The organism is Streptosporangium sp. 'caverna' (genome assembly GCF_003203775.1).
In the GTDB taxonomy this organism is placed as follows: Bacteria; Actinomycetota; Actinomycetes; order Streptosporangiales; family Streptosporangiaceae; genus Streptosporangium; species Streptosporangium subroseum.
The window spans coordinates 1,316,569-1,431,911 of record NZ_CP029711.1; the positions used below are offsets into that span (position 1 = coordinate 1,316,569).

At 69.3% G+C, this 115,343-nt stretch carries 82 protein-coding genes, 1 tRNA gene and 1 pseudogene (2 of these 84 only partly in view); 41 read left to right on the top strand and 43 right to left on the bottom strand.

What is annotated here, in order from left to right; translation table 11 throughout:
* A protein-coding gene (locus DKM19_RS06020) for a substrate-binding and VWA domain-containing protein (RefSeq protein WP_110694847.1) crosses the window boundary here: on the bottom strand, nucleotides 1-666 show its start. It extends 1,131 nt beyond the left edge of the window; 666 of the gene's 1,797 nt are visible here — the first part of the coding sequence; its start codon is at nucleotides 664-666; its stop codon lies beyond the left edge, outside the window.
* Nucleotides 667-1,025: 359 nt separating this feature from the next.
* The gene (locus DKM19_RS06025; protein ID WP_110694848.1) at nucleotides 1,026-2,372 is read right to left on the bottom strand and encodes a M20/M25/M40 family metallo-hydrolase; all 1,347 of its coding nucleotides are present in this window, start codon (nucleotides 2,370-2,372) and stop codon (nucleotides 1,026-1,028) included.
* Between the two features lie 296 nt (nucleotides 2,373-2,668).
* On the opposite strand from DKM19_RS06025, the gene DKM19_RS06030 reads away from it, so the two are divergent.
* Nucleotides 2,669-4,060: an aspartate aminotransferase family protein gene (locus DKM19_RS06030; protein ID WP_110694849.1), complete on the top strand. Its 1,392-nt coding sequence runs from the start codon at nucleotides 2,669-2,671 to the stop codon at nucleotides 4,058-4,060.
* Nucleotides 4,061-4,351: 291 nt separating this feature from the next.
* Nucleotides 4,352-5,467 (top strand): alanine dehydrogenase, encoded by a 1,116-nt coding sequence (gene ald, locus DKM19_RS06035; protein WP_110694850.1) that lies wholly within the window; start codon nucleotides 4,352-4,354, stop codon nucleotides 5,465-5,467.
* A 126-nt stretch (nucleotides 5,468-5,593) separates the two neighbouring features.
* Here the strand turns inward: ald and DKM19_RS06040 are convergent, their stop codons facing one another.
* The 6 genes from DKM19_RS06040 to DKM19_RS06065 all read right to left on the bottom strand — a co-directional run bounded on the left by DKM19_RS06040 (nucleotide 5,594) and on the right by DKM19_RS06065 (nucleotide 12,090).
* Complete coding sequence (locus tag DKM19_RS06040) at nucleotides 5,594-7,006, bottom strand: tetratricopeptide repeat protein (RefSeq protein WP_110705506.1); 1,413 nt, start codon at nucleotides 7,004-7,006, stop codon at nucleotides 5,594-5,596.
* A 182-nt stretch (nucleotides 7,007-7,188) separates the two neighbouring features.
* The gene (locus tag DKM19_RS06045; RefSeq protein ID WP_110694851.1) at nucleotides 7,189-8,490 is read right to left on the bottom strand and encodes a sulfite exporter TauE/SafE family protein; all 1,302 of its coding nucleotides are present in this window, start codon (nucleotides 8,488-8,490) and stop codon (nucleotides 7,189-7,191) included.
* 307 nt (nucleotides 8,491-8,797) lie between these two features.
* On the bottom strand, nucleotides 8,798-9,076 hold the full coding sequence (locus DKM19_RS06050; protein WP_162641321.1) for an SHOCT domain-containing protein: 279 nt from the start codon (nucleotides 9,074-9,076) through the stop codon (nucleotides 8,798-8,800).
* A 306-nt stretch (nucleotides 9,077-9,382) separates the two neighbouring features.
* Nucleotides 9,383-10,045 (bottom strand): Uma2 family endonuclease, encoded by a 663-nt coding sequence (locus tag DKM19_RS06055; RefSeq protein ID WP_239514107.1) that lies wholly within the window; start codon nucleotides 10,043-10,045, stop codon nucleotides 9,383-9,385.
* 88 nt (nucleotides 10,046-10,133) lie between these two features.
* Nucleotides 10,134-10,781 (bottom strand): response regulator transcription factor, encoded by a 648-nt coding sequence (locus DKM19_RS06060; RefSeq protein ID WP_089210790.1) that lies wholly within the window; start codon nucleotides 10,779-10,781, stop codon nucleotides 10,134-10,136.
* 196 nt (nucleotides 10,782-10,977) lie between these two features.
* Nucleotides 10,978-12,090: a sensor histidine kinase gene (locus tag DKM19_RS06065; RefSeq protein ID WP_110705507.1), complete on the bottom strand. Its 1,113-nt coding sequence runs from the start codon at nucleotides 12,088-12,090 to the stop codon at nucleotides 10,978-10,980.
* A 168-nt stretch (nucleotides 12,091-12,258) separates the two neighbouring features.
* Between DKM19_RS06065 and DKM19_RS06070 the strand changes: the two genes are divergently transcribed.
* Entirely contained in the window at nucleotides 12,259-14,007 is a 1,749-nt protein-coding gene (locus DKM19_RS06070; protein ID WP_110694854.1) for a gamma-glutamyltransferase family protein, read from the top strand.
* Between the two features lie 356 nt (nucleotides 14,008-14,363).
* Here DKM19_RS06070 and DKM19_RS50515 read toward each other — a convergent pair whose 3' ends face one another.
* Nucleotides 14,364-14,531: a hypothetical protein gene (locus DKM19_RS50515; RefSeq protein WP_204358672.1), complete on the bottom strand. Its 168-nt coding sequence runs from the start codon at nucleotides 14,529-14,531 to the stop codon at nucleotides 14,364-14,366.
* 143 nt (nucleotides 14,532-14,674) lie between these two features.
* Between DKM19_RS50515 and DKM19_RS06075 the strand changes: the two genes are divergently transcribed.
* Together DKM19_RS06075 and DKM19_RS06080 are read left to right on the top strand one after the other, a co-directional pair.
* Nucleotides 14,675-15,430, top strand: a complete 756-nt coding sequence (locus DKM19_RS06075; RefSeq protein ID WP_110694855.1) for an SURF1 family protein — start codon at nucleotides 14,675-14,677, stop codon at nucleotides 15,428-15,430.
* Nucleotides 15,431-15,483: 53 nt separating this feature from the next.
* The gene (locus tag DKM19_RS06080) at nucleotides 15,484-15,801 is read left to right on the top strand and encodes a DUF3817 domain-containing protein (protein ID WP_110705508.1); all 318 of its coding nucleotides are present in this window, start codon (nucleotides 15,484-15,486) and stop codon (nucleotides 15,799-15,801) included.
* A gap of 77 nt (nucleotides 15,802-15,878) precedes the next feature.
* Here DKM19_RS06080 and DKM19_RS06085 read toward each other — a convergent pair whose 3' ends face one another.
* The gene (locus tag DKM19_RS06085) at nucleotides 15,879-16,070 is read right to left on the bottom strand and encodes a hypothetical protein (protein ID WP_110694856.1); all 192 of its coding nucleotides are present in this window, start codon (nucleotides 16,068-16,070) and stop codon (nucleotides 15,879-15,881) included.
* A gap of 477 nt (nucleotides 16,071-16,547) precedes the next feature.
* Between DKM19_RS06085 and DKM19_RS06090 the strand changes: the two genes are divergently transcribed.
* A complete protein-coding gene (locus DKM19_RS06090) occupies nucleotides 16,548-17,468 on the top strand; it encodes a helix-turn-helix domain-containing protein (protein WP_162641323.1) in 921 nt (306 codons plus the stop codon).
* Here DKM19_RS06090 and DKM19_RS06095 read toward each other — a convergent pair.
* The 4 genes from DKM19_RS06095 to DKM19_RS06110 form a co-directional block, all read right to left on the bottom strand.
* Nucleotides 17,452-18,792 (bottom strand): hypothetical protein, encoded by a 1,341-nt coding sequence (locus tag DKM19_RS06095; protein WP_110694858.1) that lies wholly within the window; start codon nucleotides 18,790-18,792, stop codon nucleotides 17,452-17,454. The genes DKM19_RS06090 and DKM19_RS06095 overlap by 17 nt on opposite strands.
* 200 nt (nucleotides 18,793-18,992) lie before the next feature.
* Nucleotides 18,993-20,522 (bottom strand): serine/threonine-protein kinase, encoded by a 1,530-nt coding sequence (locus DKM19_RS06100; RefSeq protein ID WP_110694859.1) that lies wholly within the window; start codon nucleotides 20,520-20,522, stop codon nucleotides 18,993-18,995.
* Nucleotides 20,515-22,497, bottom strand: coding sequence for a hypothetical protein (locus DKM19_RS06105; RefSeq protein ID WP_110694860.1), 1,983 nt, complete (start codon nucleotides 22,495-22,497; stop codon nucleotides 20,515-20,517). The genes DKM19_RS06100 and DKM19_RS06105 overlap by 8 nt, the downstream gene beginning before the upstream one ends.
* Nucleotides 22,494-24,092, bottom strand: coding sequence for a serine/threonine-protein kinase (locus tag DKM19_RS06110; protein WP_162641324.1), 1,599 nt, complete (start codon nucleotides 24,090-24,092; stop codon nucleotides 22,494-22,496). Before DKM19_RS06110 ends, DKM19_RS06105 begins: the two co-directional genes overlap by 4 nt.
* A gap of 471 nt (nucleotides 24,093-24,563) precedes the next feature.
* On the opposite strand from DKM19_RS06110, the gene DKM19_RS06120 reads away from it, so the two are divergent.
* The 3 genes from DKM19_RS06120 (at nucleotide 24,564) to DKM19_RS06130 (ending at nucleotide 30,262) form a co-directional block, all read left to right on the top strand.
* On the top strand, nucleotides 24,564-25,505 hold the full coding sequence (locus DKM19_RS06120) for a GNAT family N-acetyltransferase (RefSeq protein WP_110694863.1): 942 nt from the start codon (nucleotides 24,564-24,566) through the stop codon (nucleotides 25,503-25,505).
* A gap of 288 nt (nucleotides 25,506-25,793) precedes the next feature.
* On the top strand, nucleotides 25,794-26,483 hold the full coding sequence (locus DKM19_RS06125) for a response regulator transcription factor (protein ID WP_110694864.1): 690 nt from the start codon (nucleotides 25,794-25,796) through the stop codon (nucleotides 26,481-26,483).
* A 185-nt stretch (nucleotides 26,484-26,668) separates the two neighbouring features.
* On the top strand, nucleotides 26,669-30,262 hold the full coding sequence (locus DKM19_RS06130) for a DUF4153 domain-containing protein (protein ID WP_239514108.1): 3,594 nt from the start codon (nucleotides 26,669-26,671) through the stop codon (nucleotides 30,260-30,262).
* 13 nt (nucleotides 30,263-30,275) lie between these two features.
* On the opposite strand, the gene DKM19_RS06135 is transcribed toward DKM19_RS06130, so the two are convergent.
* The 3 genes from DKM19_RS06135 to DKM19_RS06140 all read right to left on the bottom strand — a co-directional run bounded on the left by DKM19_RS06135 (nucleotide 30,276) and on the right by DKM19_RS06140 (nucleotide 33,524).
* Nucleotides 30,276-30,521: a hypothetical protein gene (locus DKM19_RS06135; RefSeq protein ID WP_110694866.1), complete on the bottom strand. Its 246-nt coding sequence runs from the start codon at nucleotides 30,519-30,521 to the stop codon at nucleotides 30,276-30,278.
* 82 nt (nucleotides 30,522-30,603) lie between these two features.
* A complete protein-coding gene (locus tag DKM19_RS49305; protein ID WP_162641327.1) occupies nucleotides 30,604-31,617 on the bottom strand; it encodes a hypothetical protein in 1,014 nt (337 codons plus the stop codon).
* 197 nt (nucleotides 31,618-31,814) lie between these two features.
* Nucleotides 31,815-33,524 (bottom strand): glycosyl hydrolase family 8, encoded by a 1,710-nt coding sequence (locus DKM19_RS06140; RefSeq protein ID WP_110694867.1) that lies wholly within the window; start codon nucleotides 33,522-33,524, stop codon nucleotides 31,815-31,817.
* A 134-nt stretch (nucleotides 33,525-33,658) separates the two neighbouring features.
* Between DKM19_RS06140 and DKM19_RS06145 the strand changes: the two genes are divergently transcribed.
* Genes DKM19_RS06145 through DKM19_RS06160 form a run of 4 tightly spaced genes read left to right on the top strand, consistent with a single transcriptional unit; the run spans nucleotide 33,659 to nucleotide 37,973 of the window.
* Nucleotides 33,659-35,182, top strand: coding sequence for an amidohydrolase family protein (locus DKM19_RS06145; protein ID WP_110694868.1), 1,524 nt, complete (start codon nucleotides 33,659-33,661; stop codon nucleotides 35,180-35,182).
* Nucleotides 35,183-35,219: 37 nt separating this feature from the next.
* Complete coding sequence (locus tag DKM19_RS06150; protein ID WP_110694869.1) at nucleotides 35,220-36,329, top strand: alanine racemase; 1,110 nt, start codon at nucleotides 35,220-35,222, stop codon at nucleotides 36,327-36,329.
* Nucleotides 36,330-36,343: 14 nt separating this feature from the next.
* Nucleotides 36,344-36,730, top strand: a complete 387-nt coding sequence (locus tag DKM19_RS06155; RefSeq protein ID WP_110694870.1) for a Rid family detoxifying hydrolase — start codon at nucleotides 36,344-36,346, stop codon at nucleotides 36,728-36,730.
* A gap of 31 nt (nucleotides 36,731-36,761) precedes the next feature.
* Nucleotides 36,762-37,973: a hypothetical protein gene (locus DKM19_RS06160; RefSeq protein ID WP_110694871.1), complete on the top strand. Its 1,212-nt coding sequence runs from the start codon at nucleotides 36,762-36,764 to the stop codon at nucleotides 37,971-37,973.
* On the opposite strand, the gene DKM19_RS06165 is transcribed toward DKM19_RS06160, so the two are convergent.
* Nucleotides 37,924-38,541 (bottom strand): TetR/AcrR family transcriptional regulator, encoded by a 618-nt coding sequence (locus tag DKM19_RS06165; protein ID WP_110694872.1) that lies wholly within the window; start codon nucleotides 38,539-38,541, stop codon nucleotides 37,924-37,926. The two genes, DKM19_RS06160 and DKM19_RS06165, sit on opposite strands and share 50 nt — an antisense overlap.
* 131 nt (nucleotides 38,542-38,672) lie before the next feature.
* Here DKM19_RS06165 and DKM19_RS06170 point away from each other — a divergent pair, with 131 nt between their 5' ends.
* On the top strand, nucleotides 38,673-39,509 hold the full coding sequence (locus DKM19_RS06170) for an alpha/beta fold hydrolase (protein WP_110694873.1): 837 nt from the start codon (nucleotides 38,673-38,675) through the stop codon (nucleotides 39,507-39,509).
* Between the two features lie 153 nt (nucleotides 39,510-39,662).
* On the opposite strand, the gene DKM19_RS06175 is transcribed toward DKM19_RS06170, so the two are convergent.
* The gene (locus DKM19_RS06175; protein WP_110694874.1) at nucleotides 39,663-40,283 is read right to left on the bottom strand and encodes a LysE family translocator; all 621 of its coding nucleotides are present in this window, start codon (nucleotides 40,281-40,283) and stop codon (nucleotides 39,663-39,665) included.
* A gap of 106 nt (nucleotides 40,284-40,389) precedes the next feature.
* Between DKM19_RS06175 and DKM19_RS06180 the strand changes: the two genes are divergently transcribed.
* Nucleotides 40,390-43,167 carry a helix-turn-helix transcriptional regulator gene (locus DKM19_RS06180; RefSeq protein WP_110705509.1) on the top strand — a complete coding sequence of 926 codons (2,778 nt, stop codon included), beginning with the start codon at nucleotides 40,390-40,392 and terminating at the stop codon, nucleotides 43,165-43,167.
* Here the strand turns inward: DKM19_RS06180 and DKM19_RS06185 are convergent.
* The gene (locus DKM19_RS06185) at nucleotides 43,164-43,553 is read right to left on the bottom strand and encodes a response regulator transcription factor (protein ID WP_204358673.1); all 390 of its coding nucleotides are present in this window, start codon (nucleotides 43,551-43,553) and stop codon (nucleotides 43,164-43,166) included. The genes DKM19_RS06180 and DKM19_RS06185 overlap by 4 nt on opposite strands.
* A gap of 171 nt (nucleotides 43,554-43,724) precedes the next feature.
* On the opposite strand from DKM19_RS06185, the gene DKM19_RS06190 reads away from it, so the two are divergent.
* The 5 genes from DKM19_RS06190 (at nucleotide 43,725) to DKM19_RS06210 (ending at nucleotide 46,844) form a co-directional block, all read left to right on the top strand.
* Nucleotides 43,725-44,954, top strand: coding sequence for an NlpC/P60 family protein (locus tag DKM19_RS06190; protein WP_162641328.1), 1,230 nt, complete (start codon nucleotides 43,725-43,727; stop codon nucleotides 44,952-44,954).
* Nucleotides 44,955-45,034: 80 nt separating this feature from the next.
* A tRNA-Arg gene (locus DKM19_RS06195) sits at nucleotides 45,035-45,109 on the top strand.
* A 267-nt stretch (nucleotides 45,110-45,376) separates the two neighbouring features.
* On the top strand, nucleotides 45,377-45,661 hold the full coding sequence (locus tag DKM19_RS06200; RefSeq protein WP_110705510.1) for a hypothetical protein: 285 nt from the start codon (nucleotides 45,377-45,379) through the stop codon (nucleotides 45,659-45,661).
* A 43-nt stretch (nucleotides 45,662-45,704) separates the two neighbouring features.
* Nucleotides 45,705-45,929 carry a hypothetical protein gene (locus tag DKM19_RS06205; protein ID WP_204358674.1) on the top strand — a complete coding sequence of 75 codons (225 nt, stop codon included), beginning with the start codon at nucleotides 45,705-45,707 and terminating at the stop codon, nucleotides 45,927-45,929.
* 309 nt (nucleotides 45,930-46,238) lie between these two features.
* Entirely contained in the window at nucleotides 46,239-46,844 is a 606-nt protein-coding gene (locus DKM19_RS06210) for a DNA-binding response regulator (protein WP_110694877.1), read from the top strand.
* On the opposite strand, the gene DKM19_RS06215 is transcribed toward DKM19_RS06210, so the two are convergent.
* On the bottom strand, nucleotides 46,841-48,706 hold the full coding sequence (locus tag DKM19_RS06215; protein WP_162641330.1) for a sensor histidine kinase: 1,866 nt from the start codon (nucleotides 48,704-48,706) through the stop codon (nucleotides 46,841-46,843). The genes DKM19_RS06210 and DKM19_RS06215 overlap by 4 nt on opposite strands.
* A gap of 103 nt (nucleotides 48,707-48,809) precedes the next feature.
* On the opposite strand from DKM19_RS06215, the gene DKM19_RS06220 reads away from it, so the two are divergent.
* Together DKM19_RS06220 and DKM19_RS06225 are read left to right on the top strand one after the other, a co-directional pair.
* Nucleotides 48,810-49,925, top strand: coding sequence for an epoxide hydrolase family protein (locus DKM19_RS06220; RefSeq protein ID WP_110694879.1), 1,116 nt, complete (start codon nucleotides 48,810-48,812; stop codon nucleotides 49,923-49,925).
* Nucleotides 49,926-50,916: 991 nt separating this feature from the next.
* Nucleotides 50,917-51,312: a hypothetical protein gene (locus DKM19_RS06225; protein WP_110694880.1), complete on the top strand. Its 396-nt coding sequence runs from the start codon at nucleotides 50,917-50,919 to the stop codon at nucleotides 51,310-51,312.
* 218 nt (nucleotides 51,313-51,530) lie between these two features.
* Here DKM19_RS06225 and DKM19_RS06230 read toward each other — a convergent pair whose 3' ends face one another.
* Complete coding sequence (locus DKM19_RS06230) at nucleotides 51,531-52,394, bottom strand: helix-turn-helix domain-containing protein (protein WP_110694881.1); 864 nt, start codon at nucleotides 52,392-52,394, stop codon at nucleotides 51,531-51,533.
* A gap of 103 nt (nucleotides 52,395-52,497) precedes the next feature.
* Here DKM19_RS06230 and DKM19_RS06235 point away from each other — a divergent pair, with 103 nt between their 5' ends.
* The 4 genes from DKM19_RS06235 (at nucleotide 52,498) to ctaD (ending at nucleotide 57,508) form a co-directional block, all read left to right on the top strand.
* Nucleotides 52,498-53,106: an NADPH-dependent FMN reductase gene (locus DKM19_RS06235; protein WP_110694882.1), complete on the top strand. Its 609-nt coding sequence runs from the start codon at nucleotides 52,498-52,500 to the stop codon at nucleotides 53,104-53,106.
* A gap of 150 nt (nucleotides 53,107-53,256) precedes the next feature.
* Nucleotides 53,257-54,234, top strand: a complete 978-nt coding sequence (locus DKM19_RS06240; RefSeq protein ID WP_110694883.1) for an aldo/keto reductase — start codon at nucleotides 53,257-53,259, stop codon at nucleotides 54,232-54,234.
* A 465-nt stretch (nucleotides 54,235-54,699) separates the two neighbouring features.
* Nucleotides 54,700-55,533 (top strand): MBL fold metallo-hydrolase, encoded by an 834-nt coding sequence (locus tag DKM19_RS06245; RefSeq protein ID WP_110694884.1) that lies wholly within the window; start codon nucleotides 54,700-54,702, stop codon nucleotides 55,531-55,533.
* A gap of 271 nt (nucleotides 55,534-55,804) precedes the next feature.
* Nucleotides 55,805-57,508, top strand: a complete 1,704-nt coding sequence (gene ctaD / locus DKM19_RS06250) for a cytochrome c oxidase subunit I (RefSeq protein ID WP_110694885.1) — start codon at nucleotides 55,805-55,807, stop codon at nucleotides 57,506-57,508.
* Between the two features lie 146 nt (nucleotides 57,509-57,654).
* On the opposite strand, the gene mshB is transcribed toward ctaD, so the two are convergent.
* Together mshB and DKM19_RS06260 are read right to left on the bottom strand one after the other, a co-directional pair.
* Entirely contained in the window at nucleotides 57,655-58,506 is an 852-nt protein-coding gene (gene mshB / locus DKM19_RS06255; RefSeq protein WP_110694886.1) for an N-acetyl-1-D-myo-inositol-2-amino-2-deoxy-alpha-D-glucopyranoside deacetylase, read from the bottom strand.
* Nucleotides 58,507-58,660: 154 nt separating this feature from the next.
* Nucleotides 58,661-59,683 carry a response regulator transcription factor gene (locus DKM19_RS06260; RefSeq protein ID WP_110694887.1) on the bottom strand — a complete coding sequence of 341 codons (1,023 nt, stop codon included), beginning with the start codon at nucleotides 59,681-59,683 and terminating at the stop codon, nucleotides 58,661-58,663.
* A gap of 1,010 nt (nucleotides 59,684-60,693) precedes the next feature.
* Here DKM19_RS06260 and mshA point away from each other — a divergent pair.
* Entirely contained in the window at nucleotides 60,694-61,968 is a 1,275-nt protein-coding gene (gene mshA, locus DKM19_RS06265) for a D-inositol-3-phosphate glycosyltransferase (protein ID WP_110694888.1), read from the top strand.
* 199 nt (nucleotides 61,969-62,167) lie between these two features.
* Here the strand turns inward: mshA and DKM19_RS06270 are convergent, their stop codons facing one another.
* Together DKM19_RS06270 and DKM19_RS06275 are read right to left on the bottom strand one after the other, a co-directional pair.
* Nucleotides 62,168-62,902: a tyrosine-protein phosphatase gene (locus tag DKM19_RS06270; RefSeq protein WP_110694889.1), complete on the bottom strand. Its 735-nt coding sequence runs from the start codon at nucleotides 62,900-62,902 to the stop codon at nucleotides 62,168-62,170.
* 166 nt (nucleotides 62,903-63,068) lie between these two features.
* Nucleotides 63,069-64,586: a hypothetical protein gene (locus DKM19_RS06275; protein ID WP_110694890.1), complete on the bottom strand. Its 1,518-nt coding sequence runs from the start codon at nucleotides 64,584-64,586 to the stop codon at nucleotides 63,069-63,071.
* Nucleotides 64,587-65,110: 524 nt separating this feature from the next.
* Between DKM19_RS06275 and DKM19_RS06285 the strand changes: the two genes are divergently transcribed.
* The 3 genes from DKM19_RS06285 to DKM19_RS06295 are packed head-to-tail and all read left to right on the top strand — an operon-like array spanning nucleotide 65,111 to nucleotide 82,298.
* Nucleotides 65,111-75,493, top strand: a complete 10,383-nt coding sequence (locus DKM19_RS06285) for a non-ribosomal peptide synthetase (protein ID WP_110694892.1) — start codon at nucleotides 65,111-65,113, stop codon at nucleotides 75,491-75,493.
* Nucleotides 75,494-75,495: 2 nt separating this feature from the next.
* A complete protein-coding gene (locus tag DKM19_RS06290; RefSeq protein WP_239514415.1) occupies nucleotides 75,496-81,783 on the top strand; it encodes a non-ribosomal peptide synthetase/MFS transporter in 6,288 nt (2,095 codons plus the stop codon).
* Nucleotides 81,780-82,298, top strand: coding sequence for an acyl carrier protein (locus DKM19_RS06295; protein WP_110694894.1), 519 nt, complete (start codon nucleotides 81,780-81,782; stop codon nucleotides 82,296-82,298). Before DKM19_RS06290 ends, DKM19_RS06295 begins: the two co-directional genes overlap by 4 nt.
* Before the next feature lie 139 nt (nucleotides 82,299-82,437).
* Here DKM19_RS06295 and DKM19_RS06300 read toward each other — a convergent pair whose 3' ends face one another.
* The 3 genes from DKM19_RS06300 to DKM19_RS06310 form a co-directional block, all read right to left on the bottom strand.
* Nucleotides 82,438-83,262, bottom strand: coding sequence for an MBL fold metallo-hydrolase (locus DKM19_RS06300; RefSeq protein WP_239514111.1), 825 nt, complete (start codon nucleotides 83,260-83,262; stop codon nucleotides 82,438-82,440).
* Nucleotides 83,263-83,364: 102 nt separating this feature from the next.
* Nucleotides 83,365-84,024 (bottom strand): response regulator transcription factor, encoded by a 660-nt coding sequence (locus tag DKM19_RS06305; protein ID WP_204358676.1) that lies wholly within the window; start codon nucleotides 84,022-84,024, stop codon nucleotides 83,365-83,367.
* The gene (locus DKM19_RS06310; protein WP_239514112.1) at nucleotides 83,997-85,274 is read right to left on the bottom strand and encodes a sensor histidine kinase; all 1,278 of its coding nucleotides are present in this window, start codon (nucleotides 85,272-85,274) and stop codon (nucleotides 83,997-83,999) included. Before DKM19_RS06310 ends, DKM19_RS06305 begins: the two co-directional genes overlap by 28 nt.
* Before the next feature lie 133 nt (nucleotides 85,275-85,407).
* On the opposite strand from DKM19_RS06310, the gene DKM19_RS06315 reads away from it, so the two are divergent.
* Both DKM19_RS06315 and DKM19_RS06320 read left to right on the top strand, forming a co-directional pair.
* The gene (locus tag DKM19_RS06315) at nucleotides 85,408-86,019 is read left to right on the top strand and encodes a class I SAM-dependent methyltransferase (protein WP_110694897.1); all 612 of its coding nucleotides are present in this window, start codon (nucleotides 85,408-85,410) and stop codon (nucleotides 86,017-86,019) included.
* Nucleotides 86,012-86,728, top strand: a complete 717-nt coding sequence (locus DKM19_RS06320) for a DedA family protein (RefSeq protein ID WP_110694898.1) — start codon at nucleotides 86,012-86,014, stop codon at nucleotides 86,726-86,728. The genes DKM19_RS06315 and DKM19_RS06320 overlap by 8 nt, the downstream gene beginning before the upstream one ends.
* Here DKM19_RS06320 and DKM19_RS52910 read toward each other — a convergent pair.
* The 3 genes and pseudogenes from DKM19_RS52910 to DKM19_RS06335 form a co-directional block, all read right to left on the bottom strand.
* Nucleotides 86,691-86,768: pseudogene (locus tag DKM19_RS52910) on the bottom strand (hypothetical protein); the annotation flags it as partial. The gene DKM19_RS06320 and the pseudogene DKM19_RS52910 sit on opposite strands and share 38 nt — an antisense overlap.
* An 86-nt stretch (nucleotides 86,769-86,854) precedes the next feature.
* The gene (locus DKM19_RS06330; protein WP_110694900.1) at nucleotides 86,855-87,748 is read right to left on the bottom strand and encodes a serine/threonine-protein kinase; all 894 of its coding nucleotides are present in this window, start codon (nucleotides 87,746-87,748) and stop codon (nucleotides 86,855-86,857) included.
* 23 nt (nucleotides 87,749-87,771) lie between these two features.
* Nucleotides 87,772-89,670 (bottom strand): N-6 DNA methylase, encoded by a 1,899-nt coding sequence (locus tag DKM19_RS06335; protein WP_110694901.1) that lies wholly within the window; start codon nucleotides 89,668-89,670, stop codon nucleotides 87,772-87,774.
* Nucleotides 89,671-89,754: 84 nt separating this feature from the next.
* On the opposite strand from DKM19_RS06335, the gene DKM19_RS06340 reads away from it, so the two are divergent.
* Nucleotides 89,755-90,555, top strand: a complete 801-nt coding sequence (locus DKM19_RS06340; protein ID WP_110694902.1) for a PP2C family serine/threonine-protein phosphatase — start codon at nucleotides 89,755-89,757, stop codon at nucleotides 90,553-90,555.
* Between the two features lie 199 nt (nucleotides 90,556-90,754).
* Here the strand turns inward: DKM19_RS06340 and DKM19_RS06345 are convergent, their stop codons facing one another.
* Both DKM19_RS06345 and DKM19_RS06350 read right to left on the bottom strand, forming a co-directional pair.
* A complete protein-coding gene (locus DKM19_RS06345; protein WP_110694903.1) occupies nucleotides 90,755-91,585 on the bottom strand; it encodes a phosphoribosylaminoimidazolesuccinocarboxamide synthase in 831 nt (276 codons plus the stop codon).
* 336 nt (nucleotides 91,586-91,921) lie between these two features.
* Nucleotides 91,922-92,566 carry a TetR/AcrR family transcriptional regulator gene (locus tag DKM19_RS06350; protein WP_110694904.1) on the bottom strand — a complete coding sequence of 215 codons (645 nt, stop codon included), beginning with the start codon at nucleotides 92,564-92,566 and terminating at the stop codon, nucleotides 91,922-91,924.
* 236 nt (nucleotides 92,567-92,802) lie between these two features.
* On the opposite strand from DKM19_RS06350, the gene DKM19_RS06355 reads away from it, so the two are divergent.
* The gene (locus DKM19_RS06355) at nucleotides 92,803-94,302 is read left to right on the top strand and encodes an MDR family MFS transporter (protein WP_110694905.1); all 1,500 of its coding nucleotides are present in this window, start codon (nucleotides 92,803-92,805) and stop codon (nucleotides 94,300-94,302) included.
* Nucleotides 94,303-94,519: 217 nt separating this feature from the next.
* Nucleotides 94,520-95,116 (top strand): DedA family protein, encoded by a 597-nt coding sequence (locus DKM19_RS06360; protein ID WP_110694906.1) that lies wholly within the window; start codon nucleotides 94,520-94,522, stop codon nucleotides 95,114-95,116.
* A 9-nt stretch (nucleotides 95,117-95,125) separates the two neighbouring features.
* On the opposite strand, the gene DKM19_RS06365 is transcribed toward DKM19_RS06360, so the two are convergent.
* The 4 genes from DKM19_RS06365 to DKM19_RS06380 all read right to left on the bottom strand — a co-directional run bounded on the left by DKM19_RS06365 (nucleotide 95,126) and on the right by DKM19_RS06380 (nucleotide 104,273).
* Complete coding sequence (locus tag DKM19_RS06365) at nucleotides 95,126-100,132, bottom strand: DNA repair ATPase (protein ID WP_110694907.1); 5,007 nt, start codon at nucleotides 100,130-100,132, stop codon at nucleotides 95,126-95,128.
* A gap of 11 nt (nucleotides 100,133-100,143) precedes the next feature.
* Nucleotides 100,144-102,267 (bottom strand): SPFH domain-containing protein, encoded by a 2,124-nt coding sequence (locus tag DKM19_RS06370; RefSeq protein ID WP_110694908.1) that lies wholly within the window; start codon nucleotides 102,265-102,267, stop codon nucleotides 100,144-100,146.
* 12 nt (nucleotides 102,268-102,279) lie between these two features.
* Nucleotides 102,280-102,882, bottom strand: a complete 603-nt coding sequence (locus DKM19_RS06375; RefSeq protein WP_110694909.1) for an OB-fold-containig protein — start codon at nucleotides 102,880-102,882, stop codon at nucleotides 102,280-102,282.
* Nucleotides 102,883-103,511: 629 nt separating this feature from the next.
* Nucleotides 103,512-104,273, bottom strand: coding sequence for a PP2C family serine/threonine-protein phosphatase (locus DKM19_RS06380; RefSeq protein WP_110705512.1), 762 nt, complete (start codon nucleotides 104,271-104,273; stop codon nucleotides 103,512-103,514).
* A 227-nt stretch (nucleotides 104,274-104,500) separates the two neighbouring features.
* On the opposite strand from DKM19_RS06380, the gene DKM19_RS06385 reads away from it, so the two are divergent.
* Together DKM19_RS06385 and DKM19_RS06390 are read left to right on the top strand one after the other, a co-directional pair.
* Nucleotides 104,501-106,084: a peptide chain release factor 3 gene (locus tag DKM19_RS06385; RefSeq protein WP_110694910.1), complete on the top strand. Its 1,584-nt coding sequence runs from the start codon at nucleotides 104,501-104,503 to the stop codon at nucleotides 106,082-106,084.
* Between the two features lie 63 nt (nucleotides 106,085-106,147).
* Nucleotides 106,148-107,128, top strand: coding sequence for a Gfo/Idh/MocA family protein (locus tag DKM19_RS06390; protein WP_239514114.1), 981 nt, complete (start codon nucleotides 106,148-106,150; stop codon nucleotides 107,126-107,128).
* 144 nt (nucleotides 107,129-107,272) lie between these two features.
* Here DKM19_RS06390 and DKM19_RS06395 read toward each other — a convergent pair whose 3' ends face one another.
* From DKM19_RS06395 to DKM19_RS06415, 5 genes are all read right to left on the bottom strand, one after another.
* A complete protein-coding gene (locus tag DKM19_RS06395; protein ID WP_110694912.1) occupies nucleotides 107,273-107,881 on the bottom strand; it encodes a hypothetical protein in 609 nt (202 codons plus the stop codon).
* A gap of 393 nt (nucleotides 107,882-108,274) precedes the next feature.
* Nucleotides 108,275-108,703, bottom strand: coding sequence for a large conductance mechanosensitive channel protein MscL (gene mscL, locus DKM19_RS06400; RefSeq protein ID WP_110694913.1), 429 nt, complete (start codon nucleotides 108,701-108,703; stop codon nucleotides 108,275-108,277).
* A 51-nt stretch (nucleotides 108,704-108,754) separates the two neighbouring features.
* Complete coding sequence (locus tag DKM19_RS06405; RefSeq protein ID WP_110694914.1) at nucleotides 108,755-108,955, bottom strand: DUF397 domain-containing protein; 201 nt, start codon at nucleotides 108,953-108,955, stop codon at nucleotides 108,755-108,757.
* A 239-nt stretch (nucleotides 108,956-109,194) separates the two neighbouring features.
* A complete protein-coding gene (locus DKM19_RS06410) occupies nucleotides 109,195-109,407 on the bottom strand; it encodes a DUF397 domain-containing protein (protein ID WP_110694915.1) in 213 nt (70 codons plus the stop codon).
* Nucleotides 109,408-109,440: 33 nt separating this feature from the next.
* Nucleotides 109,441-110,313: a helix-turn-helix transcriptional regulator gene (locus DKM19_RS06415; RefSeq protein ID WP_110694916.1), complete on the bottom strand. Its 873-nt coding sequence runs from the start codon at nucleotides 110,311-110,313 to the stop codon at nucleotides 109,441-109,443.
* A 288-nt stretch (nucleotides 110,314-110,601) separates the two neighbouring features.
* Between DKM19_RS06415 and DKM19_RS49310 the strand changes: the two genes are divergently transcribed.
* The 4 genes from DKM19_RS49310 to glgX form a co-directional block, all read left to right on the top strand.
* A complete protein-coding gene (locus tag DKM19_RS49310) occupies nucleotides 110,602-110,982 on the top strand; it encodes a hypothetical protein (protein WP_162641331.1) in 381 nt (126 codons plus the stop codon).
* Nucleotides 110,969-111,562 carry a hypothetical protein gene (locus DKM19_RS06425; protein ID WP_162641332.1) on the top strand — a complete coding sequence of 198 codons (594 nt, stop codon included), beginning with the start codon at nucleotides 110,969-110,971 and terminating at the stop codon, nucleotides 111,560-111,562. The genes DKM19_RS49310 and DKM19_RS06425 overlap by 14 nt, the downstream gene beginning before the upstream one ends.
* Nucleotides 111,563-111,617: 55 nt before the next feature.
* On the top strand, nucleotides 111,618-114,821 hold the full coding sequence (locus tag DKM19_RS06430; protein ID WP_110694919.1) for a BTAD domain-containing putative transcriptional regulator: 3,204 nt from the start codon (nucleotides 111,618-111,620) through the stop codon (nucleotides 114,819-114,821).
* A gap of 141 nt (nucleotides 114,822-114,962) precedes the next feature.
* Nucleotides 114,963-115,343: the beginning of a glycogen debranching protein GlgX gene (gene glgX, locus DKM19_RS06435; RefSeq protein ID WP_204358677.1), read on the top strand. Its footprint extends 1,725 nt past the window's final position; only the first 381 of its 2,106 coding nucleotides appear in the window; its start codon is at nucleotides 114,963-114,965; the stop codon falls past the right edge of the window.

Genomic DNA, 115,343 nt, shown 5'->3' on the forward strand with positions numbered 1-115,343 from the left:
GGCGGCGAAGTAGGCGCCGATGGTGGCGTTCAGGCCGCTGGTGGAGAAGTTGGGGTTGGTCTTGCCCAGCTTGAACTGGCCCCACTCGGGATGGTCGTACTTCGCCCAGCCCTTCGGGTCGGCCGCCAGTTCGGCCAGCTCCGACCAGCCGATGGCCTTGCCCGGCCAGCCCAGGGCCTCCGCCATCGGCTTGGGCATCGCGAAGACCAGGGGCGCGGTCACGATCGGGACCGGTTTGCCGTCGGCGACCGGCACGGTGCCGTCGGCATTGGACGCCTGCTGGCGCAGGAGCGTCACCCACGCCGAGGCGGCCGGGGACCAGACGTCGGGCCGCGCGCCGTCGGACTGCTCGTTCCAGCCCTTGGCCAGTGCCCGCATCGCGGTGCCCGAGTTGGCCTCGTCGATGACCACGTCGGCGCAGCGCCCGGCCACGGCCCGCCCGCTGTACTCCTTGGCGACCTCGCGCAGGATCCCGATCTTGTCCTGGGAGGACGCCACCCTGATCTTCGTCGACTCGCCCGAGCAGGCACTCGGCTTGCTCTCCGCGCCGTTCTCCGCATCGCCGCTGAAGAACCAGCGCAGTCCGGCGATCAGCGCGATGGCGAGCACCACGGCCAGCAGGTACGGCAGGATGCGTCGGCGAGGTCGTGCGGGGGGATAGACCACTGAATGATCGTAGGAAGAAACGTTTTACCTGGAAAGAGGCGTACGCCGCCGGGTTGGCCGACACATCACGACAAAGCGGCTGTTATCGGATGTTGAGTATGCGCATCCCGGAGCCGCGTCGATCAACGCCATTGCCGGGCGCCGGATCGACCGGTACGCCCGCGCTCGACCCCGACCCCGACCCCGGTCTGGCTCCGGCCCGACCCCGGCCACGCCTCCGACTCTGGCTCCGGCCCCGCCTCCGGCCCGTGGTCCAGGCCGGGTGACATCCGTGCCGGTGGAAGAGCGGAAGGGCCTCACCCCGTCTGACGGGTGAGGCCCTTCCGCTGAGTCCGAGACGGCCCTGCCGGGCCTTCTCGCTAGACCGCCGTGGAGCCGTACTCCTGGAGGAAGAGCGCCTCCGTGGTAGCCGTACGGCGGAGCTCCTCGAGGTTCACCCGCTCGTTGGGCGCGTGGATCGCCGCGTCGTCGTCCTCGGCGCCGAAGAGCAGGATCGTGGCGGCGGGGAACTGCTTGACGAGCGTGGAGACCAGCGGGATCGAGCCGCCCGCGCCGACGTCGCGCGGCGGGCGGCCGTAGGCGCGCTCCATCGCCCGGTTGAGCGCCGTACGGGCCGCGCCACCGGTGTCGGCGAGGTAGCCGGTGCCCAGCGTGTAGTCGCTGACGCTGACCTGGGCGCCCCAGGGGGCGACCTGGTGGAGGAAGTCGACCACGGCGTTCACGGTCGTCTTCGGGTCACCCGCCGGAGGAACGCGCACGGTCACCCGGGCGCGTGCGACCGCCTGGACCGCGTTGATGGCGCCGGAGACCGTCGGCACGTCCAGGCCGGTGACCGTGATGGCGTAGGAGGCCCACAGCCGGTCGGCCAGCGAACCGGAGCCGACCAGCGAGACGCCGTCCAGCACGCCCGCCGTGGCCCGGAAGTCCTCCTCCGAGGGGCCGGAGCCCAGGAAGTTGCCGCGCGGCAGGCCGGGGACGCGGATGTCACCGTGATCGTCGTGCAGGGCGGCCAGCATCCGGATCAGCGCCGCGAGCGCGTCCGGGGCGGCGCCGCCGAACGAGCCGCTGTGCAGCGACTCCTTCAGGGTGCGCACCTCGACGGTGAAGGCGCCCATGCCGCGCAGCGAGGTGGTGACCGACGGGTCGCCCACCCGCGGGTTGCCGGTGTCGGCGACCACGATCGCGTCGGCGCGGACCAGCTCGGGGTTCTGGGCGACGAAGGCCTCGAGGCGTTCGCCGGCGTACTCCTCCTGGCCCTCGATGATGACCTTGACGCCCACCGGGAAGCGGCCCCGGAAGGCACGGAGCGCGGCGACGTGGGAGATGACGCCCGACTTGTCGTCGGCCACGCCGCGGCCGTAGATCGAACCGTCGATCTCCGTCGGCTCGAAGGCCGGGGTGCGCCACAGGGCGGGGTCGCCCGGAGGCTGCACGTCATAGTGCGCGTAGAGCAGCACCGTCGGCGCGCCGGGCGGGGCGGGGGCCTCGGCGTAGACGGCGGGGAAGCTGCCCTCCACCGGAATCTGCCGCACGTGGGGCAGACCCGTGCTGCGGAGCAGCTCCTCGGTCATGGCCGCGGCGGCGTACACCGCCTCCTCGGGATGGCCGGGAAAGGCTATCGAGGGGATGGAGGCAAGCCGCTTGAGGTCTTGGATCGCCTGAGGCATACCGGCGGCGACGGCGCCTTCGAGCTCATCGGGAGTCACGTCTTTCCCCGTATCTCAATATCTGGTGTGTCCGATCGGATCACAACCGGTGGGAGGGCTGCGGTGTGTTGTGCGCGGTGCGCTGCGCCTGATTCCAGCACACCGGGATTCCATCGCGCGAAACCGGGGGGCATATGGTCCGGACACTCCTGAAAATTGGTCGCGGATTTCGTTGTTGTTACACGAGGGATTTGCGGATTCCGGAGTTCTTGCACTCTGCTGCCACGTTTTCACTTGGCAAGGGCTGTTTTGGCATGCAGACTGTTGGGAGCCCAGCTCAACGAGGGAAGATTGTGATGACGCACCCTGAAAATGACGTGGCCTCGCTCATGCAGGCCGCGCAGGACAACCTGTGGATGCACTTCACCCGGCACAGCTCCTACGCGGGCGCCGAAGTGCCGATGATCGTGCGGGGCGAAGGCTCCTACATCTATGACGTGCACGGTAAGCGCTACCTTGACGGCCTCGCGGGACTGTTCGTGGTCCAGGCCGGGCACGGTCGCAGCGAACTGGCCGAGGCCGCCGCCAAGCAGGCTCAGGAGCTGGCGTTCTTCCCGCTGTGGTCGTACGCGCACCCCAAGGCCGTCGAGCTCGCCCAGCGCCTGGCCGCCGAGACCCCCGGAGACCTGAACCGCGTCTTCTTCACCACCGGTGGCGGCGAGGCCGTCGAGACCGCGTGGAAGCTCGCCAAGCAGTTCTTCAAAGTCACCGGCAAGCCGCTCAAGCACAAGGTCATCAGCCGCCAGATCGCCTACCACGGCACCCCGCACGGCGCCCTGTCGATCACCGGCATCCCGGCCTTCAAGGAGATGTTCGAGCCGCTGGTCCCGGGTTCGGTCAGGGTGCCCAACACCAACCACTACCGCGCCGACGAGATCACCGGCGTGCCCGGCATGACGCCGGAGCAGTACGGCTACTGGGCCGCCGAGCGCGTCGCCCGTGCCATCGAGATGGAGGGCCCGGACACCGTGGCCGCCGTCTTCGTCGAGCCGGTGCAGAACGCCGGCGGGTGCTTCCCGCCGCCGCCCGGATACTTCAAGCGCCTGCGTGAGATCTGCGACGCGTACGACGTCCTGCTCGTCTCCGACGAGGTCATCTGCGCCTTCGGCCGCCTCGGCACCATGTTCGGCGGGCAGAAGTTCGACTACGTCCCCGACATGATCACCTGCGCCAAGGGCATGACCAGCGGCTACTCGCCGATCGGCGCCATGATCGCCTCCGAGCGCCTCTTCGAGCCGTTCAAGACCGGCACCCAGATGTTCGCCCACGGCTACACCTTCGGCGGCCACCCGGTGTCCTCGGCCGTGGCCCTGGCCAACCTCGACCTGTTCGAGCGAGAGGACCTGCTCGGGCACGTGACCCGTAACGAGCCGGTCTTCCGGTCGACCCTGGAGCGTCTCCTCGACCTGCCGATCGTCGGCGACGTGCGCGGCTCCGGCTACTTCTGGGGCATCGAGCTCGTCAAGGACAAGGCCACCAAGGAGACCTTCAACGCCGAGGAGTCCGAGCGCCTCATCCGCGGCTTCCTCACCCCGGCCCTCTACGAGGCCGGCCTGTACTGCCGCGCCGACGACCGCGGCGACCCGGTCATCCAGCTCGCCCCGCCGCTCATCTGCGGTCCCAAGGAGTTCGACGAGATCGAGTCGATCCTCCGCTCCGTGCTGACGGAGGCAGGGAACCGGCTCTGAGCGCGCCGCCGTACGCGACCCGGCAGTTGGGGTGTCGTGTACGGCGACCGGCGTGCTGCCGCGGGCGGCCACCGAGCCGCGCACACGGCCCAGCGCCACCGAAAACCACGCACGCCGCTCGCGGTCTCATGACCCATGGCGGCCGAGCCACGTACGGGGCTCACGGCTCACCGAAGCGTGACCGTGCCCGCCTGAAAGTACGGGGCCCGCGGCTCACCCAAGCGTGACCGTGCCTCCCTGAATCGGGTGGTGACCTCCGCCCTGAAATTTTAAATCCCGAAAGGAACCGTTATGAAGATCGGCGTGCCTGCCGAGGTCAAGAACCACGAGTACCGCGTCGCCGCGACCCCGGCGGGCGTGCACGAGCTGGTTCGCCACGGTCACGAGGTCTACATCCAACGCGGCGCGGGCCTCGGCTCGCACCTTCCCGACGAGGACTACCTCTTCGCCGGCGCGAAGATCCTCGACACCGCCGACGAGGTGTGGGGCCAGACCGAGATGATCCTCAAGGTCAAGGAGCCGATCGCGGAGGAGTACCACCGCATGCGTGCGGGGCAGGTGCTCTTCACCTACCTGCACCTCGCGGCCGGCCGCGAGTGCACCGACGCCCTGCTCAAGCAGCAGGTCACCGGTATCGCCTACGAGACCGTCCAGGTCGGCAACACCCTGCCGCTGCTCGCCCCGATGTCCGAGGTCGCGGGCCGTCTGGCCCCGCAGGTCGGCGCCTACAACCTGATGCGCTTCAACGGCGGCCGCGGCGTGCTGCCCGGCGGCGTGCCCGGCGTGGCCCCCGCCAAGATCGTCGTCATCGGCGCCGGTGTCTCCGGCCTCAACGCGGCGCAGATCGCGGTCGGCATGGGCGCGGACGTCACCGTCCTCGACCTCAACGTCGACCGCCTGCGCTTCATCGACGCCATCTACCAGGGCCGCCTGAAGACCCTCGTCTCGACCTCCTACGCGATCGAGCAGGAGGTCCTCGAGGCCGACCTGGTCATCGGCGCGGTGCTGATCCCGGGCGCCAAGGCCCCGACCCTCGTCTCCAACGAGCTGGTCTCCCGCATGAAGCCGGGCTCCGTGCTCGTCGACATCGCCATCGACCAGGGCGGCTGCTTCGAGGACTCCCACCCGACCACGCACGCCGAGCCGACCTACCAGGTCCACAACTCGATCTTCTACTGCGTGGCCAACATGCCGGGTTCGGTGGCCAACACCTCCACCTACGCGCTGACCAACGCGACGCTGCCCTACGCGGTCAGGCTGGCGAACCTGGGCTGGAAGTCGGCACTGCAGCAGGACCCCGCCCTGGCGCTGGGTCTCAACACCCACGCGGGCAGGCTCACCAACGACCAGGTCGCGCTCGCGCTCGACCTGCCGTCCGTGCCGGTCTCCGCGGTCATCGCCGCCTGATCCGACACCCGTACGGGGCCCGCGCTCGCCCTTGGCGGACGGATCGAAAAAGCAGGGCCCCATGGTCGCACCCGTGACCATGGGGCCGTGCTTTTTCGATCCTTACGAAGGCAGGCCCGGCCGTCCTTACGGCGCCCGGCCCGAGCGCAGGGCGCGGGCGGTGATCAGGACGTGCTCGACCTCGGTGGGGCTCGGCCAGGGAGCGCTGCCGGGACGGAGCAGCGTGGCCCGGACCAGGGCCAGATGCTCGATCGCGCCCCGGGGCAACCCGCTCTGCTCGGTCAGCCAGGCCACGACGTCGGTGTGGTCGCGCAGCGGCCGGGTGATGAGATCCCAGGTGCCGAGGATCTCGGTCAGCTCGCCGACCTTCAGCGGAGTGCCGCCCCGCCGGGACACGGCGGCCGCGGCCAGCTCGGCGCGGGCGACCAACTCGGGCTCGGTGGTGCGGTCCCAGATCGGGGACGGCGGGTCCGACAGCCAGCGCTCGGCCTCCTGGGAGAAACCGGCCGCCGAGAGCAGCGAGGCCAGCTCGACCGCGGCCCGGTGGTGCCCGGCCCGGGCCGCCTGGCGGAACCAGTGCTGTCCGCCCTGAATGTCACTGTGCTCGGCGATGAGCAACAGCCCGAAGTTGAAGGCCGCCTCGGGGTCGCCGCCCGCCGCGGCACGGCTGAACCAGTGGCCCGCCGCCTGCGAGTCGCTCATCTCCACGCACACGAAACCGGCCGTCCGCTGATCGTCGATCCGCCCGGTGTGGGCGGCCCGCTCGAACCAGGCACGGGCGGCGCGCAGGTCCCCGTGGGTCAGCGCGATCCCGCCGAGCTGGGACGCGGCCCCGGGATGCTCGTTCTTGGCGGCCAGCCGGTAGAACGCCTCGGCACCCTCCGGATCCCGGTTGGCCTGCAGGAACAGGCCCAGGTGATAGGCCGCGTCGGCGTGGCCGCCCCTGGCTGCCAGCTCCCACCAGCGCAGCGTCTCCTCCTCCTCGCCGGAGGCGTAGGCGAGAAATCCCAGGTCGTTGGCGGAGGCGAGGTCGCCGTCCATCGCAGCCCTGCGGTGCCAATCCCAGGCGGACTTCGTCTCGCCGCCGTCCTCGCAGATCAGCGCGAGCCGCCGGGCCGCTGCCCGGGAACCCGCCCTGGCCGCCCTCTCGAACCACCGCCGGGCGGTCGGCATGTCACCGCGCTGCTCCAGCAGGAGCGTCGCCAGGTTCACCGCCGCCTCGACGTCACCGGTGTCCGCGGCGAGTTCGTACCACGCCACGGCCTCCACCAGGCTGCCGTGCTTCTCGTGCCAGATGCCGAGGTTGTACGCGCTGTCGATGTTGCCCCCGACCGCCGCCCGCTCCCACCAGTGCCGCGCCGCCGAACGGTCGCCATGCTGGGCGAAGTGGCGGCCGAGCAGGTGCGCGGCCTGAATGTCACCGCCGTGCGCGGCGAGCAGCAACTCGGTCTCGCGGTCCGTGTCGTTCTCGTGCTCGGTGCTCCGGGGGATGGGTATCAAGACCGCAGCCGTCTCCCGATCGTCAGGCCACCACCCCATGTCGCCCTCCCCGCCGACGATGCACAGCCGATAGCACACAGACTGTCACGTAACCATGCGACAGCGGAGCGTTATCACCGACTTCGGTCTTCCGGTGTGTCCGGAGAAACGCTCATTGGAGGACACGGAGGAACACTCGTCGGAGGAACGCTCAGAGGGCTTGGAGAGATGCTCATCAGAGATCAGAGGAAGTTGATGAAGCCCACGTACATTCCCATCGAACAGACGTAGCGCAACGATCCTGGAGATTGCGGATCAAGCCATACGGTGGCGGGCAGGGCCACGTCGCGGCCGTCGATCGTGAGCATCCGGGTGCAGCCGGGGGTGCCCATGAGGTGGAAGACGATCTCGGCGGGCATGCCCGCGCGGGCGGTCACCACACCCGGCCGGTAGCCGCGATCGGTGGCCCAGACGTCGATCCGCTGGGTGCCGTCGGCGCGCACGATCGCCGCCGCCACGGGCGAGCCGCCGGAGCCGGGAAGCCAGCCGCCCAGGCTCACCCCCGAGACGATCGTCCACAGGCCCGTGGCCAGCGCGACGATCCCCGCCAGCGCCGCCAGCCTGGTCGTGGCGACCCGTCGAAGGGCCAGGCCGAGCAGCGCGAACCCGGGCGCCGTTCCCACCGCGAACCCGGCCATCACCGCCGCCCCGCCCAGCGCGGATCCGCTGGAGACCGCCACCACCTCGGTGCTGAGCGTGACCCCGCAGGGCAGCAGGATCGTCGCCGCTCCCAGCATCACCGCCCTGACCCCGGGAGCGACCGCCCCGCCCCCGAATGCGATCGGGCTGGTCTCGGAGACGGGCGCCCTGACCTTGGAGGCGAGCGTCCCGTCCCCGGAGACGGCCGGTCCGGTCTCGCAGGCGGGTGCCCCGTCCCCAGAGATGGCCGGATCGGACCAGGAGGCGAGCGTCTCGTCTCCGGACGCGGCCGGCCCGATCCCGGAGACGGCCGGCCCGGTCCCTGAGGTCAGCGTTCCGTCCCCGGGGGCCGTGGCCCGTGAGGCGATCGTCCTGCCCCCGAAGACCGTGGCACGGAGGGCGATCACCTTGCCTCCGAAGGCCGTCGCCCGGGAGGCGACGTTCCGGTGCGGGGCGCACCCGACCGGCTCGCGCCTGAACATACGGGCCCCGAAGACCATGACCGCGATCCCCGCCACGACGAGCAACGCGGCCCTCACCTCGGGTCCCAGCTGTACGGCGGAGCCGACCAGGCCGAGAAGGGCCCCGGCCATCACGTGCGAACCGGAACGGCCGACCAGGAACAGCAAGACGACCGCCGGACCCGACGGCTCCCGGAACATATGGCGGTCCCCGACACAGGCGGGGCTTTCACGGGAGGTGAGCCCGGCGAGCAGACCCCCCTGCATCGCCGTACACGAGGCCGTGCCCGCCACCAGCCCGGCGGCGAGCCCCCCCGCGAACAGCGCGGCCAGGCCCGCGCTCAGCGGACGGCCAGAGTTGCGATCCAGATCCCCACGTAGCAAAGCTAACTACGCCAGATTGGAACCGACAGTAACAATATATTCACTTTGCGCTTATAGCATGCTCCCCTGGACAGAGTTGGGCCTGCACCCCGGGACGTAAAGAGCCTGCACCCCCGGAGAGGCGGGCCTGCACCCCCCCGAGGGTGTGAGCCTGCGCCCCCGAGGGTGTGAGCCTGCGCCCCCGAAGGTGCGGGCCTGCGCGCCCCCGAAGGTTGCGGGCCTGGCCTCCCGAGGGTGCGAGTCTGTGCCCCCGATGGTGCGAGCATGAGCCCCGAAGCGCGGGGCTGGGTCCCTGAGGGGGCGGGACCTACGAGACGCCGCCCCTCAGGACCGAGGTGTGCTCGAAGTACTCGTCGCTGCTCATCTCGCCGCGGGCGTACCGCTCGGCGAGGATCTGTTCCGCCGACGCGATCGTGCTGACCGGACCCGGCGGGGATGTGTGGTGGCCGGTCCACGGCCTCCACCCGTTGCGCCGGGCACGGAACGCCAGCGTCGCCAGCACGACCCAGAACAGGATCCAGAAGGCCGGAAACACCGGCCACCACATCCCAGGCCCCCACTGCGGAGCCAATGCGAGGACATCCATGCCCTACCTCCTTCGACGCTCTCCACATTCCTCCGGAAAGCCACGAAGGGAATCGCCCCGTCGTCTCATCTCGCTCTACCGCGCGGGGCGTACGGGTCCCGTCAGGGTCCACCCGGGAGTAGAGGTCTCGTTACGGGTCGCCAAGAGCTTGCGGGACGGTGAGGTTTGTTCCGGGCCGAGGGGAACGTGCGGGGTGGCGCGTGTTCCGGCTCGACGAGATCTTGCGGGCTTACCTGCCTTGTTACGGGTCGCCAGGAGCTTGGGGTGTTGCGGGTCGCCCAGGGGCTCACGGGTGTACGGGCGTCGTTACGAGTTGCCGGGATCTTGCGGGGGGATGGGGCTTGCCTGCGGGTTGCCCAGGATCTTCTCGAAGACCGAGGTCTCCAAGGTGAAGCCGACCGGCTCGGGGATGTGCAGCGCGGAGCCCACCGCGACGCGGGTGAGGGTCTGGTATTCCCCCTCTTTCGGATCGCTGAGGACCGTCACGGTGGCGGGCGTGGCCACGGGGTCGATAAGCAGCATCACGGGAACCAGTCCGGAGGCGTAGAGGTCGGGCTTGCGGTCGCGGTCGTCGACGACGCTTCCCGGTGACACGATCTCGGCGACCATGAGCAGGCCGGAGGAGAGCAGTTCGCGGGCACCCCAGCGGGGGCAGTCGGCGGGAGCCAGGACGAAGTCGGGCTCAACCGGATCGCGAGGCCCGTCGATGCAGACGTCGACGTTGCCCGTATACGCACGCCAATCGCGATCCATGATCAGTTGATGCATCTCGTATGCAAGAAGCATCGCAAGCCAGCCGTGCTCGGGGGTGCCCACCGGGCTCACTATGAGTCTTCCGTCGATGACCTCGGTCCGCAGTCCGGGAAGTTGTGGAAGCGCGTCGAAGAGCTCGCGCGCCGTACCTGGCAGGGGCTTGGACGCGGTCTCGGGTGAAGGCCGCAGTTGGGCGTGGCTCCGCTGCGATGTCATGGCCATGACCTTTCGTGTTCAAATGAACACGATGAGTTTCTCAGTCGGAGGGGTCGAGTGCGAGGTTTTCCCGGTATGGCGGAGGAGTTCAGCCCCAGCCGGGGCGGACCAGGCCGGACTCGTAGGCGATGACGACGAGCTGGGCGCGGTCGCGGGCGTGCAGCTTCATCATGGCCCGGCTGACGTGGGTCTTCGCGGTGGCAGGGCTCATGAAGAGTTTCCGGGCGATCTCGTCGTTGGTCATGCCCGTGCCGACCAGGGTGAGGACCTCGCGCTCGCGGTCGGTGAGCAGGCCGAGGTCGTGGCCGGAGCGGGGTTCCTTGGCGCGGCTGGCGTATTCGGCGATCAGGCGGCGGGTCACGCCGGGGGAGAGAAGGGCGTCGCCGGCGGCCACGACGCGGACGGCCTGGATGAGCTCGGCCGGTTCGGTGTCCTTGACCAGAAAGCCGCTGGCGCCGTTGCGGAGGGCCTCGAAGACATACTCGTCGAGCTCGAAGGTGGTCAGAATGATGATCTTCGGTCCCGGGGGCATCTCCCGGGTGGCGGTCAGCCCGTCCATGCCGGGCATGCGGATGTCCATCAGGACCACGTCGGGTTCGTGCTCGGCGGCCAGGCGCAGGGCCTGCGCGCCGTCGGAGGCCTCGGCCACCACGGTCATTCCGGGCTGGGCGTCCAGCAGCGCCCGGAATCCGGCCCTGACCAGGGCCTGGTCGTCGGCGAGGACAATCTTGATCATGTGGGCTCCTCCGGGGTCGACGGTCATACCTCGGCCTTGATCCTGCGGGTCGGGGTCGAGGGTCGCGTCTCAACCCTGGTCCTGCGGGTCGGGATCGGCGATCGCGCCTCAACCCTGGTCCTGCGGGTCGGGGTCGAGGATCGCGCCTCAACCCTGGTCATACGGGTCGGGGCCGGCGGTCGTGCCTTAATCCCGATCATGTGGACTCCTCCGGGATCGGCAGCCGCGCCTCGACGCGGAAGCCCCGTCCATGGTGCGTGGCGGTCAGCGTGCCCCCGAGGGCCGAGGCCCGTTCGCGCATGCCGGGGATGCCGTTTCCGCTGCCCAGGCTCTCTCCGGGGGTGTCGCCGCCGGAGTCGGTGACCTGGATGGTCAGCGCGCGGGAGCCGTACTCCAGCAGGACCGTGACCGAGGCGCCGGGAGCGTGGCGGGTGACGTTGGTGAGGGTCTCCTGCACGATGCGGTATCCGGCCCGTTCGACCCCGGGCGGCAGGGGCCTGACCTCGCCGGTGACCTGTTTGACGATCGGGAGCCCGCTGCGCTCGATGAGCTCGTCGAGCCGGTCCAGCCCGGCGGTGGGAGAGCGGGGCGCGTCGTCGCGCAGGACGTTGAGCACCGAGCGCATCTCGGTCAGCACGTCCTTGGAGGCCTGTTTGATCGTGGTGAGGGCCGTGCGCGCCTGTTCGGGGTGATCGTCGATCAGGTGCAGCGCGGTGGAGGCCTGCACGTGGATGAGGGAGATGTTGTGCGCCAGCACGTCGTGCAGCTCCTGGGCCATGGTCAGCCGCTCCTCGCTGGCCTGCCGCCGGGCCTCCTCCGTCTCCGTCCGCTCCCGTTCGGCCAGCCGTTCCTTCCTGACTCGTGCGAACTCCGCCACCGCCAGCACGATTCCCATGATCGCGGCCACCGCGAGGTTATGGAACCAGCCGGTGACAGGGTTCGGGGACAGCCAGTTCGTGTAGACGACGAAGAACGCGTAGGCGAAGGCCCAGGTCGCCGCGACCACGCGGCGGTGGCCGAGCCCGACGGCGTTGTACGCGGCGATGATCGGGCTGATGAAGACCGGGCCGTAGGCATGGCCCCGGAGGATGAAGACACAGGTGACGCCCACGGTGACGAGCAGGACGGGCACCGGGTGACGGCGCCGGGCGAAGAGGGCGAGCGGCCCGACCAGGAGCAGCGCGTTGCCGAGCGGATCCACCGGGACGCGTTCACTCTGGTTCCATTCCACCCCTTGGGTGCCCATGACCTGGACGAAGCCGGCGAACAGGGGGAGTATCCGTTCGATCCAGCGGGGTTTGGCGCGCACGCTCAGCACTTTACGGCCGCCCCGCTGACCTGTGCGTCCGTCCGGGGAGGAAGGGGAGACTACATCGCCAGTAGTAGGGAAAAGGTCGATAAATCGGACGGGCTGAATTGACGGGCAAAGGGCTGACAAGGCGGACGGCTTGAGTCAAGCTGTCTGCGGGAGGCCATAATGATCACTCATCGCATCGCCGTTCCCCTTGCCGGAATCCTGGCCGGGACCTCTGTCCTGTTTGTACAGCCCGCGGTGGCGTCACCGCCCGCGGTGGAGAAGAAACCCGTCGCGGAAGGGTATGGCGGAGCGGTTTCGACCGTCGACCTGGACGCGAGCAAGGTCGCGCTGGGGGTGTTGCGCCAGGGTGGCAACGCGATGGACGCGGCGATCGCCGCGGCGGCCACGCTCGGCGTGACCGAGCCCTACTCGGCCGGACTGGCCGGGGGCGGGTTCATCGTCTACTACGACGCGCGGCACAAGAAGGTCCACACGATCGACGGCCGCGAGGCGGCGCCGCGGGCGATGGGTCCGACGTCCCTGGAGGGCATCCCGTTCGAGGAGGCCGTGACCAGCGGGCTGTCCGCGGGGGTGCCCGGCAGCGTGGCGCAGTGGGAGCTGGCGCTGCGCAGGTTCGGCACGCTCTCGTTGAAGCAGGCGCTCAACCCCGCGATCGAGGTCGCCTCGAAGGGGTTCGCGGTCGATCAGACCTTCTACGAGCAGACCGCCGCCAACGCCGCCCGGTTCAAGGACTTCACCTCCACCGCCAAGCTCTACCTTCCCGGTGGCGCCCCGCCGCCGGTCGGATCCACGTTCCGCAACCCCGAGCTGGCCGAGACCTACCGGCAGCTCGGCAGGCGCGGTGGCGACTGGCTGTACGAGGGCGCTCTCGGCGCGGAGGTCGTGGCGACCGTCAAGGCTCCGCCGGTCACGCCCGGTTCCACCCGCAAGATACGCCCCGGCCTGATGGAGACGTCCGACCTGAAGGCCTACCGGGCGCTGGAGCGGCCGCCCACGAAGATGACCTACAAGGGCATGGACGTGTACGGCATGGCGCCCCCGTCCTCGGGAGGCTCGACGGTCGGTGAGGCGCTCAACATCCTCGAAGCCCTGCCCAGGATCGGCCTGCACGAGTATCTGGAGGCGTCCCGTCTCTCCTTCGCCGACCGGGGCAAATATGTCGGGGACATCCCGGGCGTGCCGCTGAAGGAGTTGCTGTCCGACGGGTTCGCCAAGGAGCGCGCCTGCCTGATCGGTGAGCGGGCGATGCCCAACCCGGCCCCGCCGGGCAACCCCGACGGGCGCTACGGGCCCTGCCCGGTCACGCCGTCGGCGCAGGCCACCGAGACGCCCGCCGAAGGCCCGGAGACCACCCACCTGGTCGTGACCGACCGATGGGGCAACGTGGTCGCCTACAACATCACGATCGAGTCGACCGGCGGCAACGGCATCGTCGTTCCCGGACGGGGCTTCCTGCTCAACAACGAGCTGACCGACTTCACCTTCGGCCCGGCCCCCGGCGACCCCAACCTGCCCGCGCCCGGTAAGCGGCCCCGGTCGTCGATGGCCCCGACGATCGTCCTGGCGGACGGCAAGCCGTTGCTCGCGCTGGGTTCTCCCGGCGGCGCCACGATCATCACCACCGTGCTGCAGATCCTGGTCAACCGCTGGGACTTCGGCATGTCCCTGCCCCAGGCGCTGGCCGCCCCCCGAGCCAGCCAGCGCAACACCGCCGATACCCAGGCCGAGCCGGACTTCATCAAACGCTACGGCCCCGAGCTCACGCTCAAGGGGCAGAGTTTCGCGCCGACCCCCGAGATCGGCGCGGCGACCGCCATCGAGTTTCTTCGCAATGGCAGGCTCCAGGCAGTGGCCGAACCCGTCAGGAGGGGCGGCGGCAGCGCCCTGGTGACGAGCGAGCGCCGCTAGGACCGTCACCGCTGATCGGCGAATTCGCCGATCAGCGGTGACGATTGCCGGTGCGGGCCGTGGATTCTCGGCGGGTTCGGGAGATCGCGACGAGACCCGTCACCCGCTGGAGGTCACACTCCCCGCCGGGCTCTCCGCGAACGCGAAACCGCCGGGCCTTCCATGAACATGAAGCTGTCAGGTCGTGCGTGGAACGTGAAAACCGTCGGGCCCTGCCGCGAACATGAAGGCCGCCGGGCCCTGACGTGAACGTGAAGCTGTCGATGCCCTCCAGGGAACGTGAAAGCTGCCGGACACTCCAGGGCACGCGAAAAGCGCCGAGGACCGGGCCGTCGGCGCTGTCGGTTGCTTGGCTGTTAGAGCAGCAGGTATGCGGCAATGACGACGATGACCAGCACCGCGACGCCCACCACTATCGGCAGGGTGTACGACCGCTTCTGAGGGACGGCCTCCGCCTCCTTGCCCTGCGCGAACGCGCGAAACGCCTGGGTGTTACCTGCTGGGTCAATCTGAGGATCAGACATGGGTCGACTTTAGCGACATCAGGTGTCCCCTCGACACCGATTTGTGGCACTTTTGCAGATACTCGTGACGCATGAGACCGGCGCGGAGGGTGAGGTGCGGTACTGCGGAGAGGACCGCCGGTCAGGGCGGATAGCGTGGGGGCATGTTCCGGATCCTGTTCTCTCCTCGCGTGATGGCGCTCCATCTGCTCGCGATAGGAGCGCTTGTCGCGTGTGGGCTGCTGGGCCGCTGGCAGCTCGGCGTCTTCGAGGATTCCGGCAAGCCCCTCGCGGTGAGCGACCCCGCTCCGGTCGCGGTCGGCACGCTCACGCAGGCGGGTCGGCAGATGACGACCGACGCGGTCAACCGTCAGGTGACGGCGGAGGGGACCTTCGACGCGTCGAAGCAGCTCCTGGTGGCCGAGCGGGACGAAGGTCTCTGGCTGCTCGTCCCGCTCGACCTCGGCGACGGCACCTCGATCCCCGTCGTGCGCGGGTGGGTGGCCGCGGCGGGTGATCCGGCCATCGCCGCCGTGCCGGCGGGCAAGGTGACGGTCACCGGGCGGCTGCAGCCCTCCGAGACTCTGGACAGCGTGGCGCGCAGGCCCCGGCAGCTGCCTCCCGGGCAGGTGATGACCGTGTCGTCGGCCGAACTGATCAACGTGTGGAAGGGCGTGAAGCTGCGCAACGGGTTCGTGGTGGCCGCCGGGGAGTCCCCCGCTCCGGCCGTCGCGGCCAAGCCGGTGAACATGCCCCCTCCGACCGAGCTGGGTGGGTTCACCTGGCGCAACCTCGCCTATGCCGCCCAGTGGTGGATCTTCGGGCTGTTCGCGGTCTTCATGTGGTGGCATTTCGTGCGCGACGCCCTGCGAGGACCCACGGCGGAGCAGAAGTCAGATCCCGAACCCGCCGCCGTGTGAGCCCCCCGACATATCGTTCCTGTGCCCGAACTCCCAGACCGAGGTAAATGACCGTGGAATCCGCCCTCAAGCCCTTTCGCATCCTGGCGTACATCGTCGGCACGATGCTGCTCGTCCTGTCCACCTGCATCGTGCTCAGGTACGGCTTCGGCATCGAGCAGCCTTCAAAGATCGTTTCCCCGATCCACGGCTTCCTCTACATGCTCTACCTGGTGGCGACGATGAACCTGGGAATGAAGGCCCGGTGGTCGTGGCAGTACATCGTGGGCGTGATGCTCGCGGGCACCGTGCCGTTTCTGTCGTTCGTGTTCGAGCGCAAGGTCACCCGGCGCGTGGAGGCCGAGCTCGCGGCCGCGCCCGCTGTCGGATAAGGGCCGCTGTATTCCGCGGGCCGCATGAAACAGGCCGGGACCTGCCCTGCGAAGGGCGGGTCCCGGCCTGCGCCGACTCAGCGGCCGAGGCCGCGCCTGCGAGAGCGCTTGAGCCGCTCGCGCTGGGACGGGTCGAGCATCATGTAGCCGATGACCGGGGCGGCGATGGCGCCCAGGATGACCAGCAAGGTCACGAGACCCGGCAGGAAGATCCACGACAGGACCACCGCGGCCCCAGCACCGATCGCGTACTTCTGGATGGGCGACATCCTCAACATCCTCCGAACGCGGGGCGGACGCCCCGTCTGTTGTTCATTGTGCGTCGCCTACTCAACGTGTGGGCTCACCGACAGGGTTCCAGCCGAGATATATCGTGATCCGGCCGAGGCCCCGGGGATGCGACGTCGCCCGGAAGCCGCGTGATCGGCCCGTTCCGAGGGTAGATGCCGCTGGGATCCTCCGGAGTCTCTCCGACGGCCGTGAGGTTCCCGGCCGTGATCTCGTCCGGATCGGCGCGTAGACGCCCGGCGGGCATGGATCCGGCGGGCGTGGATTCGGCGTGTCGGCTCATCCGTGATCACTGCGGCTGCCGCGGTCTACCGGCGATAGCGAAAAAAGAAGTTAACGCATCTATGGGCGTTTCGTGGTGATCGTTCTACGGAAGAGTAAGAAAGGTTGTCCATGCCGATCTGGACGGCCGGTTCGGTGCTTCGTGGGCAATCACGGTGATCATAGGGGGACGTGCTGTGAGCAGCACTGGGCAGGAGCCGGCGCGAGCCGAGCTCAGTGCGGTCGGGCAGGCGCTGGAGATCCTGGGGGATCGATGGGTGCTGCTGATCTTGCAGCGGGCGTTTCTCCTGCGAATCCGGACCTTCGCCGGGTGGCGGGACGCACTGGGCATCTCCGAGTCGGTGCTCGCCTCCAGGCTCAAGGAGCTGGTCGGTCACGGGATCTTCGAACTGTCGGCCTACCGGAATGGGCGGACCCGCTACGAATACCGGCTGACCGAGCGGGGACTGCGGTTGTGGACGCTGCTGGTGGCCATCCACACGTGGGAGCGTGACTGGGCGGAGCGGAGGCAACTGCAGCCGCTCCGCCACGACCTCTGTGGCGAGGACGTGAAGCCGTATCTCGGATGCGGCGCCTGCATGGAGCCGATGAGCGCCCGTGACACTCGGACCGAGCCCGGCCCGTCGGCCATCTTCTCCCGGATCGGCTCGTCCCGGCGGCATCGCCGTACGGTCCGATCGGTCGCGGAATCCGACCTGATCGGCTACTGCCCGGACTCGATGGAGATCCTCGGCGACCGCTGGAGCACGAGTATCCTCGCCGCGGCCTTCCTGGGGATCAGCCGTTTCGTCGACTTCCAGTCCGGTCTCGGCATCGCACCCTCGGTGCTCACCGACCGCCTGCGCCGTTTCGTCGAGCTCGGCGTCTTCGACCCCCCTCCCGACGGCTCCTACCGGCTCACCGACAAGGGCCTGGCCTTCTTCGAGGTCTTCGCCTTCCTGGTCGACTGGGCCCAGGGCGAGCTTCCCGGGCGCGAGGGCTCGGGGTTGTCCATCACCCACAGACCGTGCGGCGCCGCGTTCGACCCGGTCCTGTTGTGTACGGCCTGCGTCCGGCCACTCCGCCGCCGCGAGGTCCGCTTCATTTTGTCCGGCTGAGGCCTTCCAGGACCCGCTGGGTGATCTTGAACGCGTTCTTGAGCGTTCTGTGGTCGTCGTCCTTGGTACCGGGGCGCTGGTACTGGACGGCGACCACGAGGTTGGCCGCCCGGAAGACCACTCCAGTGTTGTAGGTGAGCTCGTTCGTGGTCTCGAACGTGTAAGCCTCCGCAGCGACCCCGGAAAGCGTCGTCACCGGCCTGATCTCGATTAGTGGAAGGCCCACATCTGTCTTGGTCGGGCCGCTGTCCTTCTTGAGGAATCGGCCGTAATCTTCGTCGGCTTCCGTGACGGAGGAGTACCGCAAGGCCTCGATCCGGAGTATCTCGCCGCTGTCTGGCCGACCCGGTTCAATGACCGCGTTCCATTTGCACTCACCGGTCACCTCCAAGGAGGGAATGGTCTCCAGCGACAGCTTGGCAGCCTGATCCCTGGAGATGAGCTTGCAGGGATCAAGCTGCTTGGAGAAGAAGGTGGGGAGCGCGACCGGGGTGATGGACGGCGTCGGTTCTGCCGATTCGGAGGAGCGGGGCCAGAGCCAGAAGGCGGCGCCTCCCAGGACCAGGACGGCGGTGACGGCCGCCGCGACGGCGAAGAGGCCGCGGCGGGGGCTCCGCTGAGCGGGGCGGGGAGCGATCCTCTCCAGCGTCAGCCGGACCGAGGTGGCGTCGGGGTGGTGGGCAGGTTCCGCCGCCAGCAGCTCGTCCAGCAGCGAGGTCAGCGGGCCCGAGCCGGTCGAGCCGGTGACGGGATCGGCCAGGGGCGTTCCGTCCGCCAGGCGGAGGCCGGCCTGGGACCCCGTATCCGGCATCCGGCCCTCGACGGCGGCGAACAGGGTGACGCCCAGGTCGCGCAGCTCATCGGCGGGGACGGGGGAGGCGATGCCGGTCAGCACGACCCGGCCGCCGGGGGCCAGCAGCACGGCGTCGGGGGTGGCGGCGAGGTGAACGCCCCGCTCATGGGCGGCGGCCAGGGCGTCCAGCACGCGCAGGCCGATCTCGGCCGCGCGCTCAGGGGAGAACGGGCCGTCGGCGCGGACCGTCTGGAGCAGTGAACGGCCCTCGACCGACTCCATGACCAGCCACATCCGGTCGGGAGTGGAGATCACGTCGTGGAGGGCGGTGATGCCGGGATGCCGCAGACCGGCCGTGGCACGGATCTGCTCGAGGAGCCGGTCGCGGTGTGGGCCCGGGGGCGGGAGCCGTACCTCGGAGATCGTGACGTCGCGGTGGAGCAGCTCGTCGCGCGAGCGCCAGCTCATGCCCGTGGGGTCGCGGCGCTCCAGCATGCGGTAACGCCCGGCAAGGAGATTGGGATCACTCATCCGGTCGCCTCGCCCGCGCTGACCGCCTCGCCCACGTCGGCTGCCCTGTCCACGCCGGTCGTGCTCTCCAGGACTGCCGGTTCACTCCTGCCGGTCGTCCCATCGCGTTTCCCGTGACGCGGAAGTCCTCAGTTCCGGTGATGCGGGAGCTTTCAGTTCCCGTGCCGGGGAAATCCTCGGTTCCCGTGACGCGGGAGTTCTCAGTCACGGCTGTTCAGCTCCTCGGCGACCTGGCGCGCGGCGTGCAGGGCGTGCTCGCGCAGCTCGGTGCTCGCCTTTTTGCCCTTCTCCGACACGTCGACCTTGATCAGCAGATTGCTCACCCGGAAACGGATGACCGCGTGGATCTCGTCCAGGGCGAGGACGTCGTAGGAGAACGCCTCCGCCCCGACCCGCCCCACGTTCCTGAGCGGGCCGACCGAGCCGACGAGGCCGGTTCCCTTGTCGGCGACGACCCCGGTGCGCTCGGCGATGAAGAACGCGTGGGCCGCGTCGGGGCCGCTCTTCCCCGGCACGGAGCCCTTGAGGCCGAGGGCGACACGGATGCTGCGCTTGTTGGCCGCCTTGTTGTTCCAGAGGCAGTACGGCTCGTCATCCGGTGGGGATGGCTTCATGGGGGTCTGGGACGCGTCCGGCACCACGGCCCGGCTCTGAGACTCCGTCAGCAGGGTGCACGGGTCGGGAGCGGTGGGGAAGCGCCCGGCACGGGGGTCGGGAGCGCCCGGCGAGGCCGTGGGCGCCTTGGACCCGTCGAGGGACGCCAGCAGCATGGCTCCGGCCGCTCCGATCGCGACCGCCCCCAGCACGACCCCGGCGATCAGCCCGGTACGGCGCGGCTTCGGCGGCGGCGCGATGGCCAGTGGTGCCACTGCCGGCGGGGCGGCCGCCACGGGCAGCACCCCCGGGTCAAGCCCCTGGGCGATCCGGTGCAGGGCGGTGCGGAGCCCGGCCTCTCCGGGACGCTGCCTGGGGTCCTTGGCCAGTACGGCGAGCAGCACGGGCGCCAGGGCGGCCGCCCGGGTGGGAAACGGGGTCTCCTGGGTGAGCACCGCGCCGAGGGTGGCCACCGGGGTGTCGCGCTGGAAGGGCCCCCGGCCCTCGACGGCCGCGTACAGGGTCGCGCCCAGGGACCACAGGTCGGCGGCGGGGCCGTCGCCGGTGCCGCGTAATCGTTCGGGGGCGATGTAGCCGGGGGAGCCGACCAGCGCGTCCGGTGAGGTGAGCTGGACCTCGCCCTCAAGCGTGGCGATGCCGAAGTCGGTCAGCAGCACCCCGCCGTCCTGGGCGAGCATGATGTTGGCCGGTTTCACGTCCCGATGCACGATGCCCCGGCTGTGCGCGAGGGCCAGCGCGTCGAGTACGGCCAGCCCGATCGCGGCCACCGACCGCGGCGGGAGCGGTCCGTCCGCGCGCATCGCCTGGCCCAGCGAACGGCCTCTGACCAGGTCCATCACGATCCACGGACGGCCGTCCTGCGCGATGACGTCATGCACGGCCACGATGGACGGATGGCTCAGCCGGGCGGCGGCGCGGGCCTCACGGAGGGTGCGTTCGCGCATCTCGACGCGGTGCGCCTCGGGCAGGTGCGGGTCGATCCGCACCTCCTTGATCGCCACCTCGCGGTGGAGCAACTCGTCGAGGGCACGCCAGACCACGCCCATCCCGCCCTCACCGAGGCGTCCGAGCGCGCGGTAACGGCCCGCGAGCACCGGGAGCGACGGGTCAGCCATTGGTCTTCAGGGACTCGGCGATCCAGCGGGCGACCTTCTCGGCGTTTTTTGTGATCTTGCCGTCGGAGTCCGTCTTGATGCCACCCCGCTCGTACTCGACCTCGGCGATCAGGTTGCTGACCCGGAGGACCACGGTCACCTTGTAGGACCCGCCGTACAGGTTGATCGAGTTGTAGCCGCCGAAGGAGAAGGCCTCCTCGCCTATCCCCTTCAGGTCCTTGGGCGGGGCGGGCTTCGGGGTGGTGAACTGGGCCTTGTCGACGAAGTCCTTCTTCTTACCGGCCAGATACTCCTTGGCCCTCGCCAGCTCGGAGCCGTCCTGCTTCTGGGCGACGAGCCGTACGCGGAGGTCGAACTTCTCCACGTTCGGCTTGCGCCAGTCGTGGGAGTTGAGCCAGTTGCACTCGGCGACCTCGACCTCCGAGCTCTTGAACCCCGGCACGACCTCGCCGGCCTGCTTGTCGTCGAGCAGGCCGCACGCCCTGGGAGCGGTGGCGAAGCGTCCCTTGGCCCCGGCGACCTCGGCGGAGTCGGCGACGGGATCGCTCTCGCCGGAGCCGCTGAGCACCGAGGTGAGCAGGATGCCGATGGTGACCGCCATGGCGATGAGCAGGGTGCCGGTCAGCGCCACCACGGAGCGGGGCACGATCACTCCGGCTCGCAGATCGGAGCGTTCGGTGGGGCCGGTCGGGGCCTGCGACGGAGAGGCGAGGGGAATGTCCCTCCTCGTTCCGGTGCCCGGGGCCGGTTCGCGCAAGGTGGGATCGTCCGGAAGGGACGGAGCGCCGGGCATGGGCGGGGCGGAGAAGAGAGGAGGGGCGTGGAGGGTCGAGGTCCGTTCGTAGGGACCCGGCGGGGCAGGCGCGGTCGCCTCCGGACCGGAGGATCCGGACGTTCCACGGTCCAGGGGTCCGGTCGCTCCGGGCGTCTCCGAGCCGGAGGATCCGGGCGTTCCACGGTCGGGGGATCCGGGCGTCTCCGAGCCGGAGGGGCCGGACGTTCCAGCGCCGGACGCGCCGGAGCCGAGGGGGCCGGACGTTTCAGGCGTTCCGGGGCTGAAAGGCTCGGATGGGCTGGACGTTCTCAGGGCGTAAGGCGTCGCGTCGCCGTTGAAGGGCCCGGGTGCGCCGGGCATCCTGAGGTTGAAGGGCGCCGTGTCAGGGCCGCCGGTTCCGAGCGCTTCGGAGTCGAAAGGCGCCGCGGCATCGGAGCCGAAGAGCCCGGGGCCGGTCGCCCCGGAGCCGAACGACCTGGGGGGCGGCGGAAACGCGCTGGAGCCCGGCGGCAGGGAGTTCTGCGAGGAGAACGGCGGGAACGCAGTGGAGCCCGGCGGCAGGGAGTTCTGCGAGGAGAACGGCGGCGGGGAGTTCTGAGAGGAGCCCGGCGGCGGGAACGACTCCCCGAAACGGGGAGGGAACGCCCCCATGGCGGCCCGGGGGACGGAGGCCTCGCCACGGCTCTGCGCGATGTCGAGCAGAGCCATACGCAGGAACCCGGGGGCGGGCCGTTGCGTGGGGTCTCCGGACAGCAGGCTGAAAAGGATGGGGGCGATCGGCCCCGCGTTCTCCAGGGCGCCGCCGGGCGACGGCGGGTGACCCTCGACGGCGGTGTAAAGGGTGGCGCCGAGCGACCACAGGTCGGCGGCGGGGCTCGTCACCCCCTCGGGAGCGGTGAAGACCGGGGACGGAAGGGTCGGCCCGGTGAGGATGATCTGGTCGTAGGGGCCGAGCAGCACCGAGCCCGGCCGTACGTCACCGTGGAGCATCCCGCGGTTGTGCACGGCCACGAGCTGGTCCAGCACGGCCAGGCCGACCACGGCGGTCCGTTGCGGCGGCATCGGCCCGAGCCGTCCGATCACCTGTTCCAGCGAGGCCTGCTCCAGCACCGACGGGACCTCCGTCCCGGTCTCGGAACTGAGATCGGTGGGCCCGCCGGCATGCCTGCCCTGTGATCTGGGGGTGTCTGGATGGTTCATCCGCCAGCCTTCTGCTTGTTCAGCGCGTTCGCGATCCAGGTGGCGGCGGTGTGGGCGCCCGCCCGGATCGAGGGGCCGTCCTCGCTGCCGTCCACCACGGTGTAGCCGACGTCGACGACCAGGTTGTCGACGCGGAGGACCACGAAGCTCTGTTCGAGCCTGCCGGTCTTCCGATTTTCGTAGACGTCGTAGCCGAAAGCCTCGTTCCCGACCGGTGCGACCGGCAGCGGACCCGTGGAGCGGGCCGAGCGGGCGCCGGCCTGGATATCCGACCAGCTCCAGGCGAGCTGGCCGCTGGGGATGGCGTTGTTGCGCTCGTTCACGAACAGTTCGTGAGCCTGGCGCGGGCTCTTGCCCCACTGCTTGTTCAGGCCCGAGGGGCGCACCTCCAGGCCCAGGCCGCTGACCGTCCACCGGCAGCCACCGTTGCTGGTCGGTTTTCCCTCGCCGGTCAGTGCCGGGAGCAACTGCTGGACACTGGCGACGGGGAGCAGCTTGCACAGGTCCACGGGGGTGGCGAAGGCGCCGGGTTTCTCGCTGAGCATGACCGGCTTCTCGACGACCGTACGGTCCGCCGACAGGTGGACCACGCCCATCGTGGCCCCGATGACCGCCGCGACCACCGCCACCTCGACGGCGGCCCACAGCGCCGCCCCCCTGGGCTGGAGGAGGGTCCGGAGGGCCGGAGCCGACGGGGGGCGGTGCGACGCCGCTGGGGGCACAGGAGCAGGCGCGGGTGTGGGTGTGGGCGCTGGTGGAGGCGTGGCGGCCGTACGGCCGGCGGCGAGCTCCCCCAGGGCGCGGGCCACGGTCTCGAAGGACGGCCGGGCCTCGGGCAGGGGGTCCAGCATGAGCATGAGCAGCGGGCCCAGCGCGCCCGCTCGCTCAGGCTGTCTGGCCGGTTCGGTGAGCACCCGGCTGATCGCCGCGATGGGAGTCGCGGCGGGGTGCGGCGGCAGGCCCTCGACGGCGAAGTAGAGGGTCGCGCCGAGCGACCACAGATCGGAGGCGGGAGTGCCGCGCTCGCCGCGCAGCCGTTCGGGGGCGGCGTAGTTGGGCGCGTCGACCAGGTGGCCGGTGCGCCCGGAGGTGACCTCGCCGTCGACGACGGCGAGACCGAAGTCGGTGAGGACCGCTCTGCCCGTCCTGGTGAGGAAGACGTTGGCCGGCTGGACGTCGCGGTGCACCATCCCGGCCGCATGGGTGGCGGCGAGCGCGCTGATAATGCCCACACCGACCCTGGCCGCCTGGTGGACCGGCAGCGGATGCCGATCGCGGACGGTCTGTTCCAGGGACGCGCCCGACAGTCGCTCCATGACGAGCCAGGGCCGCTCCTGCTCGATGATCACGTCGTGGACGGTGACGATCGAGGGATGCTTGAGCCGGGCGGCCAGGTTGGCCTCCCGGAGCGCGCCGGCGTAGGTCTCCTGCCGTCGGACGGGGTCGAGGTCCGGCGGAAGCCGTATCTCCTTGACCGCCACGTCACGGCCGAGCGTCTCGTCGGCGGCAAGCCAGACCGTGCCCGACCCGCCCTCGGAGAGGGGGTTGAGCAGCCGGTAGCGGCCTGCCAGCACTCGAGTGTCGATCCTGCTCACCCCGTTCGCTATCCGATCGCGGACAGCAACATAGTCACTTAGCGGCATATGGACCAATGAAGAGGGATTCCCTTGCGGGTTGTGTGCCCCCTGTACCCCTTACACCCCTCAACCTCCGGCATCCTCGGCGTTCGACGGTTCCCCGTGGAGCAGCGGACGCCGGATCTCGGACGGTCGCCGGAGGTCGGGCCGGTGCTCGTGGGCGCTCCACATGTGCCCGGTGGGGCGGCTTCCATGTTCGGCGGAATCGTTGCCTCTGACCCTGTGCGGACCGGCGCTGACGTCGATCACTTCGTCACGATACGAGGGGAGAATATCTAGTTGATGCCGGAACGAAGGCATCGATACGCTGACCGTCCCTTCGAGCCAGAGGAGGTGAGGAGCAGATGTTCGCCAACCCGGTCACTCGCTCCCGCCTCGGGCAACAGACCGCCTGAGGTCCTCGGGAGCGCATGCTCTCTGGAGTTCCCCTTGTCTGACCTGCTTTTCCGTCCGCTCGAAGCGGGCGAGTCCGACCTGTTCCACCGCTACGGCGCGCTGCCGGCCTCCGGTGTGGGCGCGCGTGCGCTCTCCTTCGAAGAGCTCGATTACCAACCCGAATGGGTCTGGGTCGCGCTGCGCGGCGACGAGGTCGTCGCCAGGGCGGGATTCTGGGGCCCGCCGGGCTCCAGGCATCCCTTCAGCCTCGACTGGTTCGACCCGGGTTCGGGCCCGGACCGGATCGAGGTGGGCGCCGAGCTGCTGCGGGCCGCCTACGCCGCGCTGGTCACGCCCGGATACACCGCGCCGTCCGGCGCGCGGCCGGACTACCACCTGTTCCTGCCGAGCGACTGGCGTGAACGCCCCGACGCGTTCGCCGACGCCTCCGACCGGATCGCCGCGGCCGAGAAGGCGGGGCTGCGTCAGTCCGTCGAGCGGCTGAACCTGCGCTGGATCCCCGAGTACGGCCTGCCGCCCAGGTCCACCCGGCTGACCTTCACCCCGGTCCTCGACGAGGAGACGATGGTGGACCTGCTGGCCAGGATCGCCGAAGGCAGCCTGGACCACTGGGACCAGCGCAACCTCGCGGAGAAGGGGCCGAGGGCGACCGCCCTGGAGACCGTGGCGGAGGTCGCCGCGATGCCCGGCGGGCGTGACCGGTGGCGGCTCGCCCGCGACGCGTCCGGGGCACTGGTGGGCATCGTGATGCCCACCCGCAACTCCAGGAGCGCGACGATCGGCTACGTCGGGGTCGATCCCGCCCACCGCGGCCACGGCTACGCCGACGACCTGGCGACCGAGGCGCTGCACATCTTCGTCGCCGAAGGCGAGCCCGAGGTGAACGACAACACCGACGTGGGCAACGCGCCCATGGCGGCCTCGTTCGCCAGGATCGGCTATCGGATCACCGGCCGCCGGCTGATCCTCGTCTGACCCGGATGGGGCCTCCGCTTCCGTGGAGGCCCCATATCCGGCAGGGATGCATCCGGGCGTGGGATAACGGGGCCTCCAGTCCCTCTGGTCCCTCGGGCTCTCCTCGGGGCCGACCCTGCTGGAAATCCACGTCTGGCAGGGCATGCGCCTGAGCGGAGAACGCGTCCGAGGGGAAGACCTGCGTTTGAGCGCGGACGTGCACCCCGGGGAGACATGCACCTGGGGATGCGCAAAACCTGCACAATTCACCGCAGTTCATCTGCACAGGTCCGGTCTACGCTGCCCGACATGGCAACTCCCCAGCAACGACGTGTCCTCGTGGTGGAGGACGACGAGACGATCGCGCGGGCCGTACGGCACCGGCTGGTCGCGGAGGGCTTCGAGGTTCAGGTCGCCGGGGACGGGGAGGCCGCGCTCGTGGCCTACGCGAGGACCGGGCCCGACGTGGTGGTGCTCGACAGGCTGTTGCCCGGACTCGACGGGCTTGAGGTGTGCCGCCGGATGCAGGCGGCGCGGCCGGTGCCGGTGCTCATGCTCACCGCGCTCGGCGAGGAGACCGACCTGCTCGTGGGGCTCGGGGTCGGGGCCGACGACTACATGGCCAAGCCGTTCAGCATGCGCGAGCTGGTCGCCCGGGTGCACGCCCTGCTGCGCAGGGTGGAGCGGGCCTCCCAGCTGGCCGTGGACGACACGGTCATCCGCGTCGCCGACATCGAGATCGACACCGCCGAGCGCCGGGTCTACGTGCGGGGCGCGGAGGCGCAGCTGACCAGGACCGAGTTCGACCTGCTCTGCCGCCTCGCCGAACGCCCCGGCCAGGTCTTCGAGCGGGAACGGCTGCTGGCGGACATCTGGGGCTTCTCCGAGGCCGCGGCCACGCGCACCGTCGACAGCCACGTGCGGGCCCTGCGCCGGAAGCTCGGCCCCGGCGTCGTCCGGACGGTGCACGGAGTCGGCTATGCCCTCGTCCGCTCGTGAACATCGGCCGTGCCGTCACTCGTCCGCGGACGTCGGTGGTGTTCTCGCTCGTGCGTCTCGGTTGAGCCTTCGCCTGCCCGTGGACGTCGGTCGTGTCCCTGTCCGTCAGTGGGCGTCGGTTGTGTCTTCTCCGTCCGTGAACCGATTCTCCTTTTTCTCACTCCAAGACTGGGATGCGTCAATCATTGAGACCCCTCGACTTCCTGGGCCGGATCAAGGTCAAGCTCGGGATGGTGATCCTGCTTGCCGTCGCGGCGGCGTTTGTCGTCAACGAGGTCGGCATCAACGCCGGCTACTCGCGAAACGTGCGCGTCGCGGTGGCCGGGGCGCTCGCCCTGATCATGATGCAGCTGCTCGCGCGGGGGATGACCAAGCCGCTCCGTGAGATGGCCGCCGCCGCGCAGACCATCGCCAAGGGCCGGTACGGCCTGCGGGTCACCGCGACCTCCCGCGACGAGGTCGGCGAGCTCGCCCGCGCCTTCAACGCGATGGCGGCCGATCTGGGCGAGGTGGACAGGCAGCGGCGGGAGCTGGTGGCCAACGTCAGCCACGAGCTCCGTACGCCGATCACCGCGCTCCGGGCGGTGCTGGAGAACGTGGTGGACGGGGTCTCCGACCCTGACCCCGTCACGCTCGGCACCGCTCTCGCCCAGACCGAACGGCTGGGCCGGCTGGTCGCGCAACTCCTCGACCTGTCCCGGCTGGAGTCGGGATCCCGGTTGATCGAGCTTGAGGACGTCGAACTCCGGGCGCTGTGCGACCAGGCGCTGCGGGAGGCCGTACTGGCCAGGGAGGGTGTCACGGCCCGCTGCGAGGTCCCCGAGGAGCTGAGCGTCCGCGCCGATTCCGACCTCCTGGCGCAGGTCCTGGCGAACCTGCTGGACAACGCGGTACGGCACAGCCCGGAGGGCGGAGTCGTGGTGCTGGCGGCGGCCGCCGAGGGAGACGGGGTACGGCTGCGCGTGACCGACAGCGGGCCGGGAATCCCGGCCGAGGACCGGGCGCGGGCATTCGAGCGCTTCTCCCGCCTGGACGCGGGCCGGGCGGCCGACGGCGGCGGCGCCGGGCTGGGCCTGGCCATCACCAAGGAGATCGTCGAACTCCACGGCGGCTCCATCCATGTCGAAGACGGTGTCGGTTGCCATGTGGTGGCCGACCTTCCTGGAAGGATCATGATGGACACCCCCCTGTCCTCTCCTATCTCGCCCGGCAGGGGTTCCCCCTCCTCGGCGGGGGACAGAGCCTCCGAGGATCTGACGGTCCCCGAGCCTTCCGACCCGGACACGGGCGACGCGCCACCCGGGGACGGCGAGACATCCGAGCCTCGCGAAGCAGCCGAAGCGGGCCGGGCGTCCGAGTCGCGTGATCTGCTGGGGACCGGTCATCGGTCCGAGTCTCATGACGTGCTTGGGGCCGATCATCGGTCTGAGCCTCGTGACGTGCTTGAGGTTGGTCATCGGTCCGAGTCTCATGACGTGTCCGGTGCCGGTAGTCCATCCGAGTCTCGTGACGGAGCCGAGGCCGGTGAGGCGTTCACGTCTCACGGAGCTCTGGTGACCGCCGGGGCGCCCGAAGCCCGCGCGGGATCCGAGCCCGTGTTCGCCTCCCCGGATCTCGAACCCTCCGTTTACGGAGCCGCGGTGCCCGCCGCGCGGCAGACGCCGCCGCCGCAGTTTCCCTCCAAGCCGATCCTCATGTCCGGCGGGGACGCGTACCGGTCCGGTGGGGTGCGGCAGGGGCGGGCGCGAAGCTGGATCGGAGCGTTCCTCGGGCTCGTCATCGGAGGTTTCTTCGGCCTGGTGTGCGGAGGGGTCGTGGGGGTCAGCCTCGCGATGCTGGATCTCAGGGTGGGCATGCTGATCGGTCTCGGCCTCGCCGTGGTCGGAGCGTTCATCGGCACGGTCATCGGTGCCACCACCCCGGGCGCCGCGCCCTGGGCCGGCCAGGCGCAGGTGCCGCTCCCGCACCGCCCCCCGGCGCAGGGGCCTGGCGCGCCGCTCACCGTACCGAGGCCGGGCCCGAGGGATTCGGAGAGCGAACCGCCCCTGGAGACCTCAGGAGAGACGGCACGGCCGCCGGGCGGCATGGGCGGGCAGACGGGCGAGGGAACGTCGGGGACGCCTGCGGCGTCTGAGCGGTCCGGGGCACCTGGCCCGTCGGTGGTGTCTGGAGCGTCCGGGGTGGCCGGCCCGTCCGGCACATCCGGGGCGTCCAGGATGTCCGGGGTGTCGGGAGCGCCCGGAGAGCTGAGAAGTCCCCGGGATCCCTCGGCCTTCGGAGGGACGGGAGGGTATGAGGCTCCGCCGATTTTCCCTCGGCCGGATCTGCCGAACACCCCCCGGTGGGTGCTGCCGGTGTCCGCGGCCGTCGGGCTGCTGGCCGCGTTCGCGGTGCCGTACAGCAGGGCCGGGCTGGGGCTCGTGCTCGTGGCCGTCGCCATGGGGGCGGCGGCGATCCCCGCGGTGCGCAGGAGGATCACTCCCTGGTCTGCGGGGATGGGGGTGGTCGCGTACGGGCTGGTCGCGGTCGCGATGTTCAGGGACGCGGACTGGCTCGTCGGACTGCTCCTGTTGGCCGGATTCCTGACGGCCGCGCTCGCTCTGTCGGGGGCCGGGCGCGGCTGGCTCGGGGTGGCCAGGGGCGGGGCGTCGGTGATCCTGGGGCTGTTGCCGGTGCCGTGGTTCCTGGGGCCGCAGGTCAAGGGGATGGCGGTCCGCAGGCGGTTGATGCCGCTCCTGGTCGGGGGCGGGCTGACCATCGTGCTCGTGGGAGTGTTCGGCGCGCTGTTCGCCTCGGCGGACGCGATTTTCGCCCAGGCCGTCCAGCGGGTGTTCAGCGCGCAGGACTGGGCGGAGACGGTGCCGCTGCGGATCCTGCTCTTCGCGGTCTTCGGGTTCGTGGTCGCCTCCGCGGTGCTCGTCGGCCTGCGACCCGTCGTCGAGCCCAAGGCCCCGGACCTGCGGGTCACGGTGAGCCGCGGTCTCTGGGTGACCCCGCTGACCGCGCTCAACCTACTGTTCGCCACCTTCGTGGGGATGCAGCTGACCGTGCTGTTCGGCAGTACGGACTGGGTGGCGTCGGCCACCGGACTGACCTATGCCGAGTACGCGCGGTCCGGATTCTTCCAGCTGGTCATCGTCAGCGTGTTCGTGCTGGCCATCGTGGCCGTCGCCTCGGGGGTGGTCGAGCTCAGGGGCGTCGACCGCTGGCTGATGGCGGGGCTGCTCGGCGTGCTCTGCGCGCTGACCATGGTCATCCTGTTCTCCGCGCTGCACCGGCTGGACCTGTATGCCGAGGTCTACGGGCTCTCCCGGTTGCGGGCCTCGGTGGAGGCCACGGTCTGGTGGCTGGGCGGGATCTTCGTCCTGGTTCTGATCGCCGGTGCCGTACGGCTCATCAGGCGGGGGCACGCGGGGTGGCTGCCCAGGGCCGTCGTCGTGATGACCAGTGTCGCGCTGCTGGCGTTCGCGGTGTGGAACCCGGATCTCCGGGTCGCGGAGACGCAGATCGCCATCCGCGGTGTGGACCGGATCGACCTGGACTACCTTGGCGATCTCGGTGCGGAGGCCGTACCCGCGCTGGACCGGCTGCCGGAGCCGTCCCGCAGCTGCGTGCTGGCGGCCGTGGTCAGGGCGAACGAGCTCGACCGGCCCGACCCGTGGAACGGCTGGAACCTCGCCCGGCGGCAGGCCAGGGAGGTGCTTGAGCGGCGGCCGGTGCTCAAGGTCGTCTCATGCCCGCAGACGTTCTACGGACTGGAGGATCCCTACCGGGGCTGAGCGACCTTCGCGGTCAGGAAGCCGGGTCATCGGGGCTGACACGCACCGATACGACACGATCAAGGGCGACAGGGGTGGACTCCTCGGCCACCTGCTCGCGATGGTCGTAGAACCACTGAGCGCGCTCTGCCTCGTCCATTGCGGCGATGTCCTGTGCGGTCGGTTCGTTGTCAGTCACGATGAGCCCTTTTTCGATGGTCAGCTTCGTGGGGATGAAATCGATTTGTCCGACATCTGGCCAAGAACGACCCGCCCTCATGTTCCCATCCCCACGGGCAAGCCTTCGCGCGACCTCACGAATGGTCCCGGAAGACCTCGGCCATTATGAACGGCCTCTATGGTCAGAGATATTCCGCACATGCCTGAAATATCGCCAGACGAGCTCGCTGGTTGGGGTTGCCGCCTTCAACTCGCGAGGCCCAGTGGGACGCAAGCCTGGCGGCTTGCCTGTCGTTCGGGTCGAGCGCGCCTAGCAGGGCGTGCAATGCTGCGGTTTGATTAGAGGAAGTGCCCGGAAGATCGTGCCGCCCGCTTTGAAGGGCGAGCTCTTGCACTTGTTTTCTCAGCTCTGCAGTGATGCGCCTGGAGTCTGTCGCCGCCAACGCTTCGCGGATCACGCCACTTCCGAGGTCCGCGATTTCCACTGCGATTCGCGCAGACAACTCCGCCGTCTTCCTGCGATGCCTATGTGGGTCAGTAACGATCTCCGCGATTTCCGGATCCATCAAGATGGGATGATTGCGGAGGTCCTCCGGCAATACCTCGCGAGGAGATTTCCGGATGATGTAGCCCTCATGAGGTTTCTTGGGCCACTCATCGCTGAGTCGCACTCCTGTGACCCGCTCAGCGAGCACGTAGGCGGCCTCCAGCCAGTTGTCGCCAGAGGAGTCTACCCGGCACGGCAGGTCTCCTATTAGGGCGTCCAGCACGCCGATTTCTGGCTCATCATCACTAATGTGTCTGACTCGAAGAGGATTGCCGCCGTCTCGGGAATACTGCCATTCAGGGCTGCTATTTCCGAAAACACAGAATGCCTCCCCGCCGACAGAGAGTTGACGCATGACCTCCGTAGCGGTGCTCTCCCGGCCACTGGGCTCGATTGCGATCGTCCATCCAGACCGGGCACCAAGGAGAATGATCGGGTCTTGTTCCTCGTCGGATGACGGACCATGCTGATCCCTGTACTCAGAGGCGTCAGAGAGGATCCACTTACCCACCGGCTCCACTGGATTTCCGAAACATGAAGCAACCTCCGTGAAATCCGGAATCCTGGTCCAGGAGATACAGGTATAGCTGCGTAGATTGAAATGGGTATCGAGCAGCTCCCGGTAGTGCTCCAGCTCTTCTCTGGCCATCGATGGTCATTCGTCAATCTGCTCGGCAAATGTTTGATCGTAGATGGGGCCGGGCTTCATTGCGACTGGACAAGTTTCTCGGATGAGGATCTGGGACGGTGGCCGACAACCGGTCCACCGGAAATGTCGACCCGTACAGGGACCGGCAAAATGGTACGGCTCCCACCTTCGCAGGCGGGAGCCGTACCGTGATCGGATCAGGGAACCCAGTGGTTGCCGGTTACGGTGATCATGACCTGGAGCTGGAGGCTGGTCGAGTAGTAGTCGCTGGACGTGAACGGGGTGTTGAGCATCTTGTTCCAGAGGGCGTCCAGCCAGGCCTGGCTGCCGGAGTCGGTCAGCGCCGCCACCGCGAACGGGGCGAAGAAGGCCGGCTCGCTGCCGCTGGAGATCTGCGTGCCGTTGAGCGAGTAGCCGACGGCGATCTTGTTCGGGTCGCCGCCGGTCTTGCTCTTGATCCAGGTGTTCAGCTTGCGCGCGGCGGCGAGCGACTTGGCGTCGCCGCTGGTCACCGCGTCGTTGCCGATCCGCCACGGGTCGCGGCAGGCGTTCCACCAGTACTTGCCGTCGCTGACGTCCTCCAGGACCTCGCCCGGGGCGGGCTTCGGCGTGGTGTTGGTGTTGACCACGAAGTCGGCCAGGAGGCCCGTGCTCGCGGCGTAGTTCGCCTGCTGGGAGGCGATCAGGTTCTGGTGGTTGGTGCGGACGGTGTCCCAGGTCGTGTCGCCGGTGGCCTTACGGAACGCCCGGAAGTGGTCGATCATCCAGTCCGACGAGCGGCTGATCCAGAAGTACTCGTCACCGGAACTGCTCCAGTCGCCGAGCTTCATCAGCTTGGTGGTCGGGTTGACCTCACCGGCCTTGATCGCGTTGATGTGGTTGATCGCGAGCTGCTTGTAGTTGTAGGTGCCCGTGCTGCCCCACTGCCGGTCGGCCAGGAGCAGGCCGTAGGCCACGTCGAGGTCGCCGTCGGTGGCGGAGTCGCCGCCGTTGACGCTCTGGCAGGCGGTGTTCTGCTCGGCGGCGAGCAGGCCGGGGGTGATCGAGGACGGGTGGGCCAGGACGTACTTCACCAGGCCGTCGAAGATCTTCTTGGCGTCCGGGTCGGCTCCGGCCATCGTGGCGGAGATGACCATGCCGTAACCCTGGGCCTCGGCCACGTACGGGTGGTCGGCGTCGGGGGAGATGATCTGGTACCAGCCGTTGCCGCAGTTCTGCTTGACGAAGGCGGCCTTCCAGCGGGTGTAGTAGTCGACCACCTTCTGGTCGAGCGTGGCCTGGGCGCCGCTCGGCCGCAGCATCCCGGCCGCGTAGGGGATCGTGTGAGCGCCGAACGGCACGCCGATGCCGCCGGTGGGCGGGGTGGGAGTCGGGGTCGGGGTGGGCGTCGGAGTCGAGCCGCCGACGGCGCCGTAGACCTCCATCCCGTACAGCGAGTAGCCGTAGGCGGTGCCGCGCGCCGTGCCGTACAGCCGCACGTAGCGGCCGGCGCCGGAGAGGGTCAGGTCGTCGGTGGCGCCGTCGCCGGTGGTGGTCGAGTAGACGTCGGCCCAGGCGGAGCCGTCGGACGAGGTCTGGATCTTGTAGGACTTGCCGTACGCCGCCTCCCAGGTCAGCTTGACCCGGGAGATCGTGGCGGACTGGCCGAGGTCGACGCGGATCCACTCGGGGTCGTGGGCCTCCACGGAGGCCCAGCGGGTGGAGGCGTTGCCGTCGAAGGCATTGGCCGCCACCAGCGTGGAGTCCTCGTTGGAGGAGGAGGTGGCCGGGCGGCCCTGGGACAGCAGGGAGTCGGCCGCGTAACTGGGTGCCGCCGCCACCAGCGCGAACACCGATGCGATCAGTGCCAGGGCCAGTGCCAGGACGAGGATGGTCGTGGGGCGTTGGAGACGGGGTCTCGCATGCACAGCGGATGCCCTCTCTGCGTCATCTAGTTAGGAAAGATTCCTAATTAAGAAAGGATGGCATCATTCCTGACATGTCGCGGTCAAGGGTCTGGGGGGCCCAAGTTTCCGCGACTTCGGAATGATTGAATCCGGTCATGGCATTCGATGTGTTGATCAGTGGCGGCTGGGTGCTGGACGGCACGGGCGCCCCGGCGTACCGGGCCGACGTCGGCGTCACCGGGGACCGCATCGCCGCCGTGGGCCGTCTGGACGGCGCGGAGGCCGCGACCTTCGTCGACGCCGCAGGTCGCCGCGTCATGCCCGGCCTGATCGACTGCCACGCTCACGGCGACGCCCTCGTCTTCGACAGGGGGGTGCAGCTCGCCGCGCTCCGGCAGGGTGTGACCACGTTCGTCCTCGGTCAGGACGGCCTGTCCTACGCGCCCGCGTCCACCCCGGAGACCTTCGCCTACGCCACCCGCTACTTCGCGGCCGTCAACGGGACCCATCCGTCGGCCGACGGGCCGCTCGGCGTCGGGGAGCTGCTCGCGGGCTACGACAGGGCGACCGCCCTGAACACCGCCTACCTGCTGCCGCACGGCACGATCCGCTATGACGTGATGGGCGCCGCCGAGCGGGTCGCCACCTCCGGGGAGCTGGCCGCCATGCTCGCCCACGTCGAGCGCGGCCTGTCGGAGGGGGCGGCAGGGCTGTCCACCGGCCTGGAGTACGCCCCCGGACGCTACGCCGACGCCGCGGAGATCGCCGCGCTCTGCGCACCGCTGGGCGCCCTGCCGTACGTCACGCACATGCGCGGGTACGGCGCGCAGGCCACGGAGGGCATGGCCGAGGTGACGGACATCGCCCGGCGGTCGGGCGCCGCCGTGCACGTCTCGCACTACCACGGCCCGGCCGCCACGCTCCTGCCCCTGGTCGACGAGGCACGCCTCGAAGGGCTCGACGTCACCTTCGACACCTACCCCTACCTCCGGGGCAGCACGATCCTGGCGATGGTCGCGCTGCCGGCGTGGCTACCCGCCGCCGACACCGACCGGACGCTGGAACTGCTGGAGTCCCACCCGATCGAGTGGGACGAGTCGCTCTGGCCGAGGATCACCTTCTCCCACGTGCCGGGGACCGAGTGGGCCGAGGGCCTGTCGCTTCCGGCGGCCGCCGCCGAGGCAGGGGTCGAACCGGGCGAGTTCTGCCGCAGGATCCTGATCGACACCCGCCTCGAAGCCGGATGCGTGCTGGCCCGCCCGGACGAGGGCCCCGAGGCCGAGGAGTCGGTCCGCACGATCCTGCGCCACCCGGGTCACACGGGCGGCTCCGACGGCATCTACGTCGGCGGCCACCCCCACCCACGCGGCTACGGGGCGTTCGCCCGCATGCTCGGCCACCACGTCCGCGAGGCCGGTGACTGGACCCTGGAACAGGCCGCCGTCCACCTCGCCTCCCACCCCGCACGCCGCTTCGGCCTCGGAGCCCGCGGTCTCATCCGCCCGGGACAGGCCGCCGACGTCATCGTCCTGGACCCCGGGACGGTCGCGGACAGGGCCACCTACGCGGATCCGCGCATCCTGGCCACCGGCGTCGACGACGTCCTGGTCTCCGGAGTCCCCGTCCTGTCCGGGGGGCGACTCACCGGGGCCACTCCGGGCAGGGCCCTGCGGGCCTGAGAATAGAGTCCACCAAAGCAATCAAAGGGGGCAGCGCGTGAAGGGGATCGTGGATCCCGAGAGGGCAGTGGGGTCATCGCTGTTCGGAGGGGCGTTCAGCTTCCCCGTGATGGTGGCGCACCGGAGCGCGCTGGAGCACAACATCACCACGCTCGCGGTCTTCGCCGAGCAGTACGGCCTGACCCTGGTCCCGCACGCCAAGACCACCATGTCGCCCGAGCTGATCCGGGCCCAGCTCGACGCGGGCGCGTGGGGGCTGACGGCCGCCACTCCCAGCCAGGCGCTCACCCTGCGCGAGTTCGGCGTCTCCCGCATCATCCTCGCCAACCAGGTCTTCGACCCGGCCGGACTCGACGCCCTCGCCGCCCGGCTCGCCGAGGACCCGTCGTTCGAGTTTCTCTGCTTCGTGGACTCGGTGGCCGGGGTGGAGACGCTGTCCTCCCACGCCGGGGCCAGGCCGTTCCAGGTGCTGGCCGAGCTCGGGCACGACGGCGGGCGGGGCGGCAGCCGTACGCTCGCGGAGTTTCTGGAGGTCACCTCGGCCGCGCAGGCGGCGGACGGCGTCGAGCTGGTGGGCGTCGCCGGATACGAGGGGGCGCTGGGGTCGGCCGCCGAGGTGCGGACCTACCTGCACCGGCTGCTGGAGGCGCTGGAGCACCTGCGGGTGCGCGACCCGATCCTGTCGGTGGGCGGCAGCCAGTGGTTCGACGTGATCGGCAGGGAGCTCGCCGCCTGCCAGGCCAGGGTCATGCTGCGCAGCGGCGCCTACGTCTCCCACGACGACGGCTACTACCGCGAGCGCACGCCGTACACCCGGATCGAGGGGGAGCTGCGGGCCGCGCTGGAGATCTGGGCGCACGTGCTGAGCATTCCCGAGCCCGGCCTGGCCATCGTCGGGTTCGGCAAGCGTGACGCGCCCTTCGACGAGGGGCTGCCCGTGCCGCGTGGGAGCATCGCCGACGCCACGGTGCTCAAGGTCCAGGACCAGCACGCCGTTCTACGGCTCGCGCCGGATTCCCCCGTGAAAGCGGGGGATCTGGTGTCGTTTGGGATCTCCCACCCGTGCACCGCCTTCGACAAGTGGCGGGTCATGCCGGTGGTGGACGACGATTACGTGGTCGTCGACTTGATTACTACGTATTTCTGATGAGGGGTGCTGATATGAGCGACAAGCAGGAGCTGCGGACGGACCAGGGCGCGGCGCCGATCGGGGCGTACTCGCAGGGCCTCGTGGTCGGGGACTTCGTCTACACCTCGGGCGCGGGCCCGCTGGACCCCCGGACCGGCGAGGTCGTCGGGACCGACGTGGCGGAGCAGACCCACCAGACGATGCGGAATCTCGGGGCGATCCTTGAGGCCCACGGTCTGGGTTTCGACGACGTGGTGAAGTCGACGGTGCACCTGCAGCACCTCAAGCGTGACTTCGCCGCCTACAACGAGGTCTACAAGTCCTACTTCACCCGCCCCTACCCCGTCCGCACGACCGTCGGGTCCGACTTGATGGACATCCTGGTCGAGATTGACTTCGTGGCTTACCGGGCGCGTTAGAGTCTGACCGACTTCTTGGGAGGGCGGCGGCTTGGACAGCTCGCTATACGTCTATGTCGAGGACGTACGCGGGGAGGGCCTGGAGGCGGTCCTTGACCGGGTCATCGGGTACGGCGTGGCGGGGGTGACCGTGGCCGCCGCCTATCACCGCGCCCGCGACGTCACCCCGCACGGCCGGCCCCGGGTGACGATCCGCAGGGACGGGGCGCACTTCGCGCCGCCCGAAGACCTGTTCGGCGGTCTCCGCCTGGTCCCGCCCGTCCAGGACGGGGCCGAGGAGGAGCCGCTGGCCGCACTCCGCCTGGCCACGGCCGAGCGAGGTCTCGCGCTGCACGGCTGGACCGTCTTCCTGCAGAACACCACGCTCGGCCTGGCCCACCCCGACGTGACCGTGCGCAACTGCTTCGGCGACCGCGGCTCGCCCACCGACCTGTGCCCCTCCCATCCGGACGTCCGCCTGTACGCGGTCGCGCTGGGCCGGGCGGTGGCCAGGCTGGGGGTGGACAGCGTGGTCGCCGAGGGGCTGCACTTCGGGACCTTCGGCCCCGGCTACCACAACGAGCGCAGCTTCGTCCCGCTCGGGCCCATGGACCTGTTCCTGCTCGGCCTGTGTTTCTGCGACTTCTGCATGCGCCGCGCGGCCGATCTGGGCGTCAAGGCCGAGGTGGCACGCGAGGAGTGTTCCAGGATCGTCGGCGGGGTGCTCGACGGCGACCCGCCCGCGCAGGGCGAGGTGACCCGGGCGGCGCTGACCGCCTACGCGGGGCCCGAGGTGGTCGCCTACGCGCGAGCCCGCTCCGAGGTGGTGACCTCGCTGGTCTCCAAGATCTCCACGGCCGTCACCGACGAGGGCTCCAAGCTCGTCTACCTCGACGCGACGGGCGCGTACAAGGGCTACACCGACGGCCTGCCCTCGCCGGGGCTCGCGGCGCACGACGCCTGGCAACTCGGAGTGGACCTGGTCGCCCTCGGGGATCTGGTGCCCTCGCTCGGCGTGCTCGCCTACGCCCGCGACGCGGCCAGGGTCGCCGACGACGTGAGCGCCTACCGCCGCTCGACGGGCAAGGACAAGGAGCTGCGGGTCGTGCTCCGGCCGGGCCTGCCCGACACGGACTCGGCCGATCGCCTCGCCGCCAAGGTGCGCGCCGTCCGGGCCGCGGGGGCCGATGCGGTCGACTTCTACGCCTACGGGCTCATGCCGTACCCGATCCTGGACCGAATCCCGGGCGCGCTCTCGGGCTGACCGATCCCGGACGCGCCGGTGAAGCCGAGCCGTCCAGGACCGCGCTCACCGCCTTCGCGGCGAAGTCGTCGTCGAGGGGGAGCCCCCGGAAGACCGCGCGTAGCCAGACCGCCCCGGCGAGCAGGTCCATGATCAACAGAGGGTCGGCCGTATCGGAGAGCTCGCCGCGCCGTCTCGCGCGGTCGAAGACGGCCTCCTCCCTCGCGAACCGGTCGGCGAAGAAGTGCTGGGCCGCGGTCGCGAGCTCGGGATGGTGTGCGGCGGCGCCGAGCGCGGCCACCGCGATGTCGGCCGCCGGAGGCCGGGTGAGCAACACGACCACCCTCTGGACGAGCGCCTCCAGATCTCCGCTGAGGCTGCCGGTGTCGGGCGGCTCCATCGCGAGCAGGTCGGCCTTGACCAGCGCGGCGGCGAGCAGCGCCGCCTTCGACGGCCACCACCGGTAGATCGTGGTCTTGTTGACCCCCGAGCGCTCGGCCACCCCTTCGACGGTCAGCCCTTCGTAGCCCTTGGCGGCGAGGAGCTCGAGCGTCGCCTGGAAGATCTGCTGTTCCTTGCGCGGTGCCATGTGCCTGCTTCCCTGCGCGATGCCGTGCGCTCTTCTCGGCCGGTGCTGTGTGTCATGCGCTGCTGTGCGTCCGAATATAGCAACGCAACGGTGCGTTGTGTTTTAATCGGGGTAACCCCTGGAGGCTCGTGATGACACCCATCGTCTTCGTCCACGGAATCCGGATCAGCGGGACCATGTGGGGTCCCGTCGTCTCCCGTCTCTCCCTCCTCGGCCGGCCCGCCATGGCCGTTGACCTGCCCGGACACGGCAGCCGCAGGGGCGAGCCGTTCTCGATGGAGGGGGCGACGTCGGCGGTCGCCGCCGCGATCGACGGGCTCGGCGGACGGGCGCTCGTGGCCGGGCTCTCGCTGGGTGGATACGTCGGCATCGCCACCGCCGAGCGCTTTCCCGAGCGGGTGACCGGGCTCGTGGCGATGGGATGCACGGCCCGTAACTCGTCGGCGCTGGGCGCCTACCGCTTCGCCGCCTCGTTCGCCGCACGGAACCCGTCTCTCGCGAACCGGATCAGCGCGTACGGCCTGCGCCGCCTGCTGCCGGGCCCCGTGGGGGAGGCCTTCGTGGCGGGAGGGCTGTCATGCGAGGTGATGCCGCAGGTCGTCGAGGCCGTCGCCGGGCACGACCAGTTCGCGGCACTGGCCGCCTATCCGGGGCGCGTATGGCTGGTCAACGGGACCCGCGACCCGTTCCGGGCGGACGAGCGCGACTTCCTCCGGGCCTGCCGGAACGGCCGGCTGATCCTGATCCCCCGTCGCGGGCATCTGGGTGTGATGGCGGCTCCGGGACCATTGGCCCGGCTGCTGGGAGACCTGTGTGATCAGGTGGAGTCGCCCGGGCGATGCGATCGGACGGAGGGAGGGCGGGGCGGTGTGATCGGAGGAGGCGGCGGGAGCGGTGCGATCGAGGGGTGTGATCGGATGGAGCGATCGGCTCCATCCGGAGCGGGTGGAGCGGCCGGGACGAAGTGACCGAGCGGTGCGGTGTGATCAGGGGAAGCGGCCGGAGTGACGTGATCGGGCGGCGTGGCGTGCTTGGGTGGAGCGGCCGGGGCTGCGCGATCGGGTGGAGCGGTGTGATCAGGTGGAGCGGCCGGGGCTGCGCGATCGGGTGGAGCGGTGTGATCAGGCGGAGCGGCCGGAGAACGCGGTCGCGATGCCGAGTCCCAGGTAGATGACCCCGCTGAGGCGACTCATCAGGCTCGACCGGTTCCGCATCCGCCTGCCGAGCGCTCCCGCGCCCGCGGCGTAGATCAGGTCGGTGATCAGCCCCAGGACCAGCAGGGTGCCGCCCAGGATGATGATCTGCAGCGGCACCGCGCCCGCCTCGGGGGCGACGAACTGCGGCAGGAACGCCAGGAAGAAGAGGATCACCTTGGGGTTGAGCACGTTGACGATCACGCCTTCGAGGAAGATCTTCCGCAGCGGCTGCGGCTCGGCCTCCCGGGTCTTGAGCTCCTGCCTGCTCGTCAGCGCCCGGATGCCCAGATAGACCAGGTAGGCCACGCCGGCCCATTTGATCACGTTGAAGAGCGTCGCGGACCGGGCGATCACGTATGAGAGCCCGGCGGCGGCCGCGGCGATGTGCACCATCGTGCCCGTCTCGACGCCGAGCGCGCTCGCGACCCCGGCCGCCCGGCCCTGTGCGATGCCCCGGGCGGCGATGTAGATGTGGTTCGGCCCCGGTACCAGGACCAGTGCCAGGGACGCGAGGGCGAATATCAGAAATGTGGACAACGAGACCATGCGCCCGACCCTAGGGGTCGCTTTGGTCCCGTGGTCAGGACCAATGGGGAGGTCCTTTTGTGGACCAATCGGCTCGCTGTCGGTGTGCCATGCCATACTCACCGACGTGGGGTGGCAAGGCGCGCAGAGCGCTCTAATCGGGCGATCGGCGGAGCTTGACCGCCTGACCGCGGTGCTCGACGCCGCATCCGGCGGGCTGGCCGGGGTGGCTCTGCTGGGTGGCGACGCGGGCATCGGCAAGACCCGGCTGGTCACGGAGTTGGCCGAGCAGGCCAGGGCGGACGGCTTCGCCGTACTCATCGGGCAGTGCGCCGAGCTCGGCGACGCCCTGCCGTACCTCCCGCTCGCCGACGCCCTGCGCGGTGCGAAGGGCGAGCTGCGGGAGGCGCTCGACGCGCGGCCGGTCCTCGGCAGGCTGCTGCCCGGCGGCACCGACCTCGGCCAGGAGAGCACGTCGGGCCTGACCCAGCAGCAGCTCTTCGGCTCGATGCTCGGATTCCTGTCCGTCCAGCCCGTGCTGCTGGTTCTCGAAGACCTGCACTGGGCCGACCAGTCCACCCGCGACCTGCTGGTCTTCCTCAGCCGGATGTTGCAGAGCGAGCGCGTCTGCCTGATCGGCACCTACCGGACCGACGACCTCCACCGACGTCACCCGCTGCGCCGGGTTCTCGCCGAGCTCAAGCGCCTCCCGTCGGTGACGGCCGTCGAGCTGAGTCCGCTCGACCGCGAGGAGATGACCGACTATCTGGTCTCGATCGGCGGCACCGACGCCCAGATGATGGGCGAGGTCGTCGACCGGGCGGAGGGCAACCCGTTCTACGCCGAGGAGCTTCTGGAGGCCGCGTCCGACGGGTCCTCGATGACCGACGGCCTGGCCAGCCTGCTGCTCTCCCGGGCGGAGCTGCTCTCCGACGCCGCCCAGCGGGTGCTCAGGTGCGCGGCGGTCGCCGGCCGCCGCGTCGACCACGACCTGCTCCAGCAGGCCTCGGGCCTGGAGAACCTCGCCTTCGACGAAGCCATGCGGGAGATCGTCTCGCGCGGGCTGCTCCGCCTCGACGGGGAGTACGGCTATGCCTTCCGGCACGCGCTCCTCCAGGAGGTCGTCTACACCGATCTGCTGCCCGGTGAGCGGACCCGGACGCACTCCGAGTTCGCCCGCCTGCTGACCCTGCGAGAGGGCGCGGCGGCCGAGCTCGCCTACCACTACCTGGCCAGCCACGACCTGGCCGGAGCCCTGGCCGCGTCCGTCGAAGCCGGGCGGCGGGCCGAACGCCTGGGCGCCCCCGCCGAGGCGCACCGTCACTTCGACCGGGCGCTCGGCCTCTGGGACCGGGTCCCCGACGCGGAGCGGCTCGCGGGCCTCGACCACACCGGGCTGGCCACCCGCAGCGCCGCCGCCGCGGCCGACAGCGGCGACAACCACCGGGCGATCTCCCAGCTGCGGCGGCTTCCGCCCTCGGCCGAGGTCAACGAGCGGCTGGCCTACTTCCTCATCGACGCGGACGAGGAGAAGGGGTCCATCGCCGCCGCGCACGCGGCGGTCGAGATGGCGCCCGAGGGCCCCGTGCTCGCCCGCGCGCTCGCCACCTACGCCCGCTCCCTCTACTGGAGCGAGCGACACGACGAGGTGGAGCCCCTCGCCACCCGGGCACTGGAGGCGGCGCGTGCCAGCGGCGCCGCCGACGCGGAGACCAGCGCGTTGATCACGCTGGCCTCCCTCGCGGCACTCGCCGACGACATCCCCCGCGCCACGGGGCTGCTCGCCTGCGCGACCGCGGAGAGCTCGGGCAACCTCGCCTTCGACCTGCGGGCGATCTTCACGTACGCCCGGGTCCAGTACGAGTACGGTGACCTCGGTGAGGCCGCCGTCACGGCCGACCGAGGTCTGCGGCTGGCACACGAGAGCGGGCTCAACTGGAGCACCTACGGCACCGACCTGCGCTTCCTGCGCTTCCTGATCCACTACGTGGCGGGAGAGTGGGATCTGGCGGAGCAGGTCGCCGCCGGCTTCGGCATCCGCGTCGGCACCCCCGCCGAGGCGGTTCTCTCGTCCTTCGCGCTCTTCGTCGAGGTGGCGCGGGGCCGGCCCGTCGTGGAGGAGCGGTTCTCCTGGCTGGAGCCCTTCTGGTCTTCCGACGTGCTGGTGTCCTACATGTCCCGCGGCCTGGCCGCCGAACACGCCCTGTGGCGGGACGAGCCCGAGACGGCGCTGGAGCACGTCCGCGCGGCGCTCGAAGGGCTCCTTCCCAACGATCCCGCCGTGATCCGGCTCTGGGCCACGGGCCTGTGGGCGCTGGCCGACCTGGGGCGGCCCTCGGAGGCGGACGCCTTTCTGGAGCGAGCCAAACTGCCCGCCGTCAACGGCCCCGGTTCCGGCGCCCGGGGTCCGCTGGGGCCGGAAGGGCTGGCGTGGCTGGCCAGGGCCGAGGCCGAATGGCACCGCGCGCACGGCCGCGTCGACGTCGAGGCGTGGCGCGCGGTGGTCGAGGCGTTCGACTTCGGATTCGTCTACGAGACCGCGCGTTCGCGGTGGCGGTTGGCCGAGGCGCTGCTCGCCTCCGGCGACCGTGCTTCGGCGCTGAAGGAGTGGGAGCGCGCCGTCAAGGACGCCGCGTCACTGGGCGCCCAGCCGCTGAGCGCCGCCCTGGCGGAGCTGGGCCGAAGGGCCCGGTTCACCTCATCGGAGCGGCCGAACCTGCTGACCGGAAGGGAACAGGAGGTGCTCACGCTGGTGGCCGAGGGCCTTCCCAACCGTGAGATCGGCGAGCGGCTGTTCATCGCGCACAAGACGGTGAGCGTGCACGTCTCCAACATCATGGGCAAACTCGGGGCCTCCTCCCGCACCCAGGCCGTCGCCGCGGCCCGCAAGGAGGGTCTGCTCTAGCCGCTGCGAGTGGCCAGGGCCAGATCGCGGACGACCTGGATGAGCTCGGCGGGGTCGAACGGCTTGGTGAGATAGGCGTCGACTCCGATGCCGAGCCCTCGCCGCTTGTCGTCCTCCTGCGCCCGTGCGGTGATCAGAACCACCTTGATGTGGCTGGTGCCCTCGTCGCATCGCAGCCTGGTGGCGGTCATCCAGCCGTCCAGCCTGGGCATCATGACGTCGAGCGTGATCACGTCGGGCATGACGTCCATCACCCGATCCAGGCAGTTCTGGCCGTCGAAGGCGGTCTCCACCTGGAACCCCTCCAGGGTCAGATTGACCGCGATGAGCTGCCGGATGACGTCGTCGTCATCCACTACCAAGACCTTGCCCAGAAGCTCGCCCACGGGCGTGAGGCTAACTCCTTCATCCACGCCACGCGCGGGTTTCACGGGATGTGTACACAGAGCTATCCACAGGCGACAGGTTTTCCACAGAATCTGGTTCGGATCCTTGGGGATCACCCCGTTCCGCCGATCCTGGGGCCTCGACCGTTCATCGAGCCCAGGAGGGCCTGCGTGATCACGACACTCATCACCGCCACCATCCTCGCGAGAGTCCTTGCCGAGGGCCCTCAGGCGCCTGTGGCCCATCCCTGTCCGGAGGTCGGCGAGGGCTGGGAGCAACTGCTCTCCGAGGCCGCGCTCCCGGACAACAGTTGGCGACGGTTCCTGGAGAGCATCCGCACCGCCCTCGTCGCCGCCTGCGAGGTCGGCCGGTCGGAGTCCGAGTCCGCGCCACAGTCCGGGTTCGTGCCGCAGGCCGAGCCCGACCTACAGCCCGGGTCCGCGCCGCAGGTCGGCCAGATGGGGCCTGGAGGCGCGCCGCAGGCCGGCCAGGTAGGATCCGGGGCTCCACCGCAAGCTGATCTGGCGGTACCGGGGGACATGCCGTGGGCCGGCCAGGCGGAGCCTGGAATCGGGCGGCGAACCGACCGGGCGGGATCTGAGGGCGTGCCGGCAGGATCTGGGGATGTGCCGCAGGCCGACCTGAGTTCCGGGGTCGCGCCGCAGATCGACCAGACGGGTTCCGGGTTCGCGGCGGGAGACGTCCGCGTCGATGCCGGACCATCCGCCACGGATGACGAGCGGGCAGGCATGGACGGCTCCTCCGTATCCGAGCCTCCCACCCGTTCTCGTCCGCCGGTTGTCGGTCCTTCCCCGAAGCCCAGTGCCTCATCGCCTCCACGACCAGAGACCTCCAGGACTCCGTCTTCACCCGTGTCCGCCAAGCAGTCGGAGGGGCCGTCCCGCATCGATCCGGCCGAACAGCTAGGGCGCACCTCCCGCCTTGAGCCCGCCAAGCGATCACAGGGGCCCTCTCGACTCACGCCCGCCAAGCGGTCACAGCCCCTGGACCACGGCCAGATCGCGGCGGTTGCGGCCCTCCGCCAGGTCGGCACGCCATACGTCTGGGGTGGCGGTTCGAGCGCGGGCCCGACCGGTGGCGGCTTCGACTGCTCGGGCCTCGCCCTGCACGCCTGGTCCAAGGCGGGGGCCACCCTCACCCACTACACCGGCAGCCAGTTCAAGCAGGGCCGCCGCGTGCCGTTCTCCCAGCTCCGCCCCGGCGACCTGGTCTTCTTCGGAGGGGGCGCGGGCGACCCCGCCCACGTGGGCGTCTACGTGAAGGACGGCGTCATGGTGCACGCTCCCAAGCGCGGCGACGTCGTCAGGACGACGAACTTCGCCGCCTCCGCCTACTACCGTCTCGGCTACCGGGGAGCCGTCCGTCCAGTCCCCAGGTAGCGCACCCTCCCCTGAGATCACTCGCATCACGCCGTGAGTGTCGATTCCCCCCAAGATGCTGGTAGCCTAATCACTCGTTGGCCCCCTTAGCTCAGGGGATAGAGCACCGGCCTCCGGAGCCGGGAGCGCAAGTTCGAATCTTGCAGGGGGCACCAACGCTTCATCAGGGAAAACCTGGCAACGACCTGCGGAAACGCGGGTCGTTTTGCGTTCCGGGGTGTGCCACCGGCTGCAGCCGTGTGCCACCGGAGTATCGATCTTGATGGTGCTGGACACGAGCCCCAAATGATCTCGTGATCTTTCGGTCGAGCTTCCACGCGCGTCACCCTCAGCCCCGTAACGTGGGCTCGAGGGATTTGGGGTGCCAGCTACATTCCGCCGTGGACGCTATCGTACGAAGTCGAAGGGGAGAGGTGTCGCAGATGAGTGCTCAGCCCATACACCCGCACGAGATTAGGGTTCCGCACACCATCGGCGGGATCTCGGACGCCTTGCGGGGCGGGCGTCGGGCGCAGTTCTTCGCCGAACTGCTGGAGGCTCAGCAAGGTGAGGAGCTGGACGGTGTCCTCGCTGCCTGGTGGGGTCGTGCGATGCTCGATACCGACCCTGACCGTGACCGAATTCACGCGGCCGCCGAGGCCGGAACCCTCCCCACGACGACCATGGAAGAGATCTTTCATCGGCGGCAGAATAACAACACACAGTGAGCGATGATGAGGCGGCCTCTGGCCGGTTATCCCATCGGAGGTCGTGAGCGACACCCTTGCCGATCCGAAGGTCTCTCCCGAGGCCTTCTCCGCTGTGGTTGCGCTCACGGTAGAAATCTGCGAGAACCCCTGGCTGGTGGGAAGCGACCATCTGGGCGAAGATCCGGACTGGCGGGAAATCATCATCCCCAAGGGGTACGGCATCGCCGAGTACCGGATCAATCGAGCCGACCACAATGTGATCCTGACGAGGATCGTGCTTTTCTAACAACCCTCATGCTGCGCGTAACCGGCGCTCTTCGAACTCCCCATCCGGCCATAGTGACAGCCCTGGCTACGTATGGGGAGACGTCATAGCAACCCGGCCTCCATCCCCTACTGCCTCGTGAACGACGACGCCGTGGGCGAAGGGCCAAGGCCCCGCAGGCTCCAGCGCACCCGGACCGGCTGACCGCCACACCTGCGAGGACCGGCTCGACGGCCCTCGCAGGTCCATGGCAGCGGAGGCGACCGGTGGTCGATCCGCCCGAAATGCCTGTTCGCTGACGGCGGCACTATCCTCTGGAAGGGGTGTCGGATGATCAGAGTGCTGCTGGCGGAGGATCTGCGGATCCTGCGGGAGGCGCTGGCCGGGCTGCTGCGGCTTGAGGGTGACATCGAGGTCGTCGCGGAAGTCGAGTACGGCGACGAGATCGTGCCCGCCGCCATGGACCACCGGCCCGACGTCGCGGTGATCGACATCGAGATGCCCCGCATGGACGGCCTGGACGCCGCCGCCGAGCTGCATCGATTGCTTCCCGACTGCAGGACCTTGATCCTGACCGCCGTCGGCAGGCCGGGCAACCTGCGACGCGGGATCAGCGCGCGGGTGTCCGGCTTCATACTCAAGGACTCGCGGCCGGAGGACCTGGCGGCGGCGATTCGCACCGTGGCCGCGGGCGGGCGGGTCATCGATCCACAGCTCGCCTACACCACCCTGGACATGCCGGAGAATCCGCTCACCGACCGCGAGCAGGACGTGCTCCGCCTGACGGCGGGCGGCGCGACTCCCCGGGAGGTCGCCGGGCGGCTCCACCTGACGTACGGCACCGTCCGCAACTATCTGGCCTCCTCGGTGACCAAGCTGGACGCGCGCAACCGGGTCGACGCCATCCGCATCGCCACGGAGGCGGGCTGGCTCTAGAGGGGCACCTCGGCGGTGAGCACGAACAGGTCGCCCTCCAGCCCGGCCATCAACCGCCCGCCGGCTTCCACGGCGCGCGCGGCCAGGTTGTCCAGCCCGGTTCCTCGCCGCGAGGACGATTCGGGCCGCTGCTCGACGCCGTCGTTGGACACGCGGAGCGTTACCATGCCGTCCTGCTGCGCGATCTCGACTCGGGCGAGCTCGGCGCGGGAGTGCCGCACGACGTTGGTCGCGGCCTCACGCAGCACGGTGGCCAGCAGCGTGTCGGCGTCGGCGGGCAGAAGCGGCGCCGCCACCTCGGCCGACAGCCTGACACCGGCGGCCTCCAGCAATGAGCGGGCGGCGGCCAGTTCGTCGGTGAAGATCAGCCGGGTGGGCGGGCCGGTGATGGCGCGCACCTCGCCCAGGGTCCGCTGTGCGATGGGCAGGAGTTCGCGTACCTCCCGGTGCGCCCGGTCAGGGGCGGACTCCAGGAGCCGAGCGGCGAGCTCACCTTTCAGAACGATCGCGGAAAGACCGGACCCCAGGAGATCGTGGACGTCCCTGGCGACCCGCAGACGGGCCTGCCGCACAGCCATCCGAGCGAGCCTGTCCCTGGTCTCGTTCAGATGCCTCGTCACCTCGGGCAGGCGGCACAGCGAGTAGACGAGGGCGGCCCCCATGACGACCCCGGACAGCCAGTACAGGCGACTGGTGATGTAGTCCGGGTCTGGGATGAGCACCAGGCCCAGCAGGCTCAACCCGCCGACGGCCAGTGACCGGCGCGGCCGCATCCGCACCATCGCGGCACCGACCACCAGGAAGCCGGGAGGTATCAGCGCCAGGCCGTACAGCGTGACGCCGGTGGCCAGGACGAGCGCATGCGCCGACAGGGTCCACGGCCAGGCGCGCGGGCTGGACGAGTCGCGGCGGGGTGCGCCGTGATAGAGCTGCAACCCGCCGGAGACGATCAGTACGGCGACCGCCACCGCCCATCCCACCGTGTCGGGAGAACGGTACTCCACCAGGTTGACGAGCGTGATGGCCGTGTAATCGACCACGATGAGGAGCAGGGTCCACCAGGCGAACCGGAACATGACCGGGACCGGCGCGCTTTCTGCCGGACCGGAGGCCGGAAGGGTCAGCCTGTGGGTGTCGGCGATTTCACGGGCGGCCGCCAGTGATCGCCGGGCCCGCCGTACGACCTCGGTCAGGCCCGTCCAGATCTCGTCGGGCCGGCGCACCTGGGATGTTCCGGTGGCCTCGGGGCTCGCCGTCATGGCGGCGCCGAGGCTGCGGACCGAGCCCACGATGGCCGAAAGGTCCGTTCCGATGGTCTCGCCCAACCTGTCGACGGTGTCCAGGCGGTCCCTGGCCACCGCGAGTGCGGCGAGCTGTCGACGTTGCGCGCTCGCCAGACTTACCCGATCGGCGAGCACCACCAGCGCGAACAGGCTGAGCCCGACGTTCAGATCGGTCACCGTCCGCGCGACGATGACTGCGGCGTCCTGGAGGTACAGGCATGAGATGCCGGTGTCGGCGACCATGACCAGTGCGAACAGCAGCCAGGACGCGGGGGCGGCCAGGGTCAGCAGCACGGCCGAGCCCAGGACACCCGCGATCGGACCCCAGGTGCCGCCGACGACGAGGAAGGGTCCGAAGGTCAGCACCGCCTCCACGGCCACCAGCAGGCCGGGGCGTGGCCGTTCGCGCAACACCAGCAGGCTGTGCACCGCGATCAGTGCGACGACCAGGGAAATAGCGATCACTCTGTGCGGCAGTGAGCCGGCGTTGGGGTGGACGAGCTGACCGAGCCTGGCGCCGAGCAGAGCGAGCAGCGCGACCGCGACCAGTGCCCGCACGACCTGCGGTTTCAGCTCCATACGCCCCCTGTGCAAAATGCATAAAAAGGATATGCATGCTGCGGATTCATCCGGTGCACCGAACACTGGTGACCGCCATGGCCGGGTCAGCAGTATGAACGCCATGACAGACAACACCGCAATCCGGCCCTATCGCATCGAAGTAGCACAGGCCGACCTTGACGATCTTCAGGAGCGGCTGAGGCGTACCCGCTGGACGCCCGAGATCCCGGGTGCGAACTGGAGCCGCGGCGTGCCCGTCGACTATCTCAAGGGCCTGGCCGACTACTGGGCCCGCGACTTCGACTGGCGCGCGGCCGAGGCCGACCTGAATCGGTGGCCGCAGTTCACCACCGAGATCCAGGGCCAGACCGTCCACTTCAAGCACATCCGCTCCGAACGCCAGGACGCCAGGGCGCTCCTGCTCCTGCACGACAATCCCGGAGCGACGATGGGCCTGCTCGACGTCCTCGAGCCGTTGTCACGCGACTTCCACCTCGTCGTGCCCGCCATGCCGGGCTTCGGGTTCTCCAGCCCGCTCACCACCACCGGCTGGACCGTCAAGCGGACCGCGGCGGCGTTCGCCGAGCTGATGGAACGCCTCGGCTACGACCGGTATGGCTCGCACGGCGGCGGTGGCGGCGCGAACCTCTCCGTCGAGCTCGGCCGTCAGGTCCCCGATCGGCTGATCGGCCTGCACATCAACGCCTACGTGGCGTTCCCCGGCGACGACCTCGAGGGTCTCACCGAGACCGAGCAGGCGCGGATGGCGGCCATCCAGCGGTTCATGCAGGACGGGTTCGGGTTCAACGTCATCATGTCGACCAGGCCCCAGACCATCGCGTACGGTCTGCACGATTCGCCCGTCGGCCAACTCGCCTGGGTGGTGGAGAAGTTCAAGGAATGGACCGACCCGAAGTCGGAACTGCCCGAGGACGCTTTCTCCCGCGACCGCATCCTCACCGACGTCAGCACCCAGTGGTTCACCGGCACCTCGGGATCGATCGCGCAGAGCTACTACGACGCGGCCCACGACCCCGGAGCCTGGGGGCCGAAGGAGCGGGTGACCGTTCCCACGGCGTGCGTGGTCACCCCCGGCGACGTCACCATCCGTCGTTTCGCCGAGCGTGACACGACGGTGGAACGGTGGACGGAGTTCGACAAGGGCGGCGCCTACGTCGCGCTGGAGCAGCCCGACATGCTGGTCGAGGACGTACGGGAGTTCTTCGCCGGCCTCTGACCCGGTCGGCCGGGGCGCCGCGCTCGGCACCCCGGCCCCCGCATGTGAAGCTTCGAATGGCTGTCACACTCCGCCGTTACCCGAATGTCCCCGGACAGCGTTTGGGGACCTATGAGGAGATGCTCGGGATGGGGCGCCGGTGCCCCATCAGGGAAAACCCAACAACGACCCGTGGAGACGCGGGTCGCTTCTGTTTCCGGGGTGTCTCGCCCGATGCCACGGGGGTCGGCCGCGTGTCATTGCTCGCTCGCCATATGCGCGCCGGATCGTGGGAGTGGCTGACGCGAGGGTTGGAGTCCGGCCGCTAGAGCGGGTTCCGGAAGTTCCGGTGAGGCCTCCATGGAAGACGAAATATCGTACGTTTAAATAGTCGAAGATTGAGGCCGATTCCGCTGCGCGTCAATGGCTCTGGGGGATTGCTTTTCCTCCTTTCTGGCGCTCAGTGGGATTTGGCGAATTGAATTCGGGTCGCCGATCTGTCGATGCGTGTTTCTTTTATTGAATTGTGCATTTGTGTACGTGGCGGCTCTCTTCGCCGTGAGGGCGGTGTGCCTTGGGCGGCTACGTGTTGCTGCTCCGTCCGTCACGCATGCCGTCCTGCCTGGGCTTCCTCCCGCGCCACCCTAGGACGCGGCCATACCGGGCAATCTGGAAAAAAGGGACTAAGCGGGTTAAATTGCCCTTGCTCTTCCTTCTCGTATCTACACATCCTTCCTTTCTTGCCCCCCATTCTGGCGGCTCCTCCCGTCGCGCGGCCCATGCGACAAATCCGACATTAAATATATTTCACAGCAAAAGCGTCAATAAGGGTCCAACAACCTCAATAAAGAGATAAGGAGACAGCAAAAGCTGTCGACCTCCGTTTGTCACATGACTTCAGAGGAAACTACGACAAGCAGGGACGATCCATCAGTGGTCATCTCCAGCAATTTCCAAGGAAATCTGGAAAATGTCGAAATCAGGGCAACTGATCCTTCAGGGAGAAAATGCAATGCCCAACGTCAAAAGTGTCATCGCAGGGCTCGCGCTGAGCACGGCCCTTGCCGGCGGAGTCGTGAGCCTGGGCGCCGCGACCACCGCCGCCAACGCCGGCACCGCCGGTGCCACCGCAGGTGCGAGCGTCATCAACTGTGGCGGCGGCGGTGGCTGGCGCCGCGGTTGCTGCCACCGCAGCTGCTGCCACCGTCACCACAGCTGCTACGAGCACCGCAACCACAGGAGGTTCCACCTCAACGTGAACCTCAACAACAACAACGTCAACGGCGCACGTGACGATGTCAACAACACCAACAACAACAACAACGTCTCGGCCGATGGGGACGGAGGCCGCGAAGACGGTGGCCGTCACCACCACCACCACGGCGGCTGCGGCGGCGGTGGCTGCTAAGTAAAGATCATTCTCCAGTTCGGACGCGGCATGTGGTCGAAGCACGTTGACCACATGTGACAGGACCCGGAGTTGCGAAGAACTCCGGGTCCGCGACGGAGGGGAAGAGTGCCCGTGTTCACCTGTGACCAGGGATCTTCACGAAAAACCATGGTCACATCGGAGGACACGGGCACTCAGAATGAGATCTCTCATCGGACGGGAGAACTTCTCCCGGGTCATCCGTTCACCATGCGGAGGGCCCCGGGCCGACGACCGGTGAGGCGGTCGAGGGCGGTGGACGTGGCCGTGTCGGCGGGGAGATAGACGATCAGACGCTGGTCGTCCGCGGAGGGTAGTTCGAGGGTTTCGTAGGCCAGGCGCAGTTCGCCTGCCTCCGGATGTGCCAGCCGTTCGATCCCCGTGGGCCTGGAGGAACTGGGCGCCCCCTTCATCCGGTCGCTGAAGGGGGCGCCGGCGGTGACGGCCAGCTCGGCGGTCAGTTCCGCCAGGTGAGGGTCGGCGCCGAAGGATCCGGATCTGAGGGCGGTGATCTGGGCGTCGGCGATGCGGTCCCAGTCGGGGTAGGCGATCTTGGCCCGGGGGTCGGTGAAGACGAACCGGACAAGGTTGGGGAACTGGGCGTCCAGGAGGCCGAGGGGGGCGGTCAGCCGCTCGTAGCCGACGGTGAAGGCGAGGACGTCGGCCAGCCGGTTGAGCAGGACGGCGGGGGCGGGCTCCAGCCGGTCGAGCAACGCCTGGACGGTGGGGCGCACCTCGCGGGCCGGAGGCTCGGATTCGGCTCCCGTACAGGGGAAGGGATAGCCGCTGGACGCCTTGGCGGCGAAGCGCAGGTAGACGCGCTCGTTGTTGGGCAGGCGCAGCGCGTCGGCGAGCGCGTTGAGTATCTGAGGGGACGGGTGTCGGTCGCGCCCCTGCTCAATCCGGGTGAGGTATTCGACGCTGATCCCGGCGAGCGTGGCCAGCTCGGCCCTTCGCAGGCCGGGGGTACGGCGTCGCGGACCGGTGGGGAGACCGACGTCGGCAGGGGTGACGGATTCCCGCCGTGCGCGGATGAATGCGGCCAGCTCGTTGTCGCTCACACCTCCGAATCTACCGACCGAGGGCGTACGGGATCGTGGCCCTGCCGGGGCCAGTCTTGACGCGGTCTCCCTACGCGGCGCCCGGCTCGGCAGATTGGGGGGCATGACATCGCATGCAACGACCCGAACCCCCCTCCGTATCGCAGTGATCATCAGCAGTGTCCGCGAAGGCCGGTTCGCGCCGGTCGTCACCGACTGGTTCGTCTCGCGGGCGGAGGCGCACGGCGGCTTCGAGATCGACGTGATCGACCTGGCCTCGGTGAACCTGCCCATGGCGCTCCCGTCCCGTGGTGGAGCCCCGTCCCCGGAGGCGGCCACGGCGCTCGAGGCCGTCAGCCCGCGGCTGGAGGTGGCGGACGCCTTCGTGGTGGTGACCCCGGAGTACAACCACAGCTACCCGGCGTCCCTCAAGAACGTGATCGACTGGCACTTCACCCAGTGGCAGGCCAAGCCCGTCGCCTTCGTCGCGTACGGCAGCGTCTCCGGGGGTCTTCGCGCGGTCGAGCACCTCCGTCACGTTTTCGCCGAACTGCACGCGGTCGCCATCCGTGACACGGTCAGCTTCCACGGCGCCTGGATCCAGTTCGAGGAGGACGGACGCCCCAAGGACCCGGAGACCGTCAACGCCGCCGCCAAGACCATGCTCGACCAGCTGACCTGGTGGGCCCAGAGCCTCCGCGAGGCCCGCGAGAGGCGCCCGTACCAGGCCTGAAGCCCGCGGCCCTGAGCCCCTGCCACCCGCGGTGTCTCGCCGGTGTCGGTGCCGCCGGCGAGCTCTTCGGTGAGGGTTGCCTCCCAAGCTCACGCAGGTATCGGCCAGACTGTGACCTCAGTGCAATTTTCAACTCAGGGGTCCTTCATCATGGAACAACGCGAACTCGGCCGGACCGGACGGAACGTCGGGGTCATCGGTCTGGGTGCCTGGCAACTGGGTGCCGACTGGGGAGACGTGAGCGAGGACGATGCGCTCGCCACGCTGACCGCCGCCGTCGACGCGGGTGTCACCTTCATCGACACCGCGGACGTGTACGGCGACGGCCGTAGCGAGCAGATCGTCGCCAAACTCATCAAGGAGCGCCCGGGGCTGACCGTCGCCACGAAGATGGGCAGGCGGGTCGCCCAGGAACCGTCGGCGTACACGCTCGACAACTTCCGGAAGTGGAACGACCGCTCACGCGCCAACCTGGGGGTCGACACCCTCGACCTCGTCCAGCTGCACTGCCCGCCCACGCCCGTCTACTCCACCGACGCGGTGTTCGACGCGCTCGACACCATGGTCGAGGAGGGCCGTATCGCCGCCTACGGTGTGAGCGTCGAGACCTGTGAGGAGGCCCTCACCGCGATCGCCCGCCCGAACGTGGCCAGCGTGCAGATCATCCTCAACGCCCTCCGGCTCAAGCCGCTCGAGCAGGTGCTTCCCGCCGCCCAGAAGGCCGGGGTCGGCATCATCGCCCGCGTCCCGCTGGCCAGCGGTCTGCTGTCCGGCAAGTACGACGAGCACACCACCTTCGGGCAGGACGATCACCGTAACTTCAACCGGCACGGCGAGTCCTTCGACGTCGGCGAGACCTTCTCCGGGGTGGAGTACGGCACCGGCCTCCAGGCCGTGCGCAGGCTCCAGCGGTTCGTGCCCGAGGGGATGACCACGGCACAGTTCGCGCTGCGCTGGATCGTCGACCAGCCCGGTGTCAGCGTGGTGATCCCTGGAGCGCGCAACGCCGTACAGGCCCGGGCCAACGCCGCCGCGGCCGAGGCCGCCCCTCTGCCGGCGGAGGCCCTGTCCGGAGTGATGGACGTCTACGACGAGCTCATCCGCCCGCAGGTCCACCACCGCTGGTAGAAAGAGCCGACGATCCGCTGCGGCTCCCGGGGGACATCCCGGTGACGACCTGGGGGGTCGGCGCCGGGCCTCGGGGGCACCGCAGCAGATCGTCCGCGCGGCACCGTCGTGCTGGGCCGCCGGGCCGTGCGCGACTGTTTCGACAGCCGTCGGTGACGACGGGGGGTTCAGCAGCCGGTGGTGACGGCAGGGATCCGGCCGGCATTCCACGGGGGGTTTCCGGCCCGGCGACTCTCATCGCCATGCGAGCCCGGTGATCCTCATCGCCATGCGAGCCCGGCGACCTTCATTGGCGTATGAGCCCGGCGATCCTCATCGCCGTATGAGATTGTGAACGCCTTCATTTCCGCATTGGCCGGGGTCAGGCCGAATCCGATATCGCCGTCATGAAATCCTGTGAAGAAGGGGGAGCCCGAAGGGGCGATCGGGATTGTCGGGCGGCGGTGCCGTACCGGATGGAGGCCCATGGTGAATGATCTCAACGAATCCGGTGTTTTCTTCATCGGCAATGCCACCATGTTGATCCGCTATCACGGATTCACTCTGCTCACCGATCCCAACTTTCTCCATCGTGGACAGCGGGCCTATCTCGGCTACGGTCTGAGCTCCCGGCGCCGGACCGACCCGGCGATCGAGATCGACCGGCTTCCGCCCCTGGACGCCGTGGTGCTGTCACACATGCACGGTGACCACTGGGACCGGGTGGCGCGCCGCGGCCTGAACAGGACGCTGCCGATCATGACCACGGTCCAGGCGGCGCGACGGCTCTGGGCCCAGGGGTTCGGCGCGGCCGTGGGAATGGACACGTGGGAGGACCGGCTGTTCGAGCGGGACGGCCACACGCTGCGGATCACCTCTCTGCCCGGCCGCCACGCGCCGAGGTCGGCACAGGCGCTGCTGCCCCCGGTGATGGGCAGCATGCTGGAGTTCGGCCGCGACGGCGGCCACACCGACCTGCGCCTGTACATATCGGGTGACACGCTGATGGACGGCTCCCTGTCCGAGATCCCTGAGCGGTTCCCCGACATCGACCTGGGCATCGTTCACCTGGGAGGCACCAAGCTCCTCGGTCTGCTGATGGTGACCATGGACGGCAGGCAGGGGGCCGAGTGGCTCTCCCTCATCCGGCCCCGGCGCGCCATGCCGGTGCACTACGACGACTACGAGGTGTTCGCCTCGCCGCTGGAGGACTTCCGGCGCGAGGTCGAGCGCATCGGCATGTCCGACCGCGTGCACTACGTCGGGCGAGGAGAGACGCACCCGCTGCCCGTACGGCCCGCGAGAGGCGATTCCCGCTGACACGGGGCGCATTGGACCGAAAGCGCCAAGAGATGGCATCGGGCGACGGCCTTATTTCAACGGTCTGCCATAAATGATTTTCGCGGAAATGGCCGAGTTAATGAGCGGCGACAACGGGGTACCGCAGTGTCCATCAGCAAAAGCATGCTGACGTGGCTGTTTTCCCACGGTTGGAGGCCACAGTGGATTCGTGTCGCAATGTATATGCGCGAGTGAGCAGGGGGAGTGCCGGAGCCGTTCTCATCGGGGTGTGGCTCGTGAGCGAGGTGCCATGACGACGTTCGAACAGTCTCGCGATGAGCCGCTGACCTCTCCGCTGGCGCCGTTGACGAGCGGCAAGGGCAGGATCCTGGCGGCATGGCTGACGAGTACGGACCACAAGGTGATCGGATACCTCTACCTGATCACCTCGTTCGGATTCTTCATGATCGCCGGGCTCATGGCCATGATCATCCGGGCGGAGCTCCTGCAGCCAGGGATGCAGATCGTCACCCATGAACAGTACAACGAGCTGTTCACCATGCACGGCACGCTCATGCTGCTGCTGTTCGCCACGCCGCTGTTCGCCGGATTCACCAACGTGGTCATGCCGCTGCAGATCGGGGCGCCCGACGTCGCCTTCCCCCGGCTCAACATGGTCAGCTACTGGCTCTTCCTGTTCGGCGGTCTCATGACCCTCGTCGGGTTCGCGACAAACGGCGGCGCCGCCAGCTTCGGCTGGACGGGGTATGCCCCGCTGTCCACCTCCACCTTCTCCCCGCAGCTCGGCGGCGACCTGTGGGTCATGGGCCTGGTGATGGCCGGGCTCGGCACCATCCTCGGCTCGGTCAACTTCATCACCACGATCATCTGCATGCGCGCCCCCGGCATGACCATGTTCCGGATGCCGATCTTCACCTGGAACGTCCTGCTCACCGCGGTCCTGGCGCTGATGGCCTTCCCGGTGCTGGCCGCCGCGCTGCTCGCCCTGGAGGCCGACCGCAGGTTCGGCGCGCGCATCTACGACCCGGGCACCGGCGGCGCGATGCTGTGGCAGCATCTGTTCTGGTTCTTCGGCCATCCCGAGGTCTACATCATCGCGCTGCCGTTCTTCGGGATCGTCACCGAGGTGATCCCCGTCTTCAGCCGCAAGCCCGTCTTCGGTTACATCGGCCTGGTCGGCGCGACCATCGCCATCGCGGGTCTGTCGATGACCGTGTGGGCGCACCACATGTTCGCCACCGGGCGGGTGCTGCTGCCGTTCTTCTCCTTCATGTCGTTCCTGATCGCGATCCCGACCGGCGTGAAGTTCTTCAACTGGACCGGCACCATGTGGCGAGGGCATCTGTCCTTCGAGACGCCGATGATGTTCGCCATCGGGTTCCTGGTCACGTTCCTGTTCGGTGGTCTGACCGGTGTCATCCTGGCCTCGCCGCCGCTGGACTTCCACGTGACGGACTCCTACTTCGTGGTGGCCCACTTCCACTACGTGGTCTTCGGCACCGTGGTGTTCGCGATGTTCGCCGGCTTCTACTTCTGGTGGCCGAAGATGACCGGCAAGATGCTGAACGACCGCCTGGGCAAACTGCACTTCTGGACCTTGTTCATCGGCTTCCACACCACCTTCCTGATCCATCACTGGCTCGGCGTCAAGGGCATGCCGCGCCGCTACGCCGACTACAGCCCGCTCGACGGCTTCACCGAGCTCAACATCGTCTCCTCGGCGGGCGCGTTCCTGCTGGGCGCCTCCACGTTGCCGTTCCTGTACAACGTCTGGCACACCGCGCGTCACGCCCCGCGCGTGACGATGGACGACCCGTGGGGGTTCGGCAACTCGCTGGAGTGGGCGACCTCCTGCCCGCCGCCCCGGCACAACTTCGCCTTCCTGCCGACCATCCGCTCCGAGAGGCCCGCCTTCGACCTGCACTACCCGAGGGCATCGGCGCAGGCCCAGCCGCGCCAGCTCGACCCGGCCGAGCCCGGCGAGTCGATCTGACCTCGGCGGCCTGACCCGACCTCGCCCGGCGCGGAGATCGGGCCTCGCCGGGCTCGACCCGGCGAGGAGATCCGGCCGTGTACGGGCCGCTTCACGACTCACACGGTCCCGGCCCTGGAGCGGTCCCGTTGCAGGGCTCGTGCGGCCTAGCCGAAGAGGTCGGTCTCGCGGCCGTCCTGGTCGAGCTTGCCGGGCTCTCCCGCGAGCAGGGTGTAGTACTCCGTCCCCAGCGCGGGCTGTCCCACGTTGTTGGACAGGGCGAAGAACGAGCCTTCCACGCTGAGCTGCGTGCGGTGCGCGCGGAGCGCGGCGAGCTTGGCCCCCAGATGTTCGGTCGCGTCGATCTGCGTGGTCACCTGCTCGTCGGGGATCCCGAAGCCGAAGTCCTCGGCGGACCTCACCCGGTCGAACGGCCCCGTGCCCGCCGCCCGCTTCAGCTCGGACACCGGCATCGCGGTGACGTAGAAGCGGGAGGGCTGCCACGGTTCGCCCGTGCCGTACGACGGGTCGCCGGCCTTCTCGAACGCCCGCCACGCCACCCGGTGGGCCTGGATGTGGTCGGGATGGCCGTAGTAGCCGTTGTCGTCGTAGGTGACGACGACCTGGGGCCGCACCTCCCGGACGATGCCGACCAGCTCGGTCGCCGCCTCGTCGAGATCGGCACGGAAGAAGCACGCCGGGTTGTCGTTGGTGGGAACGCCCATCATGCCGGAGTCGCGCCAGCGTCCGGCCCCGCCGAGGAAGCGGTGATCGTCCACGCCGAGAGCGGCGCAGGCCCGTGCCAGCTCGCCCTCGCGGTACGGGCCCAGCCGGTTCTCGCGGGCGGAGGCGAGATGCCAGGAGTCGGCGGGGATCACGTCGCCCTCCTCGCCGAGGGTGCAGGTGACCAGGCAGACGTGTGCGCCCTCAGCCGCGTACTTCGCCATCGTCGCACCGGTTCCGATCGACTCGTCGTCGGGATGGGCGTGTACGAAGAGAATGCGTTGGTCGCGCGGCATGGCTGATTTCCCCTTGTCCTTTCGGCTGCTGTCGTATTGCCTGCTTCCCGACGGGCGGCCGTCATCACTTGCCAACGGCCGCCTTCCCGCCGAAGGGCATGTCAGGCACACATGTCCTTCGTGTCAAGACGGCCGCGTGTTACCGCGAGGAAATTCACTTGGCGTCGACGTATCCGGTCGTGGCGGCCCGTATTCCGGCCTGGAACCGGCTTACCGCACTGAGATTCTGAAGCAGCGCGCCGATGTGGCGGCGGCAGGTGCGCACGGACATTCCCAGCCTGCGGGCGACGGCCTCATCCGTGAAACCCTGGGCCAGCAGATTGACGATTGCGTGGTGTATTTCGTCCGTGGCGCCCTGGTAACCCATATCGGAGGCGGAATAAGGCGTCGCCGAATTCCACAGGTGCTCGAAGATCTCGGCCAGGAATCCGACGACGGCGGTATCGCGGGCGGCGACGGCGCTCGACGCCGGTTCGGTCTCGCTCGGGTTGGACATGAACGCGATCGCACCATCGAAGATCACAAGGTGGTTGGGAAGCTGGGGCGTCGTGCGCACGCTGGCGCCGGCGGCGATGAGCTTCTTGATGTGTCCCCTGGTGGGAAGGTCGGCGCGGGCACTGTGCTGGTAGAGCATTCGCATGCTCACACCCCGCTCCAGCATGGCCAGGTTGCGCGCCAGCGTGTCGTCCAGGGAGGCGGTCCAGTAGGGGATGCTGGGCTCGATGCTCAGCACCTCGCGATGGCACGCCTCCGCGGCCATGTGCAGCGATCCGCGCACGGCGGCCTCGTCGGGCAGCGCCTCTATGGAGCTGGATGGTTTCTTGCTGCGTTGCGCCTCGTCATATCCGTGCATGAGGGAATGCATCTGCGTACGGATTCCGGTGATCAGATCGCGACGGTGATGAATCTCCGTCTCCATCGGAGATATCAGCGAGGCCGCCGCTATCTCCGGATTCACCGGTACGAGGTTCGAGAGGTGCCCGGGCTCCGGGCGGAGCAGATGGAGTTGTGTCAGCTGGTCTATGGCGTCCTTGACGATGCAGGGGTCCAGCTCAAGTTCTTTGGCGACGTCGTAGGCCGTTCCGATGTGGCCCTTGTGGAGTGCCTCGAAGTAAACCGAGGCCACGTCTTCGTCGAGTGCGCGCGGATGTTCCGGTTGCAAATGAGAGAGGTACATCGCTATCCCCGTCGTTCACCGAACATGCGGTAAGCAATCGTTCTCCCACCGTTTCCCCGGGGGGCCGGCCAAGAGGAACGACCTGCAGGTTCCATGTGGAGTGAATATGTTCCGATCGGCTCGCGTCACGGTGTCGGCCGGTGTGCGGGCAGGCCGATCGGACGGAGGATCGAGGTCGAGAGGGATGTACGGCCCCGGCCTTGAGCGCGCCCGGCGGAGGGACGCCTGGTTCCAGGCAGCGTTCGGCGGATGCTGCCACCGGTGCGGCCGGGGCCCGCCTGGAGATGAGCGACTCGCTTGGCAGGCGAAGCCGTAGCCACGCCTCCAGAGACGAAACCTGTACATCCGACAACCCACCCGCAAGCCTTCACCCCCTTGCAGCTCTTCTTGCCAGAGTGTGCCAGAAAATTGCACAGCATTGCTAGATAGTTGTGATGAACCGTCTGCTCTGTCTTCTCCCGCCCGTCACACCCGGCGTCGCGGTCCGGCGGGCTCCGGCCCCCCTCCGAGCGGTCGCCGCCATAACCGCACACCAGGCCGTTGGCATCATGTGATGGCCAATTGTTGCCAGCGTGCAGGGCCTGAAGGCCTTGATCAAATGGTTGACGTCGCCGTCTTCGAGAGTGTCTGATCGTTAGCAGTTCGCGGCCGACGAGTCCTGACGGGTCGCGACTACGGCCAATCCACGGGCGGGGCCGGGGGGCGCTTTGCTGGATTCCACATCAGAAGTACGGCGAGTTCACCATGTGCGGCCGCCGTACTTCGTCAGGCTCCTCCTCCGGCCGTGAAAGCGGCGCGGTCTCCTGCGGGAGTGAGAGTGGGCACGGCTCACGACCCCTCGCGGGGGTGAGCACAGACATGGCTCACGATCCCTCGCGGAGGTGAGAGCAGACATGGCTCACGCCGTGCCGTTCCTGAACTCCGTACGGGGGCCGAGGTCCCGTTACCGAAGATCCCCAGCCCTGGCCGGGCGACGACGCGCCGCCAGGCGAGTGCTCAAGCGGAGGTGAATGCCCGTGCCGCGACGCCTTCCCCAGAGGATCGCGACCGTCAGCGTCCTTACTTCTCCATTCGCCCAGCCGGGTGGGGGCGACGCCGGAGGGCTCAACGTCTACATCGTCGAGGTCGCCCGGCGAATGGCCGCGTTGGACGTCGAGGTGGAGATCTTCACCCGCGCGATCTCTCCCGACATTCCCCCGCTGGCCGAGCTCGTCCCCGGCGTGCTGGTCCGGCACGTGGCCGCCGGGCCCCCGAAGGAGCTCGACAAGAACGATCTGCCGGGCACCCTGGCCCAGTTCACCTCCGAGATGCTGCGTACCGGGGCCGCCCGCGAGACGGGCGGGTACGACCTCATCCACGCCCACCACTGGCTGGCGGGGCGGGTGGGATCGGTCGCCAAGCAGCGATGGAACGTCCCACTCGTACAGTCCATGCATTCGCTCGGCGCGGTCAAGAACGCGGCGATGGCGCCGGGCGACGAGCAGGAGCCCGCCAGCCGCATCGCGGGGGAGACCGCGGTGGTGGCCGCGGCCGACCGGCTCGTCGCCAACACCGTGCAGGAGGCGAACCAGCTGATCACGCTCTACGGAGCCGATCCGGCGAGGGTGCGGACCGTCAACCCCGGTGTCGACCTGTCCCTCTTCCGCCCCGGCTCGCAGCCGCAGGCGCGGCGCGGTCTGGGCCTGCCCACGGACGCCGTCGTCCTGCTGTTCGCCGGGCGGGTCCAGCCGCTGAAGGCGCCGGACGTGCTGCTGCGCGCCGCCGCCCAGATGATCCAGCACGATCCCGGCCTCGCCCGGCGGCTCGTCGTGGCGATCGTCGGCGGGCCCAGCGGGGCCGGGCTGACGGACCCGGATCATCTGGGCAAACTCGCCGCCGCACTGGGGATCACCGGTCAGGTGAGACTGGAGCCGCCCTGCCCCCAGCCGGAGCTCGCCGACTGGTACCGCGCGGCGACCGCGGTCGTGGTGCCCTCCCACGCGGAGACGTTCGGTCTCGTGGCCGTGGAGGCCCAGGCGTGCGGCACACCCGTGGTGGCCGCGGCCGTCGGCGGTCTGCGTACGGCGGTGCGGGACGGGATCTCCGGGGTGCTCGTGGACGGGCACGACCCGGCTCAGTACGCGCGGGTGCTCGGCGACCTCGTCTCGGCGCCGCGGCACCTGCGGATGCTTCAGAAGGGCGCGATCACCCACGCCTCCCGGTTCGGCTGGGAACAGGCCGTCGACGAGCTGATGACGTTGTACGGCGAGGCCATGGACGGGGTCCTGACGACCGTGGACGCGTGAAGGGGGACGGAGCCCTGAGAACTGTGAACGCGCGAAGGCAGACGGGGTCCTGACGACCGTGGACGCGCGAAGGGGACGAGGTTCTGAGGACCGTGGACGCGTGAAGGCAGACGGGGCCTGAGAACCGTGAACGCGTGAAGGGAGACGGAGCGAGGACCGTGGACGCGTGAAGGGCCGGGCGGCTGAGGCGGCGGGAGCCTCAGCCCGCGGGGCTCGCGGATCCGAGGATCAGGGCGCGTACGGCGGCCAGATCGGCGTCGCCGACACCGCCCGCGCGGAGATAGGCCTCGGCGTCGAGGGACTCCACCGTGGAGAGGATGATCTCGCGGGCGGAGGTGTTCGCGCGGTCGAGCAGCGCCTGGATGCGAGGGGCCTCGTCGGGCTCGCCCAGCTTGGCGTAGAGCGGTCGCAGACGGACGGTGCTCAGCTCGTAGTCGGAGGCGATGTCGCCGGGGGCGACCCCCGCGAGCATGAGCAGCAGCAGGGTGATGAGCCCGGTGCGGTCGCGACCCGCGACGCAGTGCAGGAGAACGCCGCCGGGTTCGGCCCGGGCGATCGCGGTGACGGCCGCGGCACAGCGCTCCGCCTTCCGTTCCAGGAACGGCCGGTAGTACAGGGGCGTGCCGTACACGCCCTTGCCCAGCCCGTTCCAGAACTCGGTGTCGGCGCGGTCGTCCAGGGGCACGCGCACGATGGTGAGCCCCGCCGGGCGGTCGTCAGCTGCGGGGAGGTGCTCGCCGTCGTTGCGGAGGTCGACGATCGTACGGATGCCGTAGTCGGCGAGCGCCGCCCAGCCGGCCGGGGTGAGGCGATGGGGGGTGTCGGAACGGACGACGGCGCCCCAGCGGGTCTCGCGGCCGTCGGCGGTGCGCATGCCGCCCAGGTCACGGACGTTGTAGCAGCCGTCCCAGTCGAGATGCCGGTCGCGGGTCATCCGATCGCCCCGGCGAGAGGCCCCTGGTCTTCCGTGAACCGGATGAGACGGCCCTCTGCGAAGTCGATGAGAAGCCCTCGGTTTTCCATGAGATCGCCCCCGGTCCGGTTCTCACGCCGGCATCCCGCGCTGCGTGGTCGTTCTCGTGTGGTCCCGGCACCCCGCACTACGCGATCGTCCCCGTCTGGCCGAACACCGGCGCGTCCAGGGCATATTCCGAAGCGGCCCAGACCATCAGGTCCTCGATGTGCAGGAGCATGCTCTCGGCCGTCTCTCCCCAGCCGGTCGCGTCACCCCACTGGAGGCTGAGAACGGCGCCCGCGCGGCGATGGAGCACCGTCAGCATGTATCTGGCGCCCAGCGGCCGGGGCGGGGTGAAGGTGACGGTCCTGTCGTCCGCGGTCACGTCGCCGGGGAAGCCGTCCTTCTCCGCCGGCCACACCGGGTTGAAGTCGTTCGTGACCGAGTCGTCCATGTAGCTGAACCGCGGATAGGCGACCCCGGTCTTGTAGAGGTCCTCAAGGATCTCCTCGCACATCCGCTCGGTGGCGTACGGGTCGGCGTTGGCGAACCGGTGGCCGTACAGCTGCTGGGCGGCGCAGTCGGCGAGGGCCCGGCGGTAGGAATCCGCCGCGTCCCCGCTCGCCGGCCCCGGGACGAGCACCGGCATCGTCATGGTCGCCTTCCGCACCGAACGTCTCGCGCCGGCGGAGAACCTGTTCGCCGAGATCGCGAACAGACCGGCCTGCGGTGACCGTTCCACCGCGCAGACGGCGGTGCCGAAGGCGAGGAGGAAGGCGGCGGAGGGGGACACCCCCGTCGCCCGCGCTATCGCCCCGGCGGCCTGCCCGGCCCGGCGGGAGATCAGCCAGCAGGAGCGGAACGCCCCCTGCTCCGCAGCGGATGGACCGCTGTGAGGGGTGCGGCCGTCGAGCGCCTTCCCGAAGCGGGACGCTCCCTGCTCCGAGGGGGGCCGCGGGCGGGCGGACGGTCCGCTGCGAGGGGTGTGGCCGTCGAGTGCCTTCCTGAAGCCGAGCAGCCGCTGCTCCCAGTACCCCAGGGCCCGCCGCTGGTAGACCAGCCCGGCCGGGGAGGTCTCCGACAGCGCGACGTCGATCGGCTGCTCGGCGCCTTCGACGCGTCCGGTGCGTTCGGCGCCGAACGGCTCGCGGCCCGCGGTACGCGACCTGATCGCGCGGGTCAGGTCGTCGCAGAGGACCCGCATCCCCCAGGGGTCGATCGCGACGTGGTCGACGACGATGTCGATCCGGCGCGCGAGCCCGCCCGTCGCGTACAGGACGACCTTGATGGGCCACTCGGCGCCGATCCGGAAGCACGTGCGCCGCCAGGGCGTGTCGAACCGCCGCCGGCCCGCCACATCCTCGTCCGTCACCTGGATCACGTCGTCCAGCCGCTCGTCGACCGGGCAGACGTACTGGCGGCTGCCCTCCTGGCCGGCGCGGTGGATCAGCGAGCGCAGTCCCTCGTGCCTGACGAGGACGTCGCGCACCGCCGTGACGACATGATCGACGGGCACGTCGCGTCCCGGTATCACGGCGCAGATGTTGTCCTCGAAGGAGGTGTCCGTGTCGGTGGGAACCCAGTGGACCCACTCCTGCTGGGCCCAGGTGAGCCTTCCGCTCCGTATCACCGATGAACTCGGTGACCATTCGGATTCGGTCATCAGAAGCCCCCGCCTTCGATTATCGACATTCTCCCTCGGCGGTCGGAATTCGAAATGGCGAATGGGAGGGAGAAACCGTCATGGTCGGCCTTCTGGCCTGTGCCCGGTGGAATTCCGGGAATTCACGGGATTTCCCGGGTTGTGAGCGCGCCGGCCAATAGTGATCACACACGCTCCGGGGCGGTGCGGTCAAGCTCCCGGGCCCTGTCTTCGCGTCTCGCGCGCTGGCAACAAGTGGCAGACCACATGATGTCAGCGGCATTCCGGGAGGCCGTTCGCGACTCCTTGCGATGTCAGGAACGGTCCACCCTGGTTATCGGCATATAAGCCATGAATGTTGACTGCTTGTGGGCATATGTAGGCGTCTGCCATTATTTTGTGGTGATTATGATGGATCGCCTTTCGGGGGGCGCGGCCTGTCGGCGGGATTTTGTCATGAGGACGGTTTCGCGACTCCCCTTATCTGCCGGTCCGGCCTTCGAAGGGTTTGTCGCGGCGGCCTCCGAGATCTCGGAGCCCTAGGAATGGAGACTCCCACGCAAGGCGACATCACCCCCAGGCCCGGTGGGATCCGCGAGCTGCCGCTCTCGTTCGGCCAGGAGCGCATGTGGTTCCTCGACCAGCTCGAGCAGACCGGCGGCGCCGCGGCCCACAACATCTTCATCGCCGAGCGGCTCCGCGGAACGCTCGACGCCGGAGCGCTGGAACGGGCGCTCGCGGAGATCGTGGCCCGGCACGAGGTGCTGCGGACCCGGTTCCCGAGCAGGGACGGGGCACCGGTCCAGGTTGTCGACGAGGTGGGCCGGGGGGCGGCCCCGCTGAACTTCGAGTCCCTGGACCTGACAGATCTTCCCGAGTCCGAGCGCGAGGCAGAGGTCCTGCGGCTCGTCCGGGAGCGGATCGAGCGGCGGTTCGACCTGGCGGGCGGACCGCCGCTCCGGACGGGCCTGCTGCGCCTGTCCGAGCGGGAACACGTGCTGTACGCGGTGTTCCATCACATCGCCGTGGACGGCTGGTCGGTGGGGGTGTTCCTGCACGAGCTGGCCTCGCTGTACGAGGCGTTCCTGGGTGGCGGCCGGTCGCCGTTGGCGCCGCCGCCGATCCAGTATGCCGACTTCGCGCTCTGGCAGAGGGAACGCGTCGAAGGGCCGGCCGGCGAGCGACCCGGACGGATCGAGGGACCGACCGATGAGCTGGCCGGACAGGTTGAAGGACCGACCGGCGAGCGGCCCATCCGGGCCGAGGGGTCGGCCGGTCAGCGGCCCGTCCGGGCCGAGGGACCGGCCGGTCAGCGGCCCGGACGCCTCGACGGGCAGGCGGGCAGGCAGCTCGACTACTGGCGGCGGCGACTGGCCGACCCGCCGACGCTCGAACTCCCGACGGACCGGCCGCGTCCCCCCGTCAGGACCACCGTCGGCGGCTGTGCCAGGCTCCGGCTTCCCCAGCCGCTGAGCGACGGGATCGACGAGCTCGCCCGGCGCACGCGCTGCACCCCCTTCATGGTGCTGCTCACCGTCTACCTGGTCCTGCTGTCGCGCTACTCCGGTCAGAAGGACATCTGCGTCGGGACGCCGGTCGCGGGGCGGGACCGGGACGAGCTGGAGTCGCTCATCGGGCTCTTCCTCAACACCCTCGTGATCCGCGGGGACCTGTCGGGCGATCCGACCTTCCAGGAGATGCTCGTCCGCGTCCGCACGGCGGCCCTGAAGGCGTACTCCAACGGCAGCCTCCCCTTCGACCGCCTGGTGAGCGAGCTCAACGTCCCGAGAGACCTCAGCCGCACCCCGCTCTTCCAGGCTCAGCTCGTCCTTCACGACTACCGCGGCACCACCCTGGTCCTGCCCGGCGTCACCGCCGACTTTCTCGACCTGGGCATACGGCCGGCGATGTTCGACCTGTCGCTGGAGTTCGGGCGGCAGGACGACGGCCTCGACCTCTTTCTGATCTACAACGCGGCGCTGTTCGACCATGCCACGGCCGAGCGTATGGCGGGGCACCTCGAGACCATGCTGGTCCGGGTGGTCGATGATCCCGGTCTTCGGCTGTCGGAGCTGGGCCTGTTGCCGGATGCCGAACGTGAGCGGGTCCTTCACGACTGGAACGACACCGCGGTCTCCCGCCCGGAGGCGACCCTCCACGATCTGGTCGCCGGCGAGGCCGACGCGGTCGCGGCGACGTGTGGGGGGCGGAGTCTGACCTATGCCGAGTTGGGGGTGGAGGTCAATCGGCTGGCCAATCGTCTGCGGCGTGGGGGGGTGCGGCCCGGCGTTCTTGTGGCCCTGTGCGTCTCCCGCTCGCTGGAGATGCTGGTCGGGTTGCTGGCGGTGATGAGGGCGGGGGGCGCGTATCTGCCTCTTGATCCGGACTATCCCTCGGAGCGGCTCTCCTTCGTCCTCCAGGACTCGGGCGCGGAGCTGCTGCTGACCGAGGAGCACTTGCGGGAACGGCTGCCCGGCGGTGCCGTTCCGGTCCTCCTCATCGAGGATCTCCAGGCGTTCGCCGGCGAGTCCGATTCCGCGCCGGCGCCGCTGGCGACGCCGGACGATCTCGCGTATGTGATCTATACCTCGGGTTCGACGGGTCGCCCGAAGGGTGTCGCGATCGAGCACCGTGCCGTGGTCAATCTGCTGCTGGCGATGCGGGACCTACTGGACGCGGGGCCGGGGCATCTCTGGTTGGCACTCACGTCCCTGTCGTTCGACATCTCCGCCCTCGAACTCTTCCTTCCCCTGGTCAGCGGCGGGCGCGTGCTCATCGCGGGGAGTACGGAGGCCGCAGATGCGCACGCGCTGGTGCGACTCATCTCGACGTACGACGTGACGCATGTTCAGGCGACGCCCTCGGGCTGGCGGGCGCTGCTCGACGCCGGATTCGATCGGCGGTCGGTGACCGCGTTGACCGGTGGTGAGGCGTTGCCGCCGGCTCTCGCTCGTGCGCTGCGGGGGCGCGTGGGGGCGATGTGGAATGTCTACGGTCCTACCGAGACGACGATCTGGTCGACCTGCGAGCCGGTGCCCGAAGAGCCGGGGATCGTGACGATCGGCAGGCCGCTGGCCAACACGCGGGTCTATGTGCTGGATGAGAGGTTCGATCCGGTCCCGGTGGGGGTGGTGGGGGAGCTGTTCATCGCGGGCGAGGGGCTGGCGCGGGGTTATCTGAATCGTCCGGCCCTGACCGCGGAGCGTTTCCTGGCCGATCCGTTCGGTCCTCCGGGGTCGCGCCTGTATCGGACCGGTGATCAGGTGAGATGGCTGGCTGATGGGCGGCTGGAGTTTCTGGGCCGGGCCGATGGTCAGGTGAAGCTCCGGGGTCACCGGATCGAGCTGGGCGAGATCGAGGCCGTACTGGAGACCCACCCCGCGGTCACTCGCGCGGTCGCGGCGGTTTTCGATGACACCTTGGTGGCCTATGTCGTCGGTGATTCGGCGGGCCTGCGTGAGCATGTCGCGCGCGCACTGCCTGCGATCATGGTGCCGGCGGTGGTGGTGCCGCTCTCCGCGTTGCCTCTGACTCCGAACGGCAAGCTCGACCGTAAGGCGCTGCCCGCGCCCGACCGGCCGTCGGCGGGTCTTGGCCGTCTGCCGGAGAGTCTTCTGGAACGGCGGATGGCTGGGATCTTCGCCGAGGTGCTGGGGCTGGAGTTGGGCGAGCTCGGTGCCGATGATGACTTCTTTGGTCTGGGTGGTCATTCGCTGTTGGCGGTCAAGGTCACGGCGAGGGCTGCCGCGCTGCTTGGTGTCGAGGTTCCGGTGAGGGAGCTTTTCACCCAGCCGACCGTCGCCGGATTCGCAGCCGCTCTCAGTGCCGCAGTGGAGGACCGTACGTCCGGCCATGCCCGCAGCGTCCCACTGCGCCGACGGCCGGACGGCACACCGCCGCCGCTCTCGCCTGCCCAGGAGCGGCTCTGGTTTTTGCACCGGTTCGACCCCGATGACGCGGCCTACAACATGTTCAGCGTGTGGCGTTTGCGCGGCGCGCTCGACACCGAGGCGTTGAGCCGCGCTTTCCAGGACCTGGTGGCGCGGCACGAGACCCTGCGGACGCGCTATCCCGACGTGGAAGGCAGACCGGTTGTGGTCGCCGAACCGCCGGGCGGACCAACGATTGAGCACGTTGACCTCACCGGACAAGAGCGTGCCGGGCAAGAGCGCGCGGAACAGGAGCCTCTGGGGCAAGGGCACGCGAGGCAAGGGCTTCTAGAGGAAGAGCGCGCGGAACAGGAATTTTTGGGGCAAAGGCGCGCGGGGCAGGGGCTTCTGGAGGAAGAGCACGCGGGACGGAAGCGTCAGGGAGAAGAGCACGCAGGGTCGGAGCTCACGGGAGAAGGTCGCATCGGAGACGGACTCGACGCGCGGGTGGAGGAGGCCAGGCGACTGGTCGCCGAGCGGACGAACGCTCCCTTCGATCTCACCGAGGCACCTCCGTTGCGTGTCAGCCTGCTGCGCCTGGCCGAGGACGACCATGTGCTGTGCGTCGTGCTTCACCACATCGCGGGCGACGGCTGGTCGCTCAACGTGCTTGGAGACGACCTGACCAGCCTTTATGCGGCTCATCGCAATGGGACCTCCCCGGAACTCGCAGAGCTGGGGGTGCGGTACGGGGATGTCGCGTTCTGGCAGCGGGGTCAGGACGACACGGCGGCGCTCGACTACTGGCGTGAGCGGCTCGCCGACCCGCCCGTGCTGGAACTACCGCTCGACCACGCCCGCCCGCGGGTTCTCGCTCACCGGGGAGGGGCTTATTCCTTCCGGCTGCCGGCCGGTGTCGCCGCGGAACTGGAGAGGGTGGGCCAAGGGCGCGGTGCGACTCTTTTCATGGTGCTGCTGGCCGCCTACCAGGTGCTGCTGGCTCGCCACAGCGGGCAGGACGACATCATGGTCGGCTCGCCTTTTGCCGGGCGAGACCGCGTCGAGTTGGAGCCGATCGTCGGCTACCTCGCCAACACGCTCGTCCTGCGGGGTGATCTGTCGGGCGACCCGTCCTTCACCGACCTTCTCGGCAGCACGCGGACGACCGTTTTGGAGGCGATGGCCCACCAGGACGTGCCGTTCGAGAAACTCCTGGCCGAGTTGGAGGTGGAGCGCGACCTGAGCCGTACCCCGCTCTTTCAGACCATGGCCATCTTGCACAGCCAGGACGGAGAGGGCGGAAACAGGGAGACCTTCGCCGATCTGGCGCTGGAGTTCTTCGACGCCGGGTATCGGCAGGCCAAGTTCGATCTCATGCTGGAGGCCTGGCGAAACGACGAAGGGCTCGACCTCTTCCTGATCTACAACGCGGCCTTGTTCGACCATGCCACGGCCGAGCGTATGGCGGGGCACCTCGAGACCATGCTGGTCCGGGTGGTCGATGATCCCGGTCTTCGGCTGTCGGAGCTGGGCCTGTTGCCGGATGCCGAACGTGAGCGGGTCCTTCACGACTGGAACGACACCGCGGTCTCTCGCCCGGAGGCGACCCTTCACGATCTGGTTGCGGGTGAGGCCGACGCGGTCGCGGCGATGTGCGGGGGGCGGAGTCTGACCTATGCCGAGTTGGGGGTGGAGGTCAATCGGCTGGCCAATCGTCTGCGGCGTGAGGGGGTGCGGCCCGGCGTTCTTGTGGCTCTGTGTGCGTCTCGTTCGCTGGAGATGCTGGTCGGGTTGCTGGCGGTGATGAGGGCGGGGGGCGCGTATCTGCCTCTTGATCCGGACTATCCCTCGGAGCGGCTTTCTTTTGTTCTTCAGGACTCGGGCGCGGAGCTGCTGCTGACCGAGGAGCACTTGCGGGAACGGCTGCCCGGCGGTGCCGTTCCGGTCCTCCTCATCGAGGATCTCCAGGCGTTCGCCGGCGAGTCCGATTCCGCGCCGGTGCCGCTGGCGACGCCGGACGATCTCGCGTATGTGATCTATACCTCGGGTTCGACGGGTCGCCCGAAGGGTGTCGCGATCGAGCACCGTGCCGTGGTCAATCTGCTGCTGGCGATGCGGGACCTACTGGACGCGGGGCCGGGGCATCTCTGGTTGGCACTCACGTCCCTGTCGTTCGACATCTCCGCGCTGGAGTTCTTCCTGCCGCTGGTCAGTGGTGGGCAGGTGCTCATCGCGGAGGTCATGGACGCGCATGCGCTGGTGCGACTCGTCTCGGTGCATGGTGTGACGCATGTTCAGGCGACGCCCTCGGGCTGGCGGGCGTTGCTTGATGCGGGGTTCGATCGGCGGTCGGTGACCGCGTTGACCGGTGGCGAGGCGTTGCCGCCGGCTCTCGCTCGTGCGCTGCGGGGGCGCGTGGGGGCGATGTGGAATGTCTACGGTCCCACCGAGACGACGATCTGGTCGACCTGCGAGCCGGTGCCCGAAGAGCCGGGAGTCGTGACGATCGGCAGGCCGCTGGCCAACACCCGGGTCTACGTACTGGATGAGAGGTTCGATCCGGTCCCGGTGGGGGTGGTGGGGGAGCTGTTCATCGCGGGCGAGGGGCTGGCGCGGGGTTACCTGAATCGTCCGGCCCTGACCGCGGAGCGCTTTCTGGCCGATCCGTTCGGTCCTCCGGGGTCGCGCCTGTATCGGACCGGTGACCAGGTGAGATGGCTGGCTGATGGGCGGCTGGAGTTTCTGGGCCGAGCCGATGGCCAGGTGAAGCTCCGGGGTCACCGGATCGAGCTGGGCGAGATCGAGGCCGTACTGGAGAGCCACCCAGCAGTCACTCGCGCGGTCGCGGCGGTTTTCGATGACACCTTGGTGGCCTATGTCGTCGGTGATTCGGCGGGCCTGCGTGAGCATGTCGCGCGGTCGCTGCCTGCGATCATGGTGCCGGCGGTGGTGGTGCCGCTCTCCGAGCTGCCTCTGACTCCGAACGGCAAGCTTGATCGTAAGGCGCTGCCCGCGCCTGACCGGCCGTCGGCGGGTCTTGGCCGTCTGCCGGAGAGTCCTCTGGAACGGCGGATGGCTGGGATCTTCGCCGAGGTGCTGGGGCTGGAGGTGGGCGAGCTCGGTGCCGATGATGACTTCTTTGGTCTGGGTGGTCATTCGCTGTTGGCGGTCAAGGTCACGGCGAGGGCTGCCGCGCTGCTTGGTGTCGAGGTTCCGGTGAGGGAGCTTTTCACCCAGCCGACCGTCGCCGGATTCGCAGCTGTCCTGGACACGGCCCTCCACGACCGGGCGGAGGACCGCACCCCTGCCCTCCCGCTGCAACGGAGGCCGGACGGCGCACCGCCGCCGCTCTCGCCCGCGCAGGAGCGGCTCTGGTTCCTGCACCGGCTGGACCCGGATGAGGCGGCCTACAACATGTTCAGCGTGTGGCGTTTGCGCGGCGCGCTCGACACCGAGGCGTTGAGCCGCGCCTTCCAGGATCTGGTGGCGCGGCACGAGACCCTGCGGACCCGCTATCCCGACGTGGAGGGCAGACCGGTTGTGGTCGCCGAACCGCCGGGCGGACCGGTGATCGAGCACCTCGACCTCACCGGGCAGGAGCATGCCGGGCAGGAACCTCTGGGGGAGGAGCACACGGGGGAAGAGCACACGGGACGGAAGCTTCTGGAGGAAGGGCACGCGGGGCAAGGGCACGCGGGGCAGGGGTTTCTGGAGGAAGAGCACGCGGGACGGAAGCTTCGGGGAGAAGAGCACGCGAGGTCAGAGATCCCGGGGGGAGGTCACACCGGGGAGAGGACCACGGCGAAAGAGCGTGTCGCGGAAGGGTTCGCGGGACGGGTGGAGGAGGCCAGGCGGCTGGTCGCCGAGCGGACCAATGCCCCCTTCGATCTCACCGGGGCGCCTCCGTTGCGTGTCAGCCTGCTGCGCCTGGCCGAGGACGACCATGTGCTGTGCGTCGTGCTTCACCACATCGCGGGCGACGGCTGGTCGCTCAACGTGCTTGGAGACGACCTGACCAGCCTTTATGCGGCTCATCGTGAGGGGATCTCCCCGGACCTCGCAGAACTGGGGGTGCGGTACGGGGATGTCGCGTTCTGGCAGCGGGGTCAGGACGACACGGCGGCGCTCGACTACTGGCGTGCGCGGCTCGCCGACCCTCCCGTGCTGGAACTACCGCTCGACCACGCCCGCCCACAGGTCTTCGCCCATCGGGGAGGATTCCACTCCTTCCGGCTGCCGGCCGGTATCGCCACAGAGCTGGAGAGGGTGGGACAGGAGCACGGCGCGACCCTTTTCATGGTGCTGCTCGCCGCCTACCAGGTGCTGCTGGCTCGCCACAGCGGGCAGGACGACATCATGGTCGGCTCGCCCTTCGCCGGGCGAGACCGCGTCGAGCTGGAGCCGATCGTCGGCTACCTCGCCAACACGCTTGTCCTGCGGGGTGATCTGTCGGGAGACCCGTCCTTCGCCGACCTTCTCGGCAGCACGCGGATGACCGTTTTGGAGGCGATGGCCCACCAGGACGTGCCGTTCGAGAAGCTGCTGGCCGAGTTGGAGGTGGAGCGTGACCTGAGCCGTACCCCGCTCTTTCAGACCATGGCCATCTTGCACAGCCAGGACGGAGAGGGTGGGAGCAGGGAGACCTTCGCCGATCTGGCGCTGGAGTTCTTCGACGCCGGGTATCGGCAGGCCAAGTTCGATCTCATGCTGGAGGCCTGGCGAAACGACGAAGGGCTCTCCCTTGTGCTCGGCTACGACGCCGAGCTGTTCGACGCGGTGACCGTCGTCCGCCTCGCCGAGCGGTTCGCCGTCCTGTGCGGTGCGATCGCGGCCGATCCCCATCGTCCCCTCTCCGCGCTGCCACTCCGTACGGCCGCCGATGACGCTCTGCTGCGCGTCCTCGAAGCGGTGACAGAGCATCCCGGCAGTTCCCTCGCACCGGCGCCGATCGGCGAGCCGATCACCGCTTACTCCGGCGATCCCCTCGTGTCGGAACCGATCGGCGAGGCGACTGCCGTTCACTCCGGTGGTCTCCCCGTACCGGGGTCGCTCGGTGAGGCGATCCCGGCTCACTCCGGCGATCCTCTTGTGTCGGGACCGATCGGCGAGGCGACTGTCGCTCATTCCGGTGTTCCCCTCGTACCGGAGCTGATCGGCGAGGTGATCGCCTCCCACGCCGATGCCACCGCGCTGAGCTGCGGCGACGAGACACTGACCTACGCGGGCCTGGAGCGCCGCGTAGCCTCGCTCTCGGTCGCGCTCCGCCGACGGGGCGTCGAGCGGGAGACGATCGTCGCGGTCCGCGTGAATCGGTCGATCGACGCCATGGTGGCGTTGCTGGCGGTGTGGCGGGCCGGTGGTGCCTACCTGCCCGTCGATCCCGAACTCCCGGAGGAACGGGCCGGGTTGCTCCTCGCCGACAGCGGTGCCGCGCTGGTGGTGACGGGACGGAACCTTGACGACCTGCCGGGAGATGTCCCGACACTGCGCCTCGACGGCTTGAACGGCCTGGACGAGCTTGACGGCTTGAACAGTCTGGGTGGCTTGGACGAGTTTGACGGTCTGAGCAGCCTGGACGGATCGGACGAGCTGGGACGTCTGGACGGATCCGAAGCGCCGGCCGGGCGGGAAGAGCCGCCTGAGCTTGGTGAGCCGGACAGCGAGAGGCCCGGGACGGAGCTCGAAGGGCCGCATCGCACCGACGCCGCCGACGCCGCGTATGTGATCTACACCTCCGGCTCCACCGGCCTGCCCAAGGGCGTGGTGGTGGAACACGGGGCCCTGGCCGCCCGGGTGACCTGGATGAGGGAGGCCTACGGTCTGGGGCCGGGAGACCGCGTGGTCCAGTTCGCCTCGCTCAGCTTCGACGCGCACGCCGAGGAGATCTACCCCGCCCTCGCCTCGGGGGCGACCCTGGAGCTCCTGCCAGAGGGGGCGGTCACCCTCCCCGAGGTCCTCGCCGGACCACGAGGGCCGGAGGTGACGGTCCTGGATCTCCCGACGGCCTACTGGCACCGGCTGGTCGACCAGATGGACGACGTGGCCTGGCCCGAACGGCTGCGGCTGGTCATCCTCGGTGGCGAGCAGGTGCACGCGAGCGCCGTGGCCCGCTGGCGGGAACGGTTCGGCGACGGGGTGCGCCTGGTGAACACCTACGGACCCACAGAGGCCACGATCATCGCCACCGCAGCGGACCTCGGCCCCGCCGACACCGAGGAACGCCCGCCGATCGGCCGTCCGATCGGCGGCGTGCGGGCGATTGTCCTCGACGCTCACGGCCACCACGTGCCACCCGGCGCGCCGGGAGAGCTCCTCCTCGGCGGCGCCGGACTCGCCCGCGGCTACCTCGGGCACTCGGACCTGACCGCCGAGCGTTTTGTGTCCGATCCCGAGGTCGGGCGGCTCTACCGGACCGGTGACCTGGTCCGCTGGCGCGCGGACGGGCAGCTGGAGTTCCTGGGCCGCCTCGACGACCAGATGAAGGTCCGCGGGTTCAGGATCGAACCCGCGGAGATCGAGGGGCGCCTGCTCGCCCGTCCCGGCGTGCGGCAGGCGGCGGTCACCGCCCACGATGACAGGCTCGTCGCCTATGTCGCCGGCTCCGTCGACCCGGCGGAGCTCCGGCGTCACCTGGCCGGGGGGCTTCCGCCGTACATGGTGCCCGAGGTCTGGGTGGTGCTGGACGAACTGCCGACGACCTCGGGCGGAAAGATCGACCGCAGGGCTCTCCCCGCGCCCGGCTTCGACGAGGACCGGCCGTTCGTGGCGGTCAGGACCGATGCCGAGGCCCTGGTGGCGAAGGTCTGGCAGGAGGTGCTGCGGGTCGACAGGGTCGGCGCCTTCGATGACTTCTTCGTGCTGGGCGGTCACTCGCTGCTCGCCGTACGGGTCGGCGCGCACCTGCGTGCGGCCATGGGGATCGACGTTCCCATCCGCGCGCTCTTCAGGAATCGTACGGTGGCCGACCTCGCGGTCGCGATGGAGGAGCTGCTCATGGAAGAACTGTCCGCGCTGACCGACGAAGAGGCCGCCCTGCTGCTCGACGAGGAAGCGCCGTGACCATGCTGTCGCCCGCCAAACAGGCGCTGCTGGCCCAGCGACTACGGCGCGGCGCCGCAGTCGCTCCGCCGTCGATCTCCCCGCGTCCGCCGGAGACGGAGATCCTCCCTCTCTCGTCGGGACAGGAACGGATCTGGTTCCTCGGCCAGCTCGACCCCGAGGACACCTCGTTCGCCATGTCCCTCGCTCAGCGGTGGCGCGGCCCGCTGGACGTCGCGGTCCTGCGCCGGGCGTTCGACGAGATCGTGGCCAGGCACGAGATGCTGCGTACCCGGTTCCGTGGCATGGACGACGCGGTCGGCACGGGCAACGCAGCCGGTACGGACGACCCGGCTGACGCGGTCGACACGGACACCGCAGTCGGCATGAACGACCCAGTTGACGCGGCTGACCCGGACACCGCAGTCGGCATGGACAACCTGGCTGACGCGGCCGACACGGACAACGCAGCCGACCCGGCTGACGCGGCCGACGTGGACAGAACAGTCGGCATAGACGACCCGGCTGGCGCGGCCGACATGGACAACGCCAACATGGACGCGGGCCCGGTCCAGGTTGTCGAGGAGCCGGGGCCCGCGCCGTTCGAGTGCCTGGACGTCTCCGAGGACGAGGCCCCGGCCGTGATCGCGGAGCGCGTCTCCACTCCCTTCGACCTGACGGCCGGACCACCGCTGCGGATCACGCTGCTCCGTCTCGGCGACGACGACCACGTGCTGAGCGTGGTGTGCCACCACATCATCGCCGACGGGGTCTCCATCAACCTGCTCCTGCGCGAGCTCGCCGTTCTCTACGGCGCCTTTCTCGCAGGCGAGCCGTCGCCACTGGGGCCGCTGCCCATCCAGTACGCGGACTACACGATCTGGCAGCGCGGTGAGCTTCAGGGGGAGAGCGCGCGACGCTCGCTGGACTACTGGAGTGAGCAGCTCGCCGGCGCCCCGATCCTGGAGCTGCCCACGGACCGGCCACGCCCCGCCGTGCACACCTCCGAGGGCGACACCCTGACCGGCGGCGTCGACGCAGAGGTGACCGCCCGCCTGGAACGGCTCGCGATCGCGGAGGGCGGCACGCTGTTCATGGCGCTGCTCGCCGCCTACCAGACGCTGCTCATGCGCCACACGGGACAGCAGGACATCTGCGTCGGCTCGCCCATCGGCGGGCGGCCCCACGTCGAGCTCGAACCGCTGATCGGTTACTTCCTCAACACCCTCGTGCTCCGCGGCGACCTGTCGGGGGACCCGACCTTCAGGGAACTGCTGGGCCGTACCCGGTCCACCGCGGTGGACGCCTTCAGTCACCAGGAGATCCCGTTCGAGAGGGTCATGACCGATCTCAGGATCGAACGCGACCTCAGCCGCTCGCCCCTCTTCCAGACCATGCTCATCCTGCACAGCCAGAACGACCCCGATCAGGTGCTCCCGATGCGGGACATCGAGGTCGAGGGGTTCGACACCGGATACCGGGCGGCCAAGTTCGAGGTGACGCTGGAAGCCTGGCGCGGCGCCGACGGCCTGACCCTCGGGTTCGGATACCGGACCGACCTGTTCGACCGGTCCACGGTCGAGGCGCTGGCCGACCGGTTCGTCCGGCTGCTCCGCGCGGTGGCCGACGATCCAGACATCCGACTGTCCGAGATCGACCTGCTGGGCGAGGACGAGCGGGAACGGATCCTGGGCTGGAGCACCGGTCCCGGCAGGCTTCAGCGGGAGACCATACCCGGGCTTCAGGAGAAGACCGCACCTGAGCTTCAACAGAAAATCGCACCTGAGCTTCAGCGAGAGACCGTACCCGGGCTTCAGCGAGAGACTGCACCTGAACTTCAGCGAGAGACCGCACCTGAGCTTCAGCGGGAGACCGTACCCGAGCTGATCGCCGCCGCGACGGCGGCGGCCCCGGGGAGGACGGCGCTGAGCCACGAGGGCGTCGAGCTGACCTACGCGGAGCTGGACGGGCGGTCCGACCGGCTCGCGCGGGCGCTGCGCGAGGCGGGCGCCGGGCCCGAGTCGATCGTCGGAGTCTGCCTGGACCGTTCGCCTGATCTGATCGTCACGCTGCTCGCGGTGTGGAAGGCGGGCGCCGCCTACCTGCCGCTCGATCCGGCCTACCCGGACGACCGGCTGACCTACATGCTCGCCGACAGCGCGGCCGGAATCCTGGTCGCCCCCGCCGCCACGGGCGCGCGCCTGCCGGAGATCCGGCGGCTCGACCCCAGCGACGAGCCGAGAGAGAGCGCGGCAGAGCTGCCCGCCTCCGCTCCCGACCGAGCCGCGTACGTCATCTACACCTCGGGTTCGACGGGCAGGCCCAAGGGTGTGGTCGTCACGCACCGGGCGCTGGCGGCCCGGGTCGGCTGGATGCGCGAGGAGTACGGTCTGAGCCCGGCCGACCGGGTGCTCCAGTTCGCCTCGGTCAGCTTCGACACCCACGCGGAGGAGGTCTACCCGTGCCTGGCGGCTGGCGCGGCGCTCACGCTGCTGCCCGGCGGGGGCGAGTTCCTGCCGGACTTCCTCGCGAGCGCCGAGGGCGCCCGGCTGACCGTGCTCGACCTGCCCACGCCGTACTGGCACGAGCTGGTCGCCGACATCGACGCCGTCGCCTGGCCACCCGGGCTGCGCCTGACGGTGCTGGGGGCCGACCAGGCGCAACCGCAGGCGGTCCGGGCCTGGCACCGGCGCTTCGGGGGACGGGTCCGGCTGGTCAACACCTACGGACCTACCGAGGCGACGATCATCGCCACCTGTGCGGAGCTCCGCGACTCCGACGAGCGTCCGCCCATCGGCCGTCCCATCGCGGAGACCTCCGTGTATGTGCTCGACGAGCGGAGGGGACTGGTCCCGGCGGGGACACCCGGCGAGCTGTACATCGGAGGCGCGGGCCTGGCCCGCGGCTACCTGAACCGGCCCGAGCTCACCGCCGAGCGGTTCGTGACCGATCCGTACGGCGAGGGCCTCCTCTATCGCACCGGAGACCGGGCCCGCTGGCGGCCGGACGGTCAGCTGGAGTTCCTCGGCCGCCTCGACAGCCAGGTGAAGCTGCGCGGCTACCGGATCGAGCTCGGCGAGATAGAGGCCCGCCTGCTTGAGGCTCCCGGCGTGGCGCAGGCGGTCGTCGTCGTGGACGACGGGGCGCTGGTCGCCTACGTCGTGAGAGACGCCGAACACGCAGGAACCGACGAGCACCGTGAGCTCGACGAACGCGCCGGACCCGACGGGCTCAACGAACACCGTGAGCTCGGCAAGCGCCGTGGGTTCGACGAGAGCCGTGAACTCGGCGAGAACGGCGAGTCGCACAGATCACGCGAGCCGCGCGAACCGCTTGAGTTGCGCGAGTGGCTGGCGTCCGCCGTCCCCGCGTACATGGTGCCGAAGGCGGTGGTGCTGCTCGACCGGCTGCCCCTGACCCCCAACGGCAAGCTCGACACGCGCGCGCTCCCCGCGCCCCGGATGGCGCGGGACGAGTCGGCGGCCGTTCCCGTCACGCCGGTCGAGCGCGTCATCGCCGGGATCTGGTCGCAGGTGCTCGGGATCGCCGAGATCGGGGCGGAGGACGACTTCTTCGAGCTCGGGGGACACTCGCTGTCGGCGACGAAGGCGATCGCCAGGATGCGCCGCGAGCTGGGCGGCGGCGTGTCCCTGATGGACCTGTTCCAGCACCCCACGGTGCGAGGGCTCGCCGCGCTGGTCGAGCGCCCCGGAGGAGCGTCAGGCGGTGAACCCGACGGCGCATCGGCACGCCCGCTGCTGCACGAGCTCACCCCGGTCCAGCGTCCGGGCACCGAGGTCGTCACCTACGTCTGCGTGCCCTACGGCGGGGGCAGCGCGGTGGTGTACCGGCCGCTGGCCGATGCGCTGCCGCCCTCCCACCGGCTGCTCTCGCTCGCGATCCCCGGGAACGACCTGGGACTCGAGGAGGACGCGCTGCCCTTTGAGGAGCTGGCCGAGCTCTGCACCGAGGAGATCCTCCGGCGGGTGCGCGGTCCGCTGGTCCTGTACGGGCAGAGCAGCGTCGGGTCGGCGCTCACCGTGGAGATAGCCCGCCGCGTCGAGGCCGCCGGACGTGAGCTGGAGGCCGTTTTCATCGGCGCGGCCTTCCCCTTCAGCCGGCCCACCGGCAGGGTGATGCGCGGGCTGGCCAGGCTCGCACGAGCCGCCGCCGTCTCCTCCGACCGCGCCTACGGCAACTGGCTCGCCTCCATGGGCGTGGACCTGAGCGACCTCGAACCCGAGCACGCCGTACGGATCGTGCGGAACATGCGCAGGGAGGCGGAGCGCGCCGAGGAGTACTTCACCGGCATCCTCGGCGCGGACGTGACGCGGCTGCGCGCCCCGCTGGTCACCGTGGCCGGCGACCGCGACCCCGCCACGGAGTTCCACGAGGAGCGCTACCGCGAGTGGCACTTCCTGGCGGACACCTCCGCGCTCGTCGTCATGAGTGAGGCCGGGCACTTCTTCCTGAAATACCGAGCTGCGGAACTCGCGCGGATCCTCGTCGAGACTCCTCGTGCACTCCCCTCGTGGACCCCGGAGATCCCCGCCGGCTCGGAGGGCCTGAAGGTTCCAGAGACCACGGTGTCGCGGGCGGCCCTGGACGACCCGGGGGATTTCGAGTCATCGGCGGGCGGCTCGAAGGTGCCAGAGAGCACCGTGTCCCAGGCGGCTCTGGGCAGCTCGGGGTCTCTCGCCCCGCGGGCGACCTCAGGCAACTCAGTGGCCCCGGAGGCCGCGAGGCCTCGGTCGGCTCTGGACGACCCGGGGGATTTCGCGTCATCGGCGGGCGGCTCGACGCCTCTGGAGACGCAGGGGACCTCCGGCATCCCCGCCCGGAGCGAAGGCGCGACGTGGTGGCTGGCGGGAGTGTCCCGGTACGGGCAGCGGGATCCCGCCGCGTCCCGGGCGCCGGAACCCGGGATGGGCCGGTTCGCGGCCGTGGCGGCCGGACAGCTCGTGTCGATCATCGGCTCGTCCCTCACCGAGTTCGCGGTGCCGATCTGGATCTACCAGACCACCGGGTCCGTCGCGAGCTTCGCGCTGTTCGCCGTACTCGCCCTGGTGCCCGGCCTGCTCGTGGCGCCGTTCGCGGGTGCGATCGTCGACCGGATGGACCGGCGCCGGGTGATGCTGGCGGGGGACATCGGGGCCGCGGGCAGCCAGCTCGTACTCGGTGTGCTGCTGTGGACGGGAAACCTTGAGGTCTGGCACGTCTACCTGCCGCTGGTGATGTTGTCGGTGGCGCTGACCTTCCAGCGGCTGGCCTACGGGTCGGCGGTCGCGCAGCTGGTGCCCAAACGTTTTCTCGGCCACGCCAACGGCGTCGTCCAGATGGTCAACTCCTCGTCGCAGCTCCTGGTCCCCCTGATCGCGGTCGGTCTCATGGCCACGATCGGGCTGGAGGGCATCGTCCTGTTCGACGTCGCCAGCTACGGCATCGCGATCGGCACGCTACTCCTCGTACGGTTCCCCGTCACGATGGCCTGGCGGCGCAGGGAGACACTCCTCGCGGAGATAGCAGAGGGCTTCCGCTACTCCTGGGGGAACCCCGGTTTCAGGGCCATGCTGTTCTTCTTCGCCGGGCTGAACGTCTTCCTCTCGCCTCTGTTCCTGATGGTCACACCGCTGGTGCTGTCGTTCGCGACCCTGGACGACACCGGCCGGGTCGCCTTCGCCTCCGGGGCGGCCGGGTTCCTCGGCGGCCTGATCATGAGCCTGTGGGGTGGGCCGCGCCGCCTGCGGATGCGCGGTGTGCTGCTCTGCACCCTGGCGCTGGGAGCGTGCTCCGCGGTCACCGGACTGCGGGCCGACCTCGTCGTGATCACCGTCGGGGCGTTCGGGATGGCCCTGTGCCTGACGCTGCTCAACGGCATCTACGCGACGATCGTCCAGGTGAAGGTCCCCCAGCGCTTCCACGGCCGGGTCTTCGCGCTGAACACGGTGATCTCGTGGTCCACGCTGCCGATCGGGTTCGGCCTCGTGGCCCCGGGGGTCAGCGCGCTGCTGGAGCCCATGCTCGCCGACGGCGGCACGCTGGCCTCGACCGCCGGGGCGCTCGTCGGCACCGGACCGGGACGGGGGATCGGTTTCATGTACGTCCTCTTCGCGATGGGCATCGTCGGCACGGCCCTCATCGCCCTGCGGACGCGCTCGCTCTCCGGCTTCGACCGTGACATCCCGGACGCGATCGCCGACGACCTCGTCGGGGTCGAGGCGATCGCCGGAAGGACTCCGCGTCCGGCGGAGAAGAACGTCATTGAAGACACCCAGCGGGTGACGGTCGACGTCGCCAAGGAGAAAATATGAGTCATCTGGACATCGCAGGCTCGGTCGATCAAGCAGGCTCGGTCGGTCAGGTCGGTCAGGTCGGTCAGGTCGGTCAGGTCGGTCAGGTCGGTCAGGTTGGTCAGGCGGGTTCAGCCGGTCAGGTCGGTCAGGTTGGTCAGGCGGGTTCAGCCGATCAGGTCGATCAGGTCGGTCAGGCGGGTTCAGCCGGTCAGGCCAGTCAGATCGATCAGGTCGACGCGGCCGGCGCGACCGATGCGGCCGGGACGGAAGGCATCTCGCCTTCCGGGACCCCGATGAGGGAGTGGCTGGCCGGGGCACTGGCCGCGGCCAGCGACGGGGAGGTCTCCGCCGAGGAGATCCTGAGCGCGGACTCCCCGTTCGTCGCCCTGGGGATCACCTCGATCGCCATGGTGCGGCTGGTCGACGCCATCGAGGCCGAGCTGGACGTCTTCATCGAGTTCGGGGGCGACACCTGGTTCCTCAAGGATCTGGACTCCCTGACGAGTTACCTCACCGGATTGGTTCGCACCTGAAGGACCGCGACCCCTGCTTCCGTCTCCAGGGCACGCCCATCCGGGAAACGGCCTCCGGACCCACCCGGTTTCTCCGCCGGGTACGGGGCGGGCCCCTGATCGTTCGGGCGTCGGCCGGCTCTCCCCGGCCTGCGAGGGATCAGGTTTCGGACTCGCCGGACCCGGCCCGCGATCGGTGGATCGCGAGGCTGGTGGTCTCCTCGGGATAGGGCGACAGCCGTACGGCGTCCTGGACGCTCATCCGGCCGGCGGCCACCTCCTCGCACAGCTCCGCGACCGCGCCGATCTCGGCGCGCTGGGTGACGACGAACGCGCGGTCCACCGGGTCACCGTGTCCCGGCACCACGGTGCCGTCACCGGCGAGCCCGAGCACGCCGTCGACCGTCCCCGGCCATTCGAGCGGGTAGGCGTCCCCGTACGCCGGTGGGGCGCCGTTCTCCACCAGGTCGCCGGCGAACACCACGCCGGCGTCCGGCACGTGGACCACCAGGTCGTTGCTGGAATGGCCGCGGCCGAAGTGGGTCAGGACGACCCGGCGCCCGCCGGCGACCAGCTCCGCCCGATCGGTCACGAGACGGTCCGGCAGCACGATCTCCGTTTTCGCGATGTCGTCGGCGATGCCGGCCTGCTCCTCCGTCAGGTAACGCAGCCTCCAGGCCTCCCGCGTCGTCTCTCCGTTCTCGATCAGATCGGTGCGGCAGCCCTCATGCGCCCAGACGGGACATTCCAGGAACGCCCGCGTGCCGAAGCTGTGGTCGAAGTGCGAGTGAGTGAGCACCACCGTCCACGGATCGCGGGTGATCCGCCGCACCTGTGAGGCGAGCTCCGCCCCCTGCCGCTCGTCCCCTCGCGTATCGATCACCAGGCAGCCGCCGTCACCCAAGACGAGGCCGACCGACAGGTCCAGCTCGGCATACCGCCGGACCAGTACCCGGTCGGCCACCTCGATCCATCGTTCTTCCATGGACGGCATTCTTTCTCACGACGGGAGGACGCCGGCCTCGGCGTTCTCCTTCGTCGAGGCCGGCGCGCGGAAACCTGACGCGCTCGGCACGTGGATCTCTGTCTACCCCCTCAGGTAGGTGACCACGGCCAGCACCCGCCGGTGGTCGTCCTCGGCCGGGGGCAGGTCGAGCTTGGTCAGGATGTTGCCGATGTGCTTGCCCACCGCGGCCTCCGACACCACGAGCGCCCTGGCGACGGCCGCGTTGGACCGGCCCTCGGCCATCAGCGCCAGGACCTCCCGCTCCCGGGGAGACAGCCGCGCCAGCGGGTCGCGGCGGCGGCGCAGCAACTGCCTGACCACCTCGGGGTCCACGACCGTACCGCCGCCGACCACGTTGAGCAGCGCGTCGACGAACTCCTCCACGTCGCCGATCCGGTCCTTGAGCAGGTAGCCGATCCCGGTGCCGTCACCGGAGTCCAGGAGTTCGGTCGCGTAGGTCTGCTCGACGTACTGGCTCAGCACGAGGACGGGCAGGCGCGGATTCTCCGCGCGGAGGGCGACCGCGGCCCGGAGCCCCTCGTCGGTGAAGTCCGGCGGCATCCGGACGTCGGTCACGACGACGTCCGGAGCGTGCTCGCGCACCGCCTCCATGAGTTTCCCGGCGTCGCCCACCGTGGCCACCACCTGATGCCCGAACCGCGTGAGCAGCCCGGCCAGCCCTTCGCGCAACAGCACGCCGTCCTCGGCGATGACTACCTTGAGGGATCGATCGATGCGCAAGGGATCTCCACACGGAGCAGGGTCGGGCCGCCGACCGGGCTGGAAAGCATCAGTCTGCCGTTCACCACCGAGACGCGGTCGGCCAGCCCCGCCAGGCCGGTCCCGGCCGCCGCGTCGGCGCCGCCCACGCCGTCGTCGCCGATCTCCACCACGAGGCGGTCGCCGTCCATCCGGCCTGTCACGGAGGCCTGCCGGGCGTCGCTGTGCCTGGCCGTGTTCGCCAGCGCCTCCGACACCACGAAGTAGGCGGTGGCCTCCACCGCCTCGGGCAGCCGCGACGGGAGCGTCATGGAGACCTCGACGGGGACGGGGGAGCGGTCGGCGACGTCGGCGACGGCCGCGGGCAGCCCCCGGTCGGTCAGGATCTGCGGGTGGATCCCCCTGATCAGGTCGCGGATCTCGGCCAGCGCGAGCTTCGCCTGCCCGTGCGCCTTGTGGACGAGGTCGGTCCTCTCGTCCCCGCGGGTGAGCTTGGCCAGGCCGAGCGTCATGGTCAGCGAGACCAGCCGCTGCTGGGCGCCGTCGTGCAGGTCCCGCTCGATCCGCCGCCGTTCGGCCTCGAAGGCCTCGACCAGCCGGGTCCTGGACCGGGTGAGCTCGATGACCCGCTGCGCCTCGTCGGTCTCCCGCGCGCCGAGCAGCAACCGGGCCAGTATGCCGTGGAGCACCGCCAGCGCCGTCAGCGGATAGATGAAGAGGGCGAGCAGGACGGCTCCCAGCAGCGCCGCGGCGAACGCCTCGGGATAGCTGTCGATCAGCCAGAACTTGAGCAGCCTGAACTCGCCCGATTCCTCCAGCGCTATGGGTGAGTACATGGCCAGCATGGGCCCGGCGATTCCGTACACCACGGCCAGGAGTTCCATCGGCCAGAGCACGGTGATCAGCAGGCCGGTGTAGGCCAGCTCCCGCCAGGTGGCCTGCTCACTGAACCGGAGCCGGGCCCAGGCGACGAGCCCCGGTTGGTCGGGCACGCGATGCGGCGATTCCACCGGCTCCGAGTCGATGATCCACAGGCGGCGCCGTTCCAGCGCGCCGACCGGGATCCCGCTGAGTCCCAGCACGACCAGCAGCGGGATGCCCACCAGCACCAGAGCCAGCAGCGCGCCGGAGATCAGGGACACCAGGACCACCACGAGCATGACCGCGCCGACGACGGCGCTCGTCATCAGGTAGGCGATCGAACGCCACGGCCAGAGCGTGACCAGCAGGTTTCGCCGGGTGAGTGCCTGCCAGGCCGCCTGAGATCGCACCTTATGACAGTACGGCCTGCGCGGGAGTGCCCCCCAGCGGGCCAGACCCCCTTCCGGGGTATGGCCAGGCATACCCCGAAGACTAGGTTCCGGCGTCCTGCGGCCGGCACCTCCGCGACGATGTCATTGAGCCATGAACGAGACAGCGGTGGTTCCTGACCTGCGGGCATTCATGGCGGTCGCTCTCCGCAAGCAGAGCGTGGTGGGCGCGATCGCCCCGAGCTCTCCGGCACTGGCCAGGGCGCTGACCGCGGTGGTGCCGACGAGCGGCACGCCGGTGGTGGTGGAGCTGGGGCCGGGCACCGGCTCCATCAGCGAGGCCATCCGGGCGCGGACGGCTCCCGGATCGCGCCATCTGGCCGTGGAGATCGAACCCGACCTGGTCGCACACCTGCGCAGGACCAAACCCTGGATGGAGACCATCCAGGGTGACGCGGCCGACCTGGGCGAGCTCCTGGCCTCCGCCGGGGTCGGCCGGGTGGACGCGGTGGTCAGCACGTTGCCGTGGTCGCTGTTCCCCGGCGAGCAGCAGGAGCGGATCGTCGGTGAGATCGGCCGGGTGCTCGCCCCCGGGGGAGCGTTCACGACCGTGACCTACCTGCACGCCGTACCGCTCGCCGGGGCCAGGGCCTTCCGCAGGCGGCTGCGGTCGGCCTTCGACGAGGTGCTGACCACCGGGCCGGTCTGGCGGAACCTGCCCCCGGGGATGACGTACGTGTGCCGCAGGCCGGCAGTTCATGTCTGACCTGCTCGGCCAGCTCTCCCCGCCGCTGCTGCTGGTCGTGGCGTGGGTGTTCCTGGTGGCCGAGGCCGGACTGCTGGTCGGCGTCGCGCTGCCGGGGACGAGCGTGCTCGTCGCGCTCGGGTACTTCTCCCATCTGGGCGTGGTGCCGCTGGGCGGGGCGATCGCGGTGGCGGCGTGCGCGGCGGTGGTCGGCACCCAGATCTCCTACCTGTGGGGGCGGCGCCGCGAGGGTGCTCCCTCCTTCCACCGGTTCGCCCCCGGCCGCTGGGACCGGCCGCGCGAGCTGCTCGGGAAGTACGGGCGCTGGGCGGTGGCGGGTGGCCAGTGGTTCGGCAGCGCCCGCACGCTGACCCCCCGGCTCGCGGGCTGGGCGGGCATGCCGTACCGCACCTTCGCGACCGCGAGCCTGCCCACCGCCTGCGCCTGGGCGGCGACGCTGGTGACCCTCAGCTACCACCTCGCCCCAGAGATCATCCAGCAGGTCACCACCCACCTGGCCGTCGCCGGACCGGCACTGGTCGCGGCCTGGCTCCTCATCGCCTGGGCGGTCCGCGCCAGGCTCAGGGCTCAGCGGTCACGAGTGGACCGGGCCGTGCCCTCCCCGGCCGGGGAAGGAGCACGATCTTGCCGTGAGCGTGCCGCCGTTCCGGCTCGCGGAACGCGTCCCGCGCCTGATCCAGTGGGCAGGCGCGGGCGATCGGCGCCTTGAGCCCCCCGCGCGCGGCGAGCCGGGCCGGCCCGCCGAGCACGACCGCGCACGCCGCGGCGCCTTCTCCGTCGGTCCGCGCACCGACCTTGGCGGCGGCCTGCCAGCCGCGGATGGTGACGATCCGCCTCAGGCGAGGACGCGGCCGACCATGCGTGCGTACATCCGGCCGGGGCTGGGGACCGACGACGGGTGCAGGAAGCCGGGGAGCATGGGGAGGTCCACGGCGAAGGGCTGCAGGCGTTCGTAGAGGACGTCGGCGCCCACGGGCCGGTTGTCGGGGTCCTTCTCCAGGAGATCCTCGATCAGGCGGTTCAGCTCGGCGGGGACGCCGGGGACCGCGGGCGGGCGCTCCTTCACCTGGCGCTCGAACACGACGTACTCGGTGGGTCCGGTGAACAACTGCTCGCCCGTCAGCATCTCGTGCATCACGCAGCCGAGCGCGTAGAGGTCGCTGCGGGGGCCTGACAGGCCGCTCTGGATCTGCTCGGGCGCCATGTAGGCGGGGGTGCCGAGGATCTGGCCGATCCGGGTGAACTGGGTGGAGTCGGCCTCACGGAGCATCGCGAGGCCGAAGTCCAGGACCTTGACGCTCCCGTCGGGACACAGCATCAGGTTCGTCGGCTTGAGGTCGCGGTGGTAGATGGACAGCGCGTGGGCGGCCGACAGGACGGCGCAGGCCTGGGCCGCGATCGCGGCGGCCCACGGGACGGGGAGCGGGCCGTGCTCGCTGACCAGGTCGGCCACGGTGACGCCCTCGATGAACTGCATCACCTGGAACAGCCGCTGGTCGAAGGTGCCGAAGTCGTAGAGCACCGGGGCGCCGGGGTGCTCCAGCTTCGCCAGGATGCGGGCCTCGCGCAGGAAGCGCCGGTTCAGCTCCTCGTCGGGGCCGGTGAGAAGCTTCAGGAATTTGACGGCCACCCTGCGGTCGAGGTGCTTGTCGTGACCGCCGTAGACGGCGCCCATGCCCCCCTGGCCGAGAGGGAGGTCGTCGAGTTCGTAGCGGTCTCCGATGACCATCGACCCTCCCAGACTTGCGGGCATCACACCCGTTGGTCGCACGGCCGGAGATGGCCGTCGACCAGTCCGTCAAAGCCTAGCCGGATCAGGGTTTCTCCCAGTGTTCTCGTCTCGCGCAGTCTGTCCTCCAATGCGAACAACTCGCGGAACGCCGTGCCGTACCGCCGCTGGTCGGGCAGGGGCAGCATCGGCACCCGCGCCCGCCGCACGTCGAGGCGGCTGGAGCTGGGATGGATCCTGGCCCCGTCCGCGGAGCGCAGGAAACCGGCCAGGAAGCCGGAGTCGAGCCGCTGCGGGTCCACGCGGTAGAGGGTGACCTGCGGGCCGAGCGCCGCACCGCTCTGTGTGATCATCCGTACGGTGCCCAGCACGGTGGTCACGACGTCACCGGGTTTGATCATGACCAGGGCCGGATCGAGGGTGGTCCGTCCGGAGGGGGACGTGCCCGCGGCGATGTCGTCGGCGGTCAGAACCGGGAGAGGACCCTCATCGGCGGACATCTTGGGCGGGGCTTGGAGAATGGCGATCAAACCCGCCTTGGCCAGCTCTCCGATGGTGGTGGTCGGCAGGTCCTGCCGTTCGTCGAGCAGCTCAAGGGAGGGCGGCGCGTCCGACAGCATGGCCGAGGTGCCCCTGAACCTGGCCAGCGCGTCGGTGAAGTCCCGCAGGAAGTCCAGGCCCCCCTGCTGCGGGCGATGCCTGGCCGGGTTGAGGTCCACCTCGTCGTCGAGCAGGTCGATGATCCGCACCGTACGGCTGTCGCCGGACAGCTCGGCCTCGGGGTTCTCCACGTAGGCGCGCCAGGCGGGCTCCACGATCGACAGGTCCTCGCTCGCGTCCACCACCAGGAGCTGGGACGGGGGCCGCGTGCCGTTGGGGCGGCGGAGCACCCACAGGTCGGGGCCGCCGGGCGCCAGCGTCACCACGGCCCGCAGCGCCCCGGCGCGGAGCAGGTTGCCCCGGATCCGCTTGCCGGGACGGCGGCTGGCCGCCGCGGTGGGCATCAGGATCGCCACCAGACCTCCCGGCTTCACGTGGGCCAGGCAGTGCTGCACCCAGGCGAGCTCGGACTCCCCTCGCGGCGGCAGGCCGTACTCCCAGCGGGGGTCGGCGGCCAGGTCCTCGTAACCCCACGCGCGCTCGTTGAACGGCGGGTCACAGATCACGGCGTCGGCGAGATCGCCGGTCAGGCCGTCCTCGCGGAGGGAGTCGCCGGCGACGATCCGTGACTCGGCGCCCCGGAGCAGCACCCGGACCGCGGAGAGCAGCGCGTTCGTCTCGTTGATCTCCTGGCCGCGTGAGGACTCCGCGTGCAGCAGCAGAGTCCCGACACCGCAGGCGGGGTCGAGGACGACCCCCTTCTCCTGGACGGCGAGCCGGGTCATGAGCTCGGCCACGTCGTCCCGGGTGATCGAGAGCTGGCGGGAGTGGGCCTCGACGTAGCGCTCGCAGAGGAACTCGAAGGCGTCCAGCGGCCCGCGCTCGGCGGCCAGCTCGGCGACCAGCCCGACGAGGGCGAGGTCGTCCAGACGCAGGTCGGGGGAGCCGGGAAGATCGGCTGTCACGGTGGCCATGCGGGAGAGGGACCTCGTGCCGTGATCGCGCCAGGCTCCGGGCTCGCGGTGCAGAAACAGCAGGAACGCGCCGGCCCTGCCCACCAGATCTCCCAGGCGCAGGTCGTCGACCGAGGTCCGCAGCCGCTGCCAGACCAGGTCACCGAGGGAGACTTCAAAAGATTTGCCATTTGCACGTAACCATGCGGCAATTTCGGGCAGGGAGAAGAGAGGGCTGGAGGCGGTGCCGCCCACGGGCTGGGGGAAGTCCTCATGGCGGCGGCGCCAGTTGCTTACCGCTGCCCTGCCGACTCCGGCGAGCCGGGCGATGTCGCCCGCGTTCACGGTGATGTCCTGGCGCTCCTCCATATTGGGTCACAGTAGTTCACTGTGCCGCAACGGTCTACAGGAACTTTGCTTGTGAAGTGCCTCAACCAATGCTTTACTGCCTTCATGGCACTGAACGAAGCATTGGCACTGCGCTATGCGGCTCGCTCTGATGTAGGCGTCCGCCGCGAGGCGAACGAGGATTCGGGCTACGCGAGCGCACGCCTGCTCGCCATAGCCGACGGTATGGGTGGTCATGCGGGCGGAGAGGTCGCCAGCTCACTCGCCGTCACGGCGATGGCGGCGTTGGACGAGAGTCTTCCCGAGAGCGGTGTCGACCTGCTGGCCGCGCTCAAGGACGCGGCCAAGGGCGTGAACCACACGCTGCGTGACATGAGCGAGCAGGATCCCACGCTGCGCGGGATGGGCACCACCCTGACCGCCATGCTCTGGGACGGTGCCACCTTCGCGCTGGCCCACGTCGGCGACTCCCGCGCCTACATGCTGCGCGACGGCGCCCTCTACCAGATCACCCACGATCACACCCTTGTCCAGTCGCTGGTGGACGAGGGGCGGATCACCCTGGAGCAGGCCGCGGAGCACCCGCGCCGATCCATGGTGCTGAGGGTTCTTGAGGGCACCGGCGACGGTGAGCTCGACCTCTCCCTGCGCGAGGCCTATCCGGAGGACCGCTACCTTCTCTGCTCCGACGGCCTGACCGCAGTGGTCGGTCCCGAGACCATGTTCAACACGCTGAGCGAGATCTCCGATCCCGACGAGGCCGCCCGGTGGCTCATCGACCTGGCCAACCGGGGCGGCGGCCCCGACAACATCACCTGCATCGTGGCCGACTTCTGCGCGCCGACCGGTGCCTCCGCGGTCCCGCTGATCGTGGGCGCCGCGGCGGAGAGGAAGTTCGCCGTCTGACGCCCGTCTCCCCCCGAAGAGGCCGGTGCGAGTCGTCCACACCGGCCCTCGCGATTCGGGCCGTGGGGGAGGGTCTCCCTCGAACGGATGGGCGGGCCGGCCCCCGGCCACGGGGCGTACGTTCCGTGGTGCCCGTACCGCCGTGCGGCGGGGTGAGGCCGGTCCCCGGCCGTGGGAGCGCGTCAGGGGCGCGGGCGGGTCACCAGGACTTGCCGGTGATGCGCTCGTACGCCTCGAGGTAGCGCGCCCGGGTGACCTCCACGACCTCGGCGGGCACCTCCGGCGCGGGCTCCTTCTTGTCCCATCCCGTGCCGGTTGCCCAGTCGCGGACGTACTGCTTGTCGAACGAGAACTGCGTACGGCCGGGCTTCCAGTCGTCGGCCGGCCAGAACCGCGAGGAGTCCGAGGTGAGCACCTCGTCGCCGAGCACGAGTGTGCCGTCCGGGGCCCAGCCCAGCTCGATCTTGGTGTCGGCGATGATGACGCCGCGCTCGGCGGCGAGCTCGGATCCCCGCCCGTAGATCTCCAGCGTGATCCGCCTGAGCTCCTCGGCGACCTCCGCACCCTCCTGCGCGACCACGTCGTCGAAGGTGATGCTCTCGTCGTGCAGGCCGAGCGGCGCCTTGGTGGTCGGGGTGAAGATCGGCTCGGGGAGCTGGGACCCCTCGACCAGACCGGGAGGAAGCGGCACCCCGGAGATCGAACCGGTCGCCCGGTAGTCCTTCAGGCCCTGTCCCGTCAGGTAGCCGCGGGCGATGCACTCGACCTGGACCATCTTCAGCTTCCGGCACCGTACGGCGCGTCCCTCGAACTCGGCGGGCACGTCGGTGGCCGAGATCACATGGTTGGGCACGATGTCCGCGAGCTGCTCGAACCACCACAGCGACAGCCGGGTGAGGATCTTCCCCTTGTCCGGGATGGGCGTGGGCAGGATCACGTCGTACACCGACACCCGGTCGGAGGCCACGAGGATGATGTCCCCCCGGTCCTCGTATACGTCGCGGACCTTCCCGGAGTGTAGAAGTTTCACGCTGTTCCCTGCTCTCGCGCGATCCCGTAGTCACAGGAGGACCGGTGATCGCTGAATCGACACGCTCATCGCACTCGATGACGGAGACCGTTCCGGTGGGCGCGGGGCCGACCGGCAACCAACAGACTAGTCGTCCGGCCGGGAGCGCCATCCCCGCAGGTACGGGGTCGGCGTCGTCACCGCGACCTGGACGGTTCTCCGGCGCCGGCCGTGCTTCCGGGAGCACGAGTGATCTCCGGAGCCCTCCCGCGCCCGGACCTCCGTGATCACGAACGCGGTCGGCCGCCGATCGTCTCCGGGACCATGAATACGATCGGCCGCCGGGCGTCCCCCGGATCACGGACAGGGTCGGCAGCCGGTCGCCTCCGGCCGGGTCCCGGCCGGGCCGCAGTGATCGGCGAGCGGGAGTTGCGGGGCGGGGAACAGGTCGCCGGTCAGTAACGCCGCCGCGTGCGTCGCGGCGGCGAGGATGTCGGCGTCGTCCGCCTCGGTCTCATGGGAGGCCATCACGGTGATGTGCACGCTGAGCAGGGCCATCCGAACGCGCAGGCGTTCCTGGAGAGGTGCGTCCGGACCCGCGATGATCCGGGTGGCCTTCTCCATCCGCTGCTGGATGGTGCCCCGGTCCGTATGCAGGGCGGCGCGTACCGCGGTCTGGTTGACGGCCGCGAAGCGCATGACCGGCAGCCCTCGGCCGACGGCCAGCGCGAGCCATCCGCCGAGAAGTTTCGAGGACAGCTGCGGGGAGGGCGGTTGGGCGGCGGCCCAGGCGAGCAGCTCGTCGAGCGCGTTCAGATGCTCCTCGAAGAGGCTGAGGATGATCGCCTCTTTGCTCGTGAAATGGTAGTAGAGCGCGGCCTTGGTGATGCCGAGTTGCTCGGCGATCTCGCGCATCGAGGTGGCGTCGTAACCGTGCTCGGTGAACAGGGCCAACGCGACGTCCCCGATCTGTGCCCGCGTGTCCTCGCCCTTGCGCCGCATACCCCTCAACCGTTCCGCCTTCTCCGTCTATGTCGTGATTTATTCCCATCCTCGCACATTTGCTAACCGGCCGGTAAGTAAGTACGGTACTTACCGGCCGGCTAGTTAAATTGAGTGGAGAAGGTGCAGTGGTAACGAAGGACGGAACGACAGGGGCGGCGGCTTCGCCGGTTTCGGCAGCGGAGGTGGCGGCGCCGGCAGAGGCGGGGGGACTGGGGTTCAGTCACCGTCAAATCATGATCACGATGAGCGGCCTGGTCATCGCCATGCTACTGGCGATGCTGGACAACATGATCGTCGCCCCGGCACTGCCGACGATCGTCGGCGAACTGGGCGGACTGGACCACCTGGCGTGGGTGGCCACGGGATACATTCTGGCCTCCACGGTGTCCACACCGATCTGGGGCAAGCTCGGCGACCTGTACGGCCGCCGCATCATTTTCATCTCCTCCGTAGTGATCTTCCTGGTCGGCTCGGTGCTCTGCGGCATGGCCCAGGACATGACGCAACTGATCGCCTTCCGCGCGATCCAGGGCCTGGGCGCCGGCGGTCTGATGGTCGGCGTCATGTCGATCATCGGCGAGATGATCCCGCCGCGTGACCGCAGCAAGTACCAGGGCCTGATGATGGCCGTCATGCCGGTCGCGATGATCGGCGGCCCGCTCATCGGCGGGTTCATCACCGACAACCTCGACTGGCGCTGGGCCTTCTACGTCAACCTGCCGCTCGGCGTGGTCACCCTGGTGGTCTGCTGGATCACCCTCGGCAAGCTGCCGAAGGGCACCGGCAAGGCTCGCATCGACTGGCTCGGCTCCGCACTGCTCACCGTGTGGATCACCGCACTGGTGCTGATCACCAGCTGGGGCGGCGTCCAGTACGACTGGGGCTCGGCACAGATCCTCGGGCTCGCGGTGCTCACGGTGGTCGCGTTCGTCGCCTTCATCGTCGTCCAGCGTCGCGTGGTCGAGCCGATCATGCCCCTGCGGGTCTTCAACAGCCTCAACTTCAACCTGGCCGGGGGACTCGCCTTCATCTCGGGCTTCGCGATGTTCGGTGCCATCGGCTTCCTGCCGCAGTTCCAGCAGTTCGTCCAGGGCACCTCCGCCACCAACAGCGGCCTGCTGCTGGCGCCCATGATGGTCTCCGCGATGATCGTCAGCCTGGGCGGCGGTCTGCTGATCAGCAAGACCGGGCACTACAAGGCCCTGCCGATCGCCGGCACCATTCTCATCACCATCAGCCTGGCGCTGTTCGCCACCATGGACGTCAACACCTCCACGTTCATGTCCGGCGTCTACATGGCGATCCTGGGCGCGGGCATGGGCGGGCTGATGCAGACCAGCACCCTCATCGCCCAGAACAGCATCGAACTGCGCGACATGGGCGCGGGCACGGGTGCCTCCACCTTCCTGCGCAACATGGGCAGCTCGCTCGGCATCTCCCTCCTCGGCGCGGTCTACGTCAACCACCTGACCGACTCACTGGCCGGAGCCGGAGTGAAGGATCTCGGCACCTCCGCCACCTCCATGACTCCGCAGGCCCTGCGCGACCTGCCGGAAGCGGCCCGGCACATCTTCCAGCAGGCCGTCACCGACGGCGTCACGGCGCTCTTCATGTGGGGCGCGGTGGTGGCCGCCGTCGGCATCGTCATCGCCGTGTTCATCCGCCAGGTCCCGCTCCGCGGCGGCCCCACGGCAGCGGTCAAGGAAGCGGAGCTGGTGGAGGCCAGCGCCTGAGCTGACCCGCGCTACTCCTCACTTCCTTAACCTCCTTATCGACGTCCCCGAAGAGCCGAGCAATCGACGTCCATGAAGAGACGAGCACACGGGCTTCGTCGGCCCGTGTGCTCGCCCTCGACGCCTGAGCCCCCTGGCCCGATTCGCAAGAAACACGCACCGGCGGTCATCTTCGCCGGGCGCTCCCGCAGGAAACCCGAAGTCCAGAGGGTCTCAGATGCTCGACATAGTGCTTCCCTCCGCGCCGCTCGCCGCCTACCTGGTCGTCTGGCTGGTGTCGTCGCTGGATCTGTTCATCCCGATCCTGCCGCCCGGCACCCTGCTGCTGGCCGGCGGCGCCCTGGCCGCCCAGGGCGACCTGAATCCCGTCCTCCTCGGCACGATCGGGGCCTTCGGCGCGTGGACCGGCGACCTGGCCGGTTACCGGATCGGCCGCCGGATCGCCCGCGGCCTGGCCCACCTTCACCCCGAGGCTCGCCCCCGGAAGAGTGAGTCCCGCTGGCAGGGGTGGATCATGCGGCACGCGTTCCTGGCGCTGCTGATCGCCCGCTACCTCCCGGCGGGCCGGACGGTCACCGCGACCACCGCGGGACGGCTGGCCCACCCCTGGCGGGCCTACACCCTGGCGGCCCTGACCGCCGAGCTCCTGTGGGCCGGTCCCGCGGTCCTGCTCGGCTACCTCGGCGGACAGTTCATCCCGGTGGAGGTCATGCTCGGCGCGGCACTCGGAGGAATCGTCCTCACCGTGCTCGCCGCCCTCCTGCGCCACCGGCGCACCGCCCGCCGTACCGGCTCGGCGATCTCGGAGTCGTAGTCGTCTCCGTCACGGTGGACCCTCCTGTCCGGGCTCTGAGGACAGGCGGCCGGCGGCGTGCTCGATGGCGGTGCTCACCCGGTCGGCGAGCAGGCCGACCGCGCCCACGGCCCGGGTCATCGGGTCGTCCTCGGCGCCGCCGAGGGCCTGGGATCGCAGGTAGGCCGTCTTCACCTCGGTCCACCTCCTGACCTGCTCGGGTGTCATGGTCCCCCTGAGCTCGGCCAGCTTGAGCAGGTTCGCCTCGGCCCCCGAGGTGAGGGTCTGGGCCTCGCCCAGATAGTGGTCGTCGATCAGGATCTCCAGCTCGGCGTCGTTCATCACGGGCACGACGCGGGCGGCGAGTTTGTTCATGTTGCGGTAGGACCCCTGGAGCTGGAACGGAGGCTCGGTCCGCGAGGAGTCGGCCTGGGCGGCCGAGGCGATGTAGGCCCTGTTGTTGGCCAGGACCACCCGCTGGATCCGCAGCAGCTTGCGCAGGACGGTGAGGATCTGCTCCAGCTCGACCGAGGAGTACGGGTGGGACAGCTGGTCGGCCCGGACCCCGGAGTCGCCCTGCGCCAGACGCATGAGGAGACGGATGTCGCCGCGGTCCCTGGCGGCGAGCGGGGCGAGGATCGGGTTGGACGTCAGCGCGTTGTCGACGTAGCTCAGCGCGAACAGCTCGTCCCTGCCCGACAGCACGTCGCCGAGGTTCCACACGTCGGCGCGGTTGGCCAGCATGTCGGGAATGCGGAACCGCTTGCCCGACTCGGTGTACGGGTTGCCCGCCATGCAGACCGCGAAGCGCTTGCCGCGCAGGTCGTAGGTGCGGGCCCGGCCCTCCCAGACGCCCTCCATCCGCCGCTGGCCGTCGCAGAGGGAGATGAACTTCTGCAGCAGCTCGGGGGAGGTGTGCTGGATGTCGTCGAGGTAGAGCAGCACGTTGTTGCCCATCTCCAGGGCGAAGGAGATCTTCTCGATCTCCTGGCGCGCCGTCGCGTCGGGAGCCTCCGCCGGGTCCACCGACGTCACCAGGTGGCCCAGGGCCGGACCGTTGACCTTCACGAAGATGAGGCCGAGGCGGCTGGCCACGTACTCCATGAGGGTGGTCTTGCCGTAGCCGGGCGGGGAGATGAGCAGCAGCATCCCCATCTGGTCGGTCCGCTTGGCGTCACCGGTCGCGCCGAGCTGCTTGGCCAGGTTGTCGCCGATGAGCGGCAGGTAGACCTGGTCGAGCAGCTCGTTGCGGACGAAGGAGGTCATGACCTTCGGCTGGAACTCCTCCAGACGCAGGCGCCCGCGCTCGGTGGCGACCAGCTCGTTGCGCCGTTTCTGGTAGGCACGGTAGGCGGGGACGCGGAGGTCGCGGAAGTGCCGGGTCCGGGCGAGGAACTCGTCCAGGCGCACCTCCAGCCTGCGCCCGGCGATCCGCGGATGCGCGCCGAGCAGGCCTTCGACCGTGGCGGTCAGGGCCGCCGACGAGTCGTGCCGCGACACCTCGCACAGCTGTACGGCCACCGCCTCCGGCAGCTCGGCCGAGGTCGAGGCCGAGGGCTCGAAGGCGCCGAGCCAGGCGCGGGCCAGCTGGTGGCGCCTGGGGAGGTCGTCCCCGAATGCCCGCAGATCGTCATCGAACTCCTTGCGCGACGGCCCCAGCACCCGGTCGAAGCGTTCCAGCAGCGACCGCGCCCCGGCGCTCGTCACGAACCCGAACGGCCGGCCGGCCAGCTCCTCGAAGAGATACTCCCCGGCCAGCTCGAATACGCCCTCGCCGTGTTGCCCCGCCGTACCCTCCTCGAAGAGGCCCTCGCCGCGCTGCCCCGCCGTACCCTCCTCCAGGCCGTGCATGAAGGTCGCGACGGCGGAGCCCAGCGCCTCGCGGGTCTCGTCCACCGCGTCCACCCGGCCGAACAGGGCTCGAGCCCGGGCCAGTGACACCGCCCGGGTGGTCCAGGTCAGGCGGGCGGCCTCGTCGGTGCCGAAGGCCCAGAAGAGCTGTGCGGCGGCTCTCGCCGCCGGGGGATAGCGGAGCAGGCCGGCGCCCGCGTGCAGGCGCAGCAGGGCGCTCAGGATCGCGGCGGCGTCATGGTCGTGGACGCCTCGCTCGTAGCCCTCGTCGTAGCGGCTCTCCGCCACCCGGCGGACGAGCGACTGCAGCTCGCCCTCGGTCACCGCCGCCTCGTGCAGCGCGTCGAGGGAGACCGCGGACTCGCCCACCTTCAGGGTGCCGGCCTCGGCCGCGGCCAGGATCCAGGCGGCCAGGTGCTCCCCCCGATACACCTCGGCCGACTCCGAGACCAGCAGCTGGTTCCAGAACGGCCGAGTCGCCGCGAAGGTCTCGTCGCGCACCGGCGAGCGGTAGTCGGTCCCCGTGACGGCGAACGCCATCCCGTCCCGATGGGGGACCAGGGTCAGGTCGGCCGCCTGGGTGTTGACCGCGAACAGGTGCCGTCCGAGCCGGATGGTCTCGCCGCCGTCGGAGTAGAGGTCCAGCCGGTCGCGCAGGGCGCGGCCCGCCTCCTGACGGGCGGATTTGATCCGGCCTTCGAGCTCCTCCGCGCGGACCTGGTCGCCCAGCGCGCGCAGCTCCCCGGCCACGCCCCGCAGCTTGACCACCATCGGGTCGGACCCGAAGTAGGTGTTGATCTCATCCGGTGACTTCAGCCCGGCCACCCGGCGTCGCACGCTGGACAGGATCCGCGTGGCGGAGTCGGCCAGGCGGTCGGCTCGGCGGGCGCGCTCGTCCAGCAGCGACTGCTTGCGCGAGGAGAACGCCTCGTAGACGTCCTCCTGCTTGGAGGTCAGCTGCTCCAGGAAGTCGTCGAACTCGGTGAAGCGCGACTCCAGGTTCTCCAGCTGGAGCATCAGCCGGCCCAGCTGCTCGTCGCAGCGCTCGGGGGTGTCGGCCATCGCCAGTGCCCCGGTGATGGCCTGCCCCAGCAGTGCGAACTCCGCGCCGAAGGCCGCCCGGCCCTCGCTCGCCAGCAGCTCCCTGCGACGCGCGTCCAGGGTGGCCCGGGCGCGGTTGACCCCGCCGAGCACCTCGCCGACCCGCTCCAGGATGGCCGTCCGCACGGTCGCGTCGGCGATGTCGAGCGTGCCGACCACCTCGATCACGACCTCAAGCCCCTGCGCCTGCCCGGCCAGTCGCTCGCCGATCGGCACGGCCTCCGCCACGGTCACGATGGCGCTCGCGTCGGAGACCAGCCGTTCGACCTCCGCGCGGTAGCCGGCGAAGGCGTCCTCGCCCTGCAGGAAGCCGGCCGCGCGCCGCGCGGTGCTGTCGAGTTCGGCGTCGAGTTCGGCGCCCAGCTCCTCGATCCGGGTGATGTTCACGTAACGCAGCTCGCGCAGGGTCACCAGACGCCCCTGGGCCCGCCGCAGATCGGCGAGCTGGGTGACCCACGCCTGGGCGGAGCGAGGCGCCTCGCCGCGTGCCCGCCGCACCAGCGTGGTGATCTCGACGGCGGCGTTCTCCAGCGCGGTCGCGGCCTGCTCGGTGAGCGACTGGACGTTCTCGAACTCGTCCAGCACCTGCTCGGCGCCGGCCCGCACGTCGGTCAGCGATCCCCGGAGCCCGTGCTCGCCCAGCCAGTGGTAGTGGTCGAAGATCCGGGCGCAGGCGGCGATCAGTGCTTCGAAGACGGGGATCGACGGCGCCATCTCGTCGACCATCCGGGCCACCGACAGGCAGTCGGAGATCCCGCGCACCAGCTCCGCGTTTCCGATCCGCTCCAGCGGACCGCTCCCCGTCGGCTGGGCGGCGGCGTAGACGTCCGACTGGTACGGCGTCTGCCAGACCTGCATCGGGTGGACGCGGGTGGGCTCGTCGGAGGTCGCCCTGAAGACGACCAGGGTGCCGTCGTCGAACAGCGAGTAGCCGTGGCAGGAGAAAGGCGTCGCCACCTGCTTGCGGATCACGTTGTACGGCAGCAGCAGCGACCGGCCCTCGCTCCGGGCGTGGAAGACGTAGAGCACGTCCTCGCCGTTGGCCGAGCGGATGACCCGCTCGAACTCCAGGTCGGAGACGTCGGTGTCGAAGGTCTTGCTGATCCCGGTGGACAGGTAGTAGCCGCCGGGGAAGATGATCCCCTGGTCCTCGGGAAGGCGCTGGCAGGCCTGGCCGATGCCGTCGAGGCGGACCACGCCCTTGGTCTGGGTGTTGAAGACCAGGTGCCGCCACCCGGCCTCCTTGTACGGCCGGATGCGCAGCAGGATCAGCGGGCCGATCCTGGCGTGGTACACATCGGCGTCCGCGAGGCTCTGCAGCGGCTCGGCGACGGGTTCGCGGTAGACGCCCTCGCCGCTCTCCGTGTTGTTCTCGACCTTGATGGTGAGGTCGCCGCCGATGGTCTCGACGAACACCTCGCCCTGGATCGAGATGTGCGGGTGGCGGCCGGGCACGTGGTCGTCGCGGGTGGCCGCGACCCACTCGAAGTCGTGGGACGGCGGGAACGTGTGGTCGCGCTCGCCGCGGTCGTCGATGTAGGTGAGCGTGCCGTCCACCCCGACCTGCCAGCGCAGCACACGCGTGTCCTGCGGGCCGGTCTGGAAGACGGCCAGCATCTTGCCCTCGATGCGGCGGAGCTGGACCAGCCGGGTCTCCCGGTAGTAGCGGTAGAGCTCGGCGAAGTCCCGCTCGAACTGCGGATCGCGGAACATCGGCGCGGGATCGAACCGGAACGCGTCCCCGTTCCCCGTGCTCCGTACGAACGTGTGCATGGAGAAGACGTCCTCGACGGCCGTCTCCGGTTTCAGCCCGATGAACACGTTGTAGCCGAACAGCATGAGCCCGCCGATCGACACGATGTCGCGGGGCACGCAGTTGTTCTCGGTGCGGATCCGTTCGGTGCCGATGAGGCGGAGCTCGGCCCCGCCGAACACCTCCAGGCGCTCGGCGTTGAGCGCCTCGGCCTGCCGGGCCAGCTCGGTGGCCTGCTCGGCGAGCCGGGCGCGGAGCACCTCGTAGGTGCCCGCGTCCAGCTCCGCCTGGCCGCTCGGCGCCCTGGTGGCCGTCTCCGTCGTCTCTGTCATGGACGGCGCCGCTACTTGTCGGAGTTGAGGGAGTTACCGGAGTGCAGGGCCGCGACCGGAGTCTCGGCGACGCCGAGTTTCTGCGCGTCGCTCAGCAGGTCACGCAGCCTGTCCGCGTCGGGGCCGCCCTCCTTGATCAGCTTCACCAGCAGCGCGGAGAGCGAGAGGTTCCGCACGTCGGCGGTGTCCAGCGAGCCGAGCATCCTGGTCAGGTCGGCGGGCAGGCTCGCCGAGCCGTCCAGGTACGGCCTGGCCAGCGTCTGAGCGGTCTCGGAGTGCTGCATGAAGCCGTCCACGCTCTTACCCATGGTGATCGAGCCGATCAGCCGGTCGAAGAACACGCTGTCGCCGCCGACGATGTCGATGTTGGCCTTCGACAGGCCGGCCGACAGTACGGTGGCCTGCGCCTCGGCGACCTTGAGCTGGACGTTGACCCCGGCGAGGCGGATCTCCTTCTCCGCGTCCAGCCGCAGACGGAACTCCTCGTGGATGCGGCTCGCGTCGTTGAACGCGGCCATCGCCGCCGCCTTCTCGGTGAGACCCTCGGCCTCGGCCTTGAGCTTCTCGCCGACCCCGGACGCGGCGGCCAGGGCCATGGCCTGCTCGCCCTCCGCCTCGGCCTTCAGCTTCTCGCGGATCGACGTGGCGTTCGCGAGCGCCTTGGCCTGGTCACCCTCGGCGGTCGCCAGGGACTTCTCCCGCTCGACCGTGGCCTCGGCGCGGCCGATCTTCTCGATCGCCGCGGCGTCCCGCTCACGCACCTGCACCTCGGCCAGGCCGACCGCGGCGGCCTCCGCCTGGATGCCCTCGGCGAGCCGGATCTTCGCGCGGGTGTCGAGCTCGGCGGCCTGCTGGCGTGACTCGGCGAGCACCAGGATCTCGCGTGCCCTGTGCTTGGACGCGGCCTCGGACGCCTCCGCCGCCTTGATGTCCTTGACCAGGCTCTCCTGAGCCTCGGCCTCGGCCTGGATGATCACGGCCTGACGGGTCCGCTCGGCCTCCTCGACCACCCGCAGGCGCTTGATGCTCTCCTCCTGCTCGGCGACCGTCTTCTCCACCACGATCCGCTCCCGGATCACCTCGGCGATGGAGCGCTTCTCGCCCTCGAGCTCCTTGTCCTTGGAGATGCGGGACAGCTCGGTCTCGCGCTCGCGGGAGATGACCTCCATCATGCGGTCCTTCTCGATCCGCTCGGTCTCGATGGCGATGACGCGCTCGCGGTTCTTCGACGCCACGGCGATCTCGCGGGCCTGGTTCTCCCGCTGGACGCCCAGCTGCTCGTCGGTGCGCAGGTTGGCCGCGTAGGCCTTGAGCCGCTCCTCGGCCTGGACCTTGGCGGTCTCCGCCTCCTCGCGGGCACGCATGGTCTCGACCTCGCGCTTCTGCTTGGTCTCCGCGTCGTGCTGGCGGCGCTCCAACTCGAGGATGGCCTCCCGCGCGTCCACGTTCTGGCGGGTGATCTCCTTCTCCTCGTGCCGCTGGTACTCGTTCGTCCGCACGTGCTCGATCGCGGTCAGTTCAGTGATCTTGCGAATGCCCTGGGCGTCGAGGATGTTGGCCGGGTCGAGCTTGGAGAGGGGAGTCTGCTCCAGGAAGTCGATGGCCGCGTCCTCGAGGCTGTAGCCGTTGAGGTCGGTGCCGATGACCTGGATGATCTGGTCGCGGAACTGGTCACGCTGGGTGTAGAGGTCCACGAAGTCGAGCTGCTTGCCGACCGTCTTGAGCGCCTCGGAGAACTTGGCGCTGAACAGCTCCTGCAACGTCTCCTGGTCGCTGGCCCTGGCGGTGCCGATGGCCTGGGCGACCTTCACCACGTCCTCGACGGTCTTGTTGACGCGGACGAAGAAGGTGATCCGGATGTCGGCCCGGATGTTGTCCCGGCAGATCAGGCCCTCGTGGCCGGTCCGTTCGATCTCGATGGTCTTCACCGAGATGTCCATGATCTCGGACTTGTGGAACACGGGCAGGACGACCGCGCCGGTGAAGGTGACGTCCACCTTGTTGATCTTGGAGACGATCAGCGCCTTGCCCTGTTCGACCTTGTAGAACAGGCGGCTGATCATGAAGAGCAGGCCGATGGAGACGAGAAGGATGACGGCTAGGAGGATGCCGAATCCGGTGGAGATGACGTCCATGTGGTCCCTCGGTTAAATAGGACGGTCGGGGTCGAGTTCCGCGGCGTACGGCATCACCCAGAAAAACTCGCCCGGGGAGTCATAGGCGAAGATCAGGGCGGTGCTGCCGGCGGCGAAGACGTCGTCACCGGTCTGGCGGACTTGCACGAGGGCGGAGGAACCGTCGGAGGAGGTGACCTCGGCCTGGCCGAAGTTCTCGCCGACACGACCCGTGCGGATGACGCAGGTACGGCCCACGAAGTCGGCCCGGGAGGGGACGCGCTCCTTCGGGATGACACGCCTCAGGAACAGCACGACCAGCCGGGTGAGCACCCAGGCGCAGAGCAGTGCCGCGATCAGTACGGCGATCAGGGCGGAGAGGCCGCTGAACAGAACGCCGCCCACCAGGCTGACGAACCACGCGATGACGACCAGCAGCGAGACGACCACGGCGACCGGTATTCCGCCGAGCCCCAGGCCTGCCGCCCATCCGGTGAAGCCCGTCGCTCCGGTTCCGTCACCGTCGAACTCGATCCCGCCGAATACGGCGATCAACCAGTAACCGAGAACAACCAGAAGCAGAAAGGTGAAAAGGACGGTCGGAAAAGCCAGTACGGCCTCGATGAACTGGGTCATCGGTGTGTGAGATCCCCCTGCCGACGTGCCTGACAATGCACTCCCCCGAGCACATGTGCATGACTATATACACATAAAGATCGAGTAAAGGGAATAGTTCCCTAAATTGGAGTTATGTCTGTCTGGGGCTCGCCGAGCGCCCCGGAGGCACGAAAAAGCCGAGGAGTCGGAGCCGGTGCTCCAGGTCCTCGGCTTCGGGGGAGAGGGTCAGGCGGGCCGGGTGACCATGTAGGCGAGACCGATGAGGATCACGACGGGAATGAGCCATACGATCGCCTCGATGGCGAATTCCTTGTACATGAGGACCATCCTTCGGAGTGGCAATCGGAGGGGAGCGCAGAACCGACGATAGCGGCTGCTCCCCGCCGCGACCAGAACCGGCCGATCACAGCTTTCAGAAGGAATGGAGGCGTGTCCCGCCGGGCAGGAGAAGGGCACTCGCGGATCGCGTGAAAACGGCCCGGCCTTTCCTCGATGTCGGGCTGTCCCCGAGCTGTGAGACCGGCGACCAAAGATACGAACGCCCGGTTTCTCCTCGGCGCTGTGCCGTCCCGAGCGATGAGACCGGTCGGCCCATCGGGGAGACGCGAACGGCCCGGGGTTCTTCTCGAAGGCGAGCCGCCCGCGACCTACGAGGGGTTGGCCGAACCGACCACCGTGGGAGTGCCCATGGCGGGGCCTTCGACCACGTCGGCGACCACGCAGGTGATGTTGTCCGGCCCCCCGGCGTCGCAGGCGAGCTGGATGAGCTGCCGGATGACCTCGTCGAGGTCGTCGAACTCGGCGAGCACGTGGCGGAGCTGGACGGCGTCGACCACCCCGGACAGGCCGTCGGAGCAGAGCAGGTAGCGGTCGCCGACCTCCGCGTCCCGCAGGGAGAGGTCGAGCTCGAGGTTGTCGCCGCCGTCCAGCACCTGGAGCAGGATCGAACGGTGCGGATGCCGGGCGGCCTCCTCGGGGGTGATCCGCCCGTCGTCCATCAGGGTCTGGACCAGGGTGTGGTCGTAGGTGATCTGGTAGAGATCCCCGTTGCGGAGGAGGTAGGCGCGGGAGTCGCCGATGTGGGCGAGGGCGACCCGCGAGCCGTTCCAGAGCATCAGGGTCAGGGTGGTGCCCATGCCGGTGAGGGTCGGGTCCTCCTTGACCAGGTCGCGCAGGCGCTGGTTGGCCTTGCGGACCCCCGCCTCGGCGGCGGCGGCCAGGTCACCCGGGCACTCCTGGTCCAGGGGCGCGATCGTGGCGATCGCCGCCGAGCTGGCGACCTCCCCGCCCACGTGGCCGCCCATCCCGTCGGCGACGGCGAGAAGCCGGGCGCCGGCGTAGGCCGCGTCCTCGTTGCCTTGCCGGACCCGGCCGACATCGGAACCTGCCGCATAGCGGAGCGTGATCATCTGCACACCACTGGAACGTCGAGTTGCACGAGCTAGCTGCTTTCGGACAGTTGTGAGGGGCATGGGGCGAACCGAGATGTTCCACGATCCACTGAACACCATGGTGGCGCAAGCGGCCTGGGGAAGTGTTGCCACATCTGTTGACAGCTGTGGTGGCGCGTAAGCTGTTCGATGCCCCGGGCAGTACCGGGAATTCCCCACCTTACGCATGGCTAGGAGACAAGGAAATGGCCGCGATCATTCAGGAGGCGGCGCGCCGCCGCACGTTCGCGGTGATCAGCCACCCCGACGCCGGTAAGTCGACCATGACGGAGGCGCTGGCGCTGCACGCGTCCGCGATCACCGAGGCCGGCGCGGTGCACGGCAAGTCCGGGCGCAGGGGAGTGACCTCCGACTGGATGGAGATGGAGAAGGCCCGAGGCATCTCCATCACCTCCGCCGCGCTGCGGTTCGAATACCGCGGCCACATGTTCAACCTGGTCGACACCCCCGGTCACGCCGATTTCTCCGAGGATACCTACCGGGTGCTGGCCGCCGTCGACTGCGCGGTCATGTTGCTCGACGCGGCCAAGGGCATGGAGCCGCAGACCTTGAAGCTGTTCGAGGTCTGCAGGCACCGCAAGATCCCGGTCATCACGTTCGTCAACAAGTGGGACCGGCCGGGGCGTGAGGCGCTGGAGCTGCTGGACGAGATCCAGGAGCGGACCGGTCTGAAGCCCACGCCGATCACCTGGCCGATCGGTAACGGCGGCTTCTTCCACGGGGTGGCGGACCGTGCCGCCGACCGTATCGTCCGCTACACCCGCACCCCCGGCGGCGCCACCAAGGCCATCGAGACCGACCTGAGCGCCGAGCAGGCCCAGGCGGAGCTGGGCGAGGACTGGGAGCGGGCCAAGGACGAGATCGACCTGCTCTCGGCGATCGGCTCCGATCACGACCAGAAGACGTTCGAGGCGCACGAGTCCACCCCGGTGCTGTTCGGCGCCGCGCTGTCCAACTTCGGCGTCGGCCGCCTGCTGGACGCGATGGTGGACATCGCCCCGGCTCCCACTCCCCGGCCGGACGTCAAAGACGACCCGCGCCCGCTGGACGAGTCGTTCTCCGGGCTGGTCTTCAAGGTGCAGGCCAACATGGACCCCTCCCACCGTGACCGGATCGCGTTCGTCCGGATCTGCTCGGGCAAGTTCGAGCGCGGCATGGTGCTGACCCACGCGGCCACCGCCCGACCGTTCGCGACGAAATACGCGCAGTCGGTCTTCGGCCAGGAGCGCGCCACGATCGACGAGGCCTTCCCCGGCGACGTGGTCGGCCTGGTGAACGCCAGCGCCCTGCGCCCCGGCGACACGCTCTACGACGGTCCCGCCGTCGAGTTCCCGAAGATCCCGAGCTTCGCGCCCGAGCACTTCTCCACCGCCCGGGTCCGGGACTCCAGCAGGTCCAAGCAGTTCCGCAAGGGCATCGAGCAGCTGGATGCCGAGGGCGTGGTCCAGGTCCTGCGGTCCGACGTCCGGGGAGACCAGTCGCCGGTGCTCGCGGCGGTGGGACCGATGCAGTTCGACGTGGTCAAGCACCGGATGGCCGTCGAGTTCAACACCGAGATCGCGATGGACAGGCTCGACTTCGGCATCGCCAGGCTCACCGATGCCGAGTCGGCGCCGATCCTGGCCCGCCAGCGCGGGGTGGAGGTCTTCACCCGGACGATCGACGGAGCCCTGCTGGCGCTGTTCACCGACGAATGGCGCATGCGAGGCGTGATGCGCGAATATCCGGACCTCGTTTTGAACGCCCTGCTCGCCGACACACGCGGCTGATCGGCCCGTACGGCCCGCAGCGGGGGATCCCGGTGCGGGCTGTACGTGGTGAAATATGTTCTTATGAGTGCGATTAAGTGGGGAATTCTGGCGACCGGTGGTATCGCCGGCACGTTCACCGAGGACCTGAAGCTCCTGCCGGACGCCGAAGTGGTGGCGGTCGGATCCAGGACGATCGAGTCCGCCCGGGCCTTCGCCGACAGGCATGACATCCCCAGGGCGCACGGCAGCTGGGCCGAGCTCGCCGCCGATCCCGACGTGGACATTATCTACGTCGCCAACACCCAGAACGCCCATTACGACGCCGTGGTGACCTGCCTGAACGCGGGCAAGGCCGTACTGTGCGAGAAGGCCTTCACGCTCAACAAGGCCGAGGCCGCCAAGCTGATGGACCTCGCGCGGGAGCGGAGGCTGTTTCTGATGGAGGCCATGTGGATGCGCTGCATCCCGGCCATCCGCAAGATCGCGGAGCTGGTCGAGGGCGGCGCGGTCGGGCCGGTCAACACCGTCCACGCCGACTTCGGGATCTCCTTCTCCGTCGGGCCGGAGCACCGGCTCCGCGCCCCCGAACTGGGCGGCGGCGCGCTGCTCGACCTCGGGGTCTACCCGATCTCCTTCGCCTACCTCATGCTCGGCGACCCCACCAACGTGCAGTCCTGGGCGCGGCTGACCCCCGAGGGCGTGGACGAGAACACGGGCATGCTGCTCGGCTACGAGAACGGGGCGGTCGCCCTGCTCTCCTGCGGTATCAGCACCTCCAGCCCGGTCACCGCGTCGGTCTCGGGTCCCCTCGGCCGCATCGAGGTGCCGAACGGCTTCTTCCACCCCGACACCTTCACCCTGTATCCCACGGACGGCGAGCCGCAGACCTTCCACGTCCCCTTCGAGGGGACCGGCATGCTGCACGAGGCCGCCGAGGCCATGCGCTGCCTGCGGGAGGGGCTGCTGGAGAGCCCGCTGGTGCCCTGGCAGGCCACCCTCGACGTGATGGGCATCATGGACGAGGTGCGCTCGCAGGTGGGAGTCCGCTACCCCGGCGAATGAGCCTCCGGGGGCGTTCGGAAACTCCGGGGCGATCCGGTGCTCTACCGGTTTGACGGCCCGGACGTGCTCCAGCGGTCCGACAGGGTCCAGGGGTGTCGCCCAGGCCGTCCAGACAGGGCCAGGGGTCCCGGGGTAGCCAGTGATCTAGACGCGGCGCCACTCGTGGCGGTCCAGGAAGGCGCGGTCACCCGTGGCGTACTCGGTGAAGGCGTCCTGGACCGCCTCCAGGTCGGGGACATGAGTACGGAACATCAGATCCTTGGTGCTGTCCCGGTATTCCAGCTCGTATCCCGAGATCTCCGGGGAGCTCTGGATGAAGTGCTCGCCGAAGACGACCAGCGCCATGAACGGGTTCTGCGGGGACAGGGTGGCGAGCGCGTCGGAGATGAGCTGGAGGTCGGGGTTGACCACGATCATCCCGTCGCCCGTGCGCATCTCCATGGCGGGGTCGACGCCCAGCGGACCCAGGTTGTGCACGAGCCCGCGCTGCGGGTCGTAGCAGACCAGCTCGCACTCGGCGGCCAGGGCGAAGGCCTCGCCCGACACCTCGTCGGCCCGCTCCAGGTCCACGGTGACCAGGGCGTGGGCCGGCGAGAGCTGCTCGGCCTCGGGCAACAGCACGGTGAACGCCGCCACCCCGGGATGCGCCGTCGCGGCCCCCGGCTCCCCACGGCGGAGCGCCTGATAGACGTTCTCCGCATACTCCTTGGTGATCGGCTTGGGCTCATGCCAGACGGCCAGTTCGAAGCTCACGCTCCCATCATCCCGCAGGCCGTCTTCTGGCCGTCCCCGCCGGTCACGCCGAACGTCGCCCTCCCCGAACTCCATCCAGGTCTTCCCCGCCCGGGGCCCAGAGCCCTGTCCTCGTTGGTCCAACCCTCAGGCCACATCCGGTCGCAGAGGAATCAACTGCCCGGCGGAAGGGCCGATCCCCGATCGTCGATTTCAAACGGGTCGCGGATCCGGGCGATGAGAGCCGTCGATGCTCTTGGGTTCCGGGATCGAATGCCTGGAGTCTCTGAGCGATCGTTTGGGCAACGGGGAGATGTGATGAGCCTATTCCGACCTGCAGTTCGCCGGTAAACTGCCATTGGCAATACCAGGCTGTATGTTCAATTGGCAATTGCCAATGATACTTTCTGCGATTTATGCCGGAGGCTTGTCCGCCGCGGGGACGCGGGACAGTTCGGCGGTGCAGAAGGCACAGCGCCGGGCATCGAGGGGAATGTCACTCAGGCACTCTGGACATTCCTTCTCGGTGGCTTTCTTGTTCCTGTCGAAGAAGGAGATGAGCCGAGTCATCGGCATCACGACCAGCCAGTAGACGACAGAGGCGATGATCAGGAAGCTCAGCAGGTTGTTGACGAAGTCGCCGTACTTGAATTCGGCGCCGTTGACCTTGAACGCGTACTCGGCGAAGTCGGGCCCGCCGCCGCCGGTGATCGCCGCGATCAGCGGTGTGATGAGGTCCTTGACGAGCGCCTGTACCAGTCCGCTGAAGGTCGCCCCGATCACCACGGCTACGGCCAGCTCGACGAGGTTGCCTCTCACCAGGAACTTCTTGAATCCGCCCATCCTTTGTGTCCTCCGTTCGCGAGAACGCTCGGACTACCCACATATGCGGCATCAAACGTCGAGGGTGCCGCTCTTCACGGCCTCGATAAAAGTGCTCCACTCCTCGTGGGTGAATGACAGAACGGGCCCGGTCTCACCGTCCTTGCTGTCTCGTACGCCGACCCAGCCGTCCTGCGAAGTGATCTCGACACACTGACCGTTGTTGCACTTGGATCGCCAGATCGCTCCATGGAACCGCGAGTCGCTGTCCATACGTCTCCTCCTGGAAAGATTGACGACTCTTCTGCGGAAGAGCGTCGCGCCGCGATGATTATAGTCTATTTTTACCTCACTGACTGTGATCGTTTATTGTGGTTACAGAGAGGCGTGTGCCTGAAGTGTTATAGGGGATGAAATTTCGTGACCATCCGGTGGAAAGGGAAAACGGCGCCGGCGGGATCCTCCGCCGGCGCCGCTCGATGGTCTCATGCTTCCTTTATGGGAAGTCGAGCCTACAGGGCGAGCTCCCCGTCTTTGATGCTATGTATGAAAGACTGGAATTCCGTCACAGTGAACTCCAGAACCGGCCCACTCTGGTTTTTGCTGTCACGCATGGCCACACCTCCATCGGGAAGTCTGGCGATTTCCACACAGGATCCATTATTGCAGCGGCTCGAGATCTGCCACTCAAGAGTGGAGAGCCCGGCAGATTTGGAAGACGTCATCGTCTCTCCGTGAGAATCGTTGGGATTATTTTGTCAGATGACAGAACGCACCGATAGGGCGGCAAATCTGTCATATGCCCCCGCGATGTGGATGGCTGAATCTTGTGGGCTCAGAGCCACTGCGCGAAGATGGTTGAGCGTTTCTCTGAAACGTTCAAGCTCTTTGTCTTTCTCCAGGTAGAAGCTACCCATGAGGGTGTCTAGATAGACTGTGTCACCGATCGTCGAATCGGAGAATTCCAGTAAATTAAAGGCACTGTCGAACCCCATGTGTGCGCCAACCTTAAAGGGAATTACCTGAATGGTCACATGCGGCAGCTTCGCGGTCTCTCCGAGGCGAGTCAGCTGATTCATCATGACATCGATCCCACCCACGTGGCGATGCAACACGGATTCATCGAGAAGGACCCAGTACTTCGGCGGATGGGATCCGTATAGGCGTTCTTGGCGTTTCATCCGATAAGTGATGCGTTCTTCCAGAACATCCGAATCTATGCTCGGCAGGTATCCCTTGATGATCGCGCGAGCGTAGTCCTCGGTCTGGAGGAGTCCCGGGACGGTCGTCGTCTCGTACTCGGAGATCGACGTGGCGTCGATCTCCAAGCCGAGGAAGGGGCGGAAGTCGACGTCCTCCGTTGCCTGCCACCACACCTGTTGCTTGGCTTCTCGCGCCAGGGTCATCAGGGCGTCGATCTGTGCCTGGTCGGTTATCCCGTAGAAAAGGCACAGGTCGCGGACGTCCCTGGGAAGCGCGCCGCGCTGGGCGGTCTCGATCCGGCTGATCTTCGCCGATGAGCACTCAAGTTGTTCGGCGGCTTCCTTGATGCTCTTGCCGGCCTGCTCGCGGAGCTCGCGTAGGCGATTGGCAAGTTGCCGTCGGCGCAGAGTGGGATTGGTACCGGCCATCGGCGCTTACCTCTTCTTCCCCAATGGTGTAGGCGGCTGCGGCCTTGCTTTTGGAAGTCTTCCCAGGTCGTGGCGATGGTAACAGCCAGGGGGCAGTATCGTCTGGTAATCCCGGTAGGTAGCCGCCAAGGGTACATTCATGTGGCAATTGCCAACGGTAGTCGTCGATGGCACAAGCCTGGGTACAAGAAGAGCAAGGCCCTGACAGGGCAAACCTTCAAGGGGGTGTGAGCCTTGAAGCAAGACATCAAGGTCCGGGGTGGCCATTCGATCAACGTACGAAGCTTAGTGATCATCGGTCTCCGAGCGCTAGGCAAACGGGTCTTTGGCGAGATCGACGTCTTCGCGTGGGTGCAGGGCTGGGAGATCGATCGGAGCCGGTGGTTCCGCAGGGTGTACAGGGACCCGCGATTCGACACCCTGCAGGAGTGCGGCCTCTGCCGGGGCGAGGGCCGGACCGACGCGGGCGTTTCGGCAGACACCGGGACCGGGATCGGCACCGGGGTCGGGGTCGGGGTCGGGGTCGGGGTCGGCACCGGGGCCGAGATCGAGGTCGGGGTCGAGGTCGGGGTCGGCGGGGCGGCCGGGGGCGCCGGGGAGATGTGCGGGCTGTGCGGGGGCGGCGGGCGGATCCGGCGGCTCAAGGCGGGGGTGCGTGATGAGGCGTGAGGAGCCCGTGGCCCAGCAGGTCTCCACGACGCGCCGGGCGGCCATCATTCCGGCGGCGCGGACGGGTCCGCTCGCGCTGGTCTGGTGGTGGCGCTACGAGATCGGACTGGCCCTGTGCGTGCCCGTCGCCGCCGTCTGGGCGATGGGCACGCTCGGCTGGTACCGGGTGGTCCCCGCGGTCGCGCTGCTCGCCCTCCTCGTGGGGGCGGTGCCGGCCGTGAGGGCCGGCGTGTGGGGGCGGATCCGGTGCGTGTTCACCGCGCATCGGATCCGTTCCGGCTGCGTGGAGGCGCTGGTCGTCAACCGGCGGGGCCGCGTCCCGCACATCCTGTGGACGGCGGCGACCCCGTTCGGGGAGCGGGCCTGGCTGTGGTGCCGTACGGGCACCACGGTCTCCGATCTGGAAGGCGCCACCGAGGTGCTGGCCGTCTGCTGCCTGGCGCAGATCGTCCGGATCACGGCACACCCCCGATATCCCGCGCTCGCGATCGTGGAGGTGGTCCGTGAGGAAAAGGTCTGGGCCGACGGCACGGGCAGGTACGGCCGGTGCGAATCTCCCCTGGTGGCAGGGCGGCACTGACGTGGCCCGGGCACGGACGACTACTATCGGCCCCGTTCGCGAGCGAGGTGGCCGGATGGACTTTCGTGTGCTGGGGCCGGTCGAGGTGATCGCCGACGACGGGACGTCGCTGGACATCGGCCCCTACCAGCAGCGGGCGGTGCTGGCCATGTGCATGCTCGCCGTACCCCGCCCGACCGGGCCGAGCCAGATGATCGACGCGCTCTGGGAGGGCGGGCCGCCCCCGGGGGCGCTCAACACCGTTCAGGCCTACGTCTCCAAGCTCCGCCGCGTCTTCGAGCCCGGCAGGCGGCGGCAGGTGCCCCCGGCGATCCTGGTCACCAGACCCGGCGGTTATGCCCTCGACATCTCCGAGACCGCGCTGGACCTGGGCAGGGTACGGCGGCACGCGGCAGAGGGCGGGCGCATGAGCGCCGAGGGAGACCACGAGGGAGCGGGCGGGCGGCTGCGGCTGGCGCTGGAGGAGTGGCGGGGGGAGCCGCTCGCCGATTTCGCGGACGCCTCCTGGGCGGCGGAGGAGATCATTCGGCTCACCGAGCTCCGGCTGACGCTGGAGGAGGACCTGGCCCAGGCCGACCTCGCGCTCGGCCTGGGGGCCACGCAGGCCGCCGGGCTGGCCCGGCTGGTCGCCGCCCACCCGTTCAGGGAGAGGCTCCGCGTGCTCGGCGCCCACGCGCTCTACCAGGCCGGACGGCAGGCCGACGCGCTGGCCGTGCTCGCCGAGGGGCGCAGGCTGCTGGTGGAGGACCTGGGGCTGGACCCCGATCCCCGGTCCAGGGAGATGGAGCGGCGCATCCTCGCGCAGGATCCGGAGCTCACTCCCAGAGTCCGGGTGACGGTGAGGGAGAGCGCCCGGCTGGTGGGCCGGGAGGCCGAGGCCGAGGTGCTGGATCTCGCGGTCAGGGGTGACGGGCATCGGATGGTGCTGCTCGCCGGGGAACCGGGCATCGGCAAGACCAGCCTGGCCGAGCAGGCGGCTCGGGCCGCGCGGGCGCGGGGGCACCGCGTGGTCTGGGGCCGCTGCTGGGACGGCACGGGCGCGCCGCCCTTCTGGCCGTGGACGCAGGCCGTACAGGATCTGGTCGGCAGGGACGGCGAGCTGGCCCAGCTCGCGGGGGGCGGGCAGTTCGAGCTCTACGAGGCGTTCGCCCGGCTGCTGAACGAGCACGGCCGGGTCCTGGTCGTCCTCGACGACCTCCAGTGGGCGGACACGTCGTCGCTCCGGCTGCTGGAGTTCCTCGCCGCAACCCGGCTCTGCCCGGAGCTGACCGTGGTGGCGACCTACCGCGACACGGACGTACGGCAGGGCGGGGCTCTGGAGCGCGCTCTCGGGGTGCTGGTACGGCTGCCGAACGTGCGGCGGCTCCTCCTGCGAGGTCTGGCCGAGGAGGGGATCCGCGAATATCTCGGCCGGGCCGGCGCGGATCCGGGCCGGGCCGCCGAGATGGGCAGGCTGACCGCCGGCAACCCGTTCTTCCTGGGGGAGGTCCTGCACCTGGGCGGGACCCCCGGGGCGCTGTCCGACGTCGTGCGGGGCCGGATGGCCGGTCTCCCGCCGGGCACCGAGGAGGTGCTGACCGTCGCGGCCCTGCTCGGCCGGGACGCGGCGATCGACGTCCTGTCCCGGGTGGCGGAGCTGCCCCAGGACCGGGTGTCCGACATCGTCGACGCCGCGGTCGGGGCCCGGCTGCTGGTCGAGGACGACGGACCGGCCTATCACTTCGTCCACGACATCGTCCGGGACGTGCTGCGCGAGGCACTGCCGCCGCTGCGCCGGCGGCGGCTGCACGCGCGGGTCGCCGAGGTGCTGGAGGAGCGGAGCGGGACGCGTCTCGAGGAGATCGCCCACCACTACCGCGAGGGGCTGCTGACCACCCGGATGGCGGGAAAGGCCATCGGCTACACCCGGCGCGCGGCGGCCCAGGCGATGGCCTGGTTCGCCCCCGAGGACGCGGTGGAGAACCTGGAACAGGCGATCGAGCTGATCGACCGGCTGCCCAGGTCCGACGACGCGCTCCGCTGCGACCTCCTCCTCGACCTGGCCGAGGCGCAGACGGCGGCGGGGATGAGCATCGCGGCCCACGCCTCCCTGGAGGCGGCCGCGGAGATCGCGGAGGGGCTTGGCGACGACAACCGGCTGGCCCGGGCGGCGCTGGGCTTCACCGACCCGATCTACCTGGCGATGTATGAGGAGGTGACCGGCGTCGACCGGCTCTCCGAGCGCATCGACCGGGTCCTCGCCTCCGACCTGGCCGAGGACTCGCCGTGGCGGGCGCAGTTGCTCGCCGCCGCCGCGCTGACCGGTTCGACCGCCCGGCCCGTCGAGAGCAGCAAGGAGATCGCACGGGAGGCGGTACGGCTGGCCCGCGCCGCCGGCGACGACCGGACCCTGGCCAGGGCACTGATCGCCTGGGAGATCCTGCTGCGGTTCGACCACGATCACGACCTCAGGCGGTCGATCATCGACGAGATCGTGGAGATCGGCCGCCGCACCGGTGACCTGGCCACCGAGTGGATCGGCAGGGAGGCCGAATACGTGGAGCTGACCGCCCAGGGCAGGGCGGAGCGGGCCGTCGAAGCGCTGGCCTGGCTCAGGGAGACCGCGGACCGGCTGCGGCTTCCCTCGATGGTCAGCCTGGCCGCCTGGCAGACGGCGGTCCGCGCCTACCTGGGCGGGCGCTTCGCCGACGCCCTCGCCGCGGCCGACGCCTCGGGCGCGGCCCATCCGGAGGGGGCGCTGGGCCGGGGCGACGCCCGCCTGCGGCGCGAGGTGTTCCGTTTCCTGGCCCTGCGGGCGGAGCACGCGCCGGGCGAGGCGCTCGCGCTGGCCGACGAGATGCTCGCTCACCGTCCGGGCCAGCGGCCCTGGCAGATCCTGCGCTGCCTGGCCCTGATCGACCTGGCGAGGACGGATGAGGCGCGTACGATCTTCGCCGGGCTCGCCCGCGACGACTTCGCCCCGATCGGCCCGGAGCTGGCCTACAGGTTCGTGCCGGACGCCGTCAGCGAGATCTGCGCGGCGCTCGGCGACGTGGCCGCCGGGAGGGTTCTGTACGATCGGCTCGCCCCGAACGCGGGCCGGTCGCTGGGCTGGTCGGTGACCGACCTGTGCCTGGCGAGACTGGCCCTGCTGAACGGCGACGAGCGGGCCCCGGCCCACCTGCGGGCGGCGGAGGTCTTCGTCGGTGAGGCCGGGCTGCGCGTGTACGAACCCGCACTCCGTTCACTGATGGGGTTTCATGTGAACCATGCCGGTTAGAGGTGTCCCTACCCCCCTCTGATCGTGCCGCTGGCAAAGGCGTGTCATTCCTTGAGTCTGAGTTCACCGTGACAGGAGTAGGAATGTGTGCATGGCTGGGAAAACATGGGGCATATTTGTCCACCGCTGAAGGGCGGTGCAATGATCGAGATCTGGCCGGGTGACCCCTATCCTCTGGGGGCGACCTATGACGGCGCGGGAGCCAATTTCGCGCTCTTTACCGAGGCCGCGGAACGCGTCGAGCTGTGCCTGTTCGACGACGACAACCAGGAGACCAGGGTCACCCTCACCGAGTGTGAGGGATACGTCTGGCATGGATATCTGCCGGGCATCGGCCCCGGGCAGCGGTACGGCTACCGCGTGCACGGTCCGTACGACCCTGCGAACGGGCAGCGGTGCAATCCCAACAAGCTCCTGCTCGACCCCTACGCCAAGGCGGTGGAGGGGGATGTGAAGTGGGACGAGGCGGTGTACGGCTACCGCTTCGGCCAGCCGGACAGCCGTAACGACGCCGACTCGGCC

Coding starts and splice junctions, on each gene's coding strand:
- DKM19_RS06030 (WP_110694849.1), top strand. CDS start 2,669: ATGACGCACCCTGAAAATGACGTGGCCTCGCTCATGCAGGCCGCGCAG.
- ald (WP_110694850.1), top strand. CDS start 4,352: ATGAAGATCGGCGTGCCTGCCGAGGTCAAGAACCACGAGTACCGCGTC.
- DKM19_RS06040 (WP_110705506.1), bottom strand. CDS start 7,006: ATGGGGTGGTGGCCTGACGATCGGGAGACGGCTGCGGTCTTGATACCC.
- DKM19_RS06050 (WP_162641321.1), bottom strand. CDS start 9,076: ATGGATGTCCTCGCATTGGCTCCGCAGTGGGGGCCTGGGATGTGGTGG.
- DKM19_RS06055 (WP_239514107.1), bottom strand. CDS start 10,045: ATGACATCGCAGCGGAGCCACGCCCAACTGCGGCCTTCACCCGAGACC.
- DKM19_RS06060 (WP_089210790.1), bottom strand. CDS start 10,781: ATGATCAAGATTGTCCTCGCCGACGACCAGGCCCTGGTCAGGGCCGGA.
- DKM19_RS06070 (WP_110694854.1), top strand. CDS start 12,259: ATGATCACTCATCGCATCGCCGTTCCCCTTGCCGGAATCCTGGCCGGG.
- DKM19_RS50515 (WP_204358672.1), bottom strand. CDS start 14,531: ATGTCTGATCCTCAGATTGACCCAGCAGGTAACACCCAGGCGTTTCGC.
- DKM19_RS06075 (WP_110694855.1), top strand. CDS start 14,675: ATGTTCCGGATCCTGTTCTCTCCTCGCGTGATGGCGCTCCATCTGCTC.
- DKM19_RS06085 (WP_110694856.1), bottom strand. CDS start 16,070: ATGTCGCCCATCCAGAAGTACGCGATCGGTGCTGGGGCCGCGGTGGTC.
- DKM19_RS06095 (WP_110694858.1), bottom strand. CDS start 18,792: ATGAGTGATCCCAATCTCCTTGCCGGGCGTTACCGCATGCTGGAGCGC.
- DKM19_RS06100 (WP_110694859.1), bottom strand. CDS start 20,522: ATGGCTGACCCGTCGCTCCCGGTGCTCGCGGGCCGTTACCGCGCGCTC.
- DKM19_RS06105 (WP_110694860.1), bottom strand. CDS start 22,497: ATGAACCATCCAGACACCCCCAGATCACAGGGCAGGCATGCCGGCGGG.
- DKM19_RS06125 (WP_110694864.1), top strand. CDS start 25,794: ATGGCAACTCCCCAGCAACGACGTGTCCTCGTGGTGGAGGACGACGAG.
- DKM19_RS06135 (WP_110694866.1), bottom strand. CDS start 30,521: ATGAGGGCGGGTCGTTCTTGGCCAGATGTCGGACAAATCGATTTCATC.
- DKM19_RS49305 (WP_162641327.1), bottom strand. CDS start 31,617: ATGGCCAGAGAAGAGCTGGAGCACTACCGGGAGCTGCTCGATACCCAT.
- DKM19_RS06145 (WP_110694868.1), top strand. CDS start 33,659: ATGGCATTCGATGTGTTGATCAGTGGCGGCTGGGTGCTGGACGGCACG.
- DKM19_RS06155 (WP_110694870.1), top strand. CDS start 36,344: ATGAGCGACAAGCAGGAGCTGCGGACGGACCAGGGCGCGGCGCCGATC.
- DKM19_RS06165 (WP_110694872.1), bottom strand. CDS start 38,541: ATGGCACCGCGCAAGGAACAGCAGATCTTCCAGGCGACGCTCGAGCTC.
- DKM19_RS06170 (WP_110694873.1), top strand. CDS start 38,673: ATGACACCCATCGTCTTCGTCCACGGAATCCGGATCAGCGGGACCATG.
- DKM19_RS06175 (WP_110694874.1), bottom strand. CDS start 40,283: ATGGTCTCGTTGTCCACATTTCTGATATTCGCCCTCGCGTCCCTGGCA.
- DKM19_RS06200 (WP_110705510.1), top strand. CDS start 45,377: ATGAGTGCTCAGCCCATACACCCGCACGAGATTAGGGTTCCGCACACC.
- DKM19_RS06210 (WP_110694877.1), top strand. CDS start 46,239: ATGATCAGAGTGCTGCTGGCGGAGGATCTGCGGATCCTGCGGGAGGCG.
- DKM19_RS06215 (WP_162641330.1), bottom strand. CDS start 48,706: ATGGAGCTGAAACCGCAGGTCGTGCGGGCACTGGTCGCGGTCGCGCTG.
- DKM19_RS06220 (WP_110694879.1), top strand. CDS start 48,810: ATGACAGACAACACCGCAATCCGGCCCTATCGCATCGAAGTAGCACAG.
- DKM19_RS06225 (WP_110694880.1), top strand. CDS start 50,917: ATGCCCAACGTCAAAAGTGTCATCGCAGGGCTCGCGCTGAGCACGGCC.
- DKM19_RS06235 (WP_110694882.1), top strand. CDS start 52,498: ATGACATCGCATGCAACGACCCGAACCCCCCTCCGTATCGCAGTGATC.
- DKM19_RS06240 (WP_110694883.1), top strand. CDS start 53,257: ATGGAACAACGCGAACTCGGCCGGACCGGACGGAACGTCGGGGTCATC.
- DKM19_RS06245 (WP_110694884.1), top strand. CDS start 54,700: ATGGTGAATGATCTCAACGAATCCGGTGTTTTCTTCATCGGCAATGCC.
- ctaD (WP_110694885.1), top strand. CDS start 55,805: ATGACGACGTTCGAACAGTCTCGCGATGAGCCGCTGACCTCTCCGCTG.
- mshB (WP_110694886.1), bottom strand. CDS start 58,506: ATGCCGCGCGACCAACGCATTCTCTTCGTACACGCCCATCCCGACGAC.
- DKM19_RS06260 (WP_110694887.1), bottom strand. CDS start 59,683: ATGTACCTCTCTCATTTGCAACCGGAACATCCGCGCGCACTCGACGAA.
- mshA (WP_110694888.1), top strand. CDS start 60,694: ATGCCCGTGCCGCGACGCCTTCCCCAGAGGATCGCGACCGTCAGCGTC.
- DKM19_RS06270 (WP_110694889.1), bottom strand. CDS start 62,902: ATGACCCGCGACCGGCATCTCGACTGGGACGGCTGCTACAACGTCCGT.
- DKM19_RS06275 (WP_110694890.1), bottom strand. CDS start 64,586: ATGACCGAATCCGAATGGTCACCGAGTTCATCGGTGATACGGAGCGGA.
- DKM19_RS06285 (WP_110694892.1), top strand. CDS start 65,111: ATGGAGACTCCCACGCAAGGCGACATCACCCCCAGGCCCGGTGGGATC.
- DKM19_RS06290 (WP_239514415.1), top strand. CDS start 75,496: ATGCTGTCGCCCGCCAAACAGGCGCTGCTGGCCCAGCGACTACGGCGC.
- DKM19_RS06295 (WP_110694894.1), top strand. CDS start 81,780: ATGAGTCATCTGGACATCGCAGGCTCGGTCGATCAAGCAGGCTCGGTC.
- DKM19_RS06300 (WP_239514111.1), bottom strand. CDS start 83,262: ATGGAAGAACGATGGATCGAGGTGGCCGACCGGGTACTGGTCCGGCGG.
- DKM19_RS06315 (WP_110694897.1), top strand. CDS start 85,408: ATGAACGAGACAGCGGTGGTTCCTGACCTGCGGGCATTCATGGCGGTC.
- DKM19_RS06320 (WP_110694898.1), top strand. CDS start 86,012: ATGTCTGACCTGCTCGGCCAGCTCTCCCCGCCGCTGCTGCTGGTCGTG.
- DKM19_RS06330 (WP_110694900.1), bottom strand. CDS start 87,748: ATGGTCATCGGAGACCGCTACGAACTCGACGACCTCCCTCTCGGCCAG.
- DKM19_RS06335 (WP_110694901.1), bottom strand. CDS start 89,670: ATGGAGGAGCGCCAGGACATCACCGTGAACGCGGGCGACATCGCCCGG.
- DKM19_RS06340 (WP_110694902.1), top strand. CDS start 89,755: ATGGCACTGAACGAAGCATTGGCACTGCGCTATGCGGCTCGCTCTGAT.
- DKM19_RS06350 (WP_110694904.1), bottom strand. CDS start 92,566: ATGCGGCGCAAGGGCGAGGACACGCGGGCACAGATCGGGGACGTCGCG.
- DKM19_RS06355 (WP_110694905.1), top strand. CDS start 92,803: ATGATCACGATGAGCGGCCTGGTCATCGCCATGCTACTGGCGATGCTG.
- DKM19_RS06360 (WP_110694906.1), top strand. CDS start 94,520: ATGCTCGACATAGTGCTTCCCTCCGCGCCGCTCGCCGCCTACCTGGTC.
- DKM19_RS06365 (WP_110694907.1), bottom strand. CDS start 100,132: ATGACAGAGACGACGGAGACGGCCACCAGGGCGCCGAGCGGCCAGGCG.
- DKM19_RS06370 (WP_110694908.1), bottom strand. CDS start 102,267: ATGGACGTCATCTCCACCGGATTCGGCATCCTCCTAGCCGTCATCCTT.
- DKM19_RS06375 (WP_110694909.1), bottom strand. CDS start 102,882: ATGACCCAGTTCATCGAGGCCGTACTGGCTTTTCCGACCGTCCTTTTC.
- DKM19_RS06380 (WP_110705512.1), bottom strand. CDS start 104,273: ATGATCACGCTCCGCTATGCGGCAGGTTCCGATGTCGGCCGGGTCCGG.
- DKM19_RS06385 (WP_110694910.1), top strand. CDS start 104,501: ATGGCCGCGATCATTCAGGAGGCGGCGCGCCGCCGCACGTTCGCGGTG.
- DKM19_RS06390 (WP_239514114.1), top strand. CDS start 106,148: ATGAGTGCGATTAAGTGGGGAATTCTGGCGACCGGTGGTATCGCCGGC.
- mscL (WP_110694913.1), bottom strand. CDS start 108,703: ATGGGCGGATTCAAGAAGTTCCTGGTGAGAGGCAACCTCGTCGAGCTG.
- DKM19_RS06405 (WP_110694914.1), bottom strand. CDS start 108,955: ATGGACAGCGACTCGCGGTTCCATGGAGCGATCTGGCGATCCAAGTGC.
- DKM19_RS06410 (WP_110694915.1), bottom strand. CDS start 109,407: ATGACGTCTTCCAAATCTGCCGGGCTCTCCACTCTTGAGTGGCAGATC.
- DKM19_RS06415 (WP_110694916.1), bottom strand. CDS start 110,313: ATGGCCGGTACCAATCCCACTCTGCGCCGACGGCAACTTGCCAATCGC.
- DKM19_RS06430 (WP_110694919.1), top strand. CDS start 111,618: ATGGACTTTCGTGTGCTGGGGCCGGTCGAGGTGATCGCCGACGACGGG.